Below are 104,526 nucleotides of genomic sequence, written 5' to 3' on the forward strand. Positions count from 1 at the left end.
ACGCCCAGCCCCACGCCGACGCCGTCGGACACGTCCACCCCGGTGGCGCGGTCCAGCAGCACACCGGGGACCGACGCCGGCATCGCGCCCTACGTGCTCCTGGTGGCGCTGCTGATCGGCGCCGCCGCGGCGGTCGCCGGACCCGCCCTGACCCGGCTCGGCGCCCGCTTCGCCCACAAGGCCTGACCTCATTCATCTGGCGTACACGATGGCGAGACACAGCAGGTCAGAACGTTCGTGCTGCGTCCGTTCCACCGCCCCGGCGATCACGCAAACATCGATTCCGGCAACACAAGGCACGTCCCTTTCGAAAGGGGATCATTTCAGTGAAGCGTCAGACCATCGCCCGTGCGGGCGCCGTGCTCGGGGCCGCCGCCATGGCGCTCGGCCTCGCGGTCGGTCCCGCGTCGGCCGACCCGGACCCCGTCACCGACTACCGGCAGCTGGCCGGCGTCGGCTCGGACACGACCCAGGACGTGCTCAACGGCCTGGGCGTCGCCGTCGGCGGCGGTGACGTGATCGCGTCGTGGGACGCGCGCGGCACGGCCACCATCTCCACCAAGGACGCGGCGCAGAACGCGAACTGCCAGAACATGGTCCGCCCGAACGGCTCCGGCCAGGGCCGCACGGCCCTGCAGGCGTCCGAGGGCAGCGGCCAGTGGCAGGGCAAGACCATCACCGGCTGCGTCGACTTCGCCCGCTCGTCCAGCGCGCCGGGCAGCCCGAACACGAACGGCACTTACACCTACATCCCGTTCGGCGTGGACGCCGTCACCTACGCGGTGCACAGCAACGCCGTCACCGACCTCGGCTTCCCGGCGAACCTGACCCGGCGCCAGCTCGAGGGCATCTACAAGTGCGTCATCACCCGCATCAACGGGATCGACGTGAACCCGCTGCTGCCGCAGACGGGCTCGGGCACCCGTGCGTTCTGGCTGGCCCAGGTCGACATCCTCGAGGACGAGCTGTCCTCGTACCCGTGCATCGACCAGCGCAACAACACCGTCCAGGAGCACGACGGCCGCGTGCTGCAGTGGAGCCTGACCGGCAACACCGCCGACATCGTGCCGTTCTCGGTGGCGCAGTTCGTCGCCCAGGGCAACGCCGGCGAGACCCACGACGGCGTCCTGATCGACGTCGAGAACCGTCGCGGCAGCGCGGTGCTCGGCCGGGTCAACAACGTGGCGCCGACCACCGGCACCGCGGCCGACCCGGTCCTGAACGTCAACTTCCCGATCGTCCGCGACGTCTACAACGTCGTCCCGACGCACGACATCCAGGGCGCCGCGCCCGACGCGGCCATCGTGAACACCTTCGTGGGCGCCACCTCGGCCGTGTGCCAGCGGCGCACCGTGATCGAGGCCTTCGGCTTCGGTTTCCGGACCACCGCGGTCCCGGGTGACCAGCTCAAGCTCGCGTGTGGCGCCACCACGCTGCGGGCCAACAGCTGACACCTGGCTCCATCACCACCTTCGGAAGGGAAGGCAAGTCATGCACATGTCGAAGAGGGCGCTGGCGCTGGCCGCCACGTCCGTGGTCGCCGGCGTCGTCGGCGCCGGCCTCGCCGCCGTTCCGGCGAACGCGGCCGTGCTCGGCGACATCGAGTTCTCGGCGACCACCGGCAGCATCAACGACGGCCCGTTCCTGGCGTGGGCGCGCTCCTCGGGCCCGTGCCCGACGCCGTTCAGCCAGGCCGCGTCGCTCGACGTCGTCATCGACGTCGACGGCAACGGCACGATCGACCTGGACACCGAGCGCTTCTCGCTCGGCCCGACGCTGAACGAGGGCGGCTACGACCAGGGCCCGGTCCAGGTCGACGGCACCCCGGGCACCGCCCGGACGCTGGAGACCCGGCTGCAGGGCCGCAAGGGCGAGTTCGAGATCCGCATCAGCTGCATCTCCGAGCAGTTCATCGCCTCGCCGGACTACTACGCGGCGTCCATCATCGTCGAGGGCGACACGTGGCGCCTCAACGAGGACGTCGAGCAGCCGGTCGAGGGCACGCAGGACATCACCACCACGGTCGAGCAGGGCGAGGGCCAGCTCACCATGACGATCGGCGACGACGCGCAGGTCACCCTGCCGGCGCCGCAGCTCGATGGTGACCGGCTCTCGACCGAGGGCACCCTCGACCCCGTCACGGTCAGCGACACCCGCGCGGGTGCGCCCGGCTGGGACACCACCGCCCAGGTGAGCGAGTTCTCCACCGGGTCGGCCTCGTTCGAGGGCAAGTACCTCGGCTGGACCCCGGCGGTCGTCTCCTCGACGGCCACCGGTGTCACCGCGGGTGCCGCCGTCGCGACCGGCTTCGAGTCGGGCACGGGTCTGTCGGAGCCGCGGCAGCTGGCGGGCGCGCCCGCGGGCAGCGGCGCCGGCACCTCGCAGCTCGGCGCGGGCCTCTCGCTGGAGATCCCGGCCGACACCGCGGCCGGTACGTACACCGCCACGCTGACGCTGACCACGATCTGATCCGGTCGTCAGCACACCGGGGGTGGATCCGGGATCTCCGGGTCCACCCCTCCCGGCCGTAGTCGAGAATTGGAGTCACCTGCGATGGCCAGAGCCCTTCGTCGTCTCGCCGGGGTGCTCGCTGCCGTTCTGGCCTTTGCGGCGCTCGTCGCCGCGCCGGCAGCAGCCTCGTCAACCGCACCTTCGGATGGGTCGGTGAGCTGGTCGGTCCAGCCGTCGACCGAGAACGGCCCGGACGGCCGCACCGCCTTCACCTACGAGCTCGAGCCCGGCGCGACCGTCTCCGACGTCGTCCGGGTCAACAACTTCAGCGACACCCCGCAGACCTTCCGCGTCTACTCGCAGGACGCGATCAACACCCCGGAGGGCAGCTTCTCGCTGCTGGAGGGGTCCGAGACACCGGTCGACGTCGGGCTCTGGGCGGCGGTGAGCCACGACAGCGTCGAGGTGCCGGCCGGCGGCCACGTCGACCTGCCGTTCACGCTGACGGTGCCGGCGAACGCGACCCCCGGCGACCACGCCGGCGGGATCGTCGCGTCGCTCACCGACGTCGTGACCGAGGAGGACGACAACCAGGTCCTCGTCGAGAACCGCGTCGGCGCCCGCATCTACCTGCGCGTCGGCGGCGACCTGGCGCCGTCCGTGCGGATCCAGTCCGTGTCGGCCTCGTTCGACGGCGGGTGGATCCCGTTCGCCGGCGGCTCCCTCTCCGTCACCTACGAGCTGGAGAACACCGGCAACGTGCGGCTGACCGGCTCGCAGCTGGTCGACGTCGAGGGGCCGCTGGGCGTGGCCCTGAAGTCCGTCCACCCCGACGACCTGCCCGAGCTGCTGCCCGGCCAGAAGTACACCGTCACCACCGAGGCGACCGGCGTGCAGCGGCTGGGCCGGCTGACCGCCCGGGTGTCGATCGACCCGGCGTCGCTGAACGTGCCCGAGGGCAGCGTGGAGCCGCCGGACGTGTCCGCGGTCGCGTCGGTGTGGGCGGTGCCGTGGCCAGAGCTGCTGGTGCTGCTGGTGATCGTCGTGCTGCTGGTGCTGCTGCGCCGCCGTTCCCGCGGGCGCCGGCGCCGGGCGGCGGAGGCGATCGCGGCCGCCGAGGCGCGCGGCCGGGCCGCAGCGGCGGCCGAGCTGGGCACGTCGCGGATCGTGGCGGTGCTGACGGCGGGGGTGCTGGCGCTGCTCGGCCTGGCCGGGCTGGCCGGGCCCGCCGTTGCCGGTGAGCGGCCGGCGCCGGGGGAGATGGACGTGACCGTGACGGTCCCGTCGCCGTCGCCGACGGGGTCCGACTCCGGTTCCGACTCCGGTTCCGTCGGCGGCACCGGCGACGCGGACGGCGGGGAAGGGGAGCACCCGCCGACCGGCGCCGACCTCGCCGGCTGGGCCGGGATCGGCGTCCTGCTGGTGGTGTTCGGGACGTTGCTGGCCCGGCCGCTGCGGCGCACCGGCGCCGGCGCCGGCGAGGCGGCCGCGTGAGTGTGGACACGCCGCCGTCCGCCCCGCCCGCGCCGGCTCCACCGGTGCCGCCGGCGTCGCCCGCTCCTCGCCCGTCCGTGCAGCCGCCGGTCATGCCGTCCGTGCCGGTGGTCGTGTCGTCCGGGCTGGGCGACGCGCTGCGGCTGCCCGGGCTCGCGCTGACGATCGTCGGCGTGCTGCTGCTCGGCTTCGTGGCGCAGCTGGGGCTGCTGTCGCAGCTCGGGCACTCGCGGGCGCAGGAGCTGGCGTTCGACGAGTTCCGGGTGCGGCTGGCCGACGGCACGGCGCCGCTCGGCCAGCTCAACGCGGACGAGGAGCTGTACCCGTCGGGCACGGCGATGGCGGTGCTGGAGATCCCGGCGCTCGCCCTGCACGAGGTCGTCTTCGAGGGGACGACGTCGGCGGTGCTGCAGGACGGTCCCGGTCACCGTCGCGACACCGTCTATCCCGGTCAGGCCGGGACCAGCGTCGTCATGGGCCGGCAGGCGACCTACGGCGGCCCGTTCGGCGGGCTGGACCTGCTGCAGCCGGGCGAGCCGCTCACTGTCACCACCGGGCAGGGCGCGCACACGTACCACGTGACCGGCGTGCGCCGCGAGGGCGATCCGCAGCCGCCCCCGCTCGCCGCCGGCGAGGGCCGCTTGACGCTCGTCACCGCCGGCGGCGACCCCTTCCGCCCCGACGACGTCCTGCGGGTCGACGCCGAGCTGGTCAGCGACCCCGTCCCGGCTCCGTCCCGCCCGTATCGGCCGGCCGACCTGCCGGAGTCGGAGCAGGCGATGAAGGGCGATCCGTCCGGGTGGGTGGCGGTGATGCTGTGGGCGCAGGCGATCGCGGTGGCCGCAGCCGGCGTGGCCTGGGCGACGGTGGCGTGGGGCAAGGCCCAGGCGTGGACCGTCGGCGTGCCCCTCCTCGGCGGCCTCGGCATCGGCCTCGCCGACGCCGTCGCGGTGCTGCTGCCGAACCTGATGTAGTCAGTATCGACGGGTATCGTCGGGGCTGTCGCTTGCGGAAGGATCGCCCATGCCTCGTGTTGCCCTGGTCACCTGCGCCGAGTTGCCCGACCTCGACGTCGACGACCGGCTGGTCGTCGAGCCGTTGCGGGCGCTCGGCGTCGACGTCGAGACGCCGGTGTGGGACGACCCGGCGGTGGACTGGGCGTCGTTCGACCTCGCGGTGCTGCGCAACCCGTGGGACTACGCCCGCCGCCGGGAGCAGTTCCTGGCCTGGGCGCACGCCGTGCCGCGGCTGCTGAACCCGGCGAAGGTGGTCGAGTGGAACACCGACAAGGTGTACCTGCGCGAGCTGGCCGCGGCCGGGCTGCCGGTCGTCCCGACCACCTGGCTGACGCCGGGCGAGCCGCCCGCCGGCCTCCCGCGGAGCGGCGAGTACGTCGTCAAGCCGTCGATCAGCGCCGGCTCGGCCGACACCGGCCGCTACGACCTGGCCGACGCCGGGCAGCGCGCGCTCGCCGTCGCGCAGGTGGAGAAGCTGCTGGGCCGCGGCTCCACCGTCATGCTGCAGCCGTACCTGACCGCCGTCGACACCGCCGGCGAGACCGCGATGCTGCACCTCGGCGGCGCGTTCAGCCACGCCATCCGCAAGGGCGCCCTGCTCGACGGGCCGGACCTGCGCGACGGGAAGCCGCTGTGGAGCGAGCAGATCGAGCCGCGCGAGCCGTCGGACGCCGAGCGCGAGCTGGCCCGGCGCACCCTGGACGCGATCCCGGGCAGCGACACCCTGCTGTACGCACGCGTCGACACGATCCCGGGCCCAGACGGCGCCCCCGTCATCCTCGAGGTCGAGCTGACCGAGCCGAGCCTGTTCCTGGCCACGTCGCCGGGCGCGCCGGAACGGCTGGCGCGGGCGATCACCGCCCGCCTCTAACCGCTACCATCGACCCGGCCGGAAACCACCCCAGAACCGAGGAGCACGTCGTGTCCGAACAGATCCGTATTGCCGTCGCCGGGAGCGAGCGACAGGTCGATGCGGGCACGACGGCGGCCGAGCTGTTCGCCGACGACGCGACCGTGATCGCCGCCCGCTTCGGCGGCGCGCTGGCCGACCTCGCCAGGGTGCTGGCCGACGGCGACGAGGTCGAGCCGGTCGCGATCGACTCCCGCGACGGCCGCGACATCCTGCGGCACTCGACGGCGCACGTCATGGCGCAGGCGGTGCAGGAGCTGTATCCCGAGGCGAAGCTCGGCATCGGCCCGCCGGTCGAGAACGGCTTCTACTACGACTTCGACGTCGCCGAGCCGTTCACCCCCGACGACCTGAAGAGCATCGAGAAGCGGATGCAGCAGATCGTCAAGGAGCGGCAGTCGTTCGTCCGCCGCCCGGTCTCCGACGACGAGGCTCGTGCGGAGCTGGCGAACGAGCCGTACAAGCTGGAGCTGATCGGCCTCAAGGGCGGCGCCGCCGAGCAGGCCGCCGAGGGCGCGTCCGCCGAGGTCGGCGGCGCCGAGCTGACCATCTACGACAACGTCAGGCCCGACGGGGAGCTGGCCTGGAAGGACCTCTGCCGCGGCCCGCACCTGCCGACCACGCGGAACATCCCGGCGTTCAAGCTGATGCGCGTCGCCGCCGCGTACTGGCGGGGCAGCGAGAAGAACCCGCAGCTGCAGCGCATCTACGGCACCGCCTGGGAGAGCCGCGACGCGCTCAAGGACTACCTCGACCGGCTGGCCGAGGCCGAACGGCGCGACCACCGCAAGCTGGGCCGCGAGCTGGACCTGTTCAGCTTCCCCGACGAGCTCGGCTCCGGCCTGCCGGTGTTCCACCCCAAGGGCGGCGTCATCAAGCGGGAGATGGAGGACTACGTCCGCCGCCGGCACCTGGAGGAGGGCTTCCAGTACGTCGGCACCCCGCACATCACCAAGCAGGGCCTGTTCGAGACGTCGGGCCACCTGCCGTACTACGCCGACGGCATGTTCCCGCCGATGGAGCTGGAGGGCAGCTCGTACTACCTCAAGGCGATGAACTGCCCGATGCACAACCTGATCTTCCGCTCCCGCGGCCGCTCCTACCGGGAGCTGCCGCTGCGGCTGTTCGAGTTCGGCTCGGTCTACCGGTACGAGAAGTCCGGCGTCGTGCACGGCCTCACCCGCGTGCGCGGCATGACGCAGGACGACTCGCACTCCTACGTCACGCAGGAGCAGGCCGCCGACGAGATCAGGCACCTGCTGAACTTCGTGCTCGGCCTGCTCAAGGACTTCGGGCTGGACGACTACTACCTGGAGCTGTCCACCCGCGACCCCGAGTCCGACAAGTTCATCGGCACCGACGAGCAGTGGGAGGTCGCCACCCGCACGCTCGAGGAGGTCGGCAAGGCCTCCGGCCTCGAGCTGGTCCCGGACCCGGGCGGCGCGGCCTACTACGGCCCGAAGATCTCGGTGCAGATCCGCGACGCCATTGGCCGCAGCTGGCAGATGTCGACCATCCAGCTCGACTTCAACCAGCCGGCCCGGTTCGAGCTGGAGTACCAGGCCGCCGACGGGACCCGGCAGCAGCCGGTGATGATCCACTCGGCCAAGTTCGGCTCCATCGAGCGGTTCATCGGCGTGCTGGTCGAGCACTACGCCGGCGCGTTCCCGCCCTGGCTGGCGCCGGTGCAGGCGGTCGGCATCCCGATCGCCGACGAGCACGTCCCGTATCTGGAGACCGTCGCGGCGAAGCTCGCCGACGCCGGCATCCGGGTCGAGGTCGACGACTCCGACGACCGCATGCAGAAGAAGATCCGCAACGCGCAGAAGCAGAAGATCCCGTTCATGCTCATCGCCGGCGACGACGACGTCGCCAAGGACGCGGTCTCCTTCCGCTACCGCGACGGCAGCCAGAAGAACGGCGTGCCGGTCGACGAGGCGGTCGCCGAGATCGTCGACGCCGTCCGCCGCCGCCTGCAGGTCTGAGGATGCCGGAGGCGGACCGCCTGGAGCGGCTCTGGACGCCGTACCGGATGGCCTACATCACCGGCGAGGCGGGGAACGGCCGCGACGGTGATGGCTGCCCGTTCTGCGAGATCCCGAAGAAGTCCGACGAGGACGGGCTGATCCTGCACCGCGGCGAGACCGCGTACGCGGTGCTGAACCTGCACCCGTACAACCCCGGCCACCTCATGGTCGTCCCGTACCGGCACACCGGCGAGTTCGAGACGCTCACGGACGCGGAGTCGCGCGAGCTGACGGCGATGACGCAGGACGCCGTGCGCGCGGTGAAGGCGGCGTCGGGCCCGCAGGGCTTCAACGTCGGTCTCAACCTCGGCGGCGTCGCCGGCGGCTCGCTCTCCACCCACCTCCACCAGCACGTCGTGCCGCGGTGGAGCGGCGACGCCAACTTCATGACCGTGCTCGACAACACGAAGATCATGCCGCAGCTGCTCGCCGACACCCGCGCCCTGCTGGCCGAGGCCTGGCCGTGACCGACGCAGAACCCAAGCCCAAGGACGACGACGTCACGCACCTCGAGGACGAGCTGGTCACCACCCATCACGACCTCGACACGCCGGACGGCCGGCTGTCCTACACGGCCAAGGCCGGCCGGGTCGTGCTGTGGGAGGACAAGGTCGAGGACGACGTGTGGAAGGGCCGCCGCCCGCGTGCCCAGGTCGGCCTGACGGCGTACACGCTGGACGACGCCGACGCGAGCACCAGGCCGGTGACCTTCGCGTTCAACGGAGGGCCGGGCTCGGCCAGCGTGTGGCTGCACCTCGGCGTGCTGGGGCCGCGCCGCGTCGTCATGGGCGACGTCGGTGAGCTGGCGCCGCCTCCGTACGGGCTGGCCGACAACCCGGAGTCACTGCTCACGGCGAGTGACCTCGTCTTCATCGACCCCGTGTCGACCGGGCGGTCCCGGGTGGTCGACGGCGAGAAGGCGGGCGACTTCCACGGGTTCACCGCCGACATCGAGTCCGTCGGCGAGATCATCCGGCAGTGGGTCACCGCCGAGGGCCGCTGGCTGTCGCCGAAGCTGCTGGCGGGGGAGTCCTACGGCACCACCCGCGCGGCGGCGCTGGCCCAGCACCTGCAGAGCACCGGCATGTACCTCAACGGGCTCATGCTCATCTCCTGCGCCCTCAACTTCGGCGTGGCCGAGTTCCAGGTGGGCAACGACAATGCGTACGCGCGCTACCTGCCGTTCTACGCCGCGGCCGCCCACTACCACGGCAGGCACCCGGGCCGGGAGCTGCGCGACGTCGTCGCCGAGGCCGAGGGGTACGCCGCCCGCGACTACCTCTACGTGCTGGCCCGCGGGTCCCGGCTGAGCGGCCAGGAGCGGGCCAACGCCGTCGCGACCGTGGCCCGCCTCGCCGGCGTGAGCGAGGACTACGTCGACCGCGCGGACCTGCGGCTGGAGCACTGGCGCTACTTCACCGAGCTGCGTCGCGCCGACGGCCTCAGCGTCGGGCGGCTGGACGCCCGGTTCACCGGGCCCGCCGGCGACGGCGTCGCCGACGGCATGGACGCCGACCCGTCGATGGACGCGATCCTCGGCCCGTACGCCACGGCGTACCAGCACTATGCCCGCGCCGAGCTCGGCATCGAGGACACCACCCCGTTCCACGTGTTCGGTCCCGACGTCATCGGCAAGTGGAGCTACAAGGAGTTCGAGAACGCGCCGGTGTCGGTGCTGGACCGGCTGTCCCGGGCGATGCGGCAGAACCCGCACCTGCGCGTCCACGTCGCCTTCGGCTATTACGACGGCGCGACCCCGTTCTCCTGCGCCGAGGACGACCTCGCGCACCTGAAGATCCCCGCTGATCTGCAGGGAAACATCGAACGCCGCTACTACGAGGCCGGCCACATGATGTACGTGCACGAGCCCAGCCGGCTGCGGCAGAGCGCCGACCTCGTCGACTTCGTGCGGCGGGCCACCGCAGGCTAGGGTCCGTCCGCGGTCACCTTGGCGGCGATGTTCTGCGGCATCGGCTCGTACCGGGCGAAGCGCCGGGTGAAGGTGCCGGTGCCGTGGCTCATCGCGCGCAGGTCGATCGCATACCGCACGATCTCGGTCTGCGGCACGTCGGCGCGCACCACCGTCCGCCCGGAGCCGACCGTGTCGGTGCCCAGCACCCGGCCGCGCCGCCCGGAGAGGTCGCCCATGACGGCGCCCACGTAGTCGTCCGGGACCATGACGGAGATCTCGTCGACCGGCTCCAGCAGGCTCACCCCGGCCGCCGACGCCGCCTCGCGCAGCGCCAGCCCGCCCGCGGTCTGGAAGGCCATGTCCGACGAGTCGACGCTGTGCGCCTTGCCGTCGTAGAGGGTGACCTTGATGTCGACCATCGGGTAGCCGGCGACGGTGCCGCGCTCCATCTGCGCCCGCACGCCCTTCTCCACCGACGGGATGAACTGGCGCGGGACCGAGCCGCCGACGACCTTGTCGACGAACTCGAAGCCGCCGCCCTCGGGCAGTGGCTCCACCTCGATCTCGCACACGGCGTACTGGCCGTGCCCGCCGGACTGCTTGACGTGGCGGCCGCGGCCGTTCGCCTTGCCCGACAGCGTCTCGCGCAGCGGCACCCGCAGCCCGACGGTGTCGACGTGGACGCCGTGGCGGGTCCTCAGCCGGTCCAGGACGAGATCGGCGTGCGCCTCGCCCATCGTCCACAGCACGAGCTGGTGCGTCTCGCCGTTGTTCTCCACGCGCAGCGTCGGGTCCTCGGCGACCAGCCGGGACAGCCCCAGCACCAGCTTGTCCTCGTCGGCCTTGGCGGACGGGACGATCGCGAACGGCAGCAGCGGCTCGGGCATGGTCCACGGCCGCATGAGCAGCGGGTCGTCCTTGGCCGACAGGGTGTCGCCGGTCTCGGCGCGGGACAGCTTGGCGACCGCGACGATGTCGCCGGCGTGCGCCTCGGGCACCGGCCGCAGCGTCTTGCCGAGGGGGCAGGACAGCGCGCCGATGCGCTCGTCCTCGTCGTGCTCCTCGTGCCCGCGGTCGGCCAGGAAGTGGCCGGAGACGTGCACCGTCGCGTCGGGACGCAGCGTGCCGGAGAAGACCCGGACCAGGCTGACGCGGCCGACGTACGGGTCGGACGTGGTCTTGACGACCTCGGCCAGCAGCGGGCCGGCCGGGTCGGCCGTGATGCCTTCGCGCGGCGTGCCGTCCACCGTCGTGACCTCGGGCATCGGGTGCTCGGCGGGGGAGGGGAAGCCGCCGGCGATGACCTCCAGCAGCTCCTGCGTGCCCAGGCCGGTAGCGGCGCAGACCGGGATGACGGGGTGGAACGACGCCCGTGCGACCGCCCGCTCCAGGTCGTCGACCAGCACCTTCAGCTCGATGTGCTCGCCGCTGAGATAGCGGTCCATCAGCGACTCGTCCTCGGACTCCTCGATGATGCCCTCGATCAGCTCGCCGCGGGCCTCCTCGAGCAGCGCCGCCTCGTCCGCCGACGGGTCGCGCGCCTCGCGCCGGCCGCCGTCGTAGGTGAACACCCGCTCGCTGAGCAGGCCGATCAGTGAGTCCGTGCCGCTGGGGAGATAGAGGGGGAGCACCTTGTCGCCGAAGCCGTCGCGGATCGCGGCCAGCGTGCCGGCGTAGTCCGAACGCGGGTGGTCCAGCTTGGTGAGGACGACGGCGCGCGGCATCCGCACGGCCTCGCACTCGGCCCACAGCAGCCGCGTCGTGCCGTCGATCGGCTCGGCGGTGGAGACGACGAACAGCGCGCAGTCGGCGGCGCGCAGCCCGGCCCGCAGGTCGCCGACGAAGTCGGCGTAGCCGGGGGTGTCCAGCAGGTTGATCTTCGTCTGCTCGTACAGCAGCGGGGCGAGGGCGAGACCGACCGACCGCTGCTGGCGGATCTCGCTCTCGTCGTGATCGGTGACCGTGGTGCCGTCCTCGACCCGGCCGGCCCGGTGAATCGTCCCGGACGCGACGAGGAGGGCCTCGACCAGCGTCGTCTTACCCGCGGAAGCCGGGCCGACGAGAGCGACGTTGCGGACGTCGACCCCGTCGGCCGGAGGTACGCCTCCGGCGTCGCCCTGCTCTCCTGTCTGGTGCCGTGTCGCCATGCGCCAGCCTCCTGCCTCGCAGGCGACGCGCGGCCCGGCGGATCCAGCGCCTCGTTGCGCCGCCGCGGTTCGTAGATGTGGTGATGGCCACTTTGCTGCCCGAGGCGTGGATGCGCAAGGGTGATCGGCATATCGCCAGTAGCATGGCGGCGCCGGGTGCCGCTCACTCTGCGGGCCGGTTTCGGACATCTGGAGTCGAACGGACGGGCGATGCTCGACAAGTACACCCGGGTCTATTCGACCCGCATCCTGACCCCGGCGGCGCGCGGCATGCTGCGGCTGGGGCTGGGCCCGGACGCCGTGACGGTCATCGGCACCCTCGGCGTCGTCGCCGGTGCGCTGATCTTCTACCCGCGCGGGGAGTTCCTCTGGGGGACGCTGTTCATCACGGCGTTCGTGTTCTTCGACAACATCGACGGGATCATGGCCCGGCTGCAGGGCCGGACCAGCAAATGGGGCGCGTTCCTCGACTCCACGCTGGACCGGTTCGGCGACGCCGCGATCTTCGGCGGGCTGGCGATGTGGTTCGCCGGCGACGGCGACGACCTGCGCATGGTGGCGCTGCTGATCGCGTGCCTGACGCTGGGCGCCGTCGTCTCGTACGCGAAGGCGCGGGCGGAGAGCCTGGGCTACACCGCCGGCGGCGGCATCGCCGAGCGGGCCGACCGGCTGGTCGCCGTCCTCGTCATCACCGGACTGGTCGGGCTGTTCGACCTGCCGGTGGTGGTGCTCGAGGTGCTGTTGTGGCTGCTGGCGGCGGCCAGCGCGTGGACGGTGTGGCACCGCGTCCGCACGGTGTGGCGGCAGGCGGCGCTGGAGTGAGCACGTTCAGCGACCGCCGTCAGCTGTGGCTGTACAGCACCGGCTGGTCCGCGGTCCAGCACATGCCGGAGAAGGCGGCCTACCGGTCGTTCCGGACGATCGCCGACTTCTTCTGGCGCCGGCGCAGCCGGTACGTGCGGCGGCTGGAGCAGAACTACGCCCGCGTCGACAAGTACAGCCCGGACGAGCTGCGCGAGCTGACCCGCCTCGGCGCGCGGTCCTACATGCGGTACTGGTGCGACGCGTTCCGGATGTCGGAGTGGAGCCACGAGCGCATCCTCGACCGCGTCCGGGTGGTCGACGAGTACCGCCTGCGCGACGCCCTGGCCGCCGGCCGGGGCGTCGTCGTCCCGCTGCCGCACATGGCCAACTGGGACTGGGCCGGCGCGTGGGCCTGCCTCACCGGCGCGCCGCTGGCGACGGTGGCCGAGCGGCTGCGCCCGGAGGCGCTGTACGAGCGGTTCGTCACCTACCGCGAGGCGCTCGGCATGACGGTGCACCCGCTCGGCGGCGACGGCGTCATGAGCGCGCTGGCCGAGCACCTCAACCGCGGCGGGCTGGTCTGCCTGCCGGCCGAGCGGGACCTGTCCAAGCGCGGCGTCCCGGTGACGCTGTTCGGCGAGCCGACGCGGATGCCGGCCGGAAGCGCGATGCTGTCGTTGCGCACCGGCGCGCCCCTGATCCCCGTCACGCTCTCCTACGAGGGCCGAGAGCCCGACCACGGCCTGGTGATCCGCTTCCACGAGCCGATCCAGCCGCCGGAGGAGCGCGGCGAGCGGCTGGCGACGATGACGCAGCGCATCGCCGACGCGTTCGAGACCGGCATCCGGGCCAACCCGGAGGACTGGCACATGACGCAGCGGCTGTTCCTCGCCGACCTGGACCCCAGCGACCCGCGCCGCGCGCACCCGGTGCCGTCATGAAGGTCGGCATCGCCTGCCCGTACGCCTGGGACGTCCCCGGCGGCGTCCAGGTGCACATCCGCGACTTCACCGAGGAGCTGACCCGGCGCGGCCACACGGTCTCCGTCCTGGCGCCCGGCGATGACGACGACCTGCCGCCGTACGTCACCACCGTCGGGCGGCCGCTGGCGATCCCGTACAACGGGTCGGTGGCGCGGGTCGCGTTCGGGCCGCGGATCGCCGCCCGGGTGCGCCGCTGGCTGGTCGACGGCGACTTCGACGTCGTGCACGTGCACGAGCCGGCGTCGCTGTCGCTCGGGCTGATCACGACGCTGTGGGCCGAGGTGCCGATCGTCGCGACGTCGCACTCGGCGATGCGGCGGTCGCGGGCGATGAGCGCGGCGCAGGGGATCCTGAAGTCGGCGTTCGAGAAGTTCACCGCGCACATCGCCGTCTCCGAGGAGGCCCGGCGCACCGTCGTCGAGCATCTCGGCGTCGACGCGGTGCTGATCCCGAACGGGCTGTTCGTCGACCGGTTCGCCGTCCCGCCCCGTCCCGACTGGCGGTCGGGGGACGGGACGCTGTCGTTCCTCGGCCGCCTGGACGAGCCGCGCAAGGGCCTGCAGGTGCTGCTGAAGGCGTGGCCGACGATCCATGACGCGTTCCCGAAGGCGCGGCTGCTGGTCGCCGGGCGGGGCGAGATCGACGACATCCGCCGCGGCATCGAGCCCCGGCATCGCGACGCCGTCGAGTTCCTCGGCGGCGTCAGCGACGACGACAAGGCGGCGATGCTGGCCAGCAGCGACATCTACGTCGCGCCCCACATCGGCGGCGAGTCGTTCGGCATCGTCCTCGCCGAGGCGATGGCCGCGGGCGCGCCGGTGCTGGCCAGCGATCTCGAGGCGTTCCAGGTCGTGTTGGACGGGGGCCGGCTGGGCGCGCAGGTGCCGGTCGGCGACGCGGCCGCGCTGGCCGGCGAGGCGATCGCGCTGCTCGGTGACCCCGCGCGGCGGGCCCGGTACCGCGCGGCGGCGTCGCTCGGGGTGCGCCGGTACGACTGGGCCCGGGTCGCCGACGAGGTCCTCGCCGTCTACGAGATGGCCATCGCCGTCGGGTCCGGCGGGCACACGTTCAAGCTGCCGGGGCTGCCGTGAACTGGGAGTGGCTGTTCGTCACGATCGCCGTGCTGGCGGCGCTGGGCGTCTACCTGTCGTGGACGGCCGGCCGGCTGGACCGCCGCCACGCCCGGCTGGCCGCGTCGCGGGCCGTGCTGGACGCGGAGCTGCTGCGGCGCTCGGGTTCTGTGTTGGACCTCGCGACGGCCGGGCTGCTGGACCCGGCGACGTCTGTGGCGCTGGCCGATGCGGCGTCGCGGGCCCGGACCGCCGCCGAGGGCGCCGAGCGGTACCAGGCGGAGAGCGATCTGACGGCGGTGCTGACGGCGGTGCTGGACGACCCGGCCGACCTGGAGCCGCTGCGCTCGGATCCTGCCGCGGCCGCCGCGCTGGACGAGCTGGCGATGGCCTGCCGGCGGGCGGCGCATGCGCGGCGGTTCCACAACGAGCTGGTGCGGGGCGCCGTTCGGTTGCGGCGCAAGATGCTCGTCCGCTGGCTCCGGTTGGCCGGGTACGCGCCGATGCCCGAGACCGTCGAGCTGGACGACACCGTGCCGCGGGGGCTCGCTACGGAGTAACCCGGTTTTGCCGTTCGCCGGGCTCTCGTTCGTTGGGGTTGCCGCGTTGGCCTGCCCCCTGCTGCTTCCAGTGTCGGGGGCGCGGTGACGCGCCTCAAGTCCGCGCCGCGGTGGGTGTTCTTCGCTGGGGTCGGGGGCTTGGACTTGACCCGCGTCACCGCGCCCCCGGTTCAGCAGCGTCAGGGGGCCGGCCGGAGGATGGGCCCTGGCTTCCGGGCTCGCTCTGCTTCTGGTCCGCTGGCCTCCTCTGGTTGCCTGTGGTGTTGGCGACCGGCTTCGCTGTGGTTGCTGGCCGCTGGCCTCCCCTGACGGAAAGCGCTCGCCCTCCGCTGCTCCCATGATCATCAACCTTTTGCGTCGTCAGGGCAGCACGGAAGGTTGATGATCATGGGAGAGCGGGGGCGCGGCGATGCCAGTGGTGAGGCCTTACCATGGTGCTGTCCGCCAATCCCTTGACTCGTGAGGTTCGAGCAGCAGTGTCCGAAGAGACGCAGTCCACCGTCGGTACCGCGCGGGTGAAGCGCGGCATGGCCGAGATGCTCAAGGGCGGTGTGATCATGGACGTGGTCACGCCGGACCAGGCACGCATCGCCGAGGACGCCGGCGCCGTGGCCGTGATGGCGCTGGAGCGAGTGCCGGCCGACATCCGGGCGCAGGGCGGCGTGGCGCGCATGAGCGACCCCGACCTCATCGACGGCATCATCGACGCGGTGTCGATCCCGGTGATGGCGAAGGCGCGGATCGGGCACTTCGTCGAGGCGCAGGTGCTGCAGAGCCTGGGCGTGGACTACATCGACGAGTCCGAGGTGCTGACGCCGGCCGACTACGAGCACCACATCGACAAGTGGAAGTTCACCGTGCCGTTCGTGTGCGGCGCGACGAACCTGGGCGAGGCGCTGCGACGCATCGCCGAGGGCGCGGCGATGATCCGCTCCAAGGGCGAGGCCGGCACCGGCGACGTCTCCAACGCGACGACGCACATGCGGCAGCTGCGCGACCAGGTCACCCGGCTGACGTCGCTGCCCGAGGACGAGCTGTACGTGGCGGCCAAGGAGCTGCAGGCGCCGTACGAGCTGGTCAAGGAGGTCGCGCAGGCCGGCAAGCTCCCGGTGGTGCTGTTCACCGCCGGCGGCATCGCCACCCCGGCCGACGCCGCGATGATGATGCAGCTCGGCGCCGAGGGCGTGTTCGTCGGCTCCGGCATCTTCAAGTCCGGCGACCCGGCCCGCCGCGCCGAGGCCATCGTCAAGGCGACCACGTTCTACAACGACCCCGACACGCTGGCCAAGGTGTCGCGCGGCCTCGGCGAGGCCATGGTCGGCATCAACGTCGCCGACGTGCCCGAGCCGCACCGGCTCGCCGAGCGCGGCTGGTGACCACGCGGCGGTGACTGCGGACGCCTCCGACCTGGGGGAGTGGCGCGACGACGAGGGCGTCTGGTTCCGTCGCGCCGCCCGCGTCATCGCCGTCGACGGCGCCGGCCGCGTGCTGATGATGCGCGGCGTCGATCCCGCCGCGCACGACCACGTCTGGTGGATCACGCCCGGCGGCGGCCTCGACCCGGGCGAGGACGAGCGGGCCGGCGCCGTCCGCGAGCTGTACGAGGAGAGCGGGCTGCGGCTCGACCCCGCGCAGCTGACCGGCCCGGTCGCTGTCCGCAGCGCGCTGTTCAGCTTCGACGGCCGGCCGTACCGGCAGGACGAGGTGCTGTTCTTCGCCCGGCTGCCCGAGGTGGCGGCCGAGCTGGACACCACCGGCTGGACCCCGGTCGAGCAGGCGTCGGTGACGGAGCTGCGCTGGTGCACCGCCGACGAGCTCGACGCCGTCGGCGAGCCGGTCTACCCGCCGGCGCTGCCGTCGATCGTCCGCGGCCTGCTCGACGGCGGCTGGGACGGCGTCGCCCGTTCGGTCGAGTGACCGCCCGGGCGGTAAAATCGAGGGTCGGACCCGAACCGAAAGGCCTGCCGTGACCCAGCCCATCGTCGGCGTGCTCGCCCTGCAGGGCGACGTGCGCGAGCACCAGCGCATGCTGGCCGACGCCGGCGCGCCCAGCACACCGGTGCGCACACCGGACGGGCTGGCCGCCGTCGACGCGCTCGTGCTGCCCGGCGGCGAGTCCACCACCATCTGGCGGCTGGCCCGCACGTTCGGCCTGCTCGAACCGCTGCGGCGACGGGTGGCCGAGGGGATGCCGGCGTATGGATCCTGCGCCGGCATGATCATGCTGGCCGACCGCATCGAGGGCGGCGTGGCCGGCCAGGAGACCGTCGGCGGCATGGACATCACCGTGCGCCGCAACGCGTTCGGCCGCCAGGTCGACTCGTTCGAGGCCGACCTCGACTTCCCGGCGCTCGGCCCGGACCCGCTGCACGCCGTGTTCATCCGGGCGCCGTGGGTGGAGAAGATCGGCGACGGCGTCGAGGTGCTGGCTCGAGTGCCGTCCACAGGTAATATCGTCGCGGTCCGGCAGGGACGGCTCCTCGCCACGTCCTTCCACCCGGAACTGACCGCGGACGCGCGTGTGCACGCGCTCTTCCTCGACATCGTGAAGGAGGCTTGACCCCTTATGTCCGGCCACTCCAAGTGGGCGACCACCAAGCACAAGAAGGCCCTGGTCGACGCGAAGCGGGGCAAGCTCTTCGCCAAGCTGATCAAGAACGTCGAGGTGGCGGCCCGCACCGGCGGCGGCGACCCGGCCGGTAACCCGACGCTGTACGACGCCATCCAGAAGGCCAAGAAGTCGTCGGTCCCCAACGACAACATCGACCGCGCCGTCAAGCGCGGCTCCGGCGCCGAGGGCGGCGGGGCCGAGTACCAGACGATCATGTACGAGGGCTACGGCCCCAACGGCGTCGCGGTGCTGATCGAGTGCCTCACCGACAACCGCAACCGCGCGGCGTCGGAGGTCCGGGTCGCCATGACCCGCAACGGCGGCTCCATGGCCGACCCCGGCTCGGTCTCCTACATGTTCGACCGCAAGGGCGTCGTCGTCGTGCCGGCCGAGCAGGAGGGCGGCCGCAAGGTCACCGAGGACGACCTGCTCGAGGTCGTGCTCGACGCCGGCGCGGAAGAGGTCGAGGACCTCGGCGAGGCGTTCGAGATCCGCAGCGAGGCCACCGACCTCGTCGCCGTCCGCACCGCCATCCAGCAGGCCGGCCTCGACTACGACTCCGCCGAGTCGTCGTTCGTCCCGTCGGTCAGCGTCCCGCTCGACGAGGACGGCGCCCGGAAGATCTTCCGGCTCATCGACGCCCTCGAGGACAGCGACGACGTGCAGAACGTGTGGGCCAACTTCGACGTCTCCGACGACGTCATGGCCGCGGTCGGCTGACGGCGCGCCTGCGTCGTCGGCGCGACGCCCGCCGGTAGGGTCGGCACCGAACTGGTGTTCGGTGAAGGGTGCTGCATGCGGGTGTTGGGAGTCGACCCGGGACTGACGCGGTGCGGTCTCGGCGTGGTCGAGGGGTCGCCCGGGCGGCCGCTGAACCTCGTCGCCGTCGACGTCGTCCGCACCCCCGCCGACGCCGAGCTGGGGCACCGGCTGCTGGCCATCGAGACGGCGATCGAGGAGTGGGTGGCCGCCCACCGGCCCGACGTGGTCGCCGTCGAGCGGGTGTTCAGCCAGCACAACGTCCGCACCGTGATGGGGACGGCGCAGGCCAGCGGCGTCGCGACGCTGGTGGCGGCGCGCCGCGGCATCCCCGTCGTCACGCACACGCCCAGCGAGGTGAAGGCCGCTGTCAGCGGCAGCGGCCAGGCCGATAAGGCGCAGGTCGCGTTCATGGTGACCCGGCTGCTCCGGCTGGACGCTCGGCCCAAGCCGGCCGACGCCAGCGACGCGCTGGCGCTGGCGATCTGCCAGGTGTGGCGCGGCTCGGCGCAGAACCGGCTGCAGGCCGCGGTCGCCGCGGCGGGGAGGGGACGACGGTGATCGCGTACGTACGCGGCCAGGTGACGGTGGTCCGGCCGACGGAGGCCGTCATCGACGTCGGCGGCGTCGGGCTGGCGCTGCACTGCACCCCGTCGACGACGTCGGCGCTGCGGCTGGGCGAGGTCGCCCAGCTGGCCGCCAGCCTCGTCGTCCGGGAGGAGTCGCTGACGCTGTACGGCTTCGCCGACGAGGACGAGAAGACGGTGTTCGAGCTGCTCCAGACCGCGTCGGGCGTCGGCCCGCGGCTGGCGCAGGCGATGCTGTCGGTGCACTCGCCCGACGACCTGCGCCGCGCCGTCGCCACCGAGGACCTCGTCGCGCTGACGAAGGTCCCCGGCATCGGCAAGAAGGGCGCCCAGCGCATCGTCATCGAGCTGAAGGACAAGCTCGGCATGCCCGGCGGCGGCCCGTCGCTGGCGGCCGTCCCGTCCGCGCCCGCGCCCGGCGGCGACGGCTGGCAGGGCCAGGTGCACGAGGCACTCCTCGGCCTGGGCTGGTCCACCCGTGAGGCCGACCGCGCCGTCGAGTCCGTCTCCGGCGAGCTCAACGGTGAGGCCGACGGCATGGACGTCTCGACCCTGCTGCGCAAGGCGCTGCGGACGCTGGCCCGGACATGAGCGTCCCCGACGACCACGTGCACCGGCTGGTGGGCGGCGACGCCGACCAGGAGGAACGCACCGTCGAGGCGGCGCTGCGGCCGCGCACGCTGGCCGAGTTCGTCGGGCAGGAGCGGCTGCGCGAGCAGCTCTCGCTCGTCCTCGACGCGGCCCGGGCGCGGGGGAGAAGCGCGGACCACATCCTGCTGTCCGGCCCGCCCGGCCTCGGCAAGACGACCTTGGCGATGATCGTCGCCGCCGAGATGGGCGTGCCGCTGCGCATCACCAGCGGCCCGGCCATCCAGCACGCCGGCGACCTCGCCGCGATCCTGTCCTCGGTGAACGAGGGCGACGTGCTGTTCTTCGACGAGATCCACCGGATGGCCCGGCCCGCGGAGGAGATGCTCTACACCGCGATGGAGGACTTCCGCGTCGACGTCGTCGTCGGCAAGGGCCCCGGCGCAACGGCCATCCCGCTGGAGCTGCCGCACTTCACCATGGTCGGCGCGACGACGCGGACCGGTCTGCTGCCCGGGCCGCTGCGCGACCGGTTCGGCTTCACCGGTCACCTGGAGCTGTACGAGCCGGCCGAGCTGGAGCTGGTGCTGCGCCGCTCGGCCGGGCTGCTGGACGTGCAGCTGAAGGGCGACGGGACCGGCGAGATCGCCGGCCGGTCCCGTGGCACACCCCGGATCGCGAACCGGCTGCTGCGCCGGGTCCGGGACTTCGCCGAGGTCCGCGGCAACGGCGTCATCACCGGCGACGTCGCCCGGGCGGCGCTCAAGGTCTTCGCCGTCGACGAGCTGGGGCTGGACCGGCTGGACCGGGCCGTGCTGACGGCGCTGTGCAAGAGCTTCGGCGGGGGACCGGTCGGGCTCGGGACGCTCGCGGTCGCCGTCGGGGAGGAGCGCGAGACCGTCGAGGAGGTGGCCGAGCCGTTCCTCGTGCGGGCCGGGCTGCTGGCCCGCACCCCGCGTGGGCGCGTCGCGACCCCTGCCGCGTGGAGCCATCTCGGGCTGGCCGTGCCGGCGCAGACGGCGTTCGGACGCGGGTTCGACGAGCCCGACCTGTTCTCGGCCGCCGATGGTGCGTAACCTTCCGGCGATGCACGGGTAGACTCGTCCTTTCGGCGGTCGTCCGGACCGCCCGCCACTGCATGGCGTCCGCCGCGCCGGTCGCTCTCGGAAGGAAGCTAGTCCTCTCATGGAAGCACTGCTGCTCCCGATCCTGCTGATCGCCGTCTTCTACTTCCTGCTCATCCGCCCGCAGCAGAAGCAGCGGCGGCAGATGACGGAGCTGCAGCAGTCGGTCCAGCCGGGTACGAAGGTCATGACGACGGCCGGCCTGCTGGCCACGGTCGTCGAGATCGACGACGACGAGGTCGTCCTCGAGGTCGCGCCGGGCGTGCACAGCCGCTACGTGCGCCGCGCCATCGCCAACGTCGTCCAGCCGAAGGAGCCGGTCGCCGACACCACCCCGGCCGACGACGCGCCGGGCGCCTCCGACGACGTCGCCGACGTCGAGCTCGAGGCGCCGAAGCACGAGCCGGCGCAGGCCAAGGCCGAGGACCGCACGAACGGCGACGACATCCGCTGACCTCGGCGTGGCCGGGCACATCGGCACGCGCTACCCTCTGACCTCGTGACGACGCCGCCGGCCATCGCCGACTCCGACCGCGACCTGCTGCTCTCCCGCATCCGGGACGTCCCGGACTGGCCGGAACCCGGCGTGGTGTTCAAGGACATCACCCCGCTGCTGCGCGACCCCGCCGCGTTCGACACGATGACCGAGCTGCTCGGCGCCGTCGGCGGCGACGACGTCGACGTCGTGGTGGGCATCGAGGCGCGCGGGTTCATCCTCGGCGCGCCGGTCGCGCACCGGCTCGGCGCAGGCTTCGTTCCGGTGCGCAAGCAGGGCAAGCTGCCGTGGCAGACGACGGCCGCCAGCTACTCGCTGGAGTACGGCGAGGCCACCATCGAGGTCCACGTCGACGCGTTCCAGCCCGGCGAGCGCGTCTTGATCGTCGACGACGTGCTGGCCACCGGCGGCACCGTGCGCGCGACGGTCGACCTGGTGCGCGGCGCGGGAGCCCACGTCATCGGCGTCGGGATCCTCATGGAGCTGGGCTTCCTGAACGGCCGCGACAAGCTCGCCGACGTCAACGTGCACTCACTGCTCCTGGTCTGAGCCCGGACGATGGAGGCGGCGGCGCTGTTCATGGCGCCGTTCGCGTTGTCCGTCCTGGCGGCGCTCGTCGTGCGGCGGTGGTGGGCCCTGGTCGTGCCGGCGGTCGCCGTTCCGCTCTACTACGCCGGCCTGCGGTACGGCTGGTGGGGTGATGGCGTGGGCGATGGCGCGTGGCTCCTGCTGGCCGCGTTCCTGACGGCGGTCGCCGTCGCGGGCTGCGCCGTCGTCATCGGAGTGTTCCGGCTCCTCGCCCGGCGTCCCTGACGGTCCTCCACCGGCGCAGGGGCTCTACCGCTTCACCGGGAACGCAGGCGTCATGCGACACGGGATTTCGTGCCGAACGTGATCATTCCGGCCGGTGGTCGCCGGCTGGCATCGCGCTGCGTTACCCGCCGGGAACAGCGACCCCCTAAACTGTGTTGTGTCCTTCACACGGGACGAGAGGGGGCCTGTGGCCGAGCAGACAGTTCCGAGCGGCGCGCTGACCCCGGTCAGGGTGCGGGCGAGGCTCGCCCGGCTGACCGCGCAACGACAGCAGTCCGACCCCGCGCTGGAACCGCTGTTCCGGATCATCCGGGCCAACCATCCGAAGGCCGACCTCGAGATCATCGAGCGCGCCTACCGGACCGCCGCGCGCGCCCACAGCGGGCAGAAGCGCAAGAGCGGCGACCCCTACATCACCCATCCGCTGGCCGTCACGACCATCCTGGCCGAGCTGGGCATGACGCCCCCCACGCTGGCCGCGGCGCTGCTGCACGACACCGTCGAGGACACCGAGTACGGCCTGGACCAGCTGCGCGGCGAATTCGGCGAAGAGATCGCCATGCTCGTCGACGGCGTCACCAAGCTCGACAAGGTCAAGTACGGGCAGGCGGCGCAGGCCGAGACCGTCCGCAAGATGGTCATCGCGATGGCCAAGGACATCCGCGTGCTCGTCATCAAGCTGGCCGACCGGCTGCACAACGCCCGCACCTGGCGCTACGTGCCCAAGGAGTCCGCGCGGCGCAAGGCGCACGAGACGCTGGAGATCTACGCGCCGCTGGCGCACCGGCTGGGCATGAACACCATCAAGTGGGAGCTCGAGGACCTCTCGTTCGCCACCCTGCACCCGAAGGTGTACGACGAGATCGTCCGGCTGGTGGCCGAGCGGGCGCCGTCGCGCGACGACTACCTCGCCTCGGTGATCGACCAGGTCCAGGGCGACCTGCGGGTCTCGAAGATCAAGGCGAACGTCTACGGCCGGCCCAAGCACTACTACTCGATCTACCAGAAGATGATCGTCCGCGGCCGCGACTTCGCCGACATCTACGACCTCGTCGGCATCCGGGTGCTGGTCGAGTCCGTCCGCGACTGTTACGCGGTCCTCGGCATCGTGCACGCGCGCTGGAACCCGGTCCCCGGCCGGTTCAAGGACTTCATCGCGATGCCGAAGTTCAACATGTACCAGTCGCTGCACACCACGGTCATCGGGCCGGGCGGCAAGCCGGTCGAGCTGCAGATCCGCACCCACGCCATGCACCGCCGGGCCGAGTACGGCATCGCCGCGCACTGGAAGTACAAGGAAGACTCCAACTCCGGTCGCGAGACCGACAAGCACATCAACACCAGCAGCGACGCCGCCGGCAACGACATGGCCTGGCTGCGCCAGCTGCTGGACTGGCAGAAGGAGACCGAGGACCCGGGGGAGTTCCTCGAGTCGCTGCGGTTCGAGATGGAGTCCAACGAGGTCTTCGTCTTCACCCCGAAGGGCGACGTCGTCGCGCTGCCGGCCGCGGCCACCCCGGTCGACTTCGCCTACGCCGTGCACACCGACATCGGCCACCGCACCATCGGCGCGCGGGTCAACGGCCGGCTGGTGCCGCTGGAGTCCAATCTCGACAACGGCGACGTCGTCGAGGTGTTCACCTCCAAGGCGCAGGGCGCCGGTCCCAGCCGCGACTGGCTGACGTTCGTCACCAGCGCCCGGGCCCGCAACAAGATCAAGCAGTGGTTCTCCAAGGAGCGCCGCGAGGAGGCCATCGAGCACGGCAAGGACGCCATCGCCCGGGCCATGCGCAAGCAGGACCTCCCGCTGCAGCGGATGATGAGTCAGGAGTCGCTCAAGGCCGTCGCCGACGACCTGCGCTACCCGGACATCTCCGCGCTGTACGCGGCGGTCGGCGAGGGCAACGTCTCCGCGCAGAGCATCGTGCAGAAGCTGGTGCAGATCCTCGGCGGCGAGGAGGGCACCACCGAGGACGTCGCCGAGGCGGCCACCCCGGACCGGCCGCGCCGGCGCTCCGGCGGCGACCCCGGCGTCGTCGTCAAGGGCGTCACCGACGTGTGGGTCAAGCTGGCCCGCTGCTGCACCCCGGTGCCCGGCGACACGATCGTCGGTTTCGTCACCCGCGGCTCCGGCGTCTCGGTGCACCGCGAGGACTGCGTCAACGTCGACGGCCTGCGCCGCCAGCACGGCCGCATGGTCGAGGTCGAGTGGGCGCCGACGGCGAACAGCATGTTCCTCGTCGCCATCCAGGTCGAGGCGCTGGACCGCGCCCGGCTGCTCTCCGACGTCACCCGGGTGCTGTCCGACCAGCACGTGAACATCCTGTCCGCTACCGTGTCGACCAACACCGACCGCATCGCGACCAGCCGGTTCACGTTCGAGATGGCCGACCCCAAGCACCTGGGCCACGTGCTCAAGGCCGTCCGCGGCGTCGAGGGCGTCTTCGACGCCTACCGGCTCACCAGCGGCATCCCGGCGCCGACGCTGTGACATCGCGCTGACGCGCAAGGAAGCTCGGGTGCCGGGCGCGCGTCAGCTGGTGAACTCCTCCAGCGCCTGCTGGGCCTGCTCCAGCCAGGACCTGCGCGCCTCGATGGCCTCCTCGGCCTCGCGCAGCTTCCGGTCGTTGCCGGCCTCGCGCGCCTTCGCCGCCTTCGACTCCAGGTCGGCGATCGACGCCTCCAGCTGGGTGACGGTGGCCTGGGCGCGGGCCCGCGCCTCCGGGTTGGAGCGCTGCCACTCGTTCTGCTCAGCCTCGCGGATGGCGTCCTCGACCCGGCGCATGCGACCCTCGACCGAGCGCATCGCGTCGCGCGGGACGTGGCCCGCCTCCTCCCAGCGCTCCTGCAGGACGCGCAGCTGCTGACGGGCCTGCTTCCAGTCGGTGATCGGCAGCAGGGCCTCGGCCTCGGCCAGGATGCCCTCCTTGACCTGCAGGTTCGCCAGCTGCTCGTCGTCGCGCTCGGACTGGTGCGCGGTGCGGGCGCCGAAGAAGGTGTCCTGCGCGGCACGGAACCGCTTCCACAGGCTGTCCTCCACGCCGCGCGGCGCCGGCCCGGCGGCCTTCCACTGCTGCATCAGCTCGCGGTAGCGCCGCGACGTCGGGCCCCAGTCGGTCGAGGTGCAGATCTCCTCGGCCTCGGCCAGGATCCGCTCCTTGATGACGCGCGCCTCGTCGCGGCGCTCGGCCAGCTCGGAGAAGTGCGACTTGCGCCGCCGGGTGTAGTGCGTGCGGGCCGAGGAGAACCGGCGCCACAGCTCGTCGTCGGTGCCGCGGTCCAGCCGGGGCAGCGACTTCCACTCCTCCAGCAGCGCGCGCAGCGTGTCGGCGCCGTTGCGCCAGTCGTTGCCCTCGGCGATGCTCTCGGCCTGCGACGCGATCTGCTCCTTGCGACCGCGCGCCTCCTCCAGCGCCTTGGCCCGGGCGGCGCGACGCTCGGCCCGCCGCTCGGCGATGCGGGCGTCCAGCGCGTCGAGCCGGGCGGACAGCGCGGCGAGGTCGCCGATCGCGTGCGCCTCGGCCAGCTGGGCGCGGACCTTCGCCATGCCCTGCGCGGTGTCGTCGGGCGCGGCGGCGCCGGACTCCAGCCGGGTCTCGAGCAGGTCGACCTGGACCGCGAGGTCCTCGTACTTGCGGATGAAGAAGGCCAGCGCCTCCTCGGGCTTGCCGACCTGCCACGAGCCGATGCTCCGCTCGCCCTCGGCGGTGCGGACGTACACCTCGCCGGTCTCGTCGACCCGGCCCCACTCGTTGGACGCGACGGTCGGCGCGGGCGGACCGGCCGGCGCCTCCTCGGCGGCCGCCTCGGCCGCAGCCGGCTCGGGCGTGGGCGCGGCCTCGGCGGCGGCCGGCTCGGGTGTCGGCTCCGCGACGGGCTCGGGCGTGGGCGCGGCCTCGGCGGCGGCCGGCTCGGGTGTCGGCTCCGCGACGGGCTCGGGTGTCGGCGCTGCCTCGGCTGCGACGGGCTCAGGCTCGGGCGTCGGCTCCGCGACGGACTCGGGCTCCGGCTCGGCAGCGGGCGGCGCGGGCTCGGCCTCGGCAGCGGCCGGCTCGGGCGTGGGCGCGGCCTCGGCGGCGGCCGGCTCGGGCGTCGGCTCCGCGACGGGCTCGGGCGCGGCTTCGGGCTCCGGCGCCGGCTCGGCAGCGGCGGCGGGGGACTCGGGGGCCGTGGGCTCGACCTCGGCGGCGGGCGTCGCCGCGTCGTCGTGCTCGGGGCTACCAGTCGTGTTCGTCACGGTGTCCTCATCCGGGTCAGGCGGTGGTGACGGTGTCGAGGGTGACCGGGGTGATGGGCGCGCCATCCTCCGATCCATTGTCGGTGCCGCCGTCCGCGATACCAGTGATCACGTCCAGACCAGTGGTGATCTGTCCGAAGACGGTGTAGTCGGGTGGTAGCTGGGAGTCGCCGTACACCAGGAAGAACTGGCTGCCGTTGGTGTTCGGGCCGGAGTTGGCCATGGCCACGGTACCGGCCGGGTAAGTGGCGCCGTCGGTGTTCTCGTTGTCGTACTCGTAGCCGGGGCTGCCCCCGCCGGTGCCGGTCGGGTCGCCGCACTGCAGCACCTTGAGCGAGGCCGACGACGTCAGCCGGTGGCAGGTCGTGCCGTCGTAGTACCCGGCCGCGGCCAGGAAGGCCAGTGAGTTGACGGTGCAGGGTGCGCCGGCGTCGAGCGTCACGGTGACCGGCGCGCCGTTGATCGTCAGCGTCGCGGTGGTCGGCAGCGGCGTCTCCAGGGCGGCCGGGTCGATCGCCGGCGGCGCGCCGAGGTTCGGGACGGCCGACTCGCCGGAGGTGCGGTAGTCGCAGACGCCACCGGCCGGCGCAGACGGCGTGGACTCCGGGCCGGACGCGACGGGGTCGTCGTCGCCGCCGAGCGCGCCGGTCACCAGCAGCGTGCCCATGACGAGGGCCACGGCTACGATCACGGCGCCGACGACGATGCCGATCCGGCGTCGGCGCGCTGTCTCCGCGGCCCGGCGGGCCTGCTGGCGCTCGTAGTGCTTGCGCGCGAGCTCGTGTCGCCGTTGCTTGGCGCTCTGGGCCACCGGCCAATCCTCCCGCTCCGTCGAGAAAACGTTCAGGGCGGGCGCGGCGACCCCCCTTCGCGTCTGTGCTACGCGGAGACAGTCTAGGCAGTACACGGGCCGAATCAGATAACGAGTTCGCGGCGATGAGTGGCCCGCCGGTAACCTTCCGGGGTGCTCCTGCTCACCGTCGTCGCCCCCGTGCTGGGCACCAACTGCTACGTCGTGGCGACCGGCCGCGGCGGCGAGTGCCTCGTGATCGACCCGGGCATCGGCGTCGGCGAGCTGCTGGAGAAGACGCTCGCGGAGCACGCGCTGCGTCCGGCCGCCGTCCTGGTGACGCACGGCCACCTCGACCACACGTATGGGCTGACCGGCCTCGGCGACGTCCCCGTCCACCTGCACGAGGCCGACGCGTACCGGCTGACGGACCCGCTCGGCTCGCTCGGCCCGCAGCTGGCGACGCAGTTCGCGCAGTTCGGCGCGGACTGGACGCCGCCGTCCGACGTCCGGCCGTTCACCGGCGCCGAGACCGCGCTGGACGTCGCCGGCGTCGGCCTGCGGGCGATCCACGCGCCCGGCCATACCGAGGGGTCGACGCTCTACTGGGCGCCCGACGACGGCGTCGTCTTCACCGGCGACGTGCTGTTCGCGGGCACCGTGGGCCGCACCGACCTGCCCGGCGGCGACGACGCGCTCATGCGCACGACGCTGACCCGGCTCGCGGCGGCCGGCGGACTGCCCGGTACGACCACCGTCCACCCCGGCCACGGCCCGGCGTCGACCCTCGACCGGGAACGCGCATCCAACCCGTACCTGCGAGGACTGTAGAGACGTGAACGCACCATCCTTCCGTGCCCCGCGAGGCACGTTCGATCTCGTGTCGCCGCGTGGCGAGGCCATGCTCGCCGTCCGCGACGCGCTCGCCGCGCCGCTGCGCTCGGCCGGCTACGGCTACGTCGAGACGCCGTCGTTCGAGGAGACGGCGCTGTTCGCCCGCGGCGTCGGCGAGTCCACCGACATCGTCACCAAGGAGATGTACTCCTTCACCACCCGCGGCGGCGACGACGTGACGCTGCGGCCGGAGGGGACGGCGCCGGTGCTGCGCGCCGTCCTGGAGAACAACCTGCACCGCGGCGCGCTGCCGCTCAAGCTCTGGTACTCCGGCTCGTACTACCGCTACGAGCGGCCGCAGAAGGGCCGGTACCGGCACTTCTCCCAGGTCGGCGCGGAGGTCGTCGGCACCGAGGACCCGGCCAGCGACGCCGAGCTGATCGTGCTCGCCGTCGACGGCTACCGAGCGCTCGGGCTGACCGGCGTGCGGGTGCTGGTGAACACCATCGGCTCGAACGAGTCGCGGCCGGCCTACCGGGCGGCGCTGCAGGAGTACCTGCGCGGCCTGGACCTGGACGAGGAGACCGCGCGCCGGGTGGAGATCAACCCGCTGCGGGTGCTCGACGACAAACGGCCGGAGATCCAGAAGTCGCTGGCCGAGGCGCCGCTGATCACCGACTTCCTGGGGCCGTCGGACCGCGCCCACCACGACACCGTCCGCGCCCTGCTGACGGCCGCCGGCGTGGAGTTCGAGGACGACCCGCGGCTGGTCCGCGGCCTGGACTACTACACCCGCACACTGTTCGAGTTCGTCCACGACGGGCTCGGCTCCCAGTCCGCGGTCGGCGGCGGCGGCCGCTACGACGGGCTGGCCGAGGTGATCGGCGGCCCGTCGCTGCCCGGCGTCGGCTTCGGGCTGGGCGCGGACCGCACGCTGCTGGCGATGGAGGCCGAGGGGCTGCCGCTGCCCGGCCGCACCGGTGTCGACGTGTTCGCCGTTCCTCTCGGTGCGGAGGCCGCGTCGTGGGCGTTCGCGCTGGTCACGTCGCTGCGACGGGAGGGCGTGGCGGCCGATCTGGCGACCGGCGGCCGCGGCCTCAAGGGCGCGATGAAGGCCGCGGACCGCAGCGGCGCCAAGTACGCCGTCGTGGTGGGGGAGCGCGACCTTGACGAGGGCGTGGCTCAGGTGAAGGACCTCGCCACCGGCGAGCAGCAGGCCGTCTCGGTGAACGGCCTGGTCACACACCTCAAGCGGCTGGTGTAGGCGGCGGCTGGAGGAACGGCCGCACCTCGACCCTGCGGTTGCAGGCCCGCGACGCCTCGGTGGCCAGCCGCAGCGCGGCGTCGAGGTCGGCCGCCTCCATCACCCAGAAGCCGGCCAGGAACTCCTTCGACTCCACGAACGGGCCGTCGGTCATCAGCGCCTCGCCGTGCCGGTTGTCGATGACGGTGGCCGACTCGGGACCGCCGAGTCCGCCGGCGAACACCCAGTGGCCGTCGGCCTGGATGCGCTCGTTGTAGGCGCGGATGTCCGCCAGCTCCTCCTCGGTGGCGGAGTTGGTCCGGTCGTCGATCACGGACACCAGGAACTGCATGGGTCGTCTCCTCCGGAAAGTTGCGAACTGTCCGAACGTGTGTTCGAATGGCTGAATGCGCTGGGAAGCTCAGGAGCTCGCCGTCACCGACGGGACGGCACTCCCCGGCCTGCAGCGCATCGCGGGGCTCGTCCGCAGCGTACGCACGCCCGAGTTCGAGGGCATCACCTTCCACGAGGTGACGTCGAAGTCGGCGCTGAACAAGGTGCCGGAGGCGTCGCACGTCCCGTTCCGCTGGACGGTGAACCCCTACCGCGGCTGCAGCCACGCCTGCACCTACTGCCTGTCCGGCTACGCGCCGGTCAGCATGGCCGACGGCTCCACCGTGCCGCTGGCCCGGGTCCGGCCAGGCGACCAGGTGCTCGGCACGCGGCGCGAGGGCGTGAGCCGGCGGCTGGTGCGCACCACGGTGATCGACCACTGGCGGACGTCGAAGCCGGCGTTCCGGATCGAGCTGGACGGCGGCACGTCCATGGTGGCCAGCGGCGACCACCGGTTCCTCACGCCGGACGGCTGGAAACACGTCGCGCCGGCCCCCGATGACGAGCCGCCCCGTCCGCACCTGACCACCCGGGACCGGCTGATGGGGCTGCGCCGCGCCGTCGTCGGCGCCGCCGTCCGGGCCGACGGGATGCTCGCCGTCAGCTACGTCCGCTCGCTGGACGTCGAGCTGCCGATGTTCGACCTCACCACCGGCACCGGCGACTTCATCGCGCACGGCGTCGTCAACCACAACTGCTTCGCCCGCAACACCCACACCTACCTCGACCTCGACGCCGGCGACGACTTCGACCGCCAGGTCATCGTCAAGGTCAACGTCGCCGAGGTGCTGGCCCGCGAGGTGACCCGGCGGACGTGGGCGCGCGAGCACGTCGCTATGGGTACCAACACCGACCCCTACCAGCGGGCCGAGGGCCGGTACCGGCTGATGCCCGGCATCATCGAGGCGCTGGCCGGGTCGGGCACGCCGTTCAGCATTCTCACCAAGGGCACGCTGCTGCGCCGCGACCTGCCGCTGCTGCAGCGCGCCGCCGAGGACGTCGAGGTCGGCATCGGAGTGTCGCTGGCGGTGCTGGACGAGACGCTGCACCGCTCGGTCGAGCCGGGCACGCCGACGCCGAAGGCTCGGCTCGACCTCATCCGCGCGATCCGCGCGGCCGGGCTGCCGTGCACCGTCCTGCTGGCGCCGATCCTGCCCGGGCTGACCGACTCCGAGGAGCACCTGTCCGCGCTGGTGGCCGCCGTCGCCGATGCCGGGGCGACGGGGATCAGCTACATCCCGCTGCACCTACGGCCGGGCGCGCGCGAGTGGTACCTCGGCTGGCTGGAGTCGACGCGGCCGGACCTGCTGCCGCTGTACCGCCGGCTCTACCACCGTGGCTCCTACTCCGACCAGCGCTACCGCGACTGGCTCCGGGCCCGGGTCGAGCCGCACCTGCGGAAGTACCGGATGCGCGACGACGATGACGAGCCGCTGGTCGACGACCGCCGCCGGCCGCTGCACGGCAAGCGCTGGGGGACGCGGCTCCGCCCGGCGCGCCTGGAGCCGCCGCCCGAGCCCGCCCAGGACGCGCTGTTCTGAGCGGGTATCGAGTCGCCGCGGGTGGAGTGGGTTCCGTAGGATCGCTAGGTCACAGTTCCGGATACCCGATCCAGACGATCCGAGAGGACCATCCGTGCTCCGCACCCACGAGGCCGGCACATTGCGTGCCGGCCACGCCGGCCAGACCGTCACACTCACCGGCTGGGTGGCCCGCCGCCGCGATCACGGTGGAGTGGCGTTCCTGGATCTGCGCGACGCGTCCGGGGTGGCGCAGGTGGTGGTGCGGGACGAGGCCGTGGCGCACGGGCTGCGCAACGAGTTCTGCGTCAAGGTGACCGGCCAGGTGGGCCGGCGACCGGACGGCAACGAGAACCCGAACCTGCCGACCGGCGAGATCGAGGTCGTCGCCGACGCCGTCGAGGTGCTGAGCGAGGCCGAGCCGCTGCCGTTCCAGATCGACGACCACGTCGACGTCGGCGAGGAGGTGCGGCTGAAGTACCGCTACCTCGACCTGCGCCGCTCCGGCCCGGCCGCCGCGATCCGGCTGCGCAGCGCGGTCAACAAGGCCGCCCGCGACGTCCTGCTCGACGAGAACTTCGTCGAGGTCGAGACGCCGACGCTGACCCGGTCGACGCCGGAGGGCGCGCGCGACTTCCTGGTGCCGGCCCGGCTGCGGCCGGGGTCCTGGTACGCGCTGCCGCAGTCGCCGCAGTTGTTCAAGCAGTTGCTGATGGTCGCCGGCCTGGAGCGGTACTTCCAGATCGCCCGCTGCTACCGCGACGAGGACTTCCGCGCCGACCGGCAGCCCGAGTTCACCCAGCTCGACATCGAGATGAGCTTCGTCGAGCAGGACGACGTCATCGCGCTGGCCGAACGCGTCCTTCGAGCGCTGTGGGCCCTCGTCGGCCACGAGATCACCACCCCGATCCCGCGGATGACCTACCGCGACGCGATGGACCGGTTCGGCTCGGACAAGCCGGACCTGCGGTTCGGCCAGGAGCTGACCGAGGTCACCGGGCACTTCGCGAACACGTCGTTCCGGGTCTTCCAGGCGTCCTACGTCGGCGCCGTCGTGCACCCGGGCGGCGCCTCGCAGAGCCGCAAGGAGCTGGACGGCTGGCAGGACTGGGCCAAGGCGCGCGGGGCCCGCGGCCTGGCGTACGTGCTGGTCGGGGCCGACGGCGAGCTGTCCGGCCCGGTCGCGAAGAACCTGTCCGAGGACGAGAAGGCCGGCCTGCCCAAGCTCGTCGGCGCCGCACCCGGCGACGCGGTCTTCTTCGCCGCCGGCCCGCGCCGCTCGTCGCAGGCGCTGCTCGGCGCGGCCCGGCTCGAGATCGGCCGCCGCGCGGGGCTCATCGACGAGGACGCCTGGGCGTTCACCTGGGTGGTCGACTCGCCGCTGTTCGAGCCGGTCGACGAGACCGACGACGTCGCCGTCGGGTCCGGCGCGTGGACCGCCGTGCACCACGCGTTCACCTCGCCGAAGCCGGAGTCGCTGGACACCTTCGACACCGACCCGGGCAGCGCCCTCGCCTACGCCTACGACATCGTCTGCAACGGCAACGAGATCGGCGGCGGGTCGATCCGTATCCACCGCCGCGACGTGCAGGAACGCGTCTTCCAGGTGATGGGCCTGAGGCGCGACGAGGCGCAGGAGAAGTTCGGCTTCCTCCTCGACGCGTTCAAGTACGGCGCGCCGCCGCACGGCGGCATCGCGTTCGGCTGGGACCGCATCACCGCGCTGCTGGCCGGCTCGGACTCGATCCGCGAGGTGATCGCGTTCCCGAAGACCGGCGGCGGCTACGACCCGCTGACGGCCGCGCCGGCGCCGATCACCGCGCAGCAGCGCAAGGAGGCCGGCATCGACGCCGTACCGGAGCAGCCCGAGGGCTGACGGGCGCCGTGTCGGATCCGGCCCACGCCCGGACGTCTACGAGGTAGCAGCCCACCTCGTCGACGACCTGGAAGGTCCCGCATGACACCGCAACCCACCCTCGCCCCGCGGCCCCTCGCCGAACGTCGCGACGTCGCAGCGCAGCGGCTCGCCACCTACCATCGGCTCTGGCTCGCCACCGGTCGCGACGGTCACGGCGCGCACCTGATCCCGGTGAGCTTCGTCTGGACCGGCGAGCACCTGGTCATGGCCACGTTCGAGCGCAGCCGGACGATGGCCAACCTCCGCGCGCACCCGCGATCCAGGGCGGCGATCGGCGACACCGACGACGTCGTCACCGTCGACGGCGACGTCGCGATCGTCGACGTGGCGGAGGTCGACCCGGCGACCGCGGGCCGGTACGCGCAGGTCTCGCACGATCCCCGGCGGATGCCCGGCTTCCTGTACTTGTACCTTCGGCCGGACCGTGTCCAGGTCTGGAACGGCTTCCACGAGTTCGGCGGGCGCACGGTCATGCTCGACGGCTCCTGGCTGGACGAGCCCGTCGACTGAGGTCTACTGGACGCAGAACTCGTTGCCTTCGGGGTCGGCCAGGACGTAGTGGTACTCGCGGTACGGCCCCCACATGCTGTCCGCCTTGTTCAGGACGGTCGCGCCGAGGCCGGTGAGCCGCTCGACCTCGGCGTCGACCTCCTCGGGCGTCGCACGTCGTCCAGGGGTCGCGTTGAGGTCGAGGTGCACGCGGTTCTTCACGCGCTTCGGCTCCGGCACCCGCTGGAAGTAGAACCGAGGACCCTCGCCGGCGGGGTCTTCGGCGACGGCCCGGGCCAGCAGGTCGTCCTCGGTGAGTCCGCCGGCGAGCAGCTCGCGCCGCATCTCCTCGGGGTACTCCAGCCGCGGGTAGCCCATGACGTCGGACCAGAAGTGGGCGAGCCGGCGCGGGTCGGCACAGTCGAACAGATGTTGCCGATCTTGTGCACGAGCGGTCTCCTGTCGGTGCTGAGGCGTAAACGCTTTGCCGTGGACCGTACCCACGTGGCATCATCGATCTCGATGTGATCTGACGCGTGACTCTCGCCCGCGCCCGAGGTGTGTCCACCCGGCGGGCTCCTGTCAACCTCGCCGAGGTCGGTCACGTGTCTCTTCTCTCCGTTCGTTCCCTCTCCATCGCCTACGCCGGCCGCCGCGTCCTCGACGGCGTCAGCTACGACGCCGCCGCGGGGGAGCGGCTCGGCATCGTCGGCGAGAACGGCGCGGGCAAGACGACGCTGCTCCGGCTCTCCGCCGGGGTGGAGCGGCCCGACACCGGCACCGTCGAGCGGCACGGCAGCCTCGGCTACCTCACCCAGGAGCCGGAGCTGCCGGTCGGCGGCACCGTCGACGGCGCCATCGACGCGGCGCTCGCGGAGTTCCGCGTCCTCGAGCAGCGCATGCGCGCCGCCGAGGCCGCGCTGGCCGAGGGCGACCAGTCGGTGCTGGACGAGTACGGCGACCTGCTGGCCGAGTTCGAGCACCGCGACGGCTGGTCCGCCGACGCCCGGGCGGCCCGCGCCCTGGCCGGGCTCGGCCTCGGCGACGTGGCGGGGGACCGGCCGCTGGACACGCTGTCCGGTGGGCAGCGCTCCCGGCTGGCGCTGGCGCTCGCGCTGGTCCGGGCGCCGGACGTGCTGCTGCTGGACGAGCCGACGAACCACCTCGACGACGACGCGATCGCCTTCCTCGAGGACGCGCTGCGGGCCTACCGCGGCGCCGTCGTCACCGTCTCGCACGACCGCGCCTTCCTCGACACCGTCGCGACGTCCATCCTCGACCTCGACCCGGCCCTGACGGTCGAGCGCGACGGCACCCCGCACATCGGCCCGGCCCGCTACACCGGCGCGTACACCGACTACCTGGCCGGCAAGGCCGCCGCCCGGGCGCGCTGGGAGCAGGCGTACGCCACCTGGTCCGACGACGTCGACGAGGCCCGCGCGGTGGTCAAGCAGGACGCCCGCCGGGTCGGCCACGACGGCCGCGGCCGCCGCGACAACGACAAGTTCGTCGTGCACTTCCTCAGCCAGAAGGTGGACGCCGCGGTGTCGCGGCGCGTCCGCGACGCGGAGAACCGGCTGCGCCGGCTGGAGGAGCTGCGCATCCCGAAGCCGCCCCGGCTGCTCACGTTCGACGCCGCGCTCGGCGCCGACGTCCCCGACGGCGTGCTGATCGCCGTCCGCGACGTCAAGGTGCCGGGCCGCATCACCGCGCGAGCGCTCGACGTCACGCGCGACACCCGGCTGATGATCACCGGCCGCAACGGCTCGGGCAAGTCGTCGCTGCTGTCGGTGCTGGCCGGGGCGCTGGAGCCGGACACCGGCGAGGTGCTGCGCTCGCGCCGGTTGCGGATCGGCTGGCTGCCGCAGACCGGCAGCTTCGCCGACCTGGAGCTGACGGCGGTGCAGGCGTTCGCCGCCGGCCGTCCCGGCCCGGCCGACGAGTACCAGGCCGAGCTGGCCGGCCTCGGTCTGCTGCCCGGGCACGCGCTGGCGACCCCGGTCGGGTCGCTGTCGGTCGGCCAGCAGCGCCGGCTCGCGCTGGCCCGGCTGCTGGTGAACCGCCCGCAGGTGCTGTTGCTCGACGAGCCGACGAACCACCTGTCCCTCGGCCTGGTCGAGGAGCTGGAGGCCGCGGTCGACGGCGCCGGCCTGGCCGTCGTCGTCGTGACGCACGACCGCTGGGCGCGGCACCGCTGGCAGGGCGAGCGCGCCGAGGTCGTCGACGGTGAGCTGATGCTGTGAGCGCGCTCCGTCAGGCCATCGCGTACGGGTCGCGCAGGTCGTAGCGGGCGATGAGGTCGGCCATCCACTCCGGCTGGTGCAGCTCCAGGCCATGCGCCGCGGCCAGCGCCATCATCTCCTCCACCGGCGGCGGATCCGCGGCGCCCATCGTGACCACACTGTGGAAGAAGTGCTCGAAGCCGGCCGGCGCGATGATCTCGATCATGCGGGCCGGCTCCTGGCCCGCATTCCACATGGTGTGCACCTCGCCGCGCGGTTTGGTGATGTAGCCTCCGGCGCCGAGGACGACCTCGCGGTCGCCGGAGCGGAACCCGATCTCGCCGGCGGTGACGATGGAGAACTCGTCCTCTCGTGTGTGCAGGTGGGCGGGCACCAGCGCGCCGACCGGGAACGGGTGCTCGACGACGGAGAGCTGCCCGCCGGTGTCGCGGCCCCAGAGCTTGAACTGGACCCCGATGGTGCCGAGGTCGCCGGTCTCGCCCTCGCCGGGCTGCACGATGGTCAGCGGAGGTGCGTCGGCGCTGGTCATGGATCACTCGCCCCCTCAATTCCGAGTTACACTGGTGTTCGCTGAAATCCGCTGCCCAGATCGTCCGCCCAGGCGAGCCGGAGTGTCAAGAGTTGAGTGAGCAGGGTCGTCCACCGAAATCGCGCGACTACCGGATGACGAAGCGCGCCGAGCAGGTCGAACAGACCCGGCGGCGCATCGTCGAGGCTGCCGTCGAGGTCCACGGCACGCTGGGCCCGGCGGCCGCGAGCATCTCGGCGATCGCCGAGCGGGCCGGCGTCACCCGGCTCACCGTCTACCGCCACTTCCCGGACGACGAGGCGCTCTTCGCCGCCTGCAGCGCGCACTGGCTGGCCGGACAGCGTCCGCCGGACCCGGCCGGGTGGGCGTCGATCGCCGACCCCGAGCGCCGGCTGTCGACGGGGCTGGGCGAGCTCTACCGCTTCTACGCCGAGGGCGAGCCGATGCTCACGAGCATCCTGCGCGACAAGGCCGCGCTGCCCGCCACGTTCCGGGCCGCGCAGGAGGCCGGCGACGCCGCGATCGCCGACCTGCTGGCGCAGCCGTTCGACGGCCCGCCCGAGCGCCGTCGCCTGATCCGTGCGCTCGTCGGCCACGCCGTGTCGTTCTGGACCTGGCGCTCACTCTGCGTCGATCAGCGACTGACCAGGGAGGACGCGGTCGCCGCGATGACGGGGCTGGTGATGAGCTCGTGACGTGATCACTTTCGGGCTCCTCTGCGGCGACGGCCGATGCCCGCGAAACCGCCGGACACAGACCGATGCGGGCCCGAACCCGTCGCTGTGGCGTGCATCCGCCGGTTTCGCGGGCATCAGCCGGTTCACCCAGGGTCACCGCACGGCTACGAGACACCCGTCCCGTGATCATCCACCGGTGACCACACCACAGGTCCGCCACCGGTTGATGATCACGGCAGAGTAGAGCCCAGCCACCCCGCGGAAGCAGCTGACGAGCCTCAAGTCGGGGGATCAGGTGTCGCGGCGGCGGAGGTAGCGCTCGAACTCGCGGGCGATGTGCTCGCCGGAGGCCTCGGGGAGGTCGACGGTGTCGCGGGCCTCCTCCAGCCGGCGGACGTACTCGGCGACGTCGGTGTCCTCCTCGGCCAGCTCGTCGACGCCGTGCTGCCAGGCCTCGGCCTGCTCGGCGAGGTCGCCCATCGGGACCGGGAGGCTGAGCAGGTCCTCGACCCGCTGCAGGAGCACCAGCGTGGCCTTCGGGCAGGGCGACTGGGCGACGTAGTGCGGCACGGCCGCCCAGAGCGACACGGCGTCCAGTCCGGCCTTGGTGGCGGCGTCCTGGAAGACCCCGACGATGCCGGTGGGGCCCTCGTAGCGCGACTGCTCCAGCCCGAGCTCCTCGGCCTGGTCAGGGTCGCTCGCGGTGACGGTGACCGGCACCGGCCGGGTGTGCGGCACGTCGGCCAGCAGCGCGCCCAGCGTGACCACCTGCTCGCAGCCGAGGTCGGTGGCGACGGACAGCAGCTCGGCGCAGAACGCCCGCCACCGCATGTTCGGCTCGATGCCGCGCAGCAGGACGATGTCGCGGTCGTGCTCCTCGAGGCTGACGACGGACAGCCGGGTGGTGGGCCATTCGATGCTGCGCTTGCCGTCCTCGTCGACGCTGACCATCGGGCGGTTGACCTGGAAGTCGTAGTACTCGTCGGGGTCGAGAGCGGCGACGGCGCCGGCGTTCCAGACCCGCTCCAGGTGCTCGACACCCGCCGTCGCGGCTTCGCCTGCGTCGTTCCAGCCCTCGAAGGCCGCGATCAGGACAGGATTGCGCAGCTGCCGCGTCGCATCGTTCGCCATCGCGCTCGTCTCCCTGCCTGGAAGGGTGTCCTCCCGACCAACACTACGGCTCCCGGAGGCGAAAGGCGCGCGGAGGCTCGTCCCATCATCAGAGACGAATCGTCCGTATGCCGGACGATTCCTTGTGAGCAGGCCGGACGCCTTTAGTCTTGCGGGATGCGGGGGAGCCTGAGGGAAGCCTTGTCCCGGCGCGTCGTGGTCGCCGACGGAGCCATGGGCACCATGTTGCAGGCGGCCGATCTGACCCTGGACGACTTCGAGGGCCACGAGGGCTGCAACGAGATCCTCAACGTCACGCGGCCCGACGTCGTCAAGAGCGTCCACGACGCCTACTTCGCCGTCGGCGTCGACGCGGTCGAGACGAACACGTTCGGCGCGAACTGGGCGAACCTGGGGGAGTACGGGATCGCCGACCGGATCCACGAGCTGGCCGAGTCCGGCGCGCGGCTGGCCCGCGAGGTCGCCGACGACTGGTCGACGGCGGACCGGCCGCGCTGGGTGCTCGGCAGCGTCGGCCCGGGCACGAAGCTGCCGTCGCTCGGCCACATCGACTTCGCCACGCTCCGTGACGCCTACCGCACCCAGGTCGAGGGCATGCTGGCCGGCGGCGTCGACGCCGTCCTCGTCGAGACCGCGCAGGACCTGCTCCAGGCCAAGGCCGCGCTCATCGGCGCCCGCCGGGCCATGAAGGCGGCCGGCGCCGAGCACGTCGCGCTGATGGTCAACGTCACCGTCGAGACCACCGGCACCATGCTGCTCGGCTCGGAGATCGGCGCGGCCCTGACGGCGCTGGCGCCGCTGGGCGTCGACCACATCGGCCTCAACTGCGCCACCGGCCCGGCCGAGATGAGCGAGCACCTGCGCCACCTCGCCCGCTACGCCCACACGGGCCTGGCCTGCATGCCCAACGCCGGCCTGCCGGAGCTGACGGCCAACGGCGCGCACTACCCGCTGACGCCGCAGCAGCTGGCCGACGCGCACGACCTGTTCACCGCCGAGTACGGGCTGTCGCTGGTCGGCGGCTGTTGCGGCACGACGCCGGAGCACCTGCGCCAGGTGGTCGAGCGGGTCGGCGGCCGCGAGCTGACGCCGCGCACGCCCGGCGACGAGGCCGGCGCCGCCAGCCTGTACCAGCACGTCCCGTTCCGCCAGGACACCTCCTACCTCGCCATCGGCGAGCGCACCAACGCCAACGGCTCCAAGGCGTTCCGCGAGGCGATGCTGGAGGGCCGCCTCGACGACTGCGTCGAGATCGCCCGGGCCCAGACCCGCGACGGCTCGCACCTGCTGGACCTGTGCGTCGACTACGTCGGCCGCGACGGGACGGCGGACATGCGCGCACTGGCCGCGCGCCTCGCCACTGCCAGCACGCTGCCGCTGGTGCTGGACTCCACCGAGCCGGCCGTCATCGAGGCCGGCCTGGAGTGCCTGGGCGGGCGCAGCGTCGTCAACTCCGTCAACTACGAGGACGGCGACGGCCCGACGTCGCGGATCCGCAAGCTGATGCCGATCGTCCAGGAGCACGGCGCCGCCGTCGTCGCGCTGACGATCGACGAGGAGGGCCAGGCGCGGACGGCGGAGTGGAAGGTCCGCGTCGCCGAGCGGCTGATCGAGCAGCTCACCGGCGAGTGGGGGATGCGGGTCGAGGACATCGTCGTCGACACGCTGACGTTCCCGATCGCCACTGGCCAGGAGGAGACCCGCCGCGACGGCGTCGAGACCATCGAGGCGATCCGCGAGCTGAAGCGCCGCTACCCGTCGGTGCAGACGACGCTCGGCGTCTCGAACGTCTCGTTCGGCCTCAACCCGGCCGCCCGCACGGTGCTGAACTCCGTCTTCCTCGCCGAGTGCGTGGCCGCCGGCCTGGACTCCGCGATCGTGCATTCCGCCCGGATCCTGCCGGTGTCGCGGATCCCGGAGGAGCAGTACCAGGTCGCGCTCGATCTCGTCTACGACCGCCGCACGCCCGACTACGACCCGCTGGGCCGGTTCCTCGAGCTGTTCGAGGGCGTCACCTCCACGACGGAGGACCGCGCGGCCGCGCTGGCCGGGCTGCCGCTGTTCGAGCGGCTGGAGCGGCGCATCGTCGACGGCGAGCGCAAGGGCCTGGAGGCCGACCTCGACGAGGCGCTGCAGCAGAAGCCGGCACTGGACATCGTCAACGACACGCTGCTGGGCGGCATGCGCACCGTCGGCGAGCTGTTCGGCAGCGGCCAGATGCAGCTGCCGTTCGTGCTGCAGAGCGCCGAGGTCATGAAGGCCGCCGTCGCGCACCTGGAACCGCACATGGAGCGGGTCGAGGGCGACGACGGCACCAAGGGCACGATCGTGCTGGCCACCGTCAAGGGCGACGTCCACGACATCGGCAAGAACCTCGTCGACATCATCTTGTCCAACAACGGCTACAGCGTCGTGAACCTCGGCATCAAGCAGCCGATCAGCGCGATCCTCGACGCCGCCGAGGAGCACGGCGCCGACGTCATCGGCATGTCCGGCCTGCTGGTGAAGAGCACGGTCGTGATGAAGGAGAACCTGGAGGAGATCAACCAGCGCGGGCTGTCGGCGCGCTGGCCGGTCATCCTCGGCGGCGCGGCGCTGACCCGCGCGTTCGTCGAGGACGACCTCGCCGAGCTGTACGCCGGCGAGGTCCGCTACGCCCGCGACGCGTTCGAGGGGCTGCGGCTGATGGACGCGATCGCCAGCGTCCGCACCGACCCGGACAAGCAGCTGGCCGACGTGCTGCCGGCGCTGCGCAAGCGCCGCGTCGCCCGCGTCTCCGTCAGCGCTCCCGAGGACGGCGGCCTCGACGTCCGCTCTGACGTCGCCACCGACAACCCCGTCCCGACGCCGCCGTTCTGGGGCACCCGCGTGGTGCGCGGCCTGCACCTCGCCGACTACGCCGCCTACCTGGACGAGCGCGCGACGTTCATGGGCCAGTGGGGCCTCAAGGGCAGCCGCGACGGCGCGTCGTACGAGGAGCTGGTCGAGTCCGAGGGCCGGCCGCGGCTGCGGATGTGGCTGGACCGGCTGCACACCGAGAGCATCCTCGAGGCGGCCGTCGTCTACGGCTACTTCCCGGCCGTCTCCGAGGGCCGCGACCTCGTCGTCCTCGACCCCGAGGACCCGCGCAAGGAGCTGGAGCGGTTCACGTTCCCGCGCCAGCGCCGCGACCGCCGGCTGTGCCTGGCCGACTTCTTCCGCCCGCGCGAGTCCGGCGAGCTCGACGTCGTCGCGTTCCAGCTGGTCACGATGGGCTCAGGCGTGGCCGAGGCGACGGCGAAGCTGTTCGCCGACAACTCCTACCGCGACTACCTGGAGCTGCACGGGCTGTCCGTGCAGCTGACCGAGGGGCTCGCGGAGTACTGGCACGCCCGGATCCGCGACGAGCTGGGCTTCGGCGCCGAGGACGACGCCGAGCTGGGCGGCATCCTCAAGCAGGAATACCGCGGCTCGCGCTACTCCTTCGGCTACCCGGCCTGCCCGGACCTGGGCGACCGCGTCAAGCTGGTCCGGCTGCTGCGCCCGGAGCGGATCGGCGTCGAGCTGTCCGAGGAGCTGCAGCTGCACCCCGAGCAGTCGACCGACGCGCTGGTCGTCCACCACCCCGAGGCGAAGTACTTCAACGCGACCTGACGGCCGCGCCGGTCAGTGCGGTCTGCCGTTGTCCGACGGCCGGCCGTCCTGCTCCTGCTCGGTGACGGCGAACCGGACCGAGCCGGCCGGGTCGACCGCGGCGTCGAGCTCCTTGTCGTCGAGCATGGCGGCCGCGTCGGCCTCCAGGAACAGGACCGCGCCGGCGTCGTCGACGACCTGGTCGCCGGCCTCCGGGGCCGGCCGCAGCTCCAGGTCGAGCCCGCCATCGGCGTTGGCCGCGATCCGCACCCCGGTGCCGGTCGGCAGGTCCGACCGCCCCTCGATGTCACGGATCACCGCGGCCGCGGTCTGGGTGAGTGTCAGCATGGTGAGACGCACCTCCGTGGGCGCGCACGACGGCGCGCCCGGGTCTCAGTGTGGAAGGCATCGGCAGCGATACCAGGGGAGACGCCGAGCCACTCGGCCGGCGTTCATACGGCGGGGTTATCGATCCTCTCCCGGCTGACACAGGCCGGTTGACGAGCCGCTCGCGCCGTCCACGCTTCCTGCTGACGGCACATCCGTCAAGCGTGGTGCGGAAGTCGGCGGCTCGGTCGTCGCCCGAGTCGGCTTCCTGACGCTGCGACCTTGGTCACAGACACGCCGCCAGGTGTCCGGCCGCCGAGGCAGGATCGCAGCAGAACACGGCCACGACGAACGGAGATCGACCATGGATCACTCGCACGACCGCCAGATCTCGCTCCACTTCGAGGCATACGCCGAACTGCCGGCAGACTTCACGTCGGAGGAGTTCCGACGTGCCGAGGCGTCCGCCGACATGTTCGGCCTGCTGTTTCCGGATCCGGCAGAGGATCCGAGCCTGGAGCCGACCTGGCTCGATAACGGCCGCGTTCGCATCCCGCTCCTCGCCGATGTGCGAGTCAAGGGGCGAGAACCTCGCGCAGAGCGTCGCGACGGCCGGCGGCTCGGCCGGCCGTGAGTCAACCCCCGGACGCGGCATGGGACCATGGAGTACGTGACTTCGCCCCTGCCTGCCGCCGTCCTGTGGGACATGGACGGCACCATCGTCGACACCGAACCGCTGTGGATGGGCGCCGAGGAGGCGCTCGTGCTGCGCCACGGCGGCACCTGGACCGAGGCCGACAGCCTCTCGCTGGTCGGCAGCGACCTGCTGGAGTCGGCCGCCTACATCCGCGAGCGCGGCGACATCCCGATGACACCGCCGCAGATCGTCGACCATCTGGTGGGCGAGGTGATGGCCGGGCTGGCCGGTGACGTCACCTGGCAGCTCGGCGTGTTCGAGCTGCTCACCGAGCTGCGCGCCCTGGGCGTGCCGCAGGCGCTGGTGACCATGTCGTACCGCCGGCTGGCGATGGCGGTGGTCGACCGGCTGCCGGCCGGCCTGTTCGACGCCGTCGTCACCGGCGACGAGGTGACCAACGGCAAGCCGCATCCGGAGCCGTACCTGACGGCGGCCCGCGCGGTGGGCGCGGACCCGGCCGAGTGCGTCGTCATCGAGGACTCGCCGCGCGGCGCCGCCGCCGGGCTGGCGGCCGGAGCGCTGGTGCTGTCGGTGCCGAACGCGGTGGCCGCTGTACCCGAGCCGGGGCTCGTCGTCATCGACTCGCTGGCCGGCGTGCGGGCGGCCGATCTGCTCACGCTCTTCGACGCCCTTGATCCGGTGTAATGTCACACTGTCATTTCGCATGGCTTGACTGACAAAAGAATGTTGCGAAATCGCGATGTCATCCTGACAACTCAGTGACTGACCGGCCCACCTACAGGAAGTACTGTCACAGGCCAACCGGTCGGGAACGCCGCCCGGCAGTCGAGCTGTGTGAGGTGTGACATGCGTGGCATGAGCCTGAACCGCAGGCTGGCCGCGGGAGCCGCGGCCGGTGCATTGGCCCTGGGGCTCACGGCGTGTGGCGGAGACGACGACGAGGGCTCCGCCTCGGGTGACGGTGGCGGCGGCACGCTCGTCTTCGCCGGCTCGGCCGATCCGGTGATCCTGGACGGCGCACTGGTGAGCGACGGCGAGTCCACTCGGGTGATCAACCAGATCTTCGAGGGCCTGGTCCGAAGCGAAGAGGGCGGCACCGAGATCGAGCCGGCGTTGGCCGAGTCGTGGGAGGCCAGCGAGGACGGCCTGACCTGGACCTTCACGCTTCGTGAGGGTGTGACTTTCCACGACGGCGAGGCGCTGGACGCCGAGGCCGTCTGCTTCAACTTCGAGCGCTGGTACAACTTCGCCGGCGTGCTGCAGAGCCCCGCGGTCTCCTACTACTGGGGCACCGTGATGGGCGGGTTCGCGGCCAACGAGGACCCGGCGATGGGCGAGAGCCTCTACACCGGCTGCGAGGCGCAGGACGAGCGGACCGCCGTCATCACGCTGTCGCGGCCGTCGTCGGCGTTCCTGTCCGCCCTGGCCATGCCGGCGTTCACCATCGCCAGCCCGGCCGCGCTGGAGGAGTTCGAGGCCGACGCCGTCAGCGGCAGCGACGAGGCGCCGTCGTTCGACGGCACGTTCGGCTACGAGCACCCCGTCGGCACCGGACCGTTCCAGTTCGAGTCGTGGGAGCGCGGCAGCGAGGTCCGGCTGAGCCGCTACGACGACTACTGGGAGGAGCCGGCGCAGGTCGAGGAGCTGATCTTCACCGTCATCCCGGACGGCCCGGCCCGCCGGCAGGCGCTGGAGAACGGCGAGATCGACGGCTACGACCTGGTCGACCCGGCCGACGTCGACCTGCTGGAGTCCGGCGGCTTCCAGATCCTGCGCCGCCCGGCCTTCAACGTCGCCTACATCGGCTTCCAGCAGAACTACCCGCCGTTCGACAACCTGCAGATCCGGCAGGCGATCGCGCACGCGATCGACTTCGACAACATCATCCAGACGAACTACCCCGAGGGTGCGGTCCGCGCGACGCAGTTCATGCCGCCGGAGCTGTTCGGCTGGGCCGATGACGTCACGACCTACGACTACGACCCGGACCGGGCCCGCGAGCTGATCGCGCAGTCCGGCGTCACGGACCTGACGCTGCCGTTCTGGTACCCGACCGACGTCACCCGGCCGTACATGCCGAACCCCCAGGCCAACTGGGAGCTGATGGCGGCGGACCTGGAGGCGGTCGGCTTCACCATCGAGCCGAACACGGCGCCGTGGAACCCGGACTACCTGGACGCCACCCAGACCGGCGGGACCCCGATGTTCCTGCTCGGCTGGAACGGCGACTTCGGCGACCCGGACAACTTCATCGGCACGTTCTTCCAGGACGTCAACCCGCAGTTCGGCAGCTTCGACAACCCGGAGATCTTCGCCAAGCTCGACGAGGCCGAGGCGGAGACCGACCAGGAGGCCCGGGCCGCGCTGTACCAGGAGGCCAACCGGCTGATCATGGACTTCGTGCCGGGCATCCCGTACGTCCACAGCGAGCCGGCCATCGCCTTCCGCGAGGGCGTGACCGGATTCGTGCCCGACCCGTTGTCGAACGAGAGCTTCGCCACGGTCACGGTCGACTGACCAGATGCTCAAGTTCGTCGTACGGCGGCTGCTGCTGCTCGTCCCGATCCTGTTCGGGCTGTCGGTGCTGCTGTTCGTGTGGTTGCGCGCGCTCCCGGGAGGGCCGGCCCAGGCCCTCCTGGGGGAGCGCGCGACCGCCGAGTCCGTCGCCCGGATCGAGGCGCTCTACGGCCTGGACGAGGCCTGGTACGTCCAGTACTGGAAGTTCGTCAGCGCCGCGGTGCAGCTCGACTTCGGCAACAGCGCCCGCACGAACCGGCCGGTGACCGAGGAGATGCTCCGCACGTTCCCGGCCACGTTCGAGCTGGCCATCGCGGCGCTGATCTTCGCGATCGGCATCGGCATCCCGCTGGGCTACTTCGCGGCGAGGAAGTACGGCAGCTGGCTGGACAACCTCTCGGTGTCCGGCTCGCTGCTGGGCGTCGCCGTGCCGGTGTTCTTCCTCGCCTACATCCTCAAGTACGTGTTCAGCGTGAAGCTGGGCTGGTTCCCGACCCAGGGCCGCGACGACCCGCGCATCGACGCGGACCATCCCACCGGCTTCTACGTGCTCGACGGCATCGTCACGGGCAATCTCGAGGCCAGCTGGGACGCGATCATGCACCTGGTGCTGCCGGCCATCGCGCTTGGCGCCATCCCGCTGGCCATCATCGTGCGCATCACCCGGGCCAGCGTGCTCGACGTCGTGCACGAGGACTACGTGCGCACGGCCGAGGCGAAGGGGCTGCAGGAGCGGACCATCACCCGCCGGCACGTGCTGCGCAACGCGCTGCTGCCGGTGGTCACCGTCATCGGCCTGCAGGCCGGGCTGCTGTTCTCCGGCGCCATCCTCACCGAGACGGTGTTCTCCTTCGACGGCGTCGGCCGGTTCATCGCCGAGGCGATCAGCAACCGGGACTACGCCGTCCTGCAGGGGTTCATCCTGGTGATCGCTGCGATGTACGTCGTGGTGAACCTGCTGGTCGACGTGTCGTACGGTCTGATCGACCCACGAGTACGGGTGAGGTGAGCGCATGAGTCTGTCCGAGATCGAGGCGACCACCGAGTCCGAGCAACTCGAACAGCCGGCCGGCAACCTGCGCAAGGAGGCCTGGAAGCGGCTGCGCCGCGACCCGGTCGCGCTGGTCGGGTTCGGCCTGATCGCGTTCTTCGTGCTGGTCGCGATCCTCGCGCCGCTGATCGCGCCGTACGCGCCGGACGCACAGCCCGGCCGCGGCATGATCACACCGACGAACATCCCCGGCCCGTCCGCGGACCACTGGTTCGGGCTGGACGCGTCCGGCCGCGACGAGTTCAGCCGGGTCGTCTACGGCGCCCGCCAGTCGCTGCTCGTCGGCGTCGTCGCGACGCTCATCGGCATGGCCGGCGGCCTGTCGCTGGGCGTCCTCGCGGGCGCGTTCGGCGGCAAGGTCGACGCCGTCATCATGCGCATCGTCGACGTCATGCTGTCCATCCCCGGCCTGCTGATGGCGATCGCCATCGCGGCGCTGCTGGGCGCCAGCCTCTGGTCGGTGATGATCGCCATCGCCATCATCAACATCCCGGTGTTCGCCCGGCTGCTGCGCGGCCAGATGCTGGCTCAGCGCGGCTCGGACTACGTCGTCGCGGCCGTCTCCATCGGCGTCCGGCGGCGGCCGATCGTGCTCGGGCACATCCTGCCGAACTCGATCTCGCCGGTCATCGTCCAGGCGACGCTGACGCTGGCGACGGCGATCATCGAGGCGGCCGGGCTGTCGTTCCTCGGGCTGGGCAGCGCCGACCCGCGCGTCCCGGAGTGGGGCCGGATGCTCGCCGACACCCAGCGCTACCTGGCCTCCGCGCCGCACCTGGCGTTCTTCCCCGGCATCGCGATCGTCATCGCCGCACTGGGCTTCACCATGCTCGGCGAACGGCTGCGCGAGGCCATCGACCCCAAGTACCGGCGGTGAGCGTGACGACAACCGAACCCCTGCTCGACGTCCGCGACCTGTCCGTCACGTTCGCCCGCAAGAGCGGTCCGACGGTGCACGCCGTCGACGGCGTGTCGTTCACGGTCCGGCCGGGCGAGACCGTCGGCCTGGTCGGCGAGTCGGGCAGCGGCAAGTCGGTGACGTCGCTGGCGGTCATGGGGCTGCTGCCGCGCCGCGGCGTGCGGGTCGGTGGGCAGGTGCTGTTCGACACCGACGACCTGCTGACGCTGCCGCGCGACCGGATGCGCGACATCCGCGGGCGCGACATCGCGATGGTGTTCCAGGACCCGATGTCCTCGCTCAACCCGGTCGTGCCGATCGGCGTGCAGGTCACCGAGGTGCTGGAACGGCACCAGCGGCTGCGCGGGGACAAGGCGAGCGCGGCGGCCGCCGAGCTGCTGTCGCGCGTCGGCATCCCGGACCCGACGCGGCGGCTGAAGGAGTACCCGCACCAGCTCTCCGGCGGAATGCGGCAACGGGCGCTGATCGCGATGGCGCTGGCCTGTCAGCCGCGGCTGCTGATCGCCGACGAACCGACGACGGCGCTCGACGTCACGATCCAGGCGCAGATCATCGAGCTGCTCAAGGAGCTGGTGCAGGACACCGGCGCGGCGCTGGTGATGATCACGCACGACCTCGGCATCGTCGCCGGGCTGTGCGACACGGTGCACGTCATGTACTCCGGCCGGATCGTCGAGTCGGCCGGGCGGCGCGAGCTGTTCGCCGAACCCCGTCACCCCTACACGGGCGGGCTGCTGGCGTCGGTGCCGCGGCTGGACGCGCCGCGCGGCGCGCCGCTGCACCCGATCCCGGGCTCGCCGACCGACGTGCTGCGGTGGGAGCGCGGGTGCGCGTTCGCGCCGCGCTGCCCGAACCGGCTGGACGCGTGCACCGACGGGCCGCCGCCGCTGGAGACCCTGCCCGGACGGCGGCTGCGCTGCCTCAACCCGCTGAGCGAGACCGAGGAGGTGCCCGCATGACCGAGCAGACATCCGCCTCCTCGGCCGAGGACGTCCTTCTCTCCGTCCGCGGGGTCGAGGTGCACTTCCCGATCCGGTCCGGCGTCCTCGTCGAGCGCCAGGTCGGCGCCGTGAAGGCCGTCGACGGCGTCGACCTGGACATCCCGCGCGGCGCCACCGTCGGGCTGGTGGGGGAGTCCGGCTGCGGCAAGTCCACGCTCGGCCGGGCCATCCTGCGGCTGGTCGAGCCGACCGCCGGCACCGTCACGTTCGACGGGACCGACCTGGGCTCGCTGGCCGGCGAGGAGCTGCGCCGGATGCGCCGTCAGCTGCAGATGGTCTTCCAGGACCCGATGGCCAGCCTCGACCCGCGGCAGAACGTCCAGTCGGTGCTGAGCGAGCCGCTGCGTGCCCACGGCGTCGGCGGCGACCACACGGCCCGCGTGCGTGAGCTGCTCGACCTCGTCGGCCTGCCGGCGTCGGCGGCGAACCGGTACCCGCACGAGTTCTCCGGCGGCCAGCGTCAGCGCATCGGCATCGCCCGGGCGATCGCGCTGGAGCCGCAGCTGATCGTGGCCGACGAGCCGGTGTCGGCCCTGGACGTGTCGATCCAGGCGCAGGTGGTGAACCTGCTGGAGGAGCTGCAGGACAGGCTCGGGCTGACGTACCTCGTCATCGCACACGACCTCGCCGTCGTCCGGCACATCGCCGACGTCGTCGCCGTCATGTACCTGGGCGGGCTGGTCGAGCAGGCGCCGTCGGACGATCTCTATGCCACGCCGCTGCACCCGTACACGAAGGCGCTGATGTCGGCGGTGCCGATCCCGGATCCGGCGGTCGAGGACACCCGGCAGCGGATCCTGCTCCAGGGCGACCTGCCCTCGCCGGCCGACCCGCCGCCCGGCTGCCGGTTCCACACCCGGTGCCCGTTCCGCCAACCCACCCGCTGCGACGACGAGCGGCCGGCGCTGCGGACGGTGGAGGGGCATCCGCAGGCGCACCGGGTGGCCTGCCACTGGGCCGAGGACATCGAGGCCGGCCGCATCCAGCCCGCCGCCAGCGCCGTCATCGAACCCGACCCGGCGCCCGACCCGGACCCTGCGGCGACGACCTGACCTCCGGCGAGCAACCGCGTGCGCGGGTGACCGACGGTCGGCCCCGAACGATCAGGTGTCGAAGCGGCGGTTCTCGGGGTCGGCTTAGCAACCGAGCGAATCTGGTCCCTGAGCCGACGGCCGCCGTCGTCGCCGGCGTCGAGTGATCAGCCCCTGCTGTTGCTCATCAGCTCGTGGGCGACGTGCCCGCGCGTTGTACGGCCCGATAGATGGGGTGCTGGCAAGGGTCGTGTCACCAAGTGCAGACGACCAAGCGTGGTGAGTCGTGGCGGTCAGCGTGCTGAGGTGTCGTGCCGCTGAAGCGTTCGGTAGACCGTGGTGCGGGACACCGTGAACAGTTCGGCGAGGTCGGTGATCGTGTACTCGCCGGTGCCGGCCATGCGGACGAGCTCGCGTTGCTGCTTCGGTGAGAGCTTTGGCTGCTTGCCGCGGAGCTTGCCTTTGGCCCGGGCGACGGCCATGCCTTCGCGGGTTCGCATCCGCAGCAGGTCGACTTCGAATTCGGCGAAGGTGGCGAGGATGTTGAAGAACATCGTGCCCAGCGGGTCGGTGGGGTCGTAGACCTGCCCGCCAAGAGAGAGCTTGATGCCACGGGCGGCGAGGTCGTCGCCGATCGCGCGGGCGTCGGGCACGGAGCGGGCCAATCGGTCGAGCTTCGGCACGACGAGCGTGTCGCCGGCCCGGACGGCGGCGAGGGCCTGGTCGAGACCGGGACGAGCACGGTTGGTGCCGGTCAGGCCGTGGTCAAGGTAGGTCCGCTCCGGCGAGACGCCGAGTTCGGTGAGCCGTTGTTGTTGGGCGGTGAGGTCTTGTTCGTCGGTGGAGCAGCGCGCGGAGCCGATGAAGTCTCGGGCATGGCCGCGAGTGTACGTTTAGCCCCCGACAATCGGGATTTTCACCGTACGGGTTATCTGCAACACCCCTGGTCAAGGTCACGGCTGTTTGCTCGTTCCAGCGTTCGGTGTACGTAGGGGGTTCCTCAGCGGACGCAGTTCATGTTGCTGCTACCAGTGTCGTTCTCCGAACCTCGCTGGCAGCCGGATGTCTCGGTCAGGTGGTACTCCAGCACGCAGATGATCAACGCCTCCTACACCGGCGCCGTCATCCGCATCGATCCCATCGGGCATTACCTCGCCGCAACAAGACCGTCGCTAGGGACAGCAACATGAGACCCGTTGTGACGATGATCACAGGGCCGTGTCGGGTACGGCGACGATCCGGGACCACGGCGGTGATCGCCCGTGTGATTGAAGCAGGCGATGCCGGTGGGCGGTGCAGGCACGTCCACCCTGACTATGGTGCCTGGCCGATCTCGGTCTCACCTTGTCGAGGAGGTCCACACCGACGACATCCACGCGCATCTTGCCGAGCTCGACCACTCGGCCACTGACCGCCGGTTCAGCTCGTCATCGCCGCACCGACATCGAACTCCGTGCCGAACGGGTCCGTGATGTTCGCGACCCGCCCGTAGATCGTGTCGTAGGGCTCGGCCGAGGTCCCACCCGCGTCGACCGCTCGCCGCGCCGCCGCATCGGCGTCGTCCACCTGGAACAAGGTCCCCCAACGGGACTTCGTGGCCTTTGGGTCACCGGTGATGCCGCCGATCTCGTGGCCATCCGGTCTGCGCAGGAACGTGAAGTCGAGCTCGGGCATGTCCGGGTTGGCATCCAACGTGTAGCCGAAGACCGCGACGTAGAAGTCGCGCGCGGGCCCGGATTCCGCGGTGACCAGGTCGTTGCGGAGCAGGGCGTTCGGCTCGTTGACGATCTCGCAGCCGATGTGGGCACCGGCCTGCCACAGTCCACACTGCGCACCGGTGGTGTCCTTGATGATCGCCGTCCGGCCCTGGTCCAGCACGTCCATCGGACCGGTGATGATCGAGCCGCCCGCGTCCCGCGCTCGGGCGGCCGCGGCGTCACAGTCATCCGTCGCGAAGTAGACGTTCCACCAGAAGTCCGTGGCGTCGGGATCGGGGTTCGGCCTGATGGCCGCGACGGGTTTGCCCCGTAGCAAGCACTGGGTGTAGTGGCCGAACTCCGCCGGTCCCGCATCGAACTCCCAACCGAACAACGCGGCCGTAGAAGGTCATCGCGCGGTCGAGATCCGGGATGCCCAGGTCGATCCAGGTCGGTGTGCCAGCCGGCTGCGTGGTGGTCAGCTCGCTCATCGTCTCTCCTTGTCGTGTCCCCATCTTGTCCCGCATGACCCCGGAACCTTAAGAGGTCATGTCGCCCGCGTTCACGGACGCCGGTCCTTCTTCGAGGTCGACGACCTCCAGCGCGGCAGCGATGTCAGGGTGATCCTGGGGCGAGAGCGGTTTGATCTCCCGGGAGGCGCCTTTCTGCACGCAGGCTTAGTTCGCTGCTGGCGTCGTTGACGACTTCCCGGGGTGAGTCCGTGCGCTGGCTGCCCAGTTGACGAGCTCGCGGCAAGGTCCGCGTCATCGGCGCACCCGTCATGGGGAAGGGATCGCAGGCTTGCAGATCGCGTTCGCGCCGACACGCGGCGAGACTCCGGAACTCAGGAGTCGCCGCTCACCGACCGATGCTGACGTGGCCGATGGGCTTGCGTTCCGAAGCGACCCACGGTCGCGACCTGATCAGTCGACGGGCTACTGGTTGAAGAACGTCTTCAGTACACGGGCCATGAGTTCGGGGGCGACGACGTGTCCCTGCCCGTCGAGCGTGTGTCGTTCGGTCTGGGGGATGGCAGCGGTTATCGCTTTCGCGGCGCGGTCGAAGAAGTCGGTCGGGAGGCCCGCGAACTGGGGCTCGGTGGTCGGACCCTCGGTGGTCACCAGGACCGACTGAGTGATGCGGGCAAGTCGGTTCGTGGGGATCTTGTAGTCATTGAGGATCACGGCGTCCTTGACGAGCGTGTGGGCGAGCGCGACGGACGAGGCCCACATCGGGTGCTGTTTGCCAGCCGCGATGTCCGCGTCGGGTCCGCCGGTAAGCCTCATGAACAGTTCCAGGAGCTCCTCGTCCCGCCCGGCTTTGTATGCCTCGTGGGTGTCCGCGAGGTACTGATTGAACCTCGGCCACTGGTCGTCCCCGATCACGTACGGCACATCCCACACCGCGATCTTGTCGATCGCCGAACCTGCCGCTGCTGCCTCCAGCGCGAGGGCGCCGCCAGATGAGGCGCCGTACACGTGAGCTGAGCCGCCGGCTGTCGCAATCAGCGCGTCGAGGTCTTCCACCTCCCGCGCCAAGGCGTGCGGCGGTGTATTGCCGCTGGCGCCCCGGCCGCGTCGTGCGTAATTGTAGACCGTGAAATGGTCGGCAAGGAGCCGGGCCAGCGGCGCGTTCTCAGCGCCGTCGTCTAGGGTGCCGCCGACGAGGATCACCGCCGGGCCAGTGCCTTTCCGGTCGTAGGCGATCCTCGTACCGTCGGCGGACGTCACACGAAGTGTCATCTCGTTCACTGCTTCTCTCCATTTCTCGATGCGTGGTCGTCACCGTCGGAGCATGTCGACCAGGATTGAGTCACGTGGGCTGCCCCCTCCGTCACTTGCGCTTCGGGCCGGTTTCGGGAGTTCCGGGCTTGGTGCCGGTGATGGCGTTGGCCGAGTGGGCCGGGTTGTCGGAGTTGATTTCGACCAAGTGCTCGCGGCAGCGGCATCTACTTCTTGTTGCGGTAGAGGACCATGGTGATGGGACCGAACACCGCGACGAGAAGTACGGACGATACGAGCACCCAGCCGATTTCCCCGGCGGGCACCGAGCCGTGCATCAGGCCGCGTACCACGGTCGCCAGGTGGGTGATCGGGTTGACCTCGATGACCGCCTGCAACCAGCCGGGCATCGTCTTCGGGTCCACGAAGATGTTGCTCACGAACGTCAGCGGGAACATCACCGTCATGCTGACCCCCGCCACCGAGTTCGGCGTGCGCAGGATCAGGCTGAGCATCGTCCACAGCCACGACAGGCAGAACGAGAACACCAGCAGCAGCACCACCGAGAGCACCACCCCGACGGCGCCACCCTCCTGCCGGAACCCTAGGACCAGTCCGAGCGTGATCACGATCGTCGAGCCGATCGAGTAGCGCACCAGATCGCCGAGCAGGGCGCCGACCAGCGGCGATGGTCGCCACACCGGAAGTGACCTGAACCTGTCGAACACCCCCTTCTGGATGTCGGTGTTCAGCGTGATGCCAGTGTTCATGGTGATCATGACGTTCGCCTGCACCAGGATGCCCGGCAGCAGGAACTGCAGGTACTCCTGAGTCGACCCGGCGAGCGCGCCACCGAACAGGTAGGTGAACATCAGCGTGAACATGATCGGGAACATAGTCACGTCGACGAGCTGCTCCGGGACGTGTTTGATCTTCAGCAAAGCGCGCCAGCCGAATGTCAACGAGGTGAGCACCGGGCCGGGGCGAGACGGCCGCTCGCCGGCCAACAGCACAGTGCGCAGCGCGTCCTCGGTGACCGGCGCCGACGCCTGCTCCGCGGACGTGGCATTCATGCGGCATCCTCCTCGGGTGTCTCCTCGGCGTCGTGTCCGGTCAGGGCGAGGAACACCTCGTCCAGGCTCGGCTGACCGAGCGCGAACTCGGTAACGTCGATGCCGCTGCGGGACAGCTCGGCCAGGGAACGGGCGACCCGCTCGGGGTCGGAGATCCGCGCGGACAGCGCGGCCGGGTCAGCGGACGGCTCGGCCGGCACCTCGAGGACGCCGGCGAGGACCCGCTCGGCCTCGGCCCGCTGCTCGGGCGCACGTAGCCGTACGTGCAGCGAGCCGGCGCCGACCGATGCCTTGAGCTCGCCGCTCGAGCCCTCGGCGATCACCTTCCCGTGGTCGATCACCGCTATCCGGTCGGCCAGCTGGTCGGCCTCGTCGAGGTACTGCGTGGTCAGTAACACGGTGGCGCCCTCGGCGACCATGCCCCTGACGATCTCCCAGACCTGGTTCCTGTTGCGCGGGTCGAGCCCGGTCGTGGGCTCGTCGAGGAAGATCAATTCGGGGGTGACGACCAGGCTCGCCGCGATGTCGATGCGCCTGCGCATCCCGCCGGAGTACTTCTTCACCTGCCGGTCGGCCGCCTCGGCAAGACCGAACGCGTCGAGCAGGTCGGCCGCCCGCTCCCTGCCTCGGCGGCGTGAGTAGCCGCGCAGTCTGGCGAGCAGCAACAGGTTCTCCACCCCGGTGAGGTCCTCGTCGACCGACGCGAACTGCCCGGTGAGGCCCACCCTGCTCCGCACCGCCCGGGCGTCACGCACGACGTCGTAGCCGAGCACTTGCGCCTCTCCGGCGTCGGGGCGCAGGAGCGTGGCCAGCATGCGGATCGCGGTGGTCTTGCCCGCCCCGTTCGGACCGAGCACGCCGTACACGCCCCCGGCGCTCACGGCCAGGTCCACACCGGCGACCGCGTGGGTCTTGCCAAAGCTCTTCTTCAACCCTCTCGTCTCGATCGCGAGCTCTCCCATGGGTTCGATTCCTTCTCTCGGTGATGCGAACGGATTGGTTGAGCCTAGTCAAGTTTGATTACTTGGCCAGAGTGCACGAGGGGGAGCGTCTAGTCAAGTTTGATTAGGAGCGCATCTTGAGGTGATCGGGGACCGTTCGCCACGAACCCGGATCATCGGCCATCGTGTAGGCGCCCTCAGACAGTCGTTTGCTCAGGCTCTTCGCCCACTCCAGTTCGGTGCGTGCGTGTTCCGCCCACAGTTCGGCCTGCTCGCGGACGTGCTCGGGGATGTCCCGATTGGGGTGCTCCCGCCACTCGTCCTGCACTACGAGCTCCGCTTCCAGGCGCGCGACCCGCTCGCTAACGTGCGCGATGGCATCTGACCTGGTCAGCATGGGCAACATGGCGATGGACGCGTTGAGCATGTCCGGGTCGTGGGTGCGCCGCAGACCGTCGCGGACCAGTTCGACTATCTCGTCACGTCCCCGAGGTGTCGCGCGGTACAGAACGCGCGCCGGCCCGGAGTTGCCCGGCTCGGCGTGTTCGGTGAGGAAGCCATCAGCCGCCGCCTTCTTCAGCGCGTGATAAACCGAGCCGGGCTTGATCTTGGCCCAAGTCTCCGCACCCCAGCTCTGCAGTTCGGACCGCACCTGGTAGCCATGCGCGCCGCCGGAGAGGTGCACGATGCCGAGTACCAGGAGCTTCGTCGCCGACATGCGCCCACCTCCGCTCAATCTGCTCGGACTCGCTCCGCGCTGCTCAACAAGTTCAATCGCCTCGGCAGCCAGCGCAAGCGCTGCCTGCGCTCGGTTCACTCACTTGTAGGCTCGAGCATATGAGCATCCCGGTACTGACCACGGTGAGCACGCCGAACCCGATGCGTGGCTGACCGTGCCGGAGGCGGCGACATTGCGCGATCTGGTGTTCGCCGGTGCGGCGCTGCACGACGCCGTCGAGCGGGCAGACACCGAGGTGGCGGGCGATACCACGCGACTCGCCGCACTGCTGCGCTGCTTTCCCGCACCCGTGCGGTATCCGGCGCCACAGGACCCCCGGCCACCGGATCCCGTGTCGCCGGGCCCCGTTTCGCCTAGCGCCGAGTGACCGAACGCCGAACACCCGGATCCCGCCGTCAGCGCAAGAAGTCGTCGGGGGTGAGCGGCAGTCCGCGGACCCCGGACACCGGTGGCGAGGTTACGCCGGCCGACAGTTCAGACTCCGCGGGCTCGCGGAACTCATCGCCGAGACGACGATGCACCACTTGGATAGCGACCCGCAGCTCAACGCCTGGCGCTGGTCCACGACCGAGCATGATCGACTTGTTGCAGTAGCCCATCCCCTTACGGACGCAGATGCGAGCGGCCCGGTCCGGCGTCGATAGCTCTGATTAGCGTGCCTCATGCCGGTTCGGTTCCTGTCCGATGCCGAACTCGCGCGGCTCAGCGGCTGGCCGGAGAGCGTCGCCGACGAGGATCTGGTCACGTTTTTCACGCTGACCGCGGACGACGTGACGTGGCTCAGCGCGAACGTGCGGCCGGAGAACCGGCTGGGATTTGCCGCCCAGCTGTGCACGCTGCCCTGGCTGGGCTGGATTCCGGACGAGCTCATCGGATGCTGGCTGCGGTGGGCCGGCTCGCCGACCGGCTGGCGATCGCCGAAGGCGACGTCGCCGGATTGCTCAGTTCCTACGGCGGCTGGGAAGGCCGCACCCGACGCGACCACCGCGCGCTGGTACTGGCCCGCCTCGGCTGGCATACGTCCAGCGCTGGTGACCGCAAGCAACTCGACGTGTTCCTGTTCGCCCGGGCGCTGGAACACGACGCGCCGAGCGTCCTGATCCAATTCGCCTGCGACTGGCTGCGCAGCGAACGCATCGTTCGCCCCTCGGTCGATGTGCTCTCACGACGCGTTGCGGCTGCGCGTGACGGTGCCCACACGGAGACCTACCACCGGCTGGCGCCGCTGCTAGCCGCGCCGCGGCCGACCGCACTGAACCGGCTGTTGGAGGTCGACGACGAACTGGGCATGACCCGACTGGCATGGCTGCGGCGCGGGGCGACCGCAGCCACTCCCGAAGTGCTCAAGGCAGAGCTGGCCAAGCTGGAGTTCCTACGCGGTCATGGCGCCGATCAATTGGACCTCTCAGCGATTCCGGCCGGGCGCCGACGGCTTCTGGCTGACACGGGACGCCGGTCCACCAATCAGGCGCTTCAACGTGCGGGCATCGACCGCCGGTACCCGATCTTGCTGGCGACGCTGGCCGAAACCTACGTCGAGGTCCTCGACGAACTCGTGCAGCTGCTCGACCAGGCACTGGCCGGCGCGGACTCCCGCGCACGCCACGAGCTGTCCCAACGCATCGTGGACCGTGCAAAGGTCGAGATCGACCGTGGGCGACTGTTGGACGAAGTGCTCGACATCCTCGCCGACCCGGCCGTGTCCGACATCGACGCCGGGCGACTGGTCCGGAACCGGATCGGGATGTCACGGCTGCAAGCCGCTCGCCGGCCAGTGACAGAACGCGAACCGCGCGATCACGGCCATTTCGATCTGCTCGCCGCCCGCTACAAGTACCTGCGGACCTTCACACCGGCGGTGATCGCGGCGCTGCCGCTGACCGGCAACACTTCCAGTCCTGATGTCGCCGCGCTGCTGGACGCGGTGCAGGTGTTGCGCGAGCTGAACGCGGCCGGCCGCACGAGCGTCCCCGAACGGGCCACCACCGACGTGGCGACCTCGTTCGTACCGGCCCGCTGGCGCGGCTACCTGGCGGCCAGCCGCGGGCAAGGCCGCGGGGCCACCTACCGGCACTTCTGGGAACTCAGCGTGCTGTACGGCGTGCAGGCCCGGCTGCGCTCGGGCGACATGTGGGTGCCCGGCTCGCGCCGCTACACCGACCCGACCACGTTACTCATCCCGCTCGAGCAGTGGGTGACGCAGCGCGAGGACTTCTGCGCAGTCACCGGCACCGACCCCGATCCTGCCCATCAGCTGCACCGCCTTGAGGACGACCTACACGCCGCGATGACCGATCTGGAGCGCGTGTTGTCCGACCCGGCCAGCGACGGCCTGGCCCGTGTCGGCGCGGACGGTGACCTGATCGTGTCCCCGCTGCCCGCCGAGCAGGCGCCGGCCGAAGGAACTGCCCTGGCGGAGGCAGTAGCCGCCCGACTTCCTCAGATCCATCTCCCCGAGTTGCTCATCGAGGTCGACCGCGACACCCGGTTCAGCGAGGCGTTCACGCACGCAGGCGGCGCCCAGCCGCGCAACCTGACCTGATTCGTAATCTGTATGCCTCGGTGCTCGCCTACGCCTGCAACCTCGGCTACGCCGGCATGGCCGATGCCTCCGGCATCTCCGCAGACACCCTGGCCTGGACCTCGCAGTGGTACCTGCGCCAGGACACCCTGCGCGAGGCGAACGCCCGCCTCGTCAACGCACACCACGCCCACCCGCTCGCGCGCATGTGGGGCGGCGGGACGCTGTCGTCCTCGGATGGGCAGCGGTTCCCGCAACGCGGACGAAGCCTCACCGCCGGGCCCTGTCGCGGTATTTCCTCGACGAGGGCACCACCACCTACACCCACGTCTCCGATCAGCACTCCACCTACGGCACCAAGGTCATCCCGACCACCTGGCGCGAAGCGGTCGCCGTGCTCGATGAGATCTTCGGCAATCCCACTGACCTGCCGATCGCCGAGCACACCACCGACACCGCCGGCCAGACCCTGGCCACGTTCGCGATCTTCAACTTGGCCGGCTGCAGCTCTACCGCCTCGGTGCCGGGTCATCGTGGCGCGCCCGCTATCCGCATGCTGGGCAGCTGCTGACCCAGCCGATCCAGACTCAGCTGATCGCCGACCATTGGAACGACCTGCTGCGCCTCGTCGGGTCAATGAAGTTCGGGCACACCACTGCGAGTCTGCTGATCGCGAAACTGCACGCGAGCAGCCGACAGAATTCGCTCGCCCGCGCGTTGCAGGAGTACGGCCGGCTGGTCCGCACCATCTACCTGTGCCGCTATGTCGCCGACCAAGAGCTCCGGCGTCGCGTACGCCGCCAGCTGAACAAGGGCGAAAGTCTGCACGCGCTGCGACCTGTTCTTCGCCCGCCAGGGCCATGTCCGACGCCGCCATCTTGATGACCAGGTCGACCAGGCCCTGTGTCTGACCCTCGTCACCAACGCCGCAGTGCTCTGGACCACGACCTACCTCGGCGACGCGCTCGACGCCCTACGTGCCGGCGGTTACCCCGTCGCCGACGAAGACGCCGCACACTTGACGCCCGCGCAGCACGATCGCATCAACTTCTACGGCACCTACGCCTTCGACCTCGAAACCGAGCTCCAGCGCGAAGGACGCCGCCCTCTCCGCTCGCCTGCGGCCTGACCGACACCGTCGTCGTGAAGGGACCAGATTCGTTCCGCTGCTAAGACGACCCCTTCTCCGGGCCGTTCCGTCACCTGATCGTCTCCACCATGTGGACGCGAAACGATCAGGTGACGCAGCCCACGACGAAGCGGGGCGTGACGTCACCTGATCGTTTGCCGGCAGCCGCGTCCTACTCGGTGGTGATGGCACGGAGCACGTCGAGCTTGGCGGCGCGGCGGGCCGGCCAGACGGCGGCCAGGACGCCGATGACCGCAGCCAGCACCACGAACACGACCAGCTGGCCGCCCGGGACGGACAGCACCTCCAGCCCGTCGTCGGCGATGGCGCGCTGCAGCGACACGCCGAACAGCAGGCCGAGGGCGACACCGAGGACGGCGCCGAGGACGGCGATCGCGATCGACTCCAGCCGGATCGTGCGCCGCAGCTGCCGCCGGCTCAGGCCCACCGCCCGCAGCAGCCCGACCTCGCGGGTGCGCTCCATCACCGACAGCGCCAGCGTGTTGACGATGCCCAGCACCGCGATCAGCACGGCCAGCCCGAGCAGCGCGTACACCAGGTACAGCAGCTGGTTGACCTGGTCGCGGGAGGACTCCTTGTACTCCTCCTGGTCCTGGACGGTGACCGTCGGAAGGTCCGCGGTCGCCTCGTCCAGGCCGGCCCGCACGGAGGCGAGGTCGGCGCCGTCGGCGGCGATCACGTAGAGCAGCGTGTCCAGCGACGGGACGGCGCCGTCGGCCAGCGTCTGCTGGCTGACGACCACGCCGCCGACCAGCAGCGGCGACTGGGCGTAGATGCCGGCCAGCTCGATGTCCTCGTCCGAGCCCGGCAGCTGCAGCCGCAGCGTGTCGCCGACGGACAGGCCCTTGGACTCGGCCTGGTCCTCGCCGATGAGGAACTGGCCGGGGCCGAGGTCATCGGTGCCGTCGACCAGCTCGAGGTCGGCGGCCCGGCTGTAGGCGACGGGGTCGAAGGCCTGCAGGAACGTCTGGTCGCCGTCGACGACGCCGCCGGACATGCGCACCGACACCACCTCGTCGACGCCGTCGACCTGGCCGATCTGCTCGGCGACGGCGGGGGAGAACGGCTGCCCGACGGCGTTGGAGACGACGAACTGCGCGCGGACGCCGTCGTCGAGGGCGCGGTCGACCGTCGCGTTGGCCGACGCGCCGACGATGGAGATCGCGGTGACCAGCGCCATGCCGATCATCAGCGCGGACGCCGTCGCGGCCGTGCGCCGCGGATTGCGCAGCGCGTTCTCGCGGGCCAGCCGGCCGACGGTGCCGAAGGCCGACGGGTACCAGCCGGCCACCACCCGCAGCACCGGCACCGCCAGCACCGGCGCCAGCAGCGCGACGCCGATGAACACCGCGAAGATGCCGGCGCCCACCATGAGCGCGGCGTCGTCGACGGACCCGAACAGGCCGAGCGCCATCGCGCCGGCGCCGAGCAGCGTCAGCCCGCCACCCACCCAAAGGCTCACCCGCCGCGACGACTCGGACGCCACACCGACGTCGTCGCGCATCGCCGCGACCGGCGGCACCCTCGACGCCCGCCGGGCCGGGATGAACGCGGCCACCATGGTCACCAGGACGCCGACGACGTAGGAGACGATCACCGTGCGCGGCTGCAGCACCAGCCCGCCGGCCAGCTCCAGCCCGAACGCGCCGAACACCGCCTTGAGCAGCTGCGCGACCCCCAGGCCCAGCGCCAGGCCCAGCGTCGACCCGACCAGGCCGACGATGAAGGCCTCCAGCAGCACCGAGCGGGTCACCTGGCGCCGGCCGGCGCCCAGCGCCCGGTACAGCGCCATCTCCTGCGAGCGCTGCGCCACCAGGATCGAGAACGTGTTGAGGATGAGGAACACGCCGACGAACAGCGCGATCGCGGCGAACACCAGCAGGAACGTGTTGAAGAAGCCGAGGCCCTCCTCGATCGCCGACGCCGTCTCCTCGTCGACGTCGGCCCCGGTCAGCGCCTCGAAGTCGCCCGGGAGCATCGCGCTGATCTCGTCGCGGACCTCCTCCGGGCTGGCGTCGCCGGCCGCGGTCACCGAGATGCGGTTGTAGGCGTCCTCGCCGTCGAGGAACAGCTCCTGCGCATAGCGGGTCTCGAACACCGACAGGCTGGCGCCGGCCAGGCTGCCGGACTCGCCGAACCGGACGACGCCGACGAGCTCGGCGGAGACCCGCGGCTCGTCGCCCGTGCTGACGAACTGCACCTCGTCGCCGATCTCGTAGCCGGACCGGTCGAACGTCCGGTCGTCCAGCGCGACCTGGCCCGGGCCGGTGGGCAGCTCGCCGTCGACGAGCGCCAGGACCGGCTCGCCCGCGGCGTTGGCGCCGTCGTGGTAGTTGACGGCGATGCCCGGCGCGCCCTGCGTGGTCATGACGTCGCCGTCGGTGTCGAGGACGAAGAAGCTCTGGTTCTCGACCTCGCCGTCGGCCCGCTCGACGCCGGGCAGCGCGGCGACGTCGTCCACCAGGTCCGACGGGATGGTCGTGGTGGTGCCGGTGGCGAAGCCGGCGAACAGGTCCGCCTCGCCGGGCAGGTCCGGCCGGACGACGACGTCGGAGGACAGTCCGCCGAAGATGTCGTCGAAGGTGCGGTCGATCGTGTCGGTGAACACGTACGACCCGGCGACGAACGCGACGCCCAGGACGATCGCGAACGCGCTCATCGCCAGCCGCAGCTTCCGCGCGGCCAGGCTCTTCAGGGTGGCGCGGATCATGCCTGCTGCCCCACGGCGTCGAAGCCCTTCATCCGCTCCAGCACCTTCTCCGCCGTCGGGTCGCTCATCTCGTCCACGATCTGGCCGTCGGCGAGGAACAGCACGCGGTCGGAGTAGGCGGCGGCGTTCGGGTCGTGCGTGACCATGACGATGGTCTGGCCGAACTCGCGGACCGAGCGGCGCAGGAACGACAGCACCTCGGTGCCGGACCGGGAGTCCAGGTTGCCGGTGGGCTCGTCGGCGAAGATGATCTCGGGCTTGCTGACCAGCGCGCGGGCGCAGGCGACGCGCTGCTGCTGGCCGCCGGAGAGCTGGTTCGGCTTGTGCCCGAGCCGGTCGCCCAGGCCTACGGTCGCGATGACGTTGTCGAACCACTCCTTGTCGACGGACTTGCCGGCGATGTCGAGCGGCAGCGTGATGTTCTCCTTCGCCGTCAGCGTCGGGATCAGGTTGAACGCCTGGAAGACGAAGCCGATCTTGTCGCGGCGCAGCCTCGTCAGCTCCTTGTCGTTCAGCCCGCTCAGGTCGGTGTCGCCGATGTAGACCTGGCCCGACGTCGACGAGTCCAGGGCGGCCATGCAGTGCATGAGCGTGGACTTGCCGGACCCGGACGGGCCCATGATCGCGGTGTAGGCGCCGGCGGCGAACTCCACCGTCACGCCGCCGAGCGCCACCACCCTGGTGTCGTCCTTGCCGTAGATCTTCGTCAGGTCGACGGCGCGGGCCGCCGTGCGTGGCGAGCTGGGTTCGGTCGTCACCGGTGCGCTCCTCGTCAGCTGGTTCATCGATCGTGTTCCACGCTAGGGGCCGGCGGGGCCGCGGTGATCGGCGAACGGCACGGTTCCGCGGCTCCGTCGTGAGGAGTAGGACGGCCCGTCCCGCCGTCCTGCGGACGTACGACCCGCCTCGGCTGGGTACGGCGGGACCATGTTCGAGGGCTTCGAGGAGTTCACCGTCGCGACCGGCGGCGGCACGGTGTTCGGACGCCGCGGCGGCTCCGGCCCGCCGGTCCTGCTGCTGCACGGGATGCCACAGACCCACCTCATGTGGCGGCTGGTCGCGCCGGAGCTGGCCTGCGAGTTCACCGTCGTCGTGACCGACCTGCGCGGCTACGGGGCCAGCGGCGCTCCGGACAGCGATCCCGGGCACGCCCGGTACGCGATGCGCGAGCTGGCCCGTGACCAGGTCGAGGTGATGCGGCGCCTCGGCCACGAGCGCTTCGCCGTCGCCGGCCACGATCGGGGCGCCCGCTGCGCCTACCGGGCCGCTCTGGACCACCCCGGGCGGGTCGAGGCCCTGGCGGTGCTGGACATCGTCCCGACGGCCGACGCGTTCGCGCGGGCGGACCGGGACTTCGCGCTCGGGTACTGGGTGTGGTCGTTCCTCGCCGCGCCGGCGCCGGTCCCGGAACGCCTCATCGCCGGCGCGCCCGACGCGTTCGTCGACCACCTGCTCGACACGTGGGCCGACCGCCCGGAGCTGCTCACCGACGACGTCCGGCCGGCCTACCGGGCGCAGTTCCGCGACCCGGCCCGGGTGCACGCCATCTGCGAGCAGTACCGGGCCGCGGCCACGTACGACGTCGCGCACGACGAGGCGGATCGCGAGCGCGGCATCGCCTGCCCGGTGCTCGCGCTGTGGAGCGGCACCGGCGCCGTCGCGGCCTGGTACGACCCGTTGGAGATCTGGCGCGCCTGGGCCCGCGACGTCCGGGGCGCGGCGGTCGACACCGGGCACTTCCTCGCCGAGGAGGCGCCGGAGGAGACGGCGCGGCAGCTCGCCGGCTTCCTCCGCTCCATCCACCGTGACGGGGCGGCGCCGTACGTCGTGGGTTAAAGGGCGCCGGGCTGGACCAGGCCTGACTCGTAGGCGTAGACGGCGGCCTGGACGCGGTCGCGCAGCCCCAGCTTCGTCAGCACGTTGCCGACGTGGGTCTTCACCGTCGTCTCGGAGACGACCAGCTCGGCGGCGATCTCGGCGTTGGAGTAGCCCCGCGCGACCAGCGTGAGCACCTCGCGCTCGCGGTCGGTGAGGTGGGCCAGGTTGGCCGGCGTGGGGGAGTCGGTGGCGGGGAACCGGCTGGCGAACATGTCCAGCAGCCGGCGGGTGATGCTCGGCGCGACGACCGCGTCGCCGCGCGACACCGTCCGGATCGCCGTCACCAGGTCCTCGGCCGGGACGTCCTTGAGCAGGAAGCCGCTGGCGCCGGCCCGCAGCGCCTCGACGACGTACTCGTCCAGGTCGAACGTGGTGAGGACGAGCACGCGCGGGGTGGTCTCGCGGGCCGCGCCGGTGATCTGCCGGGTCGCCTGCACGCCGTCGACCCGCGGCATCCGGATGTCCATGAGCACGACGTCGGGCTGCAGCGCCCGCGCGTCGGCCACCGCCTGCTCGCCGTCGCCGGACTCGCCGACCACCGCGATGTCGGACTCGGCCTCGAGGATCATGCGGAAGCCGGTGCGCAGCAGCGGCTGGTCGTCCACCAGCAGCACCCGGATGGGCTGGGCCGTCATCGTGACATCGCTCCGTTACTGTCGTACGGGATCTTCGCCCGCACCTCGTAGCCGCCGCCGCGGCGGGGTCCGGCCGCGAGGGTTCCACCATAGAGGGCGACCCGTTCGCGCATGCCCAGCAGGCCGTGGCCCGGACGGCGTCCCTCCAGCGCCGCCGCGACGCCGTGGCCGTCGTCGCAGATCTCGACGTGCACCTCCGAGGGCAGGTAGCGGACGTGGACGGCGGCGGTGGACGGGCCGGCGTGCTTGATGGTGTTCGTCAGCGCCTCCTGGATGACCCTGAACGCGGCGAGGTCGACGCCGACCGGGACGGGACCCGGCTCGCCGTCGATCGTCACGTCCACCGGCAGCCCGGCGTCGCGCATCTGCTCGGCCAGGGTGTCCAGGTCGCCCAGGCCCGGCTGCGGCGCGAGGGTGGCCGGCTGGGCGCCTCGGTCGTCGCCGTCGGGGGTGCGCAGGACGCCGACGACGCGGCGCATCTCGGCCAGCGCGGACCGGCCGATCTCCTCGATCGCCTCCAGCGCGTCGGCGGTCCGGTCGACGTCGCGGTGCAGCGCGCGACGGGCTCCGGCGGCCTGCACCGTCATGACCGACACGTGGTGGGCGACGACGTCGTGCAGCTCGCGGGCGATGCGGGAGCGCTCCTCGGCGATGGCGGCGCGCACCTCGACGTCGTTGGCGCGCTCCAGCCGGCGGGCGCGGTCCTCGAGCTCGGCGGTGTAGAGGCGGCGGCTGCGCACCGCCCGGCCGATGCCCCAGACGCCGAGGATCAGCAGCCCGCTGATGATCACTCCGGCGCCGGTGTCCATCGTCTGCTCGCCGTGCCGGTCCGCGCTGACCAGGGTGTACGCGACGGAGCTCGTGACCTGCACGGCGAGGACCAGCACCGACGCGCTCAGGCTCGCGTAGTTGGCGGCGCTGTAGACGGCGATGAGCAGCACCAGGGCCGCCGTCGGCACGGCGTAGTCGACCGCCAGGAACGGCAGCGTGGCGACAGCCGTCCACAACCCGACGGCGACCGGGAGACGGCGGCGCACGATCAGCGGCACCGTGATGACCAGCACCAGCGCAACCCCGAGCGCGTCGGCGTCGGCGTACTCGATGCCGCTGGGGTCGGTGTACACGAACAGCGCGACGACGCCCGTCACCGTCAGGACGACCGTCAGCGACGCGTCCAGCAGCCACGGCTCGATGCGTGGGAAGAGCTTGGCGCGCGCCGTCGTCACACGATCAACGGTAGGCCGCCGCCACCCCGTCGCGGCTCGTCCTCGACGGGGAGCTGCGCCCTCCACCGGCAGGAGGATCCGCGCGATCGTCAGGCGTCGACGGGGGAGGTGCGGGGGGACGGGGCCTCGTCGTCGTCGGCCGCCTCGACCCGCTCGGGCAGCGGGGGCGGCGTGCCGCCGTAGGCGGGGCAGAGGGCCTGGTGCGAGCACCAGTCGCAGAGCCGGCTGGGGCTCGCCCGCCAGTCGCCGGACTCCGTGGCCCGCTCGATGGCCGCCCACAGCGCGGCCAGCTTGCGCTCCGTGGCCCGCAGGTCGGCCTCGTCGGGCTCGTACCGCAGCAGCTCGCCGCTGCCCAGGTAGATCAGCTGCAGCAGCCGCGGCACCCGGCCGTGCAGCCGCCACAGCACCAGCGCGTAGAACCGCATCTGGAACATGGCCCGCTGCTCGAACCCGGCCCGCGGCGCCTTGCCGGTCTTGTAGTCGACGACGCGCAGGTCGCCGGTGGCCTCGGCGCGGTCGAGCCGGTCGACGTAGCCGCGCAGCCGCAGGCCGGAGTCGAGCGTCGTCTCGACGTAGAGCTCGCGCTCGGCCGGCTCCAGCCGGCGCGGATCCTCCAGCTCGAAGTACTTCTCGACCAGGTCCTCGGCGCTGGCCAGCCACCCCGCGAGCGCCGACCCGTCGGCGTCGTCGGCGAACAGCTCGGCCACGGCCGGCTCGGCGGTCATCAGCTCGTCCCACGCCGGCCGCACCAGCTCGGTCGCGCGGCCGGGCGTGCGCTGGTCGGCCGGCAGCTCGAACAGCCGCTCCAGCACGCTGTGCACGACGGTGCCGCGGGTCGCCTCGGAGCTGGGCGGCTCGGGCAGGCGGTCGATGGTGCGGAACCGGTAGAGCAGCGGGCAGGTCATGAAGTCGGCCGCGCGCGACGGCGACAGGCTGGGCACGCGTTCGGCCCCGGGGTCGGCCCCGAGCTCGGCACGCGCGCGAATGGTCATGCTCGCGACTCTAGATCACACCTCCGACAGTCCGGCTGCGCACACGCCACGTAGCCTTGGAAGATGGCAACCCGTCGCGCTCGGCAGCTGAGCCTCGGCCGAATCGCGGGCATCCCCGTGTACGTCAGCCCGACGTGGTTCCTGGTGGCGGCGATCATCACGTTCGGGGGCCGCGACCTCGTCCTCGACTACCTGCCCGAGCTGAGCGACGGCGGCGCCTACCTGGTCGCGTTCCTGTTCGCCGTGCTGCTGTACCTGTCGGTGTTCATCCACGAGCTGGGCCACGCGCTGACGGCACGCCGGCTGGGGCTGCCGGTGCGCGGCATCACGCTGCACTTCCTCGGCGGCTACACCGAGATCGAGCGTGACGCGCCGACGCCCGGCCGCGACCTGATCGTGTCGGCGGCCGGCCCGCTGCTGTCGCTGGCGCTGGGCGGGCTGGGCCTGCTCGCCGGCCGGGCCATCGACGACCGCGTGCTGACGTTCCTTGTGTGGGAGCTGGCTGTCGCCAACCTCATCGTCGGCGTGTTCAACATCCTGCCCGGGCTGCCGCTGGACGGCGGGCACATGCTGCGGGCCGCGGTCTGGCGGCTCAGCGGCGACGAGCAGCGCGGCACGGTGGTGGCCGCCCGGTCGGGGCAGGTGCTGGCCGGGCTCGTCCTCGTGCTGCCGTTCGTCCTCGACGGCGGCCGGCCGCAGCTGCTGACGATCGTCTGGGCCGGCCTGGTCGCCGCGCTGCTGTGGAGCGGCGCGACGCAGGCGCTCGCCGTCGGCCGCATGCGGGCCCGGCTGCCGCGGCTGGACACCCGGACGCTGGCCCGCCGGGCCGCGCCCGTCGCGCCGGACCTGCCGGTCTCCGAGGCGCTCAAGCAGGCCCGGGAGGCCGGCGTCACGTCGCTGGTGATCGTCGACAGCGCCGGCCGCCCCACCGGCCTGGTGAACGAGGCCGCGGTGGCGGCGATCCCGGAGCAGCGCCGGCCGTGGGTGACGATCGGCCAGTCGTCCCGGTCGCTGCAGCACGGGCTGGTGCTGTCGCTGGACGTGCGCGGCGACGAGCTGCTCAAGGCGATGCGCGAGACGCCCGCCACGGAGTACCTGGTGGTCGACGCGGACAGCAGGGTGTACGGCGTGCTGGTGACCTCCGACGTCGACCACGCGCTCGCGACCCGCTGACCGGGCGCCGTCCTGTCGGACCCGGCCGATAGCCTCGACCGCATGTCCGCGACCGAAACGTCTCGCCGCACCGGACCCCTCCGGGTCGGCGACCAGGTGCAGCTCACCGATCCCAAGGGCCGCCACCACACCATCACCCTCGCCGAGGGCAAGGAGTTCCACACGCACAAGGGATCGTTCCCGCACGACGAGCTGATCGGCCGGCCCGAGGGCAGCGTCGTCGTCTCGACGGGCGGGACGGCCTATCTCGCCCTGCGGCCGCTGCTCGCGGACTACGTGCTGTCCATGCCGCGTGGCGCGGCGGTCGTGTACCCGAAGGACGCGGGCCAGATCGTGGCCATGGCCGACATCTTCCCGGGCGCTCGCGTGGTCGAGGCCGGAGTGGGCTCCGGCGCGCTGTCGATGTCGCTGCTGCGGGCCATCGGCGAGGACGGCACGCTGCACTCCTACGAGCGGCGGGCCGACTTCGCCAAGATCGCCACCGACAACGTCGAGCGGTTCTTCGGCGGGCGGCACCCGGGCTGGACGGTCACCGTCGGCGACCTGGTCACCGAGCTCGACGACAGCCCGGCCGACCGCGTCGTGCTGGACATGCTGGCGCCCTGGGAGTGCGTCGACGCCGCCGCCGGCGTGCTGGTGCCGGGCGGGGTGCTGTGCTGCTACGTCGCCACGACCACGCAGCTGTCCCGCACGGTCGAGACGCTGCGCGAGAGCGGCAGCTTCACCGAGCCGGTGTCCTGGGAGTCGATGGTGCGCACCTGGCACGTCGAGGGCCTGGCGGTACGCCCGGACCACCGGATGATCGGCCACACCGGGTTCCTCGTCACCGCCCGCCGCATGGCGCCCGGGGTGCCGCCACCGCTGCGCCGGCGTCGACCGGCGCCAGGAAATGAGGCCGGAACCGACGCATCGGCGAGTGAGTTGGGGTAAGGAGAAATCCACGTCCGACGGCACCAGAAGTCAACATCTGGTCACTACCTGATCTCCTGCGTGGCGATCGGGCCGGGCGACTGTAAGGTCTGGCTATAGACGACCCCCTTCCGAGGAGGTGCGAGATGGCGTCGTATGACGATGGCTTCGATCACGGCCGTCGCGGGTCCGGGCGCGAGCCGTCCGACATGGCCGGCGAGGTGGCTTTCCTCGAAGCACGACTGGCGTCCGTGAACGCCCAGAACGAGCGGCTCGCGGCCACACTGCGCGAGGCGCGCGACCAGATCGTCGCGCTCAAGGAGGAGATCGACCGGCTGGCCCAGCCGCCGTCCGGCTTCGGCACGTACCTGTCCAAGTACGACGACGGCACCGTCGACGTGTTCACCGGCGGCCGCAAGCTGCGGGTCGCGGTGAGCCCCGACGTGGAGCTCGAGGGCCTGCGGCCGGGCCAGGAGGTCATGCTCAACGAGGCGCTCAACGTGGTGCGGGCGCTGGAGTACGAGCAGATCGGCGAGGTCGTCATGCTCAAGGAGCTGCTCGCCGACGGCGAGCGCGCCCTGGTCATCGGGCACACCGACGAGGAGCGGGTGGTGCGCATCGCCTCGCCGCTGCAGGACACCGGCATGCGTGTCGGCGACTCCCTGCTGCTCGAGCCGCGCGCCGGGTTCGTCTACGAGCGCGTCCCGAAGTCCGAGGTCGAGGAGCTCATCCTCGAAGAGGTCCCCGACATCGACTACTCCGACATCGGCGGCCTGTCGCGGCAGATCGACCAGATCCGCGACGCCGTCGAGCTGCCGTTCCTGCACGCGGAGCTGTTCCGCGAGCACGAGCTGCGCCCGCCGAAGGGCGTGCTGCTGTACGGCCCGCCCGGCTGCGGCAAGACGCTCATCGCCAAGGCGGTCGCGAACTCGCTGTCCAAGCAGATCGCGAAGCTCAAGGGGATGTCCGAGCACAAGTCGTACTTCCTCAACATCAAGGGCCCGGAGCTGCTGAACAAGTACGTCGGCGAGACCGAGCGGCACATCCGCCTGGTGTTCCAGCGGGCCCGTGAGAAGGCCAGCGAGGGCACCCCGGTCATCGTGTTCTTCGACGAGATGGACTCGCTGTTCCGCACCCGCGGCTCCGGCGTCTCCTCCGACGTCGAGAACACCATCGTCCCGCAGCTGCTCAGCGAGATCGACGGTGTCGAGGGGCTCGAGAACGTCATCGTCATCGGCGCCTCGAACCGCGAGGACATGATCGACCCGGCGATCCTGCGGCCCGGCCGGCTGGACGTGAAGATCAAGATCGAGCGGCCCGACGCCGAGGCGGCCCGCGACATCTTCAGCAAGTACCTGACCACCACGCTGCCGCTGCACCCCGACGACCTCGCCGAGCACGGCGGCGACCCGGCGGCCACCACGGCGGCCATGATCCAGCGGTCGGTCGAGAAGATGTACTCCGAGACCGACGACAACCGCTTCCTCGAGGTCACCTACGCCAACGGCGACAAGGAGGTCCTGTACTTCCGCGACTTCAACTCCGGCGCGATGATCCAGAATATCGTCGACCGGGCGAAGAAGATGGCGATCAAGGACCTGCTCGACACCGGCTCGAAGGGCCTGCGAGTGCAGCACCTGCTCACCGCGTGCTTCGACGAGTTCAAGGAGAACGAGGACCTGCCGAACACGACCAACCCGGACGACTGGGCCCGCATCTCCGGCAAGAAGGGCGAGCGGATCGTCTACATCCGCACGCTCATCTCCGGCAAGCAGGGCACCGAGGCCGGCCGGTCGATCGACACCGTGGCCAACACCGGCCAGTACCTCTGAGCACGCTGTCCGGCGGAGGCGCCGTCCTGCTCGACGCAGGGCGGCGTCTTCGCCGTTCGTGGCCGGCGCTGGTGGCGCTGGCGGCGGCCGGGCTGGTGGCGCGCGAGTACACGCTCGACGCCGCGGTGTGGGCCAGCCGGCACTCGGCGGTGCTCGGGCTGCTGGTCCTGGCGCTGGTCCCGCTGGGCTCCATGCTGGTCACCGTCGCCATGCTGCTGGTCCTGCGGCCCTCGGCGGTGCCGGCCGGACGGCGGATCCGCACGGTGTTCGCGGTCCTGGCCAGCCTCATCGTCCCGTTCCTCGTCGTCTACGAGCACTACGGCACGTTCGCCGCGGACCAGCGCGAGTACTACAGCCAGGCCGCCCGCGACGCCGCTGAGCTGGCCGTCGTCACCGGCGCGGCCGGCGACCGCGTCCCGGCCGGCGCCTCGGCGGCGGTGCTGGGGACGGCGCTCGGCGCGCTGGCGCTGCGGTCACTGGCCGGACGGCTGTCGCGTGGGCGGCCGCACACGTCGGGACGGCGCACGGCGCTGCAGGTGCTGGCCGGCTACTGCGACATTGTCTGGATCGTGCTCGGCGTCTTCGTGGTCTCGCTGGCGAACCGGCGGGTGCGCGAGTGGTGGTCCGATCGGGTCGTGACCGACCGCGTCCGGACGTGGTGGACGGAGCTGACCGACCGGTTCGAGCTGCTCGACCGGCTGGCGGCGGGCCTCGTCCCGACGACCGACCTGCTGGTGGCCGGCGTGTTCACCGGCCTGGTGGTGCCGATCTCGTGGCTGGCGTTCGGGACCATCGTCTACGGCACGCAGCCGGCCGAGGCACTGGCGCCGGCCACCAGGCGGATCACGGCCCGGCTGGGCGCCCGCGTCGGCGAGCGCAACGTCGCCCGGGTCTGGCGGGTGAGCCTGGACGGCGAGCGCCGGTTCGGCCCGCTGGCGGCGGGGCTGACGATGATCTGGCGGTCGGGGTGGGCCTCGGCGCTGCTGTTCTGCGTCGGCTACGTGGCGGTCGGCCTGACCGGCCACCTCGTCTGGGCCGTCGCCCGGCTGGTCGTGGGCCCCGCGCCGGTGGCCGACTGGACGGCGCTGGCCGGGCCGCTCGAGGCGGTGTCGGCGATCCTCGTGCAGGTGCTGTCGGCCGTACTGCTGGCGGCCGCCGCCGACGCGCTGGTCGGCCGGCTGCCGGCCACCGCCGTCACGGCACCGGAAGCGTCCAGTACTCCGGCAGCAGTTCCAGCGCGCTGACCCGCACGGCGTCCGGCTCGGCGTCGTCGGGCAGCAGGAAGTAGGCGACGCCGCCGCCGTCGGGCCCGCCGCAGTACAGGCCGATCGACTCGTCGTCGTACGACGGGAGGTAGCGCGACCCGGCCGTGTACCGGCGGCCGTCGGCGTCCTGCAGCTGAGCCGTGCAGTTCAGCGACTCGCCGCCGCCGCCGTCGGAGGCCAGCTCCGCGCGCCAGACGGTGTACCCGTCCGGCGCCGGCTGGTCGGGCACGTCGTCGGCCCGGCCGAACGAGGCCAGCGACAGCGACACGTCGCCGACGACGGCCCGCCCGTCGCCGCCGGGGGAGACGGCGACGTGCTGGCCGCGGGGCCACCACACGTCGCGGGCGGTCTCGGACACCGGCCAGGCCAGCGCGGCCAGCGCCACGACCATGACCGGCAGGGCGAACCGGTTCCGCCGCCACCACGCCCGGCTCATCCGCCGGCCTCCGCGAGGTCGCGCGGGCGCGGCGTCAGCGGCTCGCCGGCCGCCTCGTCGACCCGCAGCGGGACCTCTGCCTCGGCCCGCGGGACCGCCCGCCCGGCCGCGTCCGGGCTGATCACGAGCGTGAGCGGGCCCAGCGCGTCGGACGGCAGCTCGAAGACGACCTCGCCCCGCTCGGGCACCCGCGGGTCGAACGGGTTGCCGATCATCGGGTTTCCGGCCCGGTTGGACGAGGCGTACTCACGGCCGCGCCGGTCGCGCAGCGCCATGCCGGAGATGGCGGCCGGCTCGTCCAGCGCCGCCGCGGTGACGTCGACGGCGACCCAGACACCGTCGGTGTCCTTGTCGGCCAGCCCGTCGGTCAGGACCGTCGCGGCGCGGGCGCCGTGCACCGTCACCCGGACGGGCTCCACGACGACGGAGTCGCGGGTCGCGGCCTCGCCGACGAACGGGCGGGTCCGCGGCCACCAGGCGTCGGCGCGGTCGCCGACGACACCGGCCGCGACCACGACGGCCACCATCGCGGCCAGCGCCGGCGCCGACGGCCGCTGGACCCGGCGGTGGCGCGCCATCACGACTCCTCCTCGACGAGGGCGTCGCCGGTCGCGTCGTCGCGGGGGAGCGTGGCGTGCGCCGCCACTCCGTCGGCCCGCCACACCCGCCCGGCGTCGATGGTGCTGTCCGACAGCCGCGACCGCAGGTACGCCACCTCGAGGTCGTCGCCGGGGTCGGGCACGTCGCCGAGCGGCCACAGCAGCGCGACCCGGGCGGGCAGGTCCGGCTGCAGGCCCGGCGACTGGGTCGCGTCGGCGAGCAGCACGACGCGGTCCGGCTCGCCGTCCACTCCCAGCTGCGCCGGCAGTCCCAGCGAACGCTGCGGGAAGGTGATGGTGGCGTCGGTGAGCGCGGTGACGTCGGCCTCGACGACCAGCCAGGCGGCCGCGCCGGCGTACTCCAGGCCGTTGGTGGCGATGTCGTCGCGGATCGTCCACGACCGCGCCGCCAGCCGCACCGGGCCGATCTCCACGGCCTCGCCCGCCGCGACCCGCGCGGGCTCGGCTGCGGGCACCGCCTCGAACCCACCGGTCAGGGCCGTGAGCATCACGGCGGCGGCCAGAGCCAGCCAGGCGAGGCGGCGCGGCCACGTGCCGGCGAGGACCTTCGCGGCGGCACGGACGGACGGGGGCATCGCGGCGATCATACGAGACCGGCGCTCCCTTAGGGTTTCCATCATGAGCATCGCGCCGCGCACGATCGGCTGGGGCGTCGTCGCCACCGGCGCCATCGCCCACAACGTCGCCGGCGATCTGCGCCAGCTCGAGGACAGCCGGCTGGCCGCCGTGAGCTCCCGCCTGCTGGACCGGGCCGAGGCGTTCGCCCGCGAGTTCGGCATCGACACCGCCTATGACGACGTCCGCGCCCTGGTCGACGACCCCGCCGTCGACGTCGTCTACGTCGCCACCCCGCACGCGCAGCACGCGCCCGTCGTCGAGCTGGCCCTCGAGGCGGGCAAGGCGGTGCTGTGCGAGAAGGCGTTCACGACGTCGCTGGCCGAGACGACCCGGCTGACGGAACTGGCCCGCGAGCGCGGCGTGTTCTGCATGGAGGCGATGTGGACGCGGTTCAACCCGCTGATCGTGCAGCTGCGGCAGCTGGTCGCCGACGGCGCGATCGGTGACGTCCGCACGGTCTCGGCCGACCTCGGGTTCGTCGCGCCGGCCGACCGCACCCACCGGCTGTGGGACCCGGTGCTGGGCGGCGGCGTGCTGCTCGACGTCGGCATCTACCCGGTCGCGTTCGCGCAGATGCTGCTCGGCGCGCCGTCCGCGCTCACCGTCACCGGCACGCTGAACGACCAGGGCGTCGACAACGAGGCCGGGCTGTTCCTCACCTGGCCGGACGGGGTCCGGGCGCACCTGGACGTGTCGCTGGTGTCGCCGATCCCGGGATCCGCGCTGGTCATGGGCACGACTGGGCGGATCGAGGTGCCGCCGCGGTTCCACGCGGCGACGTCCATGCGGCTGGTGCACGCCCCGGCCCGCGGCGTCGAGGAGACGCAGACGTTCGAGTGGGAGAAGGAGGGCCGCGGCTACGTGCCGATGCTGCGCGCCGTCGCCCAGGCGGTCCGCGACGGGCGCACCGAGTGCCCGGAGATGCCGCTCGCGCACACCGTCGAGATCGCCGGCATCCTGGAGCAGGCGCTGGCCGGGCTGGGCGTCCGGTATCCGGAGCCCGCGCCGCTGGGGTAGCGCCGTGCGGGTCGAGCCGCTGACCCCGGCGCTGTGGCCGGCGTTCGAGGACCTGCTGGCCGGCAGCGGGGGACCGGCGGCGCGCTGCTGGTGCATGGCGTGGCGGCTCGGCCCGGCGTACCGCGCGCGGCCGCCGGCGGAGAACCGGGACGACTTCCGGGCCGTCGTCGAGGCCGGCCCGCCGCCCGGGCTGCTCGCGTTCGGCCCCGGCGACCGGGCCGTCGGCTGGTGCCAGGTGACGCCGCGGCCGGCCGTCCCGGCGCTGGACCGGCCGTGGCGGCTGCGCCCCGTCGACCCCGTCCCCGTCTGGGCGATCACCTGCTTCTACGTCCGCAAGGGCCACCGCCGGCAGGGCGTCATGGCGGCGCTCGTCGACGCGGCGGTGGCCTCCGCGCGCGACGCCGGTGCGCCCGCCGTCGAGGCGTATCCGCTGGACGGGACGGTCTCGCCCAGCTCCACGAGCACGGGTTACGTGTCCACTTTCGCCAGGGCCGGTTTCGTCGAGGTGGCGCGGCGGTCGCCGGAGCGGCCCATCATGCGGTGGCTGCCGTAGGCTCGTGACATGAGTGTGCGTCGCATCATGGGAATCGAGACGGAATACGGCATCTCGGTGCCCAGCAACCCGGCGGCCAACTCCATGCTGGCGTCGTCCCAGGTGGTCAACGGCTACGCGGCGCAGCGCGCGCACGCGCGGCGGGCCCGGTGGGACTTCGAGGAGGAGAACCCGCTGCGCGACGCCCGCGGCTTCGAGCTGTCCCGCGGCGGCGCCGACCCCAGCCAGCTCACCGACGAGGAGATCGGGCTGGCCAACCTGATCCTCACCAACGGCGCCCGGCTCTACGTCGACCACGCGCACCCGGAGTACTCCTCGCCCGAGGTCACCTCGCCGCGCGACGCCGTCATCTGGGACAAGGCCGGCGAGGCCATCATGGGCGTCGCGGCGACGTGGGCCGGCCGGCTGCCCGGCGCGCAGCCGATCCAGCTGTACAAGAACAACACCGACAACAAGGGCGCCTCGTACGGCTGCCACGAGAACTACCTGATGAACCGGTCGACGCCGTTCGCCGACATCGTCCGCCACCTCATCCCGTTCTTCGTGTCGCGGCAGGTCGTGTGCGGCGCCGGCCGCGTCGGCATCGGGCAGGACGGCGCCGGGCACGGCTTCCAGCTGTCCCAGCGGGCGGACTACTTCGAGGTCGAGGTCGGGCTGGAGACCACGCTCAAGCGGCCGATCATCAACACCCGCGACGAGCCGCACGCCGACCCCGAGCGGTACCGCCGGCTGCACGTCATCCTCGGCGACGCGAACCTCTCCGAGATCTCGACCTACCTCAAGCTCGGCACGACGGCGCTGGTCCTGGCCATGATCGAGGACGGCTTCCTCGGCGGCGACCTCGCCGTGTCGCGTCCCGTCGGCGCGCTGCACGACATCTCCCACGACCCGACGCTCAAGCACCAGGTCGAGCTCGCCGACGGCCGCCGCGTCACCGCCGTCCAGCTGCAGACCGAGTACGCCGAGCAGGCCCGCAAGTACGTCGAGGACCGCTACGGCGCCGACGTCGACCCCGTCACCGCCGACGTGCTGGCCCGCTGGGAGGCGACGCTGCAGGCGCTCGCGACGGACCCGATGTCGCTGTCGGACCAGCTGGACTGGGTGGCCAAGCTGTCGCTGCTGACGCAGTACCGCGACCGCGACGGCCTGGACTGGTCGCACCCCAAGCTGCACCTCGTCGACCTGCAGTACGCCGACATCCGGCCCGAGCGCGGCCTCTACCGGCGGCTGGTCGCCAAGGGCCGCATGCAGCGCATCGTCACCGACCTGGACATCGACGACGCCGTGCACTACCCGCCGGAGGACACCCGCGCCTACTTCCGCGGCCGCTGCCTGGACAAGTACGCCGAGTCCATCGCGGCCGCGTCGTGGGACTCGGTGATCTTCGACCTGCCCGGCCGGGAGGCGCTGCAGCGGGTGCCCACCCTCGACCCCAGCCGCGGCACGAAGGCCCACGTCGGCGACCTGCTCGACCAGTGCGAGACGGCGGGGGACCTGGTCAGCGCGCTCACCCAGCGCTGACGGTGGATTCCCATGATCATCAACCTTTTGCGTCGTCACAGCGACACAAAAGGTTGATGATCATGGGAGCCCGGGGGTTCCGCTGTCGGCGTAAGTCGAAAATCTCTGGCCCGATCCGGTGTCCCGGGGCGGCACGATGTCGGTACTCCTGGATAGGGTCGTTCTCAAGCGACCAGGTGGAGGTTGGCGATGGCGCGTGAGACGACCGGCGGTCACAAGCAGACCCGGAAGAACGAGGACGCCGAGGAGAACGCGGCGACCGAGGCGAGCGAAGAGCTCAAGGAGCGGCAGGACAAGCTCGACGACGACGTGGACTCCATCCTCGACGAGATCGACGAGGTGCTGGAGGAGAACGCCGAGGACTTCGTCCGGTCGTTCGTGCAGAAGGGTGGAGAGTAAGTGGTTGATGTCTCGCGTATCGGCAGCCTGCCGGCGGAGTTCCTGACGCCGGGCACGTCGTCGTTCACCGAGTTCCTGCGGCAGTACTCACCCGAGCTGCTGCCGGGGAACCGGGTGCCGGCGGGCGCCGATCTGGGTGGACTCACCCCGCACGCCACCACGCTGGTGGCCACCACGTTCGTGGGCGGGGTCGTCATGGCCGGCGACCGGCGGGCCACCATGGGCAACATGATCGCCCAGCGCGACATCCAGAAGGTGTTCCAGGCCGACGAGTACTCGGCCGTCGGCATGGCGGGTGCGGCCGGACTGGGCCTCGAGCTCATCCGGCTGTTCCAGCTCGAGCTGGAGCACTACGAGAAGATCGAGGGCACCGTGCTGTCCCTCGAGGGCAAGGCCAACCGGCTGTCGCACATGATCCGCGGCAATCTCGGCATGGCCATGCAGGGCCTGGCGGTGGTGCCGCTGTTCGCGGGCTACGACCAGGGCATCGGCGAGGGCCGCATCTTCTCCTACGACGTCACCGGCGGCCGCTACGAGGAGCACCAGTTCTTCTCGGTCGGCTCCGGCTCGGTGTTCGCCCGCGGCGCGCTGAAGAAGCTCTACCGCGACGATCTCTCGGCCGACGACGCCATCGCGGTGACCGTCCAGGCGCTGTACGACGCCGCCGACGACGACTCCGCGACCGGCGGGCCCGACCTGCAGCGGCGCATCTTCCCGATCGTCGCCGTGGTCGACGAGACCGGCTACCGGCAGCGCGACGAGCAGGCCGTGGCGGCGATCGTCGAAGAGGTCGTCGCCGCCCGCGACATCCGGCCGGACGGCCCGGTCGCACCGCTGCGCTGACCGCGTCACAACCGCACCCCCGAAGAGCACCAGAGCCCGCACGAGAGGAACCATCGGTGTCGATGCAGTTCGGATACGTCTCGCCCGAGCAGATCATGAAGGACCGGGCCGACTACGCCCGCAAGGGCATCGCCCGCGGCCGGTCGGTCATCGTGATCCAGTACGCGGGTGGCATCCTGTTCGCCGCCGAGAGCCCGTCGCCGTCGCTGCACAAGATCAGCGAGATCTACGACCGCATCGCGTTCGCCGCGGTCGGCAAGTACAACGAGTTCGAGAACCTGCGCCAGGCCGGGGTGCGGCTGGCCGACCTGCGCGGCTACTCCTACGACCGGGTCGACGTGTCCGGGCGGGCGCTGGCCAATGTGTACGCGCAGACGCTGGGGACGATCTTCACCCAGGACCCGAAGCCGTACGAGGTCGAGCTGGTCGTGGCCGAGGTCGGGCACACCCTCGAGACCGACCAGATCTACCGCATCACCTACGACGGCTCGGTGGCCGCCGACGACGGGTTCTCCGTCATGGGCGGCGCCGCCGAGCAGGTCGGCCGCTACGTCTCCGAGCACTTCACCGCCGGCGCGTCGCTGGAGGGGTCGCTGCGGCTGGCCGTCGACGCGCTGGGCCGCGACACCGACGAGCCGCGGCGGCTGGCGCCGTCATCGCTGGAGGTCGCGGTGCTGGACCGGGAGCGGCCCCGGCGCACGTTCCGGCGGCTGACGGGGCCGGTCCTGGACTCGTTGCTCGACCGTGGCGGTTCCGAGACCTCCGCACCGGCCGATTCCGACGGTTCGGGCGACTAGGCTCAGACCATGGATCGCCGCATCTTCGGTCTCGAGAACGAGTACGGCGTCACGTGCACGTTCCGCGGGCAGCGGCGACTGTCGCCCGACGAGGTCGCCCGCTACCTCTTCCGCCGGGTCGTCACGTGGGGCCGCAGCAGCAACGTCTTCCTCTCCAACGGCGCGCGCCTGTACCTCGACGTCGGCAGCCACCCCGAGTACGCCACGCCCGAGTGCGACAGCATCATCGACCTCGTCACCCACGACAAGGCCGGTGAGCGGGTCCTCGAGGGGCTGCTGGTCGACGCGGAGAAGCGGCTGGCCGAAGAGGGCATCGCCGGCGACGTCTACCTGTTCAAGAACAACACCGACTCCGCCGGCAACTCCTACGGCTGCCACGAGAACTACCTGGTCGGCCGGCACGGCGAGTTCTCCCGGCTGGCCGACATCCTGATCCCGTTCCTGGTCACCCGGCAGATCATCTGCGGCGCCGGCAAGGTGCTGCAGACGCCGCGGGGCGCGGTGTTCGCCGTCAGCCAGCGGGCCGAGCACATCTGGGAGGGCGTCTCCAGCGCCACCACCCGCAGCCGGCCGATCATCAACACCCGCGACGAGCCGCACTCCGACGCCGAGCGGTACCGCCGGCTGCACGTCATCGTCGGCGACTCCAACATGAACGAGTGCACGACGCTGCTCAAGGTCGGCGCGACCGATCTGGTGCTGCGCATGATCGAGGCCGGCGTCGGCCTGCGCGACATGACGCTGGAGAACCCGATCCGGGCGATCCGCGAGATCAGCCACGACCTCACCGGCCGCCGCAAGGTCCGGCTGGCCGGCGGCCGCGAGGCGTCCGCGCTGGAGATCCAGGAGGAGTACTTCACCAAGGCCCGCGACTTCGTCGAGCGGCGCGAGCTGGCCACCCCGGCCATCCAGCGGGTGCTGGAGCTGTGGGAGCGCACCATCAAGGCCGTCGACTCCGCCGACCTCTCGCTGGTCGAGGGCGAGATCGACTGGGTGACGAAGTACCGCCTCATCGAGCGCTACCGGGCCAAGCACAACATGACGCTGACCCACCCGCGGGTCGCCCAGCTCGACCTCGCCTACCACGACATCCACCGTGGCCGCGGCCTGTACTACCTGCTGGAGAAGCGCGGCCAGGTGCAGCGGGTCGCCCGCGACGTGGAGATCTTCGAGGCCAAGTCGGTTCCGCCGCAGACGACACGGGCGAAGCTGCGCGGCGAGTTCATCAAGCGCGCCCAGGAGCGCCGCCGCGACTTCACCGTCGACTGGGTCCATCTCAAGCTGAACGACCAGGCACAACGGACCGTCCTGTGCAAGGACCCGTTCCGTTCCGTCGACGAGCGGGTGGCCCGCCTCATCGAAGGCATGTGAGCGTAAGCTGCCAGCCGCAGCCCGTTCAGGCAGTTCTCAGGTGCAGCGGTTAGGGTTGCCGCTTTGACGGAACAGACAGCCCGCGAAGAGATGAAGGACTAGTTCACCGTGCGCAGACGACAGGCTCTGGCCGCTCTGATCGTGTCATCCGCCCTCGCGCTCTCGGCGTGTGGGGGTGACGACGGCGGCGGCGACGACGACTCGACCACCACGTCGGACCTGGGCGTCGAGGTCTCCGGCGCAGCCGGTGAGAAGCCGACGCTCACCATCCCCGACGAGGACCCGCCGGAGGACCTGCAGATCGAGGTCCTGACCGAGGGCGACGGGCGCGAGGTCGGCGAGAACGACGTCGTCGTCGCGAACTACCTGGGCCAGACCTGGGAGCCGCGGCCGCCGGCCGCCGAGCAGCCCCCGGCCGAGGAGCCGCCCGCCGAGACGCCCGCCGAGACCGAGACCCCGGCTGAGGGCGACGTCGGCGGCGCGGCCAGCCCGACCGACGAGGCCAGCGCGGACCCGTCCGCCGACTCCGGCGAGGCCGAGCCGTACGTCTTCGACAACTCCTACGACCGTGGCGCCGCGGCCAGCTTCTCGCTGAACCAGGTCATCCCGGGCTGGAAGGACGGGCTCACCGGCCAGCACGTCGGCTCGCGCGTGCTGCTGTCGATCCCGCCGGACCAGGGCTACGGCGACCAGGACGGCCACGACCTGCAGAACGACACGCTGGTGTTCGTGGTCGACATCGTCGACTCGATCGACCCGACGGCGCACGCCTCCGGTGAGCCGGTCGCCGACCTGCCCGAGGGCCTGCCCACCGTCACCGACGGCGAGGACGGCGCCGCGCCGACGCTCTCCTTCGAGGGCGCCACCCCGCCGGAGACGTCGGACTCGACGCTCACCATCACCGGCGACGGCGGGGAGCTGGGCACGAACCTCGTGGTCAACATGGTGCAGGCGTCCTACCCCGACGGCGCCGACGTCATCACGACGTGGGACGAGGGCCAGGCGCCGCTGACGCTGGCGGCCGAGCAGCTGGCCGGCATCCCCGGCCTCGCCGAGGCGCTCACCGGCGCCACCGTCGGCAGCCGCGTCGTCAGCCGCATCTCGGCCGCGGACAACGCCAACCAGGACGGCACCGCGGGCACGCCGCTGGTGCTGGTCATCGACGTCATCGGGAGCTTCTGATGGGACTGGAACGACCCGAGATCGACTTCGTCGGCGGCGACGCCCCGACGGACCTGCAGATCTCCGACCTCACCGTCGGTGACGGCAAGGAGGCCACACCGGGCGCCACCGTCCTCGTCCACTACCTGGGTGTGGAGTTCGAGTCCGGCGAGGAGTTCGACGCGTCGTGGAACCGCGGCGCGCCGATCGAGTTCCCGCTGCAGGGCCTGATCAAGGGCTGGCAGGACGGCATCCCCGGCATGCGCGTGGGCGGGCGCCGTCAGCTGGTCGTCCCGCCGGCGCAGGCCTACGGCCCGGCCGGCGGCGGTCACCGGCTCTCCGGCAAGACGCTGGTCTTCGTCATCGACCTGCTCGACGTCAAGTAGACGACACACCCGAACTCCCGTCACCCCGTGCCCGGGGTGGCGGGAGTTCGCGCGTCCGGGCAACCTTTCCGGCAGGACCGGTGTCAGGAGGGGTGTGCGCAACGACGGGTTCGACGAGTTCGTGGCCGGATGGTCCGGGCGGCTGCTCCGCTCGGCCTACCTGCTGACAGGTGACCGTGGCCTCGCCGAGGACCTGGTCCAGGACGTGTACGAGCGGCTGTACGTGGCCTGGCCGCGGGTCACCGACCCGGCTGCGTACGCGCACCGGGCGCTGACTCGGCAGGCGATGAACCGCTGGCGGATGCGGTCGCGGCGGCCGAAGGAGGCCGCCCTCGGCACCGAGCACGACCCGCCCGACCACCGCGGCGACGCCACCGAGGCGCTGCACGAGCGCGCCGTCATCGTGGCGGCGCTGCGGACGCTGACCGCGCGGCAGCGGGCGGTCGTGGTGCTGCGGTTCTTCGCCGACCTCTCGGAGGCCGACACCGCGGTCGCCATGGGCTGCTCCGTCGGCACCGTGAAGAGCCAGACGTCACGCGGCCTGGCCCGGCTGCGGACGGTCCTGCCGGCCATCGACGACACGCGAGTCAATTCGGAGGAGAAGTCATGACCCACGACGAGAACGCCCTGCGCGCCGCCCTGACGGCCGCGACGGCGTCCGTGGACCCCGGGGCCGATGTAGTGCGCCGCGCCCGCGACGGTGGCCGCCGGCGGCTGCGCAGGCATCGTGTCCAGGTGGGCGCGGCCTCGGTCCTGACGGCGGCGGCCGTGGTCTCCGGCGTGGTGCCGCTGCTCGGCGGCGGCTCCGGAACGTCGACGGTGGCGCCGCCCGAGCCCGCCGCGTCGGTGCCGTCGGACCTGCCGACCGGGGTCGGCGCGGACTGCGAGCACCAGCCCGGCTACGGCTACCAGATCACCCCGGCCGACCTGCCGGACGAGGTCCGGCTGCTGTGGCACGACGAGCGGCTGGACGTCGACCAGGCCTGGCCACGGATGGAGACCGGCCCGTGCAGCCGCGGCGAGGTGAGTGTGGCCGGCGTCGACGCCGACGGCGTCATCGTGCGCCTCGCCACCGTGACCGGACCCGAGCCGGCCGGCATCGTGCCGGCCGGGACGGCGCCGGGCACGCTGGTGCCGGGACCGGAGGACGACGAGGCGGGCCGCCGCGACCTCGCCTGGCTGCTGCCGGACGGCCAGCAGCTGCGGGTCGACGCGGACGGCTTCACCGACGCGGAGCTGGCGGAACTGGCGGCCACCGCGACCCTGACCGACGGCGCCGTCGACCTCGGTGACTGGCCGGCCGCCGTGGGGCTGGACTATGCGGGCGAGCCGAGTCCCGCGCGGTCGACCCAGTACACCTGGGAGGTCTCGGGCCCGCAGGGGTCCCTCACCGTCCAGACCGCCGCGTCGGGCAGCATCTACGGCTGGGGACTGACCGGTGACCGGATCGTCGACTTCGGCGGCCGGCCGGCCGTGCTGCGCGGCCCGGAGCACCTGGTGTGGTCGCCGGCGGACGGCGTGATGGCCACGCTCATCGTCGCCGAAGGGCTGGACCCGCTGGAGGTGGCCGCCACCGTCGGCCCGGTGCCGGCCGACGACCCACGGCTGGCCGGCGCCGACGCCCCCACGCTGGAGGAGACCGGCACCGCCGAGCCGGAGGAGACCGGCACCGCCGAGCCGGAGGAGACGGCCACCCCGACGAGCTGAGGCCGCCTCAGCCGTCGTGCTTGAGCAGGTTGCCGGCGTGCCGGCCGGCGGCGGCCGCGGCGAGGAAGTAGGCGCCGTCGTCGTCGAGGCCGCGGCCCATCGTCGACAGCTCGACGGGAGACTCGGCCAGCGCCTCGGCCAGGCCGTCGACGGAGACGGTGACGAGGTGGTGGCGGCCGTCCAGCCGGGCCGCCTGGGTGCGGACCTTCTCGCCGAACTCCCCGGGCAGGTCCGGCACGACGATGTCCGCGGGCGCCAGCGCGACCTTGCCGTACGCCGTCAGGCTGTGGTGCGACACGCCGTGGTGCCGGGCCCGGGGGTCGGCCGAGCTGACCCGCAGCGACCCGATCGGCCGCCCACCCAGGACCACCGTGGCGTTGACGGCCTCGCCGCAGGCGACGCCCGAGAAGCCCCAGCGGGTGCCGGTGCCGAGGTTCCCCGGCCCTTGGGTGACGACGACGACGTCGGCCTCCAGCACGTGCTTGGCCGCCAGCAGGCCGGTGTGCAGCGTCACCGCCTCCAGGTCGCCCCCGAAGGCCTGGCCGGTGGTGACGGTGCCGGCCAGCCAGCCGGCCTCGCGCAGCGCCGCCGCCGTCCGGCTGAACCACAGCGGCAGCGCGCCGCCGTCGGTCATGACGTAGACCACCCGGACCTCGGCTGGGAAGGCCGCCGAGGTCGTCAGGCCGGCCAGGATCGCCGGCAGCGCCGAGTGCAGGTCCGCCGTCACCACGGGCAGTCCCTCGAGATCGTCGGCCTCGCGCAGCACCTCGTGCCACTCCGAGTCCTGCTCGTCGGCGCCGAGGACGGTGGCCTGCAGGGGCGTGTAGCGGGCCTTCACCAGGTGCCCGGGGCCCGGCTCGGGGTCCGGCGGCAGCCGGTTCGGCACGGCGACGACCAGCGCGTAGCCGCCCGTGCCCAGCCCCATGGTCAGCGCGGTCGTGTTCAGCACGACGATGTCGCCGGGGCGCGGCTGCCCCACGAGCCCGTCGTAGGCCAGCGCCCGCACCTGCTGCCCGTCGACCTCGACACGCAGCTGCGTCGCGCCGGCCCACGAGGCGTCTACTGTTTTCACCACACCGTTTCGCCAGCGGATCACGCGTTGAGACTAGCCATTGGCTAGTCTCGCGCTGGCAAGGGATTGGGGGTAGGCGTGTCGCAGGCGGCCAAGAGCGAGCGGCTGATGAACCTCGTCATCTGTTTGCTCGTCGCGCGCGGATACGTGCCGAAGAGCCGGATCCGCGAGGTCGTCGGGGGGTACGGGGACCAGAGTGACGACGCCTTCGAACGTATGTTCGAGCGTGACAAGGAGGAGTTGCGCGAGGTCGGCATCCCGATCGAGACCGGCGGCTTCGACCCGCTCGGCGACGAGGAGCCCGGCTACCGCATCCTGCGCCACGAGTTCGAGCTGCCGGAGATCCGGCTGGAGCCGGACGAGGCGGCCGTCGTCGGGCTGGCCGCCCGGGTCTGGCAGCACACCTACCTGTCCGAGGCGTCCAGCACCGCCGTCCTGAAGCTGCAGGCCGTCGGCGTCGAGGCCGACACCGGCTCGCTGGGCGCGGTCGAGCCGCGCGTCGGGGGAGAGGAGCCGGCCTTCTGGCCGCTGTGGGAGGCCGTCCGCGACCGCCGCCCGGTCACGTTCCTGCACCGCAAGAGCTCCACGTCCGAGCCGCTGGAGCGGCATCTGCAGCCGTGGAGCGTACTGTCCTGGCACGGCCGCTGGTACGTGGTGGGCCACGACACCGGCCGCGACGCCGCGCGGATGTTCCGCATGTCGCGCATCGTCGGCGACGTGCGGCCCGACGGCGACGCCGGCAGCTACCAGGTCCCGGCGCCCGAGACGGTGCGCGAGGCCGCCGCCAGCCTCGCGCCGCCGGAGCGCTCGCCCGTCCTGCACGCGCTCATCCGGGTCCGGCATGGCAGCGGGCACGGCCTGCGCCGGCGCGCTACGTTCGTAGCGACGGACGCGATGACCGGATGGGACGAGGTGACGGTGCCCTACACGAGCAACCAGGCGCTGGCCGAAGAGCTGGTCAGCCACGGCGCCGACGTCGTCGCGGCGGAGCCGGTGGAACTGCGCGACGCGGTCGTGGAACGGCTGCGCGCCATCCTCGCGGAGCCGGCGTGAGCCCTGCGAAGAAGGCGCCGCCGAAGAAGACCACCCGCAAGCGGACGGCGACCCGCCCGGCCGCGCCGACCCGACGCGCGGACAGCGCGCAGGCGCAGGTCACCCGGCTGCTGTCGATGCTGCCGTACCTGCGCTCGCACCCCAGCGCGAAGGTCTCCGAGGTGGCGGCGCTGTTCGGCGTCAGCGAGCGGCAGGTCATCCGCGACCTGCAGGTGCTCTGGTTCTCCGGCCTGCCCGGCCTGCAGATGGGCGACTACATCGAGGTCGACATGGAGGCGGTCGAGGGCGAGGGCATCATCAGCGTCTCCAACGCCGACTACCTGGCCCGGCCGCTGCGGCTGCGCACCGACGAGGCGGTCGCGCTGATCGTCGCGCTGCGCACGCTGGCCTCGGTGCCCGGCTCGTTCGAGCGCGGCGCCGTCGAGCGGGCGATCACGAAGCTCGAGAACGCCGCCGGCGAGGTCGCCGAGCAGGCCGCGGCCGTTCAGGTGCAGGTCGACGGCGACGCGGTCGCCGACGTCGCCGCGACGGTGCGCAGCGCGCTGGACGCGAAGAACCGGCTGCACCTGTCCTACTGGGTGCCGGCCCGCGACGAGGCCACCGAGCGCGACGTCGACCCGATGCGGCTGGTCGTGGTCGACGGCCGGCTCTACCTGGAGGGCTGGTGCCACCGGGCGGAGTCGGTGCGGCTGTTCCGGCTGGACCGGGTGCTCGACGTCAAGGAGCTCGACGTCCCGGCGCAGGTGCCCAGCCAGGCGCAGCCCCGTGACCTCGACGGCGGCCTGTTCCAGCCGTCGCCCGACGACGAGCTCGTGACGTTCGACCTGGCGCCGGCCGGGCGCTGGGTGGCCGACTACTACCCGTACGAGTCCGCCGAGGAGCGGCCGGGCGGCGAGCTGCGGCTGCGGCTACGGGTCCGCGACCGCGCCTGGGTGCGACGGCTGGCGCTGCGGCTGTGCGGCACCGGCCGGGTGGTCGAGCCCGCCGACCTCGCCGCCGAGGTCACCGCGGCCGCCCGCGAGGCGTTGTCCGCGTACGGCGAACGGTAGGCTCCAGGAGATGTCCGCCCTCGCCGTCTGGCTCTTCGTCCTCCTCGCCATCGCGCTGGTGGGGGCGATCGCGCTGGTCGTCCGGGCGGCCTGGGTGCTGATCCGCAAGCTCGGGGCGCTGGGCACGGAGATGAACGCTCTGCAAGACGACCTTGACGAAACCGTAGGATCGAGGTTGAAGTAGTCTCCGGCGCTGTCACATGATGGCCGGCAGGGAGCCCGCGCGAGTGCGACGGGTACCATCGACGAGACGTCCTCGTCAGGAAGAGGTTGACCATGGGTAGCATCGGCACCTGGCAACTCATCATCGTCTTGGCCATAGTGTTCCTGCTGTTCGGGGCCAAGCGGCTGCCGGAGGCTGCCCGTGGGCTGGGCCGGTCGCTGAAGATCTTCAAGTCCGAGACCGAGGGTCTGATCAACAAGGACGACAAGCGCGACGATCTCACCGGCGAGGCCACCAACGCACAGGCTCAGCAGCCCGCGCCCCGCGCCGTCGAGCAGCAGGCCGCGCCGCAGCAGCAGCCGGCCCCGCAGGCCGACGACCAGCCGCGCCGCGACGCCTGACCAGCGCTCGCTAGACCGACGTGGCGACCGTGATCGGCCGTCGGGGTAAGGGCTCCAAGCCGGAGCGTGACCCCGAGGGCCGCATGACCCTCACCGAACACCTGCGCGAGCTGCGCAACCGCCTGATGTGGTCGGCGCTCGCGGTCATCGCGTTCGGCATCATCGGTTTCATCTTCCGCGAGCGCATCTTCGACTTCCTGGTCGACCCGTTCGTCGAGGCGGCCGAGGAGACCGGCCGCAACGCGGACCTGAACTTCCGCGAGATGCTCGACCCGCTGACGGTGCCGCTGCGCATCGCCATGCTCACCGGCATCGTGTTCGGCGCCCCGGTCTGGATCTACCAGGTGTGGGCGTTCATCACCCCGGCGCTGTACCGCAACGAGAAGAAGTGGGTGCTGGCCGTCCTCGGCGCCGCCGTCCCGATGTTCGGGCTCGGCGTCGTGCTGGCGATGTGGCTGATGCCGCGCGCGATGGTGTTCATGCAGAACTTCGCGCCCGGCGACACGTCGATGCTGGTCGACTTCAACAGCTATCTGGACTTCTCGATCCGGCTGGTGCTGGTGTTCGGCATCGGCTTCCTGCTGCCGATCTTCGTGGTGCTGCTCAACGCCGTCGGCGTGCTCCGGCACGAGACGCTGGGCGTCGCACGGCGCTGGGTCATCGTCGGCATCTTCGCCTTCGGCGCCGTCGCCACCCCGACCGGCGACCCGCTGTCGCTGTTGGTGCTGGCCGTCCCGATGTGGGTGCTGTTCGAGATCGCCGTGCTGGTCTGCCGCGTCCTCGACAAGCGCCGCGACCGCGCCACCGGCACCGCGCTGTCCGACGACGAGGCCACGCCGGACGAGGTGCTGGACCAGCTGGGCCGCGTCGACGACGACGATGACGACAAGCGGCGATGAGCTCGCCCTCCTGATCAACCCGTCGGCCGGCCGTGGGCGTGGCGCCCGGGCCGGTCGGCGCGCGGAGCACCGGCTGATGGCCGCCGGGCTGACGGTGCGGACGCTGGCCGGTCGTGACGTACGCGAGGCAGCCGACCTGGCCAGGGAGAGCGTCGAGGACGGCGTGCGCGCGCTCGTCGTCGTGGGCGGCGACGGCATGGTGCACCTGGGCCTGCAGGCGGTCGCCGGCACCGGCGTCCCGTTCGGGGTGATCCCGGCCGGTACGGGCAACGACTTCGCCCGCGCGCTCGGCCTGCCGCTGCGCGACCCGGACGCCGCCGCCGGCGTCGTCGCCGCCGGTCAGCTACGCGAGGTCGACCTCGGCCGCACCGAGGGCCAGTGGTTCGCCGGTGTCGTCGCCGCCGGGTTCGACGCCAAGGTGAACGACCGGGTGAACCGGATGCGCTGGCCGAAGGGCCCGCGCCGCTACGACCTCGCCACGTTCGCCGAGCTGGGCGTCTTCCGGCCCATCCCGTACCACCTGGAGCTCGACGGCGAGGTGCTCGACCTCGAGGCCATGCTGGTCGCCGTCGGCAACATCCCGTCCTACGGCGGCGGGCTGCGCATCACCCCCGGCGCGGAGCTCGACGACGGGGTGTTCGACGTCGTCGTGGTGGCGCCGGTGAGCCGGGCGACGCTGGTCCGGGCGTTTCGCCGGGTCAAGCACGGCACCCACACGGTGTACCCCTTCGTCACCGTCCACCGGGCCCGGCGGGTCAAGCTGGACGCGCCCGGCATCACCGCCTACGTCGACGGCGAGCGGCTCGGCCCGCTGCCGCGCACGTTCGACGTCGTTCCGCGCGCCCAGCAGGTGTACGCCCCGGCGGGCGGGTTACCGTAGCAGCATGAGTTCGCCGGCGGAACGGTACGCGGCAGCGCATGAGCGGCAACGCGATCCGTCCCCGCGGCTGCGGGAGTTCCAGGCCGGGTACGGGTTCGAGCTCGACGACTTCCAGCTGCGCGCCTGCCGCAGCGTCGAGGCCGGCCGCGGTGTGCTGGTGGCGGCGCCGACGGGGGCGGGCAAGACGCTGGTCGGCGAGTTCGCCGTGCACCTGGCGCTGCACGAGGGCCGCAAGTGCTTCTACACGACGCCGATCAAGGCGCTGTCGAACCAGAAGTACCACGACCTCGTCGAACGGCACGGCGAGGACAAGGTCGGCCTGCTGACCGGCGACAACACCGTCAATGGCGAGGCGCCCGTGGTCGTCATGACCACCGAGGTGCTGCGGAACATGCTCTACGCCGGCTCCACCACACTGGTTGGGCTGAGCTACGTCGTCATGGACGAGGTGCACTACCTCGCCGACCGGTTCCGCGGCGCCGTCTGGGAGGAAGTGATCATCAACCTCCCGGAGTCGGTGAGCGTGATCTCGCTGTCGGCGACCGTGTCCAACGCCGAGGAGTTCGGCGACTGGCTGACGACGGTCCGTGGCGACACCGACGTCGTCGTCGAGGAGAAGCGGCCGGTCCCGCTGTGGCAGCACGTCCTCGTCGGGTCGCGGCTGTACGACCTGTTCGCGCAGGGCGAGTCCGACGGCGACGGCCGCCGCGTCGTCAGCCCCGAGCTGCTGCGGGCCGGGCGCGACGACGTCAGAGGCTCCCGGCCCGGCGGACGCGCCGGTCGCGGGCGACCGCCACGCCGCCCGCGCGGCACGTACACGCCGGGCCGGGTCGAGGTGCTGGAGAAGCTGGACGCGGCCGGGCTGCTGCCGGCGATCGTGTTCGTGTTCAGCCGGGCCGGCTGCGAGGCGGCCGTCCAGCAGTGCCTGAGCGCCGGCGTGCGGCTCACGTCGGCGGAGGAGCGGGTGCAGATCCGCGCGCTGATCGAGGAGCGCACCGACGGCATCCCCGAGGGCGACCTGCACGTGCTCGGCTACCACGAGTGGGCCGATGGGCTGGAGCGTGGCATCGCGGCGCACCACGCGGGCATGCTGCCGACGTTCAAGGAGGTCGTCGAGGAGCTGTTCGTCCGCGGCCTGATCCGGGCCGTGTTCGCGACCGAGACGCTGGCGCTGGGCATCAACATGCCCGCGCGCACGGTCGTGCTGGAGCGGCTGGTCAAGTGGAACGGCGAGACCCACGCCGACGTCACGCCGGGGGAGTACACCCAGCTCACCGGCCGGGCGGGGCGGCGCGGCATCGACATCGAGGGTCACGCCGTCGTCCTGTGGCAGCCCGGGTTCGACCCGGCGGCGGTCGCCGGGCTCGCGTCGACGCGCACGTTCCCGCTGCGCTCGTCCTTCCGGCCGTCGTACAACATGGCGGTCAACCTGGTCGGCAGCGTCGGCCGGGTCGCGTCGCGGGAGATCCTGGAGTCGTCGTTCGCGCAGTTCCAGGCCGATCGCGCCGTCGTCGGGCTGGCCCGCCAGCTGCGCCGCGCCGAGGAGGCGCTCGACGGCTACCACGAGGCGATGACCTGCGACAAGGGCGACTTCCAGGAGTACGCCCAGCTGCGTCAGGCGATCAAGGACCGCGAGACCAAGCTGGCCCGCGAGGGCACCGCGCAGCGCCGGGCGGCGTCCGCGGCGGCGCTGGAGAAGCTCCGCCCGGGCGACGTCATCCGGGTCCCGACCGGCAAGTTCGCCGGGCTGGCCGTCGTGCTCGACCCGGGCATGCCTGGCGGGCCGCACGGCTCCGACGGCCCGCGTCCGACCGTCCTCACCGAGGGCCGGCAGGTGAAGCGGCTGTCGATGGTCGACTTCCCGAGCGCGGTCGAGCCGCTGGCCAAGCTGCGCATTCCGCGCTCGTTCAACCCGCGGGTGCCGGCGTCGCGGCGCGACCTGGCCGCATCGCTGCGGGCCAAGGCGCCCGACGACGGCGGCCGGCAGTACCAGGGGCGCCGGCGCGGGCGGTCCGCCGCGGCCGATGACGAGGAGCTGGCCCGGCTGCGCCGGCAGCTGCGCGACCATCCGTGCCACCGCTGCCCGGACCGCGAGGAGCACGCCCGCTGGGCCGAGCGCTGGCTGCGGCTTCGCCGCGAGGCCGACCAGCTGCAGCGCCGGGTGGAGTCGCGCACGAACACCGTCGCCCGCCAGTTCGACCGGGTCTGCCGGGTGCTGGAGGACCTGGACTACCTCTCCGGCGACGACGTGACGCCGTCGGGGCGGCGGCTGGCCCGGCTCTACGGCGAGCTGGACCTGCTGGCCGCCGAGTGCATCCGGCGCGACGTCTGGGCCGGCCTGGACCCGGCCGAGCTGGCCGCCGCCGTCGCCGCGCTCACGTACGAGTCGCGCCAGCCTGACGACGCCGTCCCGCCGCGCCTGCCGCCCGGCACGGTCCGCGACGTGCTCGCGGAGATGGTGCGGCTGTGGGGCGACCTCGACCACGTCGAGTCGACCCACCGGCTGGACTTCCTGCGCGAGCCCGACCTCGGCTTCACCCACGCCGCGTGGCGGTGGGCCAGCGGGCACCAGCTGGACTCCGTCCTGCGCGAGGCCGACCTGGCCGCCGGCGACTTCGTCCGGGCCGTCAGGCAGCTGCTGGACCTGCTGGACCAGGTCGCCGACGCCGCGGCCGGCACGCCGCTGCGCGAGACGGCGCGGCTGGCGGCCGGGGCGCTGCGGCGCGGCGTGGTGGCATACGCGACGCTGTCGGGCTGACTCAGCCTCGGTCGAGGTCGGCCAGCACGGCCGCGAACCACTCGATGCCGTCGACGGTGTTGGGGTCCAGCCAGACCTGGATGTGCGACACACCGGCGGCGGCGTAGCCCCGCAGCGTCTCGGCCACGTCGGCCGGCTCGCCGCGGATGGCCCGGCGCCGTCCGGAGCGCAGCAGCTCGTGGCCGGGCCAGGCCGCGGCGTCGGGCAGGTCGACCTGCAGGCAGGCCGACTTCTTCAGCGTCGCCGGGTCGCGGCCGGCGGCGGCGCAGGCCTCGTCGCCCTTGGGCGTGGCCGCCACCAGCTCCTCGACGGTCTGGTGCCACGGGAGGTTCCACTCGTCGGCGTACGTGGCCAGGATCCGCAGCATCCGCGGCTTGACGGCGCCGACCATGATCGGCGGCCCGCCGGGACGGGGACCGCGCGGCCGCAGCTCGCAGTCGCGCAGGGTGTGGAACCTGCCCTGGTGGTCGATCCGGCCGGTCCGCAGCAGCGTGTGGATGATGCCGATCTCCTCCTCGAACCGGCTCACCTTGTGGTCCCAGCTGTCGTAGCCGAAGGCGGGGAACTCCGGCTCGTGCGAGCCCGCGCCGAGCCCGAGGATGACCCGGCCGTCGCTGATCTCCTCGACGGCGTCGACCATCTTGGCGAACAGGCCGGGGTTGCGCCACGGCGTGACGGTCACCAGCGTCCCGAGCTCGACCCGGTTCGTCACCGCCGCCAGTGCGGCCATCAGCGACCAGCACTCGGTGACGCCGAACTGTGGCACGTCGGGGATGCGGTACAGCAGGTGATCGGCGAGCCAGAGCGAGTCGAAGCCGGCGTCCTCCGCCGTCCGGGCCAGGGTGGCCAGGTCCGCCCAGCGGGCCGTGCCGCCCAGGTACGAGCCCTCGAGGTGGGGCAGCAGCAGGCCGACCTTCACCGGCCGCCGTCGTTCGTCGGACACGCTCGCCTCCAGGGTCGCCGATGCTGGTGCCCCTGGTGTATCACCCGTGATCCCGCGCCGGTTCGTGCCGGACGACGGAACCCCGCGGCGTGATTCGTCCGAGCGGCAGGCTCAGCTCTGGCTGAAGTAGACCCGGGTGACGGTGTCGTCCGGGCCGAAGTCGACGACGAGCAGCTCGAAGTCGATCATCGTCGGCTGGGTGGTGTACTCCCAGCTCGTCGCGTCGGCGGCGCCGCCCTCGCCGAGCAGCTGCGCCGTCTCCGCCCGGGTCGCGCCGTCGAGGAGACCGCAGTCGACCACCCGGTCCGCCAGCTCGGACCTCCGGCGGCCCTCGTCATCGTCGGCCGGGTCGAGGCTGCTCCACTCGTCGGTGTCGAACTCGCAGCTCGCGGCGTCGTCGTCCGACCCCGAGCAGCCGGCGAGGAGGACGACGGCCGCGGCCGACGCCAGGATGCTGGTGCGCATCCAGGCACAGTAGCCACGGCATGCGAACGGCGGGCGACCTCAGGCCGGTGCCGGGCTGAACGCGTTGAGTACCCGGTTCAGCGACGAGTCCAGGCCCCACCGGCTCGCCAGCTCGACCAGCGCCTCCGGGTCGGCCGGCGCGGTCGGTAGCGTGTCGTCGTACTCGGGCAGCGGGACGTCCTGGCGGACCTTGACGACGTCGGGCGCGACGGCGAGGTAGTCGCGGGCGTCGGCGATCTTGCGCCGCAGCGTCGGCGACAGGTCGGCGGCGGGGTCGTCGACGGCGGCCAGCAGCCCGTCGATGCCGCCGAAGCGGGTGATCAGCGTGCCGGCGGTCTTGTCGCCGACGCCGGCGACGCCCGGCAGGCCGTCGCTGGGGTCGCCGCGCAGCGTCGCGAAGTCGGCGTACGAGCGGCCCGGGATCCCGTACTTCGTCGCCACGACGGTCTCGTCGACCACCTCGTGCCGGCCGACGCCGCGGGCGGTGTAGAGGATCCGCACGCCCCGCTCGTCGTCGACCAGCTGGAACAGGTCCCGGTCCCCGGTGACGACGTCGACCGGCCCGGGGTCGGCGGAGGCGAGCGTGCCGATGACGTCGTCGGCCTCGAAGCCCTTCACCCCGAAGTGCGCGATGCCCAGCGCCGTCAGCACGTCGAAGATGATCGGCAGCTGCGCCTCCAGCGCGGCCGGGACCTCCTCGATGTTGCGCGCGGCGTTGGCCAGCCGGTGCGCCTTGTACGACGGCAGCAGCGCGACCCGGAACGCCGGGCGCCAGTCGGCGTCGAGGCAGGCCACCAGGCGCGCCGGGCGACGGTCGGTGGTGAGCCGGGCGATGAAGTCCAGCAGCCCGCGCACGGCGTTCACCGGCGAGCCGTCGGGGGCCTTGATCGACTCGGGCACGCCGAAGAAGGCGCGGAAGTACAGCGAGGCGGTGTCCAGGAGCATCAGGCGGTTCTCGGTGCCGGGCATGGCGGTCAGCCTACTGAGGCCCCGATGCCGTGGCGCGGATCGCCCCGACCAGCATGTCGAGCTCGGCGGCGAACACCTCGTCGGCGGTGACGGCGCGCAGGCCGGGCAGCAGCGCCTTCAGCCGCGCCGCGTCCGGGCTCGCCTCGGCGGCCTCGAACAGCCCGGCGTTGCGCCGCGGGGCGGTCGGGTCGCCGGTCAGCTCGCGTTGCACCCGCCCGAACACGAGGTCGACGACGATGAGGTAGTACCGAGCGGCGGCCTCGGCGCCGAGCCCGGCGGCGAGGAGGACGTCCGCGATGGTCTCGGCGATCCGCACGCCGCCCGGCCCGGCGTTGGCACGGTCCATCATCCGGCCGGCGAACCCGGGATACTGCCGCAGCACGGTGCGCATGCTGCCGGCGAGCGCGCGCAGCCGCTGGTCCCACGGTCCGTCCAGGGCGTCGTCCGGTATGACGTAGCGGGCGGCGATCTCGTTCGCGACCAGGTCCAGCAGCGCGTCCTTGTCGGGGACGTGCCGGTACAGCGCCATCCGGGACGCGCCGACGTCGGCGGCGAGGCGGCGCACGGTGAGCGCCTCGAGCCCTTCCTCGCGCGCGATCGCGATCGCGGCGTCGACGATCTGCGTTCGCTCCAGGCTGCCCCACGGCCGGCGTTCCGTCACCCGACGACCCTACTTGCGGACACTGTCCGCAAGTGATTAAGTGAGGCTACCCTAACTCGGAGGACGTGATGGAGAACTGGGACGGATGGCCGCTGTTGGAGGTGCGTGGCGACGAGCCGGCGTCGATCGCGTCGGCGCTGCGCTCGGCCGCCGAGCGCGAGACCCCGTTCGCCGCCGTGGTGGTGCTGACGGCGGCCGGCCCGGCGCCGCGGGGGAAGGAGGCGCTGGCGCGCGTGCGGCTGCTTCGGCAGGTGCGGCCGGGACTGAGCCGGTGGTGCCGCGGCCTGGCCTTCGTGCTGCCGGACAACGCGCCGGGGGAGGTGGCCCAGCGCAAATCGGGGGACCGGTTGTGGGGCTGCCCGACGCTGGCCACCCGCGACGTCGAACGGGCCCGGGACTGGGCTCGTCGCGCGCTGGCCGGTGATGCGTGATGTGGGTCGCCGCCGGGTTGTCCGCGCTGCTGCTGCTCTGCCGGCGCCGGCTCCTGACCGGGCCGCGCGCGGCCGCGCGGGTGACCGTCGCCGCGGTGCTCGTGGCCGGGTTCGCCGCGAGCATGGCGCAGACGATCGTCGTCGTCGCGCTGCCGGAGATCGCCCGCGAGTTCGGCGTGGCGGGCACCACGGCGCCCTGGGCGCTCACCGCGTTCATGCTCGCCGCCGCGGTGGCCACCCCGGTCGCCGGCCGGCTCGGCGACCTGTTCGGCTACCGGCGAATCGCGCTGGCCTGCCTCGGCTGCCTGGTCGCGGGGACGCTGGTGTGCGCGCTCGCGCCCTCGTTCGCGCTGCTGCTGGCCGGACGGGCGCTGGCCGGCCTGTCCGCGGGGGTGCTGCCGCTGGCGTTCGGTCTGCTGCGGCGGGCGGCGCCGGCCGGACGACTGCCCGGGCTGGTCGGGCTGCTGTCGGCGATGTTCGGCATCGGCGGCGCGGCCGGCATGGTCACGGCCGGCCCGCTGCTCACGTCGGCCGGCCCGAGCGCGTTGTTCTGGCCGCTGCTCGCGCTCGGGATCGTCGCGCTGGTGCTGGTGGCGCTGCTGCCCTCGGACGAGGCCGCCGCCGGTGGCCGCGTCGACGTCGCGGGCGCGGTGCTGCTCGGCGGCGCGCTGGCCGGGCTGCTGCTCGCCGTCGGCCGGGCGCGGGACTGGGGCGCCGTCGCGGCGGCCGGGCTGCTGACGCTGACGGTCGCGCTGTTCGCGGCCTTCGCCGTCGTCGAGCGACGGGCGCCGGCGCCGCTGGTCGACCTGCGGCTGCTGGCCCGGCCCGCGGCCGCCGTGCCGAACGTCGTCACCGTCGTGATCGGCGCGTCGATGTTCGGCGTGGTCACGCTGCTCCCGCACCTGGTGACGGTGGAGCGGATCGCGGTCGTGCTGCTGCCGATGGTCGCCGCCATGCTGGTCGCGACCCCGCTCGCGCCGTGGCTGGGCGGACGACGGGCGCTGCGGGCCGGCACCGTCCTCGGAGCAGTCTCCGCCGGGGTGCTGGCGCTCGCGCACGACGAGCTCTGGCAGCTCTGCCTCGTGGCGCCGGTCCTCGGCGCCGGCTACGGGCTCGCCTTCGCCGCGCTGGGCACGCTCGTCGTCGACGCCGCCGAGCCGCGGCACACCGGCGTCGCGACCGCCGTCAACACCATCGCCCGGACCGCGGGCGGCGCGATCGGCGCGCAGCTGGCGGCCGTGCTCGTCGCCGGCGGTGGCTTCGGCCCGGCCTTCGCCGCGTTCGGCGTCGTCGCCGCCGTGGCGCTGGCGGTCACCGTGGCGCTGCCCCGGCCGGTGGCGGAGCCGGCACTCAGCCGGTCGGGCCGCTGACCAGCGTGCCGGTGGCGTACATCCGGTGCGACGAGCCCCAGCGCGGCCAGCACGTCGTCAGTGTGATGCGCCGCTCGGTCGGCTCGGTGTCGCGCGGCTCGCCCGGCACCGGGTCGACCACCCAGACGTCGCTGATGTTGATCTTGTTGCCGTCGCTGTCGCCGTCGGGCGCGTCGTCGAGCTGGTAGACGTAGGTGCCGTCGGCCATCTCGATCTCGATCGTGTCGCCCACCCGCAGGTCGGGGAAGTCGGCGAACGGCGACAGGTGCCCGGAGCGGTGCGCGGCGATGCCGACGTTGCCCAGCTCGCCCGGGTTCGCCGTGTCGGGGTAGTGGCCGGGGCCGCGGGCGAGGTCGTCGGCGAGGACGCCCTGCACGATGGTGAACTCCCAGTCGTCGCCGAACCGGGGGATGCGCAGGACGCCGTACGCGTCGCCGTCGGCCAGCAGGTCCGGGTCGGGCGCCGGCGCGTCGGGCCCGAGCTCGCCCCACTGCACGCTCAGCTCGTCCTCCAGCCGGTCCTGCGCCTGCGCGGTCTGGATGCCGGTGCCCCAGAGGATGTAGACGACGAAGAGGAGGACCAGCATGCCCGCGGTGAGCAACAGCTCCCCGATGCCACCGATGATGGTGGCGCCGACGCTGCGACGAGGGCGGGTGCTGACGCGCTGATGCGCGTGTCGAGGCATACCAAAACCCTAATAGTGCGACGGCTAGAGTCGAAGCGTGTTGATCGCCGAAGACCTGGTGCTGCTCGCCTATGACGACGAAACGGGCAAACCGCTCCTCGACTCGACCCGCCTGGACTACGGGCTGGCCGGCGCCCTGCTGCTGGAGCTGTCGCTGCTGGACAAGGTGACAGTGGCCGGGCCGGGTGAGCAGGTCAAGAAGGACCGGCTGGTGCTGCGCGACCCGACGCCGACCGGCGACGACGTCCTGGACCGGGCGCTGGCGGACCTGGCCGACGACGAGGGCCGCAAGCCGAAGAACGTGCTCGGCTCGCTGCGCAAGGGACTGCGCGACCGGCTGCTGCGCCGGCTCGCCGAGCGCGGTGTGCTGCGGCGGCAGTCCGGCACCGTGCTGCGGGTCTTCCCGACGACGCGCTGGCCGGCCGCCGACGCGTCGCACGAGGCGGCCCTGCGGCAGCGACTGCACGACGTGCTGGTGACCGGCCTGGAGCCGGACCCCCGCACCGCCGCGCTCGTGTCCCTGTTGCTTGCCGTCGACGGGCTGCGCAAGGCGGTGCCGTCGGACGACCGGCGCGCGGTGAAGCGCCGGGCGAAGGAGATCTCCGAGAGCGACTGGGCCGCCGACGCCGTCAAGAAGGCGGTCCAGGAGGTCCAGGCCGCGGTGACCGCCGCCATCGTCGCGTCCATCGCCGTCGCCTCCGGGAGCTGACCATGACCGACGACCGTCTCTCCCGGGCCAGGGCCGCCGCTGCCGCCGCCGGCCTGGACGCGCTGCTGATCACGCCCGGCGCCGGGCTGCGCTACCTCACCGGCTACGCGGCGATCCCGCTGGAGCGGCTCACCTGCCTGGTGCTGCCGGTCGACGGGACCGCGACGCTGCTGGTGCCGGCGCTGGAGCAGCCCGCCGCGATCGCCTCCGGCGCCGGCTCGCTGGCGCTGGAGGTCCGCTCGTGGCAGGAGACCGACGACGCCGTCGCGGTCGCCGCCGGGCTGCTGCCCGGCGCCCGCCGGGTCGGCCTGGACGACCAGATGTGGGCGGAGAAGGCGCTGCGGTTCCGCGCCGCCATGCCCGGCGTCGAGCAGGTCGCGGCCGGTCCGGTGCTGTCGTCGCTGCGGGTGCGCAAGTCCGCCGACGAGGTGGCGCTGCTGCGCGACGCGGCGGCCGCGATCGACCGGGTGCACGCGCGGATGGGCGAGTGGCTGCGGCCCGGCCGCACCGAGGCCGAGGTGGGCCGCGACATCGCCGGGGCGATCGTCGCCGAGGGCCACGCGAGCGTCGACTTCGTCATCGTCGCGTCCGGCCCGAACGGGGCCAGCCCGCACCACGAGACCAGCGACCGCGTCATCGAGCCCGGTGACCCGGTCGTCGTCGACATCGGCGGGACGACGCCGGCCGGCTACTGCTCCGACTCCACCCGCACCTACGCCGCCGGCGCGCCGCCGGAGGAGTTCCGCACGGCGTACGAGGCGCTGCTCGCGGCCCAGCAGGCCGCCGTCGACCACGTCCGGCCGGGCGTGACGGCAGAGTCGGTCGACGCGGCGGCGCGGGACGTGCTGGCCGGCGCCGGGCTGGGGGACTACTTCATCCACCGGACCGGCCACGGCATCGGCCTGGAAACACACGAGGACCCCTACATCGTCGCCGGCAACGCGACCGCGCTGGAGCCCGGCATGGCGTTCTCCGTCGAGCCCGGGTTCTACCTCGCCGGCCGGTACGGCGCGCGGATCGAGGACATCGTCGTGACGACGGCCGACGGCGTCGAGGCGCTGAACCGGCGCCCGCGCGAGCTGATGATATTCGATACGTGACATAGGGGACATCGCGCCGAAATCGCCCGGCACCACCGTGGTCGTGGATCTCGTCCCGACCTCTGAGGAGCGACATGGCGCCCATCCCACCGACCGACGCCGAGCTCGACGTGATGATCCGGGCTCGGCTGGCCGCGGTCGGCATCGACCTGGACCAGCTTCCGCCCGGCGCCGCCGCGGACCCGGAGACCGGCGCGCCCGGCCAGGCGTCCGTGCTGGCCTCGCTGCGCTCGTTCGCTCGCTCGTCGCTCGGCCAGCTCAGCGCGTGGGTGCCCCCGGCGCCGCCCGGCACCCCCGCCGACCAGGCCGTCGAGCTGTCCCAGCAGGCCGCGCCGATGCTGTACCCGTCGATCAGCACCGCCTGGCGGGACGCATGAGCGCGGGCGAGCCGCAGGACGTCCACGTCGACCGGCGCTCGTTCCTGGCCCGGGCGGCGGTGCTGTCCGCCGGCGCCGCGGTGGCCGGGACCGTCGGGCTGCCGCGGATCGCGTTCGCCGGCCCGTCGCCGTCGCGGACCGGCCCGCACCCGGACGCCTACACGGCGCCGCGTCCGGAGGCGGTCGCGGACCCCACGGAGCTGACCGTCGCCGAGGCCGCGTACCAGCTGCGCGCCGGGAAGCTGACGTCGCCGGCGCTGGTCGAGGCGTACCTGGCCCGGATCGAGGCGTTCGAGGGGACGTACCAGGCGTTCAACCTGGTGCTCGCCGAGCAGGCGGCCGCGGCCGCCCGGGCGCTGCGCCGCGGGCACTACCACGGCCCGCTGCACGGCATCCCGCTGGCGATCAAGGACAACTACTACACGGAGGGGATCGCGACCACGGCGAACTCCTACGTGTTCGCCGACTTCGTGCCGCCGTTCTCAGCGACCTCCGTGGCCCGGCTCGAGGCGGCCGGCGGCATCGTGCTCGGCAAGACGCAGATGGGGCCGCTGGCGACCACCCGCGCGACGACGCCCGACGGCGTCGTCACCACCGTGAACGCCTGGACCCCGGCGGACCCGTCGACCAACCCCGGCGGCTCCTCCACCGGGACGGCGACCGCTGTGGCCGGGCGCCTGGCGACGTCGGGCATCGGGACGCAGACCGGCGGCTCGATCACGGCGCCGTCGAACGCGCAGAACCTCACCGGCATCAAGCCGACGATGGGCCGGGTCTCGCTCTACGGGATCGTGCCGCTGACGTACTCGCGCGACCATCCCGGCCCGCTGGCCCGCGACGCCAAGGACGCGGCGATCATGCTGTCGGCGATGGCCGGCGAGGACGCGAACGACCCGCGGACGCAGGGGCTGCCGCCGGTGCCGGACCTCGTCGCGGCCGCCACCCCCGTCCACCAGGGCCAGCGGCTGAAGCTGCGCTGGCCGACCCGGATCGGCGTCATCCCCGGCTTCACGTCGGGCTCGGGAGCGACGCCGGCCGCCCGGCGCGCGTTCCTCGACACGCTGGCCGGCATCCCCGGCGCCACGGTGGTCGACGTGACGCTGCCGGACGAGTGGGACCTGCTCACCGGCCGCTTCAACGACGTCCGGCTGCCCGAGCGGGCCGAGCCGTTCCTGCCGTACCTGCGTCAGGACCTGCGGCTGTTCGGGGTGTCGCTGACCAGCTGGCTACAGGGCGCGCTGATGGGCGCCGACGAGTACGTGACCGGCCAGCGGGCCAAGCTGGTGCTGCTGGAGCGGGTGCTGAACGACCTGTTCTCGCAGTGCGACGTCGTGGTGCAGACCTCGCCGGTGCCGTTCGACATCGTCGGGCTGCCGGAGCTGGCGCTGCCGATCGGCTTCGACGGCGCCCTGCCGATCGGCACCATCCTCGGCGGCCGCCCGTACGCCGAGGACCGGCTGCTCTCGGTCGGGGCGGCCTACCAGGCGGTGACCGGCTGGCACCACCAGCGCCCGCCGGACCCCGTCGCCTCGCCCGCGGCGCGGACCCTGGCCGCCGCCCGTCCCCGGCTCACCGCGGCCGAGGCCGCCGAACAGTCCCAGTAACGCGCCGGGAGAGGCGCGCCGAGAGGCCCGGGCGGAATGCGAGCCGGCGTCTAAAGAGCATTTCGTGGCACGCTTTTCCGCCACGAAATGCGGAGCCGGCGCAGCAATCCGCCCGGGCCTCTCGGCTCAAACCGCCGGCGGGATGTTGTGCGTGTACTGGAACACGTTCTGCGGGTCCCAGGTGCGCTTGACGTCGCGCAGCCGCTGGTAGGCCGCCGGCGCGAAGGCCGCCTCCACCACCTCCGGCGAGGAGCCGGGGGCGAGGAAGTTGAACACGCCCACCGGTCCCGAGTGCGGCGCGAGGGCGGCGAAGCCCGAGTCGAGCCGGTCCTGGACCGCGGCCCGCTGCTCCGGCGTCGCGGCCAGCGCATTCGCCGCCGCGACGAACCGGGTGTCGCGGTGCGAGAGCGGGCTGTCCTCGTCCTTCGCCGCCGCACCGCCCAGGTGGCGGATGTCGACGCCGGGGACGGGGGAGCCGGGCGCGACCAGCTCGATCAGCCCGTCGATGGCGGCGTCGGACAGCTCGGTGAACGCCGTGCTGCGCCCGGCCGTCGGCATGGGGTCGGTGGGCTCGTTGCCCGACAGCGCCGCCTCCAGGTACGTCTGCGGCCCGAACCGGTCGACCAGCGGGGCGCCGAGCGTGTCGCGCAGCGCGTCGACGGCGGACGCGTCGCCGTCGGCGACGGTGGCCCGCACCATGGCGACGTGCTGGCCGCGCAGCGGCTCGGGCACGGCCGGCAGCGGCGGGAACGTCATGACCATGACCGCGGACGTGACGTCGTCGGAGACGCCGCTGGTCCACTCGGCCCACGCGCGCAGCACCTCGCCGGCCCGCGCGCCCGGGTAGATCATCATGCCGTTGTGGACCGTCGGCACCTCGTAGAGGCGTACCTCCAGCGACGTGACGACGCCGAAGTTGCCGCCACCGCCCTTCAGCGCCCAGAGCAGGTCGGGGTTCTCGTCGGCCGCGGCGCGCACCAGGGAGCCGTCGGCGGTGACGACGTCGGCCGCCACGATGCTGTCGGCGGCGAAGCCGTACCGGCGCAGCAGCAGGCCGATCCCGCCGCCGAGGGTGTAGCCGACGGCGCCGACCGTCGGCGCGGTGCCGGACAGCCCGGCCAGCGAGTCCGGCGCGGCCGCCTCCAGCACGGCGCGCCAGCGGGCGCCGGCGTCGATGCGGGCCACCTGACGAGCGGCGTCGACGTCGACGCCGGCGAAGCGGGAGACGTTGACCACGACGCCGTCGTTGCCGCGGGGCAGGCCGTGCCCGGACGACAGGACCGAGAACGGCAGGTCGTTGTCGCGGGCCAGCCGCACCGCCGCCTGGACGTCGCCGGCGTTCTCGGCCGCCACCACGACGGCCGGGCTCTGGTCGATGTTCAGGTTCCACGGCTGCCGCACGTCGTCGTAGCCGTCGTCGCCGGGCGCGTACGCCCGGCCGGTGAGCGTCGAGCGGAAACCGTCGATGTCGATCATGGGACTCTCCATCCGATGCTGTGGATCGCGGTGCCCTGCCCAGTCTGCCGGGCGGGTCCGACAACGGGACGGATGGAACGCCATAAGTGTGACAGCTCCGCGTTCACACGCTCGTGACCGGCGGGAACGTCCAGCTGCCGTCGAGGATCTCGGCCCGCGGGCGATAGAGGCGCACGACGTAGTTCCAGCCGTCCACGAGCGGCAGCCGGTTCGGCAGGCCCGGGTCGCCGCCGAAGTGGACGGTGACCGACCCGTCCGCGTCGCGCACGGCCGTGCGGTCGTTGAGGCTCACCATCGGGCCGCTGTCGCGCGGGAAGTACCCGTCGGCGCCGTAGAGCGAGATCGACCAGAAGCCGTCGACCGGGACGTCGGTGACCGTCAGGCGGTAGGCGCCCGACGCGGGCAGACCGGGGTCGACGTTGAGGTACATCGCCTCACGGTCGGGCAGGCCGCCCCAGCCGGCGGCGGTGCCGATGAGGTGCCGGACGGCGTCGACCTCGCCACGCGCCCCGAAGGCGCGGTCGAAGCTGAGGATCCCGCGGGCGAGCGCCAGCAGGGCCTCGCGGGTCGCGGTGAACGAGGCCTCGTCGTAGGCGGGCGGGGTGAACGGCTCGGCGGAGCCCGCGTCGAGGCGCATCCGGTCCTGCAGCGCGTTGACCTCGGCCACGTCGGCGGGATCGGTGGAGTCCACCAGTGCACGGACCGCCACCAGCACGTACCTGGTGTCGAAGCGGACCTGGTCGAGCCGGTGCTCACCGGCGCCGTGGAACACGTCGTTGACATAGCCGTCCTGGTTGATCGGCATCGCCGACAGGTATCGGCCGCCAGCGTCGGGCAGCGTGAGCGTGGCGCCGGCGCCGATGTCGGCCAGCACGGTGCTGTACAGCGTGTCGCGGTTCTGCCTGATCACCGGCTGATCGTCCAGCGGCGTGGGTGTCCGGTGGTGCGCCCAGGCGTTCACACCGCCGCTGTCACGCAGGAGCGCCAGGAACATGCGTTCGGTCTCGGCGCGGGCGAAGTTGTCGACGTTGACCATCGTCTGCTCCATGGCGCCGACCGTACGGAGACCGGGCGCGCCGGGCCTCACCCGCTCCGGGTGAGCGCGCCGACCGCGAGATCGACGTCGTCCTCGGTCGTGTAGAGGTGGAACGACACCCGCAGCCGGCCGCCGCGCACCGCCGCCCGGACGCCGGCCGCCGCCAGCCGCTCCTCCGCGCCCGGCACGTCGACGGACACGATCGCCGAGTCGCCCGGCGGCAGCCCCAGCCCGGCGCGGAACCGGTTGGCCAGGCCGACGTTCCAGTCGTGCACGGCCTCGATCGTCACCGCCTCCAGCAGCTCCAGCGCCGGCGCCGCGCCGACCCACGAGAACCAGGCCGGCGACAGGTCCAGCCGGCGGGCGTCGCCGGCCAGCCGAAGCGGTGGGCCGTAGTACGAGCCGTGCGGATCCTCGCCGGCCCACCACCCGGCCTGCGACGGCACCACGCGGCCGCGCAGCTGCGGCGTCGTCACCAGGAACGCCGTCCCGCGCGGCGACAGCTGCCACTTGTAGCCGCCGGCCAGCAGCGCGTCGAACCGCCGCGCGTCGACCGGCAGCCAGCCCACCGCCTGGGTCGCGTCGGCGACGGTGACCGCTCCGGCCGCGCGGGCCGCGGCCAGCACGCCGTCGACGTCGGCCACCGCGCCGTCGGCCGACTGCACGACGCTGAACGCCACGACGTCGACGTCCGGGGTGATCTCGGCGGCGAGCCGGGCCGCCGGCGCCGTCCGCACGACGACCCCGCGCTGCTGCTGGGCCAGGAACGGGAACAGCAGCGACGTGAAGTCCTCCTCCGGCGCCAGGACGACGCTGCCGTCCGGCACCGACGCCGCCAGCAGCCCGGCCAGCTGCGACACCTGCGCACCCGTCGTCACGTCGCCCTCGTCGGCGTGCACCAGACGCGCGAACGACGCCCTCGCCCGCGTCGTCGACTCGCCCCTGGATGTCGGCATCCTCAACGCCGGCCTGAGTGCGACGTCCATCGTCCCGACCGGCGCGTTCGCCCAACCCGATGCGTTCCGCCTGTCGCTGCCCGGCTTCACCACATACACGCCGGAC

99 protein-coding genes and 4 pseudogenes are annotated in these 104,526 nt (G+C 72.2%); 72 read left to right on the forward strand and 31 right to left on the reverse strand.

All coding sequences use genetic code 11. From position 1 onward, the window contains the following. From C1I92_RS33695 to C1I92_RS07865, 9 genes and pseudogenes are all read left to right on the forward strand, one after another. Positions 1 to 186: pseudogene (locus C1I92_RS33695) on the forward strand (hypothetical protein); the annotation flags it as partial. 140 nt (positions 187 to 326) lie between these two features. After that, positions 327 to 1,451, forward strand: a complete 1,125-nt coding sequence (locus C1I92_RS07830; protein WP_111254108.1) for a substrate-binding domain-containing protein — start codon at positions 327 to 329, stop codon at positions 1,449 to 1,451. Between the two features lie 40 nt (positions 1,452 to 1,491). Beyond that, on the forward strand, positions 1,492 to 2,469 hold the full coding sequence (locus C1I92_RS07835; RefSeq protein ID WP_111254109.1) for a hypothetical protein: 978 nt from the start codon (positions 1,492 to 1,494) through the stop codon (positions 2,467 to 2,469). Between the two features lie 195 nt (positions 2,470 to 2,664). Beyond that, positions 2,665 to 3,945: a WxL protein peptidoglycan domain-containing protein gene (locus tag C1I92_RS07840; RefSeq protein ID WP_158564044.1), complete on the forward strand. Its 1,281-nt coding sequence runs from the start codon at positions 2,665 to 2,667 to the stop codon at positions 3,943 to 3,945. Beyond that, positions 3,942 to 4,919: a sortase gene (locus C1I92_RS07845; RefSeq protein WP_199521040.1), complete on the forward strand. Its 978-nt coding sequence runs from the start codon at positions 3,942 to 3,944 to the stop codon at positions 4,917 to 4,919. Before C1I92_RS07840 ends, C1I92_RS07845 begins: the two co-directional genes overlap by 4 nt. 49 nt (positions 4,920 to 4,968) lie before the next feature. Next, positions 4,969 to 5,832: an ATP-grasp domain-containing protein gene (locus tag C1I92_RS07850; RefSeq protein WP_111254111.1), complete on the forward strand. Its 864-nt coding sequence runs from the start codon at positions 4,969 to 4,971 to the stop codon at positions 5,830 to 5,832. Between the two features lie 50 nt (positions 5,833 to 5,882). Beyond that, positions 5,883 to 7,856 (forward strand): threonine--tRNA ligase, encoded by a 1,974-nt coding sequence (gene thrS, locus C1I92_RS07855; protein ID WP_111254112.1) that lies wholly within the window; start codon positions 5,883 to 5,885, stop codon positions 7,854 to 7,856. Between the two features lie 2 nt (positions 7,857 to 7,858). Continuing rightward, positions 7,859 to 8,365, forward strand: coding sequence for an HIT family protein (locus C1I92_RS07860; RefSeq protein WP_111254113.1), 507 nt, complete (start codon positions 7,859 to 7,861; stop codon positions 8,363 to 8,365). Beyond that, positions 8,362 to 9,828 (forward strand): S10 family peptidase, encoded by a 1,467-nt coding sequence (locus C1I92_RS07865; protein ID WP_111254114.1) that lies wholly within the window; start codon positions 8,362 to 8,364, stop codon positions 9,826 to 9,828. The genes C1I92_RS07860 and C1I92_RS07865 overlap by 4 nt, the downstream gene beginning before the upstream one ends. On the opposite strand, the gene C1I92_RS07870 is transcribed toward C1I92_RS07865, so the two are convergent. Continuing rightward, on the reverse strand, positions 9,825 to 11,957 hold the full coding sequence (locus C1I92_RS07870) for an elongation factor G-like protein EF-G2 (protein ID WP_111254115.1): 2,133 nt from the start codon (positions 11,955 to 11,957) through the stop codon (positions 9,825 to 9,827). The two genes, C1I92_RS07865 and C1I92_RS07870, sit on opposite strands and share 4 nt — an antisense overlap. A 210-nt stretch (positions 11,958 to 12,167) precedes the next feature. Between C1I92_RS07870 and pgsA the strand changes: the two genes are divergently transcribed. From pgsA to C1I92_RS07945, 15 genes are all read left to right on the forward strand, one after another. Next, a complete protein-coding gene (gene pgsA, locus C1I92_RS07875; RefSeq protein WP_111254116.1) occupies positions 12,168 to 12,779 on the forward strand; it encodes a phosphatidylinositol phosphate synthase in 612 nt (203 codons plus the stop codon). Next, the gene (locus C1I92_RS07880) at positions 12,776 to 13,702 is read left to right on the forward strand and encodes a phosphatidylinositol mannoside acyltransferase (protein ID WP_199521041.1); all 927 of its coding nucleotides are present in this window, start codon (positions 12,776 to 12,778) and stop codon (positions 13,700 to 13,702) included. The genes pgsA and C1I92_RS07880 overlap by 4 nt, the downstream gene beginning before the upstream one ends. Further along, the gene (locus tag C1I92_RS07885; RefSeq protein ID WP_111254118.1) at positions 13,699 to 14,835 is read left to right on the forward strand and encodes a glycosyltransferase family 4 protein; all 1,137 of its coding nucleotides are present in this window, start codon (positions 13,699 to 13,701) and stop codon (positions 14,833 to 14,835) included. Before C1I92_RS07880 ends, C1I92_RS07885 begins: the two co-directional genes overlap by 4 nt. Continuing rightward, positions 14,832 to 15,374 carry a hypothetical protein gene (locus tag C1I92_RS07890; protein ID WP_111254119.1) on the forward strand — a complete coding sequence of 181 codons (543 nt, stop codon included), beginning with the start codon at positions 14,832 to 14,834 and terminating at the stop codon, positions 15,372 to 15,374. Before C1I92_RS07885 ends, C1I92_RS07890 begins: the two co-directional genes overlap by 4 nt. Before the next feature lie 476 nt (positions 15,375 to 15,850). Then, on the forward strand, positions 15,851 to 16,750 hold the full coding sequence (gene pdxS, locus C1I92_RS07895) for a pyridoxal 5'-phosphate synthase lyase subunit PdxS (protein WP_267896722.1): 900 nt from the start codon (positions 15,851 to 15,853) through the stop codon (positions 16,748 to 16,750). A 10-nt stretch (positions 16,751 to 16,760) separates the two neighbouring features. After that, complete coding sequence (locus C1I92_RS07900; protein WP_199521043.1) at positions 16,761 to 17,291, forward strand: NUDIX hydrolase; 531 nt, start codon at positions 16,761 to 16,763, stop codon at positions 17,289 to 17,291. A 109-nt stretch (positions 17,292 to 17,400) separates the two neighbouring features. Next, positions 17,401 to 17,934: a pyridoxal 5'-phosphate synthase glutaminase subunit PdxT gene (pdxT, locus tag C1I92_RS07905; RefSeq protein WP_199521058.1), complete on the forward strand. Its 534-nt coding sequence runs from the start codon at positions 17,401 to 17,403 to the stop codon at positions 17,932 to 17,934. Between the two features lie 6 nt (positions 17,935 to 17,940). Next, the gene (locus C1I92_RS07910) at positions 17,941 to 18,705 is read left to right on the forward strand and encodes a YebC/PmpR family DNA-binding transcriptional regulator (RefSeq protein WP_111254121.1); all 765 of its coding nucleotides are present in this window, start codon (positions 17,941 to 17,943) and stop codon (positions 18,703 to 18,705) included. Positions 18,706 to 18,780: 75 nt separating this feature from the next. Beyond that, positions 18,781 to 19,305 (forward strand): crossover junction endodeoxyribonuclease RuvC, encoded by a 525-nt coding sequence (gene ruvC, locus C1I92_RS07915; protein WP_111254122.1) that lies wholly within the window; start codon positions 18,781 to 18,783, stop codon positions 19,303 to 19,305. Continuing rightward, positions 19,302 to 19,922 (forward strand): Holliday junction branch migration protein RuvA, encoded by a 621-nt coding sequence (ruvA, locus tag C1I92_RS07920; protein WP_111254123.1) that lies wholly within the window; start codon positions 19,302 to 19,304, stop codon positions 19,920 to 19,922. Before ruvC ends, ruvA begins: the two co-directional genes overlap by 4 nt. Next, the gene (ruvB, locus tag C1I92_RS07925; protein ID WP_111254124.1) at positions 19,919 to 20,995 is read left to right on the forward strand and encodes a Holliday junction branch migration DNA helicase RuvB; all 1,077 of its coding nucleotides are present in this window, start codon (positions 19,919 to 19,921) and stop codon (positions 20,993 to 20,995) included. Before ruvA ends, ruvB begins: the two co-directional genes overlap by 4 nt. A gap of 109 nt (positions 20,996 to 21,104) precedes the next feature. Then, entirely contained in the window at positions 21,105 to 21,497 is a 393-nt protein-coding gene (gene yajC / locus C1I92_RS07930; RefSeq protein WP_111254125.1) for a preprotein translocase subunit YajC, read from the forward strand. A gap of 45 nt (positions 21,498 to 21,542) precedes the next feature. Further along, positions 21,543 to 22,088, forward strand: a complete 546-nt coding sequence (locus C1I92_RS07935; RefSeq protein ID WP_199521044.1) for an adenine phosphoribosyltransferase — start codon at positions 21,543 to 21,545, stop codon at positions 22,086 to 22,088. A 9-nt stretch (positions 22,089 to 22,097) separates the two neighbouring features. Next, positions 22,098 to 22,352, forward strand: coding sequence for a hypothetical protein (locus C1I92_RS07940; protein WP_111254126.1), 255 nt, complete (start codon positions 22,098 to 22,100; stop codon positions 22,350 to 22,352). A gap of 187 nt (positions 22,353 to 22,539) precedes the next feature. After that, positions 22,540 to 24,843, forward strand: coding sequence for a RelA/SpoT family protein (locus tag C1I92_RS07945; protein WP_325048134.1), 2,304 nt, complete (start codon positions 22,540 to 22,542; stop codon positions 24,841 to 24,843). Positions 24,844 to 24,885: 42 nt separating this feature from the next. Here C1I92_RS07945 and C1I92_RS07950 read toward each other — a convergent pair whose 3' ends face one another. Beyond that, the gene (locus C1I92_RS07950) at positions 24,886 to 26,589 is read right to left on the reverse strand and encodes a DUF349 domain-containing protein (RefSeq protein WP_233506883.1); all 1,704 of its coding nucleotides are present in this window, start codon (positions 26,587 to 26,589) and stop codon (positions 24,886 to 24,888) included. 16 nt (positions 26,590 to 26,605) lie between these two features. Continuing rightward, on the reverse strand, positions 26,606 to 27,400 hold the full coding sequence (locus tag C1I92_RS07955; RefSeq protein WP_111254129.1) for a peptidylprolyl isomerase: 795 nt from the start codon (positions 27,398 to 27,400) through the stop codon (positions 26,606 to 26,608). 153 nt (positions 27,401 to 27,553) lie between these two features. Here C1I92_RS07955 and C1I92_RS07960 point away from each other — a divergent pair, with 153 nt between their 5' ends. Together C1I92_RS07960 and hisS are read left to right on the forward strand one after the other, a co-directional pair. Then, positions 27,554 to 28,210 (forward strand): MBL fold metallo-hydrolase, encoded by a 657-nt coding sequence (locus C1I92_RS07960; protein ID WP_111254130.1) that lies wholly within the window; start codon positions 27,554 to 27,556, stop codon positions 28,208 to 28,210. A gap of 4 nt (positions 28,211 to 28,214) precedes the next feature. Next, entirely contained in the window at positions 28,215 to 29,477 is a 1,263-nt protein-coding gene (gene hisS, locus C1I92_RS07965) for a histidine--tRNA ligase (protein WP_111254131.1), read from the forward strand. Here the strand turns inward: hisS and C1I92_RS07970 are convergent. Further along, positions 29,461 to 29,808, reverse strand: coding sequence for a YciI family protein (locus C1I92_RS07970; RefSeq protein WP_111254132.1), 348 nt, complete (start codon positions 29,806 to 29,808; stop codon positions 29,461 to 29,463). The genes hisS and C1I92_RS07970 overlap by 17 nt on opposite strands. Positions 29,809 to 29,863: 55 nt before the next feature. Between C1I92_RS07970 and C1I92_RS34320 the strand changes: the two genes are divergently transcribed. The 3 genes from C1I92_RS34320 to C1I92_RS07985 all read left to right on the forward strand — a co-directional run bounded on the left by C1I92_RS34320 (position 29,864) and on the right by C1I92_RS07985 (position 33,797). After that, positions 29,864 to 31,390, forward strand: a complete 1,527-nt coding sequence (locus C1I92_RS34320; RefSeq protein ID WP_199521045.1) for an Rv2578c family radical SAM protein — start codon at positions 29,864 to 29,866, stop codon at positions 31,388 to 31,390. A gap of 94 nt (positions 31,391 to 31,484) precedes the next feature. Then, positions 31,485 to 33,245 (forward strand): aspartate--tRNA ligase, encoded by a 1,761-nt coding sequence (gene aspS, locus C1I92_RS07980; RefSeq protein WP_111254133.1) that lies wholly within the window; start codon positions 31,485 to 31,487, stop codon positions 33,243 to 33,245. An 81-nt stretch (positions 33,246 to 33,326) separates the two neighbouring features. After that, positions 33,327 to 33,797 (forward strand): pyridoxamine 5'-phosphate oxidase family protein, encoded by a 471-nt coding sequence (locus tag C1I92_RS07985; RefSeq protein ID WP_111254134.1) that lies wholly within the window; start codon positions 33,327 to 33,329, stop codon positions 33,795 to 33,797. A 3-nt stretch (positions 33,798 to 33,800) separates the two neighbouring features. Here C1I92_RS07985 and C1I92_RS07990 read toward each other — a convergent pair whose 3' ends face one another. Further along, entirely contained in the window at positions 33,801 to 34,280 is a 480-nt protein-coding gene (locus C1I92_RS07990) for a VOC family protein (protein WP_267896723.1), read from the reverse strand. A 101-nt stretch (positions 34,281 to 34,381) separates the two neighbouring features. On the opposite strand from C1I92_RS07990, the gene C1I92_RS07995 reads away from it, so the two are divergent. Next, positions 34,382 to 36,019 carry an ABC-F family ATP-binding cassette domain-containing protein gene (locus tag C1I92_RS07995; protein ID WP_111254193.1) on the forward strand — a complete coding sequence of 546 codons (1,638 nt, stop codon included), beginning with the start codon at positions 34,382 to 34,384 and terminating at the stop codon, positions 36,017 to 36,019. Between the two features lie 10 nt (positions 36,020 to 36,029). Here the strand turns inward: C1I92_RS07995 and C1I92_RS08000 are convergent, their stop codons facing one another. Continuing rightward, positions 36,030 to 36,548: a cupin domain-containing protein gene (locus C1I92_RS08000; protein WP_111254135.1), complete on the reverse strand. Its 519-nt coding sequence runs from the start codon at positions 36,546 to 36,548 to the stop codon at positions 36,030 to 36,032. Between the two features lie 134 nt (positions 36,549 to 36,682). On the opposite strand from C1I92_RS08000, the gene C1I92_RS08005 reads away from it, so the two are divergent. Beyond that, positions 36,683 to 37,243 (forward strand): TetR/AcrR family transcriptional regulator, encoded by a 561-nt coding sequence (locus C1I92_RS08005; protein ID WP_111254136.1) that lies wholly within the window; start codon positions 36,683 to 36,685, stop codon positions 37,241 to 37,243. A gap of 273 nt (positions 37,244 to 37,516) precedes the next feature. On the opposite strand, the gene C1I92_RS08010 is transcribed toward C1I92_RS08005, so the two are convergent. Further along, positions 37,517 to 38,356, reverse strand: coding sequence for a PAC2 family protein (locus tag C1I92_RS08010; protein WP_111254137.1), 840 nt, complete (start codon positions 38,354 to 38,356; stop codon positions 37,517 to 37,519). Positions 38,357 to 38,512: 156 nt separating this feature from the next. Between C1I92_RS08010 and metH the strand changes: the two genes are divergently transcribed. Further along, complete coding sequence (gene metH, locus C1I92_RS08015) at positions 38,513 to 41,989, forward strand: methionine synthase (RefSeq protein ID WP_111254138.1); 3,477 nt, start codon at positions 38,513 to 38,515, stop codon at positions 41,987 to 41,989. A 12-nt stretch (positions 41,990 to 42,001) separates the two neighbouring features. On the opposite strand, the gene C1I92_RS08020 is transcribed toward metH, so the two are convergent. Beyond that, positions 42,002 to 42,316: a hypothetical protein gene (locus tag C1I92_RS08020; RefSeq protein ID WP_111254139.1), complete on the reverse strand. Its 315-nt coding sequence runs from the start codon at positions 42,314 to 42,316 to the stop codon at positions 42,002 to 42,004. Between the two features lie 343 nt (positions 42,317 to 42,659). Here C1I92_RS08020 and C1I92_RS08025 point away from each other — a divergent pair, with 343 nt between their 5' ends. From C1I92_RS08025 to C1I92_RS08055, 7 genes are all read left to right on the forward strand, one after another. Further along, positions 42,660 to 42,929 carry a hypothetical protein gene (locus tag C1I92_RS08025; protein ID WP_111254140.1) on the forward strand — a complete coding sequence of 90 codons (270 nt, stop codon included), beginning with the start codon at positions 42,660 to 42,662 and terminating at the stop codon, positions 42,927 to 42,929. A 27-nt stretch (positions 42,930 to 42,956) separates the two neighbouring features. After that, positions 42,957 to 43,637 carry an HAD family hydrolase gene (locus C1I92_RS08030; protein ID WP_111254141.1) on the forward strand — a complete coding sequence of 227 codons (681 nt, stop codon included), beginning with the start codon at positions 42,957 to 42,959 and terminating at the stop codon, positions 43,635 to 43,637. A 171-nt stretch (positions 43,638 to 43,808) separates the two neighbouring features. Then, entirely contained in the window at positions 43,809 to 45,470 is a 1,662-nt protein-coding gene (locus C1I92_RS08035; protein WP_111254142.1) for an ABC transporter substrate-binding protein, read from the forward strand. A 4-nt stretch (positions 45,471 to 45,474) separates the two neighbouring features. After that, a complete protein-coding gene (locus C1I92_RS08040) occupies positions 45,475 to 46,479 on the forward strand; it encodes an ABC transporter permease (RefSeq protein WP_111254143.1) in 1,005 nt (334 codons plus the stop codon). Positions 46,480 to 46,483: 4 nt separating this feature from the next. Continuing rightward, positions 46,484 to 47,398 carry an ABC transporter permease gene (locus tag C1I92_RS08045; protein WP_111254144.1) on the forward strand — a complete coding sequence of 305 codons (915 nt, stop codon included), beginning with the start codon at positions 46,484 to 46,486 and terminating at the stop codon, positions 47,396 to 47,398. A 2-nt stretch (positions 47,399 to 47,400) separates the two neighbouring features. Beyond that, the gene (locus C1I92_RS08050) at positions 47,401 to 48,399 is read left to right on the forward strand and encodes an ABC transporter ATP-binding protein (RefSeq protein WP_369124087.1); all 999 of its coding nucleotides are present in this window, start codon (positions 47,401 to 47,403) and stop codon (positions 48,397 to 48,399) included. After that, positions 48,396 to 49,493, forward strand: coding sequence for an ABC transporter ATP-binding protein (locus C1I92_RS08055; RefSeq protein WP_111254145.1), 1,098 nt, complete (start codon positions 48,396 to 48,398; stop codon positions 49,491 to 49,493). The genes C1I92_RS08050 and C1I92_RS08055 overlap by 4 nt, the downstream gene beginning before the upstream one ends. Before the next feature lie 272 nt (positions 49,494 to 49,765). On the opposite strand, the gene C1I92_RS08060 is transcribed toward C1I92_RS08055, so the two are convergent. The 6 genes and pseudogenes from C1I92_RS08060 to C1I92_RS08085 all read right to left on the reverse strand — a co-directional run bounded on the left by C1I92_RS08060 (position 49,766) and on the right by C1I92_RS08085 (position 55,622). Further along, the gene (locus C1I92_RS08060) at positions 49,766 to 50,335 is read right to left on the reverse strand and encodes a recombinase family protein (RefSeq protein ID WP_111254146.1); all 570 of its coding nucleotides are present in this window, start codon (positions 50,333 to 50,335) and stop codon (positions 49,766 to 49,768) included. Between the two features lie 556 nt (positions 50,336 to 50,891). Beyond that, positions 50,892 to 51,660, reverse strand: a pseudogene (locus C1I92_RS35560) (VOC family protein). Positions 51,661 to 52,104: 444 nt separating this feature from the next. Beyond that, positions 52,105 to 52,911, reverse strand: coding sequence for an alpha/beta fold hydrolase (locus tag C1I92_RS08070; protein ID WP_233506888.1), 807 nt, complete (start codon positions 52,909 to 52,911; stop codon positions 52,105 to 52,107). A gap of 206 nt (positions 52,912 to 53,117) precedes the next feature. Beyond that, positions 53,118 to 53,963, reverse strand: a complete 846-nt coding sequence (locus tag C1I92_RS08075; RefSeq protein WP_111254148.1) for an ABC transporter permease — start codon at positions 53,961 to 53,963, stop codon at positions 53,118 to 53,120. Continuing rightward, entirely contained in the window at positions 53,960 to 54,925 is a 966-nt protein-coding gene (locus tag C1I92_RS08080) for an ATP-binding cassette domain-containing protein (protein ID WP_111254149.1), read from the reverse strand. The genes C1I92_RS08075 and C1I92_RS08080 overlap by 4 nt, the downstream gene beginning before the upstream one ends. 103 nt (positions 54,926 to 55,028) lie before the next feature. Continuing rightward, entirely contained in the window at positions 55,029 to 55,622 is a 594-nt protein-coding gene (locus C1I92_RS08085) for a PadR family transcriptional regulator (protein WP_111254150.1), read from the reverse strand. 683 nt (positions 55,623 to 56,305) lie between these two features. On the opposite strand from C1I92_RS08085, the pseudogene C1I92_RS35565 reads away from it, so the two are divergent. From C1I92_RS35565 to C1I92_RS35855, 4 genes and pseudogenes are all read left to right on the forward strand, one after another. Next, a pseudogene (locus C1I92_RS35565) lies at positions 56,306 to 56,497 on the forward strand (DUF4158 domain-containing protein); the annotation flags it as partial. Between the two features lie 20 nt (positions 56,498 to 56,517). Beyond that, positions 56,518 to 58,185 (forward strand): DUF4158 domain-containing protein, encoded by a 1,668-nt coding sequence (locus tag C1I92_RS34330; protein ID WP_267896724.1) that lies wholly within the window; start codon positions 56,518 to 56,520, stop codon positions 58,183 to 58,185. 20 nt (positions 58,186 to 58,205) lie between these two features. Continuing rightward, positions 58,206 to 59,046 (forward strand): annotated as a pseudogene (locus tag C1I92_RS34335) (Tn3 family transposase). Continuing rightward, positions 59,003 to 59,293 (forward strand): Tn3 family transposase, encoded by a 291-nt coding sequence (locus tag C1I92_RS35855; RefSeq protein WP_199521061.1) that lies wholly within the window; start codon positions 59,003 to 59,005, stop codon positions 59,291 to 59,293. Before C1I92_RS34335 ends, C1I92_RS35855 begins: the two are co-directional and overlap by 44 nt. Before the next feature lie 172 nt (positions 59,294 to 59,465). On the opposite strand, the gene C1I92_RS08095 is transcribed toward C1I92_RS35855, so the two are convergent. Together C1I92_RS08095 and C1I92_RS08100 are read right to left on the reverse strand one after the other, a co-directional pair. Then, positions 59,466 to 62,024 (reverse strand): ABC transporter permease, encoded by a 2,559-nt coding sequence (locus tag C1I92_RS08095; protein WP_111254151.1) that lies wholly within the window; start codon positions 62,022 to 62,024, stop codon positions 59,466 to 59,468. Continuing rightward, complete coding sequence (locus C1I92_RS08100) at positions 62,021 to 62,809, reverse strand: ABC transporter ATP-binding protein (protein WP_111254152.1); 789 nt, start codon at positions 62,807 to 62,809, stop codon at positions 62,021 to 62,023. The genes C1I92_RS08095 and C1I92_RS08100 overlap by 4 nt, the downstream gene beginning before the upstream one ends. A 142-nt stretch (positions 62,810 to 62,951) precedes the next feature. On the opposite strand from C1I92_RS08100, the gene C1I92_RS08105 reads away from it, so the two are divergent. After that, complete coding sequence (locus C1I92_RS08105) at positions 62,952 to 63,860, forward strand: alpha/beta fold hydrolase (protein ID WP_111254153.1); 909 nt, start codon at positions 62,952 to 62,954, stop codon at positions 63,858 to 63,860. Here C1I92_RS08105 and C1I92_RS08110 read toward each other — a convergent pair. The 3 genes from C1I92_RS08110 to C1I92_RS08120 all read right to left on the reverse strand — a co-directional run bounded on the left by C1I92_RS08110 (position 63,857) and on the right by C1I92_RS08120 (position 66,755). Continuing rightward, positions 63,857 to 64,537, reverse strand: a complete 681-nt coding sequence (locus C1I92_RS08110) for a response regulator (RefSeq protein ID WP_111254154.1) — start codon at positions 64,535 to 64,537, stop codon at positions 63,857 to 63,859. The genes C1I92_RS08105 and C1I92_RS08110 overlap by 4 nt on opposite strands. After that, positions 64,534 to 65,763 (reverse strand): sensor histidine kinase, encoded by a 1,230-nt coding sequence (locus C1I92_RS08115; protein WP_111254155.1) that lies wholly within the window; start codon positions 65,761 to 65,763, stop codon positions 64,534 to 64,536. Before C1I92_RS08115 ends, C1I92_RS08110 begins: the two co-directional genes overlap by 4 nt. A gap of 89 nt (positions 65,764 to 65,852) precedes the next feature. Further along, a complete protein-coding gene (locus tag C1I92_RS08120; protein WP_111254156.1) occupies positions 65,853 to 66,755 on the reverse strand; it encodes a RecB family exonuclease in 903 nt (300 codons plus the stop codon). Between the two features lie 63 nt (positions 66,756 to 66,818). Here C1I92_RS08120 and C1I92_RS08125 point away from each other — a divergent pair, with 63 nt between their 5' ends. The 4 genes from C1I92_RS08125 to C1I92_RS08140 all read left to right on the forward strand — a co-directional run bounded on the left by C1I92_RS08125 (position 66,819) and on the right by C1I92_RS08140 (position 71,913). Continuing rightward, positions 66,819 to 67,928 (forward strand): site-2 protease family protein, encoded by a 1,110-nt coding sequence (locus C1I92_RS08125; RefSeq protein ID WP_111254157.1) that lies wholly within the window; start codon positions 66,819 to 66,821, stop codon positions 67,926 to 67,928. 42 nt (positions 67,929 to 67,970) lie between these two features. Continuing rightward, positions 67,971 to 68,858 (forward strand): tRNA (adenine-N1)-methyltransferase, encoded by an 888-nt coding sequence (locus C1I92_RS08130; RefSeq protein WP_111254158.1) that lies wholly within the window; start codon positions 67,971 to 67,973, stop codon positions 68,856 to 68,858. Between the two features lie 125 nt (positions 68,859 to 68,983). After that, positions 68,984 to 70,669: a proteasome ATPase gene (gene arc / locus C1I92_RS08135; protein WP_111254159.1), complete on the forward strand. Its 1,686-nt coding sequence runs from the start codon at positions 68,984 to 68,986 to the stop codon at positions 70,667 to 70,669. Positions 70,670 to 70,740: 71 nt separating this feature from the next. Continuing rightward, positions 70,741 to 71,913 (forward strand): hypothetical protein, encoded by a 1,173-nt coding sequence (locus C1I92_RS08140; RefSeq protein WP_111254160.1) that lies wholly within the window; start codon positions 70,741 to 70,743, stop codon positions 71,911 to 71,913. Here C1I92_RS08140 and C1I92_RS08145 read toward each other — a convergent pair. The 3 genes from C1I92_RS08145 to C1I92_RS08155 are packed head-to-tail and all read right to left on the reverse strand — an operon-like array spanning position 71,864 to position 73,565. Next, the gene (locus C1I92_RS08145; protein WP_111254161.1) at positions 71,864 to 72,370 is read right to left on the reverse strand and encodes a hypothetical protein; all 507 of its coding nucleotides are present in this window, start codon (positions 72,368 to 72,370) and stop codon (positions 71,864 to 71,866) included. The genes C1I92_RS08140 and C1I92_RS08145 overlap by 50 nt on opposite strands. Further along, on the reverse strand, positions 72,367 to 72,948 hold the full coding sequence (locus C1I92_RS08150) for a hypothetical protein (protein ID WP_111254162.1): 582 nt from the start codon (positions 72,946 to 72,948) through the stop codon (positions 72,367 to 72,369). Before C1I92_RS08150 ends, C1I92_RS08145 begins: the two co-directional genes overlap by 4 nt. Continuing rightward, positions 72,948 to 73,565, reverse strand: coding sequence for a hypothetical protein (locus C1I92_RS08155; protein ID WP_146605061.1), 618 nt, complete (start codon positions 73,563 to 73,565; stop codon positions 72,948 to 72,950). The genes C1I92_RS08150 and C1I92_RS08155 overlap by 1 nt, the downstream gene beginning before the upstream one ends. Before the next feature lie 43 nt (positions 73,566 to 73,608). Between C1I92_RS08155 and C1I92_RS08160 the strand changes: the two genes are divergently transcribed. From C1I92_RS08160 to C1I92_RS33700, 11 genes are all read left to right on the forward strand, one after another. After that, positions 73,609 to 74,625, forward strand: coding sequence for a Gfo/Idh/MocA family protein (locus C1I92_RS08160; RefSeq protein ID WP_111254164.1), 1,017 nt, complete (start codon positions 73,609 to 73,611; stop codon positions 74,623 to 74,625). 4 nt (positions 74,626 to 74,629) lie between these two features. Further along, a complete protein-coding gene (locus C1I92_RS08165; protein WP_199521051.1) occupies positions 74,630 to 75,178 on the forward strand; it encodes a GNAT family N-acetyltransferase in 549 nt (182 codons plus the stop codon). Positions 75,179 to 75,187: 9 nt separating this feature from the next. Further along, complete coding sequence (gene dop / locus C1I92_RS08170) at positions 75,188 to 76,699, forward strand: depupylase/deamidase Dop (protein ID WP_111254165.1); 1,512 nt, start codon at positions 75,188 to 75,190, stop codon at positions 76,697 to 76,699. Positions 76,700 to 76,888: 189 nt separating this feature from the next. After that, positions 76,889 to 77,098: a ubiquitin-like protein Pup gene (locus tag C1I92_RS08175; protein ID WP_111254166.1), complete on the forward strand. Its 210-nt coding sequence runs from the start codon at positions 76,889 to 76,891 to the stop codon at positions 77,096 to 77,098. Then, positions 77,099 to 77,941, forward strand: a complete 843-nt coding sequence (prcB, locus tag C1I92_RS08180; RefSeq protein WP_199521052.1) for a proteasome subunit beta — start codon at positions 77,099 to 77,101, stop codon at positions 77,939 to 77,941. It abuts the gene before it with no gap. 56 nt (positions 77,942 to 77,997) lie between these two features. Beyond that, entirely contained in the window at positions 77,998 to 78,738 is a 741-nt protein-coding gene (gene prcA / locus C1I92_RS08185; protein ID WP_111254167.1) for a proteasome subunit alpha, read from the forward strand. 9 nt (positions 78,739 to 78,747) lie between these two features. Beyond that, a complete protein-coding gene (pafA, locus tag C1I92_RS08190) occupies positions 78,748 to 80,109 on the forward strand; it encodes a Pup--protein ligase (RefSeq protein WP_111254168.1) in 1,362 nt (453 codons plus the stop codon). A gap of 108 nt (positions 80,110 to 80,217) precedes the next feature. After that, positions 80,218 to 81,291: an FKBP-type peptidyl-prolyl cis-trans isomerase gene (locus C1I92_RS08195; protein WP_146605062.1), complete on the forward strand. Its 1,074-nt coding sequence runs from the start codon at positions 80,218 to 80,220 to the stop codon at positions 81,289 to 81,291. A 5-nt stretch (positions 81,292 to 81,296) separates the two neighbouring features. Next, entirely contained in the window at positions 81,297 to 81,656 is a 360-nt protein-coding gene (locus C1I92_RS08200) for an FKBP-type peptidyl-prolyl cis-trans isomerase (RefSeq protein WP_111254197.1), read from the forward strand. A gap of 94 nt (positions 81,657 to 81,750) precedes the next feature. Then, positions 81,751 to 82,266 carry a SigE family RNA polymerase sigma factor gene (locus tag C1I92_RS08205; RefSeq protein ID WP_111254170.1) on the forward strand — a complete coding sequence of 172 codons (516 nt, stop codon included), beginning with the start codon at positions 81,751 to 81,753 and terminating at the stop codon, positions 82,264 to 82,266. After that, complete coding sequence (locus C1I92_RS33700; RefSeq protein WP_158564045.1) at positions 82,263 to 83,363, forward strand: hypothetical protein; 1,101 nt, start codon at positions 82,263 to 82,265, stop codon at positions 83,361 to 83,363. Before C1I92_RS08205 ends, C1I92_RS33700 begins: the two co-directional genes overlap by 4 nt. Before the next feature lie 7 nt (positions 83,364 to 83,370). On the opposite strand, the gene C1I92_RS08215 is transcribed toward C1I92_RS33700, so the two are convergent. Then, positions 83,371 to 84,459, reverse strand: a complete 1,089-nt coding sequence (locus tag C1I92_RS08215) for a DUF3866 family protein (protein WP_111254171.1) — start codon at positions 84,457 to 84,459, stop codon at positions 83,371 to 83,373. Between the two features lie 54 nt (positions 84,460 to 84,513). On the opposite strand from C1I92_RS08215, the gene C1I92_RS08220 reads away from it, so the two are divergent. The 7 genes from C1I92_RS08220 (at position 84,514) to C1I92_RS08245 (ending at position 91,638) form a co-directional block, all read left to right on the forward strand. Next, entirely contained in the window at positions 84,514 to 85,488 is a 975-nt protein-coding gene (locus C1I92_RS08220) for a helix-turn-helix transcriptional regulator (RefSeq protein ID WP_199521054.1), read from the forward strand. Next, positions 85,485 to 86,537 (forward strand): helix-turn-helix transcriptional regulator, encoded by a 1,053-nt coding sequence (locus C1I92_RS08225; protein ID WP_199521055.1) that lies wholly within the window; start codon positions 85,485 to 85,487, stop codon positions 86,535 to 86,537. Before C1I92_RS08220 ends, C1I92_RS08225 begins: the two co-directional genes overlap by 4 nt. Before the next feature lie 10 nt (positions 86,538 to 86,547). After that, a complete protein-coding gene (locus tag C1I92_RS33705; RefSeq protein WP_158564046.1) occupies positions 86,548 to 86,721 on the forward strand; it encodes a hypothetical protein in 174 nt (57 codons plus the stop codon). A gap of 92 nt (positions 86,722 to 86,813) precedes the next feature. Further along, on the forward strand, positions 86,814 to 87,101 hold the full coding sequence (gene tatA, locus C1I92_RS08230; protein WP_111254172.1) for a Sec-independent protein translocase subunit TatA: 288 nt from the start codon (positions 86,814 to 86,816) through the stop codon (positions 87,099 to 87,101). 83 nt (positions 87,102 to 87,184) lie between these two features. Beyond that, positions 87,185 to 88,000, forward strand: a complete 816-nt coding sequence (gene tatC / locus C1I92_RS08235; protein ID WP_111254173.1) for a twin-arginine translocase subunit TatC — start codon at positions 87,185 to 87,187, stop codon at positions 87,998 to 88,000. Beyond that, the gene (locus C1I92_RS08240; RefSeq protein WP_111254174.1) at positions 87,981 to 88,880 is read left to right on the forward strand and encodes a diacylglycerol kinase; all 900 of its coding nucleotides are present in this window, start codon (positions 87,981 to 87,983) and stop codon (positions 88,878 to 88,880) included. The genes tatC and C1I92_RS08240 overlap by 20 nt, the downstream gene beginning before the upstream one ends. Positions 88,881 to 88,884: 4 nt before the next feature. Continuing rightward, entirely contained in the window at positions 88,885 to 91,638 is a 2,754-nt protein-coding gene (locus tag C1I92_RS08245) for a DEAD/DEAH box helicase (RefSeq protein WP_111254175.1), read from the forward strand. Position 91,639: 1 nt separating this feature from the next. On the opposite strand, the gene C1I92_RS08250 is transcribed toward C1I92_RS08245, so the two are convergent. From C1I92_RS08250 to C1I92_RS08265, 4 genes are all read right to left on the reverse strand, one after another. Continuing rightward, positions 91,640 to 92,581 carry an LLM class flavin-dependent oxidoreductase gene (locus tag C1I92_RS08250; RefSeq protein ID WP_158564047.1) on the reverse strand — a complete coding sequence of 314 codons (942 nt, stop codon included), beginning with the start codon at positions 92,579 to 92,581 and terminating at the stop codon, positions 91,640 to 91,642. Positions 92,582 to 92,692: 111 nt separating this feature from the next. Further along, complete coding sequence (locus C1I92_RS08255; protein WP_111254177.1) at positions 92,693 to 93,046, reverse strand: hypothetical protein; 354 nt, start codon at positions 93,044 to 93,046, stop codon at positions 92,693 to 92,695. A 39-nt stretch (positions 93,047 to 93,085) separates the two neighbouring features. After that, positions 93,086 to 94,015, reverse strand: a complete 930-nt coding sequence (locus C1I92_RS08260) for a 5'-3' exonuclease (RefSeq protein ID WP_111254178.1) — start codon at positions 94,013 to 94,015, stop codon at positions 93,086 to 93,088. A 10-nt stretch (positions 94,016 to 94,025) separates the two neighbouring features. Further along, positions 94,026 to 94,676 carry a TetR/AcrR family transcriptional regulator gene (locus C1I92_RS08265; RefSeq protein ID WP_111254179.1) on the reverse strand — a complete coding sequence of 217 codons (651 nt, stop codon included), beginning with the start codon at positions 94,674 to 94,676 and terminating at the stop codon, positions 94,026 to 94,028. Between the two features lie 68 nt (positions 94,677 to 94,744). Between C1I92_RS08265 and C1I92_RS08270 the strand changes: the two genes are divergently transcribed. Further along, positions 94,745 to 95,107, forward strand: a complete 363-nt coding sequence (locus C1I92_RS08270; RefSeq protein ID WP_199521056.1) for a hypothetical protein — start codon at positions 94,745 to 94,747, stop codon at positions 95,105 to 95,107. Continuing rightward, positions 95,107 to 96,477 (forward strand): MFS transporter, encoded by a 1,371-nt coding sequence (locus C1I92_RS08275; RefSeq protein ID WP_111254180.1) that lies wholly within the window; start codon positions 95,107 to 95,109, stop codon positions 96,475 to 96,477. The genes C1I92_RS08270 and C1I92_RS08275 overlap by 1 nt, the downstream gene beginning before the upstream one ends. Here the strand turns inward: C1I92_RS08275 and C1I92_RS08280 are convergent. Continuing rightward, positions 96,458 to 97,162 (reverse strand): class E sortase, encoded by a 705-nt coding sequence (locus tag C1I92_RS08280; protein ID WP_111254181.1) that lies wholly within the window; start codon positions 97,160 to 97,162, stop codon positions 96,458 to 96,460. The genes C1I92_RS08275 and C1I92_RS08280 overlap by 20 nt on opposite strands. Before the next feature lie 37 nt (positions 97,163 to 97,199). Between C1I92_RS08280 and C1I92_RS08285 the strand changes: the two genes are divergently transcribed. From C1I92_RS08285 to C1I92_RS08300, 4 genes are all read left to right on the forward strand, one after another. Further along, on the forward strand, positions 97,200 to 97,871 hold the full coding sequence (locus C1I92_RS08285; protein ID WP_111254182.1) for a GOLPH3/VPS74 family protein: 672 nt from the start codon (positions 97,200 to 97,202) through the stop codon (positions 97,869 to 97,871). 2 nt (positions 97,872 to 97,873) lie between these two features. Then, entirely contained in the window at positions 97,874 to 98,971 is a 1,098-nt protein-coding gene (locus C1I92_RS08290) for a M24 family metallopeptidase (protein ID WP_111254183.1), read from the forward strand. Between the two features lie 74 nt (positions 98,972 to 99,045). After that, positions 99,046 to 99,348 carry a hypothetical protein gene (locus tag C1I92_RS08295; protein ID WP_111254184.1) on the forward strand — a complete coding sequence of 101 codons (303 nt, stop codon included), beginning with the start codon at positions 99,046 to 99,048 and terminating at the stop codon, positions 99,346 to 99,348. Further along, positions 99,345 to 100,952 carry an amidase gene (locus tag C1I92_RS08300; RefSeq protein WP_111254185.1) on the forward strand — a complete coding sequence of 536 codons (1,608 nt, stop codon included), beginning with the start codon at positions 99,345 to 99,347 and terminating at the stop codon, positions 100,950 to 100,952. The genes C1I92_RS08295 and C1I92_RS08300 overlap by 4 nt, the downstream gene beginning before the upstream one ends. A gap of 126 nt (positions 100,953 to 101,078) precedes the next feature. Here C1I92_RS08300 and C1I92_RS08305 read toward each other — a convergent pair whose 3' ends face one another. The 3 genes from C1I92_RS08305 to C1I92_RS08315 form a co-directional block, all read right to left on the reverse strand. Then, complete coding sequence (locus C1I92_RS08305) at positions 101,079 to 102,428, reverse strand: FAD-binding oxidoreductase (protein WP_158564048.1); 1,350 nt, start codon at positions 102,426 to 102,428, stop codon at positions 101,079 to 101,081. Positions 102,429 to 102,531: 103 nt separating this feature from the next. Next, the gene (locus C1I92_RS08310; protein ID WP_111254187.1) at positions 102,532 to 103,476 is read right to left on the reverse strand and encodes a DUF1214 domain-containing protein; all 945 of its coding nucleotides are present in this window, start codon (positions 103,474 to 103,476) and stop codon (positions 102,532 to 102,534) included. Between the two features lie 35 nt (positions 103,477 to 103,511). Continuing rightward, a partial coding sequence (locus tag C1I92_RS08315; protein ID WP_111254201.1) for an aminotransferase class V-fold PLP-dependent enzyme occupies positions 103,512 to 104,526 on the reverse strand: 1,015 nt, incomplete at its 5' end.

The sequence above is a fragment of the Jiangella anatolica genome (assembly GCF_003236295.1).
Classification (GTDB): Bacteria; Actinomycetota; Actinomycetes; order Jiangellales; family Jiangellaceae; genus Jiangella; species Jiangella anatolica.

What these genes read in the sequence shown, in the direction of transcription:
- pgsA (WP_111254116.1), top strand. Translation starts at nt 12,168, where the DNA reads ATGCTCGACAAGTACACCCGGGTCTATTCGACCCGCATCCTGACCCCG.
- C1I92_RS07870 (WP_111254115.1), bottom strand. Translation starts at nt 11,957, where the DNA reads ATGGCGACACGGCACCAGACAGGAGAGCAGGGCGACGCCGGAGGCGTA.
- arc (WP_111254159.1), top strand. Translation starts at nt 68,984, where the DNA reads ATGGCGTCGTATGACGATGGCTTCGATCACGGCCGTCGCGGGTCCGGG.
- ruvC (WP_111254122.1), top strand. Translation starts at nt 18,781, where the DNA reads ATGCGGGTGTTGGGAGTCGACCCGGGACTGACGCGGTGCGGTCTCGGC.
- C1I92_RS33700 (WP_158564045.1), top strand. Translation starts at nt 82,263, where the DNA reads ATGACCCACGACGAGAACGCCCTGCGCGCCGCCCTGACGGCCGCGACG.
- C1I92_RS07985 (WP_111254134.1), top strand. Translation starts at nt 33,327, where the DNA reads ATGACACCGCAACCCACCCTCGCCCCGCGGCCCCTCGCCGAACGTCGC.
- tatA (WP_111254172.1), top strand. Translation starts at nt 86,814, where the DNA reads ATGGGTAGCATCGGCACCTGGCAACTCATCATCGTCTTGGCCATAGTG.
- C1I92_RS08245 (WP_111254175.1), top strand. Translation starts at nt 88,885, where the DNA reads ATGAGTTCGCCGGCGGAACGGTACGCGGCAGCGCATGAGCGGCAACGC.
- C1I92_RS34320 (WP_199521045.1), top strand. Translation starts at nt 29,864, where the DNA reads ATGCGCTGGGAAGCTCAGGAGCTCGCCGTCACCGACGGGACGGCACTC.
- C1I92_RS08295 (WP_111254184.1), top strand. Translation starts at nt 99,046, where the DNA reads ATGGCGCCCATCCCACCGACCGACGCCGAGCTCGACGTGATGATCCGG.
- C1I92_RS08005 (WP_111254136.1), top strand. Translation starts at nt 36,683, where the DNA reads ATGACGAAGCGCGCCGAGCAGGTCGAACAGACCCGGCGGCGCATCGTC.
- C1I92_RS08175 (WP_111254166.1), top strand. Translation starts at nt 76,889, where the DNA reads ATGGCGCGTGAGACGACCGGCGGTCACAAGCAGACCCGGAAGAACGAG.
- C1I92_RS08270 (WP_199521056.1), top strand. Translation starts at nt 94,745, where the DNA reads ATGGAGAACTGGGACGGATGGCCGCTGTTGGAGGTGCGTGGCGACGAG.
- C1I92_RS08095 (WP_111254151.1), bottom strand. Translation starts at nt 62,024, where the DNA reads ATGATCCGCGCCACCCTGAAGAGCCTGGCCGCGCGGAAGCTGCGGCTG.
- tatC (WP_111254173.1), top strand. Translation starts at nt 87,185, where the DNA reads ATGACCCTCACCGAACACCTGCGCGAGCTGCGCAACCGCCTGATGTGG.
- C1I92_RS07850 (WP_111254111.1), top strand. Translation starts at nt 4,969, where the DNA reads ATGCCTCGTGTTGCCCTGGTCACCTGCGCCGAGTTGCCCGACCTCGAC.
- C1I92_RS08310 (WP_111254187.1), bottom strand. Translation starts at nt 103,476, where the DNA reads ATGGAGCAGACGATGGTCAACGTCGACAACTTCGCCCGCGCCGAGACC.
- dop (WP_111254165.1), top strand. Translation starts at nt 75,188, where the DNA reads ATGAGTGTGCGTCGCATCATGGGAATCGAGACGGAATACGGCATCTCG.
- C1I92_RS08085 (WP_111254150.1), bottom strand. Translation starts at nt 55,622, where the DNA reads ATGTCGGCGACGAAGCTCCTGGTACTCGGCATCGTGCACCTCTCCGGC.
- C1I92_RS08070 (WP_233506888.1), bottom strand. Translation starts at nt 52,911, where the DNA reads ATGACACTTCGTGTGACGTCCGCCGACGGTACGAGGATCGCCTACGAC.
- yajC (WP_111254125.1), top strand. Translation starts at nt 21,105, where the DNA reads ATGGAAGCACTGCTGCTCCCGATCCTGCTGATCGCCGTCTTCTACTTC.
- C1I92_RS07885 (WP_111254118.1), top strand. Translation starts at nt 13,699, where the DNA reads ATGAAGGTCGGCATCGCCTGCCCGTACGCCTGGGACGTCCCCGGCGGC.
- C1I92_RS08025 (WP_111254140.1), top strand. Translation starts at nt 42,660, where the DNA reads ATGGATCACTCGCACGACCGCCAGATCTCGCTCCACTTCGAGGCATAC.
- C1I92_RS08100 (WP_111254152.1), bottom strand. Translation starts at nt 62,809, where the DNA reads ATGAACCAGCTGACGAGGAGCGCACCGGTGACGACCGAACCCAGCTCG.
- C1I92_RS08255 (WP_111254177.1), bottom strand. Translation starts at nt 93,046, where the DNA reads ATGCGCACCAGCATCCTGGCGTCGGCCGCGGCCGTCGTCCTCCTCGCC.
- C1I92_RS08030 (WP_111254141.1), top strand. Translation starts at nt 42,957, where the DNA reads ATGGAGTACGTGACTTCGCCCCTGCCTGCCGCCGTCCTGTGGGACATG.
- C1I92_RS07835 (WP_111254109.1), top strand. Translation starts at nt 1,492, where the DNA reads ATGCACATGTCGAAGAGGGCGCTGGCGCTGGCCGCCACGTCCGTGGTC.
- C1I92_RS08035 (WP_111254142.1), top strand. Translation starts at nt 43,809, where the DNA reads ATGAGCCTGAACCGCAGGCTGGCCGCGGGAGCCGCGGCCGGTGCATTG.
- C1I92_RS08055 (WP_111254145.1), top strand. Translation starts at nt 48,396, where the DNA reads ATGACCGAGCAGACATCCGCCTCCTCGGCCGAGGACGTCCTTCTCTCC.
- C1I92_RS08155 (WP_146605061.1), bottom strand. Translation starts at nt 73,565, where the DNA reads ATGCCCCCGTCCGTCCGTGCCGCCGCGAAGGTCCTCGCCGGCACGTGG.
- C1I92_RS08150 (WP_111254162.1), bottom strand. Translation starts at nt 72,948, where the DNA reads ATGGCGCGCCACCGCCGGGTCCAGCGGCCGTCGGCGCCGGCGCTGGCC.
- C1I92_RS08300 (WP_111254185.1), top strand. Translation starts at nt 99,345, where the DNA reads ATGAGCGCGGGCGAGCCGCAGGACGTCCACGTCGACCGGCGCTCGTTC.
- C1I92_RS08105 (WP_111254153.1), top strand. Translation starts at nt 62,952, where the DNA reads ATGTTCGAGGGCTTCGAGGAGTTCACCGTCGCGACCGGCGGCGGCACG.
- C1I92_RS07860 (WP_111254113.1), top strand. Translation starts at nt 7,859, where the DNA reads ATGCCGGAGGCGGACCGCCTGGAGCGGCTCTGGACGCCGTACCGGATG.
- C1I92_RS08275 (WP_111254180.1), top strand. Translation starts at nt 95,107, where the DNA reads ATGTGGGTCGCCGCCGGGTTGTCCGCGCTGCTGCTGCTCTGCCGGCGC.
- C1I92_RS08020 (WP_111254139.1), bottom strand. Translation starts at nt 42,316, where the DNA reads ATGCTGACACTCACCCAGACCGCGGCCGCGGTGATCCGTGACATCGAG.
- metH (WP_111254138.1), top strand. Translation starts at nt 38,513, where the DNA reads ATGCGGGGGAGCCTGAGGGAAGCCTTGTCCCGGCGCGTCGTGGTCGCC.
- C1I92_RS34330 (WP_267896724.1), top strand. Translation starts at nt 56,518, where the DNA reads ATGCTGGCTGCGGTGGGCCGGCTCGCCGACCGGCTGGCGATCGCCGAA.
- C1I92_RS08305 (WP_158564048.1), bottom strand. Translation starts at nt 102,428, where the DNA reads ATGATCGACATCGACGGTTTCCGCTCGACGCTCACCGGCCGGGCGTAC.
- C1I92_RS08120 (WP_111254156.1), bottom strand. Translation starts at nt 66,755, where the DNA reads ATGACCATTCGCGCGCGTGCCGAGCTCGGGGCCGACCCCGGGGCCGAA.
- C1I92_RS08260 (WP_111254178.1), bottom strand. Translation starts at nt 94,015, where the DNA reads ATGCCCGGCACCGAGAACCGCCTGATGCTCCTGGACACCGCCTCGCTG.
- C1I92_RS08240 (WP_111254174.1), top strand. Translation starts at nt 87,981, where the DNA reads ATGACGACAAGCGGCGATGAGCTCGCCCTCCTGATCAACCCGTCGGCC.
- C1I92_RS08160 (WP_111254164.1), top strand. Translation starts at nt 73,609, where the DNA reads ATGAGCATCGCGCCGCGCACGATCGGCTGGGGCGTCGTCGCCACCGGC.
- pafA (WP_111254168.1), top strand. Translation starts at nt 78,748, where the DNA reads ATGGATCGCCGCATCTTCGGTCTCGAGAACGAGTACGGCGTCACGTGC.
- C1I92_RS08145 (WP_111254161.1), bottom strand. Translation starts at nt 72,370, where the DNA reads ATGAGCCGGGCGTGGTGGCGGCGGAACCGGTTCGCCCTGCCGGTCATG.
- C1I92_RS07940 (WP_111254126.1), top strand. Translation starts at nt 22,098, where the DNA reads ATGGAGGCGGCGGCGCTGTTCATGGCGCCGTTCGCGTTGTCCGTCCTG.
- C1I92_RS33705 (WP_158564046.1), top strand. Translation starts at nt 86,548, where the DNA reads ATGTCCGCCCTCGCCGTCTGGCTCTTCGTCCTCCTCGCCATCGCGCTG.
- C1I92_RS08280 (WP_111254181.1), bottom strand. Translation starts at nt 97,162, where the DNA reads ATGCCTCGACACGCGCATCAGCGCGTCAGCACCCGCCCTCGTCGCAGC.
- C1I92_RS08040 (WP_111254143.1), top strand. Translation starts at nt 45,475, where the DNA reads ATGCTCAAGTTCGTCGTACGGCGGCTGCTGCTGCTCGTCCCGATCCTG.
- C1I92_RS08080 (WP_111254149.1), bottom strand. Translation starts at nt 54,925, where the DNA reads ATGGGAGAGCTCGCGATCGAGACGAGAGGGTTGAAGAAGAGCTTTGGC.
- C1I92_RS08075 (WP_111254148.1), bottom strand. Translation starts at nt 53,963, where the DNA reads ATGAATGCCACGTCCGCGGAGCAGGCGTCGGCGCCGGTCACCGAGGAC.
- pdxT (WP_199521058.1), top strand. Translation starts at nt 17,401, where the DNA reads ATGCTGGCCGACGCCGGCGCGCCCAGCACACCGGTGCGCACACCGGAC.
- C1I92_RS08290 (WP_111254183.1), top strand. Translation starts at nt 97,874, where the DNA reads ATGACCGACGACCGTCTCTCCCGGGCCAGGGCCGCCGCTGCCGCCGCC.
- C1I92_RS08000 (WP_111254135.1), bottom strand. Translation starts at nt 36,548, where the DNA reads ATGACCAGCGCCGACGCACCTCCGCTGACCATCGTGCAGCCCGGCGAG.
- ruvB (WP_111254124.1), top strand. Translation starts at nt 19,919, where the DNA reads ATGAGCGTCCCCGACGACCACGTGCACCGGCTGGTGGGCGGCGACGCC.
- C1I92_RS07910 (WP_111254121.1), top strand. Translation starts at nt 17,941, where the DNA reads ATGTCCGGCCACTCCAAGTGGGCGACCACCAAGCACAAGAAGGCCCTG.
- C1I92_RS08125 (WP_111254157.1), top strand. Translation starts at nt 66,819, where the DNA reads ATGGCAACCCGTCGCGCTCGGCAGCTGAGCCTCGGCCGAATCGCGGGC.
- C1I92_RS08010 (WP_111254137.1), bottom strand. Translation starts at nt 38,356, where the DNA reads ATGGCGAACGATGCGACGCGGCAGCTGCGCAATCCTGTCCTGATCGCG.
- C1I92_RS08045 (WP_111254144.1), top strand. Translation starts at nt 46,484, where the DNA reads ATGAGTCTGTCCGAGATCGAGGCGACCACCGAGTCCGAGCAACTCGAA.
- C1I92_RS08110 (WP_111254154.1), bottom strand. Translation starts at nt 64,537, where the DNA reads ATGACGGCCCAGCCCATCCGGGTGCTGCTGGTGGACGACCAGCCGCTG.
- C1I92_RS08130 (WP_111254158.1), top strand. Translation starts at nt 67,971, where the DNA reads ATGTCCGCGACCGAAACGTCTCGCCGCACCGGACCCCTCCGGGTCGGC.
- C1I92_RS07970 (WP_111254132.1), bottom strand. Translation starts at nt 29,808, where the DNA reads ATGCAGTTCCTGGTGTCCGTGATCGACGACCGGACCAACTCCGCCACC.